The sequence below is a fragment of the Streptomyces sp. NPDC050534 genome, assembly GCF_044457745.1.
In the GTDB taxonomy this organism is placed as follows: Bacteria; Actinomycetota; Actinomycetes; order Streptomycetales; family Streptomycetaceae; genus Streptomyces.
Genome location: NZ_JBITHF010000003.1, coordinates 114,670 through 227,977 on the forward strand (window position 1 = coordinate 114,670; position 113,308 = coordinate 227,977).

Consider the following 113,308-nt stretch of genomic DNA (forward strand, 5'->3'; position numbering starts at 1 on the left):
CTCCGCTCGGGCTTCTCGCGCATACCGGTCACCGGTGAGAGCGAGGACGACATCGTCGGGATCGTGTACCTGAAGGACCTGGCCCGCAAGACGCACATCAGCCGCGACGCCGAGTCCGAGCTCGTCTCGACGGCCATGCGCCCGGCCGCCTTCGTGCCCGACACCAAGAACGCGGGCGACCTGCTGCGCGAGATGCAGCAGGAGCGCAACCACGTCGCCGTCGTCATCGACGAGTACGGCGGCACGGCCGGCATCGTCACCATCGAGGACATCCTCGAGGAGATCGTCGGCGAGATCACCGACGAGTACGACCGCGAACTCCCGCCCGTGGAGGACCTCGGCGAGGACCGCTACCGCGTCACCGCCCGCCTCGACATCACCGACCTCGGCGAGCTCTACGGCCTCGACGAGTTCGACGACGAGGACGTGGAGACCGTCGGCGGCCTCCTCGCCAAGGCCCTCGGCCGGGTGCCCATCGCCGAGGCGTCCTCGGTCGTCGAACTCCCCGACGGCCGCGAGCTGCGCCTGACCGCGGAGGCCGCGGCCGGCCGCCGGAACAAGATCGTGACGGTCCTGGTGGAGCCGCTGGCTCCGCCGGTTCCGCCCGAGGAGGAGGCGAAGGAAGAGTGAGCCCGGAGGAACTGCGCGCCCTCTGTCTGTCCTTCAACGCCGCCGAGGAGGACTTCCCGTTCAACCCCGAGACCTCCGTCTTCAAGGTGCTGGGGAAGATGTTCGCCCTGAGCCGGCTGGACGGGCGGCCGCTCACCGTGAACCTCAAGTGCGAGCCGGAGGACGCGGTGCGGCTGCGGGGCGAGTACGAGGGGCTGATCAGCCCCGGGTACCACATGAACAAGCGCCACTGGAACACCGTCACCGTCGACGGCGAACTCCCGGACCGGCTGGTCCGGGAGCTCGTGGAGGACTCGTACGACTTGGTGGTGGCCGGTCTACCGCGCGCGGAGCGGCTGCGGCTCGACCGTCCCTGAGCGGACCTTCAGTCCTGCGGCGACCAGCGCGGCCGCGATCAGGACGACCGCCGCGTCGATCGCCAGCACCGTGTGGAGGCCGGCCAGCAGGTCGTGGGAGGTCGTGGCAAGCACGCCGAGCAGCGGGATGCCGACCGTGATGCCGACCTGCTGGGTCGAGGTGACCAGGCCGGTGGCCAGGCCCTGCTCCTCGTCCGGGACGCCGGAGGTGACGGTCAGGCCGTAGGAGATGATCGCGCCCAGGTGGCACATGCTGGCCAGCGAGACGGCGGCCGTGGCGAGCCAGACCGACCAGCCGTGGGCGTTCAGGCCGAGCAGCGCGGCGATCAGCGCGCCCTGGCCGGCCAGCGAGGCGACCAGGGTGCGGCGCGCGCCGAGACGGCCGATGACCCTCGGGGCCCAGGCGCCCGCGACCGCCGACAGCACTCCCTGGACACCGAAGACCAGGCCGGTCTCGAAGGCCGACAGGCGCAGGATCTCCTGCAGGTACAGGGTCAGGACGAAGACGACCGTCGACATCATCGAGAAGGTGACCAGGCCGCCGAAGTTGCCCCACGCCACGGTGCGGCGGCGCAGCATCGGAAGCGACACCAGGGGTGCCTGTGACCGGGACTCGACGGTCACGAACGCCGCGAGGAGCACGAGGCCCGCGGCGAGGGCCGCGACGACGTCCGCACGGGCGAAGCCGTGGTCGGCGGCCGTCGACAGGGCGTAGATCAGCGAGAGCAGGCCCGCGGTGACCGTGACCGCGCCGGGGACGTCCAGGCGCGGGCGTTCCGGGGTGGGGCCACCTCCCATGCACTTCAGGCTTTGGGGGAGCGACTTCGGCAGCAGGGCGGGCGCCAGCGGCAGCACGAGCAGGGCGAACAGCGTGAGCAGCGCCATCGTGGAGCGCCAGCCGAACGCGTCGGTGAGGGTGCCGCCGGCCACCATGCCGACCGTGAAGCCGAGCGAGAGCAGCGTGCCCGAGATGCCGAGGGCGCGGTCGCGGGCCGGGCCCTCCGGGAAGGTCGTGGTCAGCAGCGACATACCGGTCGGCACGATCGCCGCCGCGCCGAGGCCCTGCAGCGCGCGCCCGGTCAGGAACGACGCCGGGTCCCAGGCGAGGGTCGCGAGCAGGGAGGCCGCGCCGAACAGCGCAAGGCCGGTCAGGAACAGCTTCCGGCGCCCGAAGAGGTCGCCGATCCGGCCGAACAGGAGCAGGAAGCCGCCGGAGGGCAGCGCGAACGCGGTGACCGCCCACTGCAGCGCGGACCGGCTCATGCCCAGGTCGCTCCCGAGGGCGGGCAGCGCCACGTTCAGGACGGAGAAGTCCAGGGCGACCATGAACTGGGCCGCGCACAGGACGAAGAGGATGAGCTTGTCACGCGTCGACAGCCGGGAGGTGCCGAGCGGTTCTCGTACGGAGGGGGTGGTCGGGGTGTCGGTGTCGATCGCCATGGCAAGAGCTTGCGGCGGCCGGAATAAGCCTGGGGAGTCGGAACTTATGGTGGTGGTGGCACCACCAGACAGCACGAGGGGGATCTGTACGTGCCTGAGGATGCGCTCAAGAGCCGTCGACACCGTGAACTGCGCGAGTTCCTGATGAGCCGCCGGGCCCGGGTGACGCCGGCCGAGGCGGGTCTGCCGGACGGCGGGGCGCGGCGCCGTACGCCCGGACTGCGGCGCGAGGAGGTCGCCGTGCTCGCCGGGGTGGGTGCCTCCTGGTACCAGTGGCTGGAGCAGGGGCGGGACATCTCGGTGTCGCCGCAGGTCCTCGACGCGGTGGCCCGGGTGCTGCGGCTGAGCGACGCCGAGCGCCGCCATCTGTACCTCCTCGCCGGACTGAACCCCCCGGCGCCCAGGCCGGCACCCGACCACGGGTGCGAGGGGCTGCGGCGGCTGATCGGCACGTGGATGCCGTATCCGGCGCACATCATGGACATCTACTACAACTGCGTGATGTACAACGACGCCGCGGGCTGGGTGCTCGGCATGCGGCCGGAGAACACGCAGAACTGCCTCGTCGACTTCTTCACCGACCCCATGTACCGCTCCCGCTCCCACAGCTGGGAGCGGAACGCGCACACGGTCGTCGCGCAGTTCCGGGCGGCGAGCGCGGCCCGGCCCGACGACGAGGGTTTTCAGTCGCTGCTGGCCGAACTGAGCGAGCTGAGCGCGGAGTTCACCGAGCTGTGGGAGCGGCGGGACATCGAGGACGCCGGGGTGATCAGCAAGGAGCTGGAGCATCCGCTGGTGGGGCTGCTGTGCCTGGAGGCGACCGCGCTGCGGGTGCCCGCCCGGCCGGACCTCACCATCGTGCTGCACACGCCGCTGGACGAGGCGAACACCGCGGCGAAGCTGGAGTGGCTGGCCTCACCCGAGGGCCGCCGCGGGGCCATGTACCCCGTGGCCGGATAACGGCCCCCGTGCTCCGTATGCTCGGCTCATGACCGACAGCAGCGCGCTTGACCCCGAGGACCGCAAGATCGTCACCCTGGCCCGTTCCGCGCGGGCCCGCAACGCCGTGCCCGAGGGCGCGGCCGTGCGGGACGAGACCGGGCGTACGTACGTCGCCGGGACCGTCGATCTTCCGTCGCTGAAGCTGAGTGCGCTGCGCACGGCGGTCGCCATGGCGGTGGCCTCGGGCGCGAAGTCCCTGGAGGCGGCGGCCGTGGTGACCGAGGCCGGGGCGGCCACGGACGAGGACCGGGCCGCGGTGGCGGACCTGGGCGGCCCGCAGACCCCGGTGCTGGTGGCCGGGCCGGACGGAGCGGTTCGGAGCACCCTCACCGCGGGTTGAAAACCGGCCGCTTCAGAGTCGTCCGGAATTCGTCCTTGCCGTTTCTCCGCCCCACGCGCATCAATGGAACCGGTGGTTCCGACGGTCCGTCAGATCCGATCCACAACCCCCCACCCGGCGTACCGCACCACGCCGACCCGACGGCCCGTCCGGACCTCTCCCCACCATCCCCACATGGCATTTCCCAGACACGGGAAGGGAGCCGGATCTCCATGAGAGCCAGACGAATCAGCACCGGTGCGGCAATGGCGGTGGGGGCCCTCGCGGCCGCCTCGCTCGCGTTCGCCCCCAGCGCCCTCGCCGTCACTCCGCAGTCGGCGACGATCACCGCCGACTGCGGCAGCTTCGGCGGGGGCGACGCCACACTCACGGCCACCCAGGACGGCACGTCGGCCACCATCACCCTCACGTCGTCCGCGATCACCGCCCCGCTCGCCCTGTCGCAGGACTCGATCTCCTCCACGCTGACCATGGTCAGGGCGAGCGGCGGCACGACCGCCTTCACCGGCACCAAGAACCCGGCGATGGCGGCCGGTGACCCCGTCACCGTCGGCCCGCTCAGCGGCACCGTGGCCTCCGGCGACAGCCTGGAGGCCAACGGCGGCTCGCTCCAGATGACCGTCTTCGGCATCACCATCACCTGCACGGCGACCGGGCCGCAGTCGCCCGGACCGTTCGTGTTCGACTGAACAGCCTTGTGTGGGCCGTCAGTTCCACGAACCTGTGGAACTGACGGCCCATCAGTTCAGTTGCGCCATCTCCATTGACTTCTCACGCGATCCACACATCAATGCCCCCATTGAGCGCACCAGAAAGGGGGCACACCCATGGGTCCGACCATCCGAAGACGCCGCTGGGCCGCGCTGCTCGGCGCGACCGCGCTCGCGGTCTCCGCGGGCGGCGCGCTGGCCTGTCCGGCCGGCGCCGCCACGAACGTGGACTTCGCCACGCACTGCATCCCGCCCGCCGTAGCCGGCATCCCGCCGATCGACGGCACCACCACCGCCACCGTCGCGGTGGACAACGCCAGTCCGAAGGTCGGTGACACCGTCACCGTCACCTACACCGTCGTCAAGCCCGCCGCCAGCAACCCCACCGCCATCGCCCTGCCGGCCGACATCATGACGCCCACCGGCAAGGTCACCCTGGGCGGCGCCCAGACCGGTGACGTCACCGTCGCCGGCCCCAAGAAGAACGACCCGGTGCCGGGCAACGGCGCCTTCCCGTCGTTCTCCATGACCGGCACCTTCAAGGTCACCGCGCCCGGCTCGATCACGCTCTCGCCGGGCGACTACAACATCCACACCAGCTACATCCTCGAGCTGGACACCCCGTGCACGGTGACCAACCCGCCCGCACCGGTCTCCGAGACGGTCACCGCGACGGATGCCAATCCCGCCAACAACCGGGCCATGTCGCTGAGTTCGGCCTCCGGGAACGCGGGGGACAGCGTCACGGTCAACGGCAGCAACTTCACGCCGGGTGCGGCCGTCACGCTCGCCGGGCGTGCCGGTGACAGCCAGACCGCGGACACGGCCACCGTCACCGCGGGCACCGACGGCGCCTTCAGCGGCTCCCTCGTCGTGAGCGACAGGACGACGACGGGTGTGGTGGCGTACGAGGGAAGCGCGTGGAGCGCGGGCAAGGGCGCCGGGCCCGCCGCCTACGTCGTCAACGACAACACCCCTGTCCCCGACGGGAGTCAGAAGCTGACGACCACGGTCAAGGCCGGCACGCTGTCCATGTCCCAGGCCGGGGACTCCGTCGCCCTGTCGGCGGTCGACTTCGGCAAGGGCGGGGCCTCGACCGGCGCCCTGAACTCCGTCACCGTCAAGGACTTCCGCGGCGGACCCGCGGGCTGGTCCCTGACCGGCAAGGTCACCGACTTCACCGGTCCCGGCGCCAAGATCGATGCCGGGAAGCTGAGTTGGACCCCCGCCTGCACCACCAAGGCGGGCAGCCCGAGCACCTGCCGGGCCGGTTCGGCGGGCACCGTGGGCAGTTCGGGGGCGACGCTCGCGTCCACCCCCGACGGCACGCTCACCGGCGGCGAGTTCACCGCGGACGCAGGACTCTCCCTGGACGTCCCGGCGTTCACGCCTCCGGGCTCGTACGCGGGCGTGCTCACCCTCACGCTCACCTGACCGCACGGGCGCCCGCACCCGCCCGTCCAACTCCTCGCTGTGGGGGGTCCGCACCCATGCGCAAGCCGTACGCCCTCGTCCTCGGCCTTCTCCTCGCCGCCTTCTCCGCCCTCGCCGCACCCGCGCACGCCGCCGACAACGGCAGCTGGTCCGTCTACCCGGCGTCCTCGCAGATCGCCGCGCGCCCGTACTTCTACCTCTCCGCCGATCCCGGGACGACCGTCGAGGACAAGGTGGTCGTCGCCAACAAGACCGGGAAGTCGCTGAGTTTCCGGCTGTACGCGGCGGACGCCTACAACACCGCACGGGACGGCGGGTTCGCCGTGAAGACCATGGCCGAGAAGCAGCGCGGCGTCGGCGCCTGGGCGAAGCCCGCCAAGTCCCGGGTCACCGTCCCCGCGCACGGCAAGGTCACCGTGCCCTTCACGCTGCATGTACCCGAGGGCGCCGAACCGGGCGACCACCCGGGTGCGTTGGTGGCGCTGGACGAACGCGTCGACAAGGGCTCCGGCTCACTCGCCCTCGGTGTGCAACGGGCCGTCGGCGCCCGCGTCTACCTCCGCGTCAGCGGGCCGGCCGTCCCCGCGATCGCCGTCGAGAACGTCCACGTCGTCCACCACCAGCCCCTCGTGCCCGGCCTCGGCGACAGCACGGCGACGATCTCCTACACCCTCCACAACACCGGCAACGTCACCCTGAACCCCAAGGTGGAGCTGCGCGCGGAGGGCCTGTTCGGCCGCATCCTGCTCGCCCGCGACCTGACCCGCATCCCCGCCGAACTGCTCCCGGGCCAGCGGGTGAAGCTCACCGAGCCATGGCGGGGAGCACCCCAACTCGACTGGGGCGACGTGAGGTTGACGGCGAGCGCACCGCACACCCGGGAGTCGGCGAGCGCGTCGTTCTTCGCCCTGCCGTGGGTGGTGGCCGTGGTCCTGCTCGTGGTGGTGGTCGTGGGGGTCGTTCTCGTGGTCAGAGGGCGTCGGGACCGCGTTCGCCCGTCCGGACCCGTACGACCGTCTCGACCGGCATGGCCCACACCTTCCCGTCCCCGATCTTCCCCGTCTGCGCGGCCTTGACGATCGCGTCGATCACGGGCTCGGAGTCCGCGTCCTCGACGACGACCTCGATCCGCACCTTGGGGACCAGGTCGATCTGGTACTCGGCGCCGCGGTACACCTCGGTGTGCCCGCGCTGCCGGCCGAACCCACTGGCCTCGGTCACGGTCAGGCCGTGCACACCGAGCTCCCGCAGGGCGGTCTTCACCTCGTCGAGGCGGTAGGGCTTGACGATCGCGGTGATGAGCTTCATGCCTGGCTTCTGACCTTCTGGGCGGCGGAGAGGACGGAGGACGAGACCGGGGCGCCGTGGCCCAGGACGCCGTGATCGTATGCCGTCTCGGCGTGCACCGTAAGGTCCAGGCCGCCCTGCTCGTGCTCCTCGCTCGCCCGGAAGCCCATCGTCCTGTCGATGACCTTGCCGATGCCGTACGTGACCAGGAAGGCGTACGCGGCCACGGCCACGGCGCCGACCAGCTGCTTGCCCAGCTGGGTGAGGCCGCCGCCGTAGAGGAGGCCCTCGGGGCCGCCGGTCATCGCCTTCTCCGCGAAGACGCCGATCAGCAGGGTGCCGATGATGCCGCCGATGAAGTGGACGCCGACCACGTCGAGCGAGTCGTCGTAGTTGAGCTTGAACTTCCAGCTCACGGCGTACGAGCAGACGACACCGGCGGCGAGGCCGACGACCAGCGCGCCGAGCAGCGAGACCGAGCCGCAGGACGGGGTGATCGCGACCAGGCCCGCGACCGCGCCGGACGCGGCGCCCAGGGTGGTGGGGTGGCCGTCGCGCTTCTGCTCCACGAAGAGCCAGCCGAGCAGGCCGGTGCAGCCGGCGGCGAGGGTGTTGAGGAAGGCGGCCGCGGCGAGTCCGTTGGCGCCGAGGGCCGAGCCCGCGTTGAAGCCGAACCAGCCGAACCACAGCAGGCCCGCGCCCAGCATCACCATGGGCAGGTTGTGCGGGCGCATCGCGTCCTTCTTGAAGCCGAGCCGCGGGCCGAGGACCAGGCAGAGCGCGAGACCCGAGGCGCCGGAGGTGATCTCGACGGGCATGCCGCCGGCGAAGTCGAGCGCGCCGAGCCGGTCCAGCACCCAGCCGCCCGGGCCCCACACCCAGTGCGCGACGGGAACGTATACGAGCAGCGCCCAGACGGGTACGAAGACCAGCCAGGCGGAGAACTTCGCCCGGTCCGCGATCGCGCCGCTGACCAGCGCCGCCGTGATGATCGCGAAGGTGAGCTGGAAAGTCGCGAAGAGGAGGGTGGGGACGGTGCCGTGCAGGCTGGACGGGCCGAGTCCGGCCATCCCCGCCTGCTTCAGGCCGCCGATCAGCCCGCCGCCGACGTCGTCGCCGAAGGCCAGCGAGTAGCCGCCGGCCAGCCAGACCACCGTGACCAGGGCGATCGACACGAAGCTCATCATCAGCATGTTGAGGACGCTCTTCGTGCGGACCATGCCGCCGTAGAAGAGGGCCAGGCCCGGCGTCATCAGCAGGACCAGGGCGGTGGCGGCGAGCAGCCAGGCGGTGTCGCCGGTGTCGGCGTGCTGGGCGGCGAGCGTCACGGGCGTCTCCGTCGCGGTCGGGGCGCGTCCCCTCGGGGCGGGGGCTCGTCAGAGCGTCACCGCCGTGCGTTTCCGGTTGTGCACGGGTGTGTTTCCGTGGTGTTTCGTTGCGTGAGGGTTTCGGAAAGCTCACCGCGGCGGGGGTGCGCGGGACGTGGTACGGCGGTGCCTCGTGGATCAGGGAGAATGAAGGGCATGAGCGTTCGTACCCAGTCATCCGAAGCGTCCGGCGAGACCGTCCACCGGGCCGGCTTCGCCTGCTTCGTCGGCCGCCCCAACGCGGGCAAGTCCACCCTCACGAATGCTCTGGTCGGGCAGAAGGTGGCGATCACCGCGGACCAGCCGCAGACGACGCGGCACACCGTGCGGGGGATCGTGCACCGGGAGGACGCCCAGCTGATCCTGGTCGACACCCCCGGGCTGCACAAGCCGCGGACGCTGCTGGGGCAGCGGCTGAACGACGTCGTGCGCACGACGTGGGCGGAGGTCGACGTGATCGGCTTCTGCCTGCCGGCGAACGAGAAGATCGGCCCCGGTGACCGGTTCATCGCGAAGGAGCTGGCGGGGATCAAGAAGTCCCCGAAGGTCGCGATCGTCACCAAGACCGACCTCGTCGACTCCAAGGCCCTCGCCGAGCAGCTGATCGCGATCGATCAGCTGGGCAAGGAGCTCGGGATCGAGTGGGCGGAGATCGTGCCGGTGTCGGCGGTCGGGGACAAGCAGGTGAACCTGCTCGCGGACCTGCTGATCCCGCTGCTTCCCGAGGGCCCTGCGCTCTACCCCGAGGGCGACCTGACCGACGAGCCGGAGCAGGTCATGGTGGCCGAGCTGATCCGGGAGGCGGCGCTGGAGGGTGTCCGCGACGAGTTGCCGCACTCCATCGCCGTGGTGGTCGAGGAGATGCTGCCGCGCGAGGACCGGCCCGCCGACCGGCCGCTGCTCGACATCCACGCCTACCTGTACATCGAGCGGTCCAGCCAGAAGGGCATCGTCATCGGTCCCAAGGGCAAGCGGCTCAAGGACGTCGGCATCAAGTCCCGCAAGCAGATCGAGGCGCTCCTGGGCACGCCGGTCTTCCTCGACCTGCACGTCAAGGTGGCGAAGGACTGGCAGCGGGATCCGAAGCAGCTGCGGCGTCTGGGTTTCTGAGCCGGGCAGGTCGCGGTTCTCCTGGCACGCCGGCCGCGCGGCGGTAGCCGCGTATTGATGCAGCCTGGACCTGCACGTGAAGGTGGCGAAGGACTGGCAGCGGGATCCGAAGCAGCTACGGCGCCTCGGCTTCTGACGGGGTCAGGTCCTGCAGGCCCACCACCCGCAGCAGTTGCAGCCGCTCGTAGGACTCCGTGCCCGGGCGGGCCGTGTGGACGACCAGCTGCTGGTTGTGGTCGGAGTTGACGAGGACCTCGCAGTCGAGTTCGAGGACGCCGACCATGGGGTGCCGGAAGCGTTTGGTCGAGGCGCGGCGGACGGCGACCTCGTGCTCGTCCCAGAGACGTGCGAACTCCTCGCTCCCGGCCCGTAGTTCGGCGACCAGGGCGGCCGGCTCCGGGTCCGTGGGGCGGGCCGCCGCCACCGCGCGCAGGCTCGCCACCTGCTCGCGGGCGCGCTCCGGGCGGTCCTCGGGCGGGAAGAGCGCCTGGGCCGAGGGGTCCAGGAAGAAGCGGCGGAGCATGTTGCGCTCGCGGGGCGGGCGGGCCAGGAGGTCCCCGCTCAGCGCCCGCGACATCGCGTTCTGCGCCAGTACCTCGCCGCAGTCGGTGACCACCAGTGCCGGGCAGTCGTGCAGCCGGTCCAGGACCAGCAGGAGTCCCGGGCGCACGTGGGTGCTCGTCGCCTCACGGCGTGGCGGTTCCTCGCCGGTCAGGTGGAAGAGATGGTCGCGCTCGTCCTCCGTCAGACGCAGCGCGCGGGCCAGCGCGGTGAGCATCTGGCGGGACGGGCGCGGACCCCGGGACTGCTCGAGGCGCGTGTAGTAGTCCACGGACATGCCGGCCAGCTGGGCCACCTCCTCGCGGCGCAGCCCCGGCGTACGGCGCCGGGCCCCGGCCGTGAGGCCCACGTCGGAGGGGTCCAGGCGGGCGCGGCCGCGGCGCAGGAAGTCGGCGAGTTCGGCTCGGTTCACCTCTCCAGGGTGCGGGAGGCCGGCCGGCTTATCCAGGGACTGCCGATCCCCTGACGCAGAGGTCTCTCCCGGTCGACGTTCCGTGCGCCGAGGCTGGTCACCAAGACAGGTGACAGAGCGTGTGAGGAGCACATCATGCTGACGTTGGTGACCGGGACGACGGGACAGGTCGGGCGGCGCTTCGTGCCGCGGCTGCTGGCGCAGCGGCAGCCGGGGGAGCAGGTGCGGGTCCTGGTGCGGGACGCGGCCCGCGGTGAGCGTTTCGCGGAGCTGGGCGCCCAGGTGGCCGTAGGGGACATGCGGGACGAGGAGGCGCTCGGCAAGGCCCTTGCAGGGGTGGACGCCGTCGTGAACGTCGCCGCCTCCTTCCGCGGGGTGCCGGACGAGGAGGCGTGGGCCGTGAACCGGGACGCGGCGGTGGCGCTGGGCCGGGCCGCGCAGACCGCGGGCGTGGAGCGGTTCGTGCAGGTCAGTACGGGCAACGTGTACGGGACCGGGCGGGGCCGCCCGCTGACCGAGGAGGACGAGAGCCGGCCCGGCGGCCTGATGTGGGGCGCCTACCCGGAGTCCAAGGCCGAGGCCGAGCGTGAACTGCTCGCGATGGAGGGCCTGGACGTACGGATCGGACGGCTCCCCTTCGTCTACGGCGAGGGCGACCCGCACCTCGCCAACGCCCTGCACTGGGCCCCGAACTGGGCCCCGCACCAGCGTCTGCAGATGGCGCATCACGCGGATGTCGCGCAGGGCCTGCTGCGGCTGCTGTACACGCCGGGCATCGAAGGCCGGATCTACAACGTCGCCGACGACGCCCCCGTCACGACGGTCGAGCTGTACCGGCTCAACGGCGTCGAGGTGCCCGCCGGGCTGTACGAGAACACGGACCCCGACCCGTGGTTCGGGATCATGTCCACCCTGCGGATCCGCCGGGAACTCGGCTTCCGGCCCATCTACCCGAGCGTCTGGACGGCCCGGGACGCCGGCGCCCTGTAGCAGGCGAGGGGCGTCACTCCACGCCCCTGATCCGCCCGACCAGCACCGCCCCCGCCAGCCCGATCACGGCCGCCACCAGGTACAGCACCCGGTAGCCGCCGAGGTACGTCACGATCGGCGCGGCGAGGGCGGGCGCCGCGACCTGGGGCAGCGCGTTGGCCACGTTGATCACGCCCAGGTCCTTGCCGCGGTCCAGCGCCTTCGGCAGCACGTCGGTCATCAGCGCGAAGTCGACCGAGGTGAACACCCCGAAGCCGACCCCGAGGACCGCCGCCGCGACGATCGCGCCGGGCCAGGTCTGCCAGCTCGCCAGGGCCGCCGTCGCCACCGCCATCAGCACGCCGGACCAGATCACGAACGGCTTGCGGCGTCCCGAGCGGTCCGACCACACGCCGCCGACGACGACCGTGGCGAGCAGGGTCACGCCGTTCACGGCGGTCAGGATCAGCACGCCCTCGTCCGGATCGCCGTAGTGCAGGCGGTCCCGCAGGTAGTACAGGAGGTACAGCAGGACGAGCGCGTTGCTGAGGTTGATCAGGAAGCGGGTCAGCCAGGCCCAGCCCAGGTCCGGATGGCGGCGCGGGCTCAGCCAGAACCCGGCCAGGAAGCCCCGCCACGACCAGGGCGGCCGGTCCTCCTCCGCCAGCCGCAGGTCCTCGTACCGGACGACGTACGGCAGCACACCGACCGCCGTGAACACCGCGCAGGCGGCGTACCCGGCCCCGACACCGCCGGCCACCGTCGCGAGACCCGTCCCGCCGACCACCCCGAGGATCTGGGCCGCCCCCAACCAGCCGCCCACCGAGCCCCGTTGGAGCCGCGGCACCCGGTCCGGCACCGCCGCCGTCACCGCCGCGAACGCCGCGTTCAGGGTCAGCTGGACCAGGCACCAGCCCGCCGCCATCGTCCACACGCCGTCCGCGCCCGCGAGCAGCAGCAGCGACAGGGCGCCGCCCGCGGCCCCGGCCACGATCCAGGGCGTACGGCGGCCCCGGCGGGAGACGGTCCGGTCCGAGAGCGCGCCGAAGAAGGGGTTGGCGACCAGCGAGACCGCCGCGCCCGCGCCCGTCACCCACGCCAGCATCGTCTCCTTGGACATGCCGGAGCCCGGTGCGAAGTCCTTCGCCTGGGAGGCGAGCAGGATCTGCAGCGGGCCGTACCAGCCCACCCAGATCGCCCCGTTGGCGAGCGAGAGGGACGCCGTCCAGCCTCGTCCGACCCGCTCCACGGGCTCGGCGAGCGCCGCCGGTGCGTCTCGCTCCAGGGAGGTCATCCCTGCGCCCGCAGCACGTCCCGCAACCAGTGGTACGACGCCTTGGGCGTGCGCTTCTGCGTCGCGTAGTCCACGTGCACGAGCCCGAACCGGCGCTCGTAGCCTTCCGCCCACTCGAAGTTGTCCAGCAGCGACCACACGAAGTACCCGCGCACGTCCACGCCCGCCTCCAAGGCCCCGTGCAGCGCGCGGAGATGGCCGTCCAGGTACGCGATCCGCTCCTGGTCGTCGATGCCCTCGTAGCTGCACCCGTTCTCGGTGATGACGACCGGCGGGAGCCGGTCGCCGTAGCGGTCGCGGAAGCCGGTGAGCAGTTCCGTCAGGCCCTCGGGTACGACGGGCCAGCCGAAGTCCGTCACCGGAACGCCCTCGATCTGCCGTACGGAGAAGGGGAGTTCGGCCGGGATGGTGAGGCCGCCGAAGTCGATGTCCTCGCCCTGCGGGGCGCCCACCCGGGTCGGCGCGTAGTAGTTGACGCCGTACCAGTCGATCGGCTCCGCGATGACCTTCAGGTCGGACTCGACGTCGCCCGGCATCAACTCGCCCAGTCCCTCCGGGTACCGGCCCAGCAGCAGCGGGTCGGCGAAGAGGCGGTTGAGCAGCAGGTCGTAGAAGTCCGCCGCCTCCACGTCCGCCTGCTCCCGGGAGGCCGGCCAGGTCGGGCCGTGCGAGTTGGCGATCCCGATGTCCGTGGCGCCGGCCGCGCGCAGGGCCCGTACGGCCAGGCCGTGGGCGAGCAGCTGGTGGTGGGCGACCGGGAGCGCGTCGAACATCAGGTGCCGGCCCGGCGCGTGCGCGCCCAGCGCATGGCCCAACAGGGTGTGTTCCGCGGGCTCGTTGAGGGTGATCCACTTCTGCACCCGGTCGCCGAGCCGCTCGGCCACCACCGACACGTACTCCGCGAACCGCTCCGCCGTGTCCCGCTCCAGCCAGTCCAGCGCGAGGGGCAGGTCCCAGTGGAAGAGGGTCGGGACGGGCCGCACGCCCGCCGCGCACAGCTCGTCCACGAGCCGGTCGTAGAAGTCCAGGCCGCCCTCGAAGCGCACCCGCGGCCAGGAGATCGAGAAGCGGTACGCGTCCACGCCGAGGCCGGCCAGCAGGGCCACGTCCTCGCGGTAGCGGTGGTAGTGGTCGCAGGCCACCGCGGCGGTGGAGCCGTCCTTCACCCGTCCCGGTTCGGCCGTGAAGACGTCCCACACGGACGGCTCCCGCTGGTCCACCGCGCCCTCGATCTGATGGGCCGAGGTCGACACGCCCCACAGGAATCCGGCCGGGAAACGGGGTATCGGGTTCGCCGCGTCGAACGGTTCAGTCGCCATGCGCGGATCATCCGTACCACCGGTAACGGAAGTCAACGCCCGCGCATGGACGACCTGTTACGAGCTCAGGCTCCCTCCTTCAGCACCCTGGAGATCAGCGTCCGCTGCTCCTCGGTGAGCTGGGGATCCGCGGTGTAGAACGTCCTGCCGTCCACGGTGATCTCGTAGCTGAACCCGTCCGGGACGCCGGCGGGCGGCGTGCTGTGCCCGCCGGTCACGGCCTGCTCGGCCAGGGTGTGCCACTCCTCGGCGTCGGGCCGCCCCGAGGTGTCGACCTCGGCCTGCCGCTCGATGCCGGCGAATCCACCCGTGCGCCTTACTCGAATACGCATGGGTCCGTGTCTAGTACGGAACTACGAGGTTCGCACCCCGACCTGTTCCCAGGCCTTGAGGACGGCCTGAAGTTCGTCTCCTTCGTTGAAGCGGGCCTTGGCCGCCGCGACCGTGAGCTTCGCGAAGTCCACGAACAGGGCGTCCTTCTTTAGCTCGCCGCCCGTCAGGACGTCGTACCAGACCTGTCCCGCCTTCTCCCAGGCGTTGCCGCCGAGCGCGGTCGCGGCCAGGTAGAAGGCGTGGTTGGGGATGCCGGAGTTGATGTGGACGCCGCCGTTGTCGCGGCCGGTGCGCACGAAGTCGTCCATGGTCGCGGGTTGCGGGTCCTTGCCGAGGACGTCGTCGTCGTACGCCGTGCCCGGCGCCTTCATGGAGCGCAGCGCCTTGCCGGTGACGCGCGGGGCGAGGAGCCCTGCGCCGATCAGCCAGTCGGCCTCGGCGGCGGTCTGGCCGAGCGTGTACTGCTTGATCAGCGAGCCGAAGACGTCGGACAGCGACTCGTTGAGGGCGCCGGGCTGGCCGAAGTACGTGAGGTTGGCCGTGTACTGCGTGACGCCGTGCGTGAGTTCGTGGCCGATGACGTCGATCGGGATGGTGAAGTCGAGGAAGATCTCGCCGTCACCGTCGCCGAACACCATCTGCTCGCCGTTCCAGAAGGCGTTGTTGTAGTCGTTGTCGAAGTGCACCGACGCGTTGAGCGGCAGGCCGTCGCCGTTGATGGAGTGGCGCTCGTACGCCTTCAGGTACAGCTCGAAGGTGGCGCCGAGGCCCGCGTAGGCGCGGTTGACGGTGGCGTCCTTGCCCGGGTCCGAGCCCTCCGAGCGGACCTTCCTCCCCGGCAGGTCCGTGTGGTGGCGGGCGTCGTAGATCGTGCGGTGCGGCTGGTCGGTCGCCGCGCCGGCGGGCGGGGCGACGGTCGGAGCGCCGATGACCGTGGTCAGCCGGCGGTGGGTGCGCTCGTAGGCGTCGCGCTCGAGTGTCCTGCGCGCGGCCGTGGCGAGTGCCGGGTCCTCGTGCTGGGCCAGCTTGTCGAGGATGTGCGGAGGTACGACGGTGCAGAAGACGGGCTCGAAGCCCCCGTTGGTCTTCGTCATGCCGGGAACCATTGCACTGAGTTATGTCCGTGTCACTACCCGCAACCATGATTGGTGAAATATGGGGACAGCATCGTGCACGCTCTGTGACGGAGTGGTATGGCGCACGTTTTGCCCCTTTTGGCGTCCGGGTCCCGCATACTGATACGGCGCCCCGCATCCGAAGGGGCTCGGCTAGCATGCGGAGCATCATGCGTTTCGGGCTGCTTCTTCTTAGCTGCCGCGGCGAGGGCCTGTAGTCCAGGTCGACTCCCTCCCCGCGGAGCTTCGCGTTGCGTCGTCGGCCGTCCTTCCGGACACCTCGAGGAGCCCCGCAATCATGGCCAACCGCCAGCAGCCCAGCACCATGCCGATCCACAAGTACGGCCGCTACGAGCAGGTCGGCATCCCGGACCGCACCTGGCCGAACCAGCGGATCACCGTCGCCCCCCGCTGGCTCTCCACGGACCTGCGTGACGGCAACCAGGCACTGATCGACCCGATGTCGCCCGAGCGCAAGCGCCGGATGTTCGACCAGCTGGTCAAGATGGGCTACAAGGAGATCGAGGTCGGCTTCCCCGCCTCCGGCCAGACCGACTTCGACTTCGTGCGCTCCATCGTCGAGGAGGACGGCGCGATCCCGGACGACGTCACCATCTCCGTACTGACCCAGGCCCGCGAGGACCTGATCGAGCGGACCGTGGAGTCGCTGAAGGGCGCCCGGCGCGCCAACGTCCACCTGTACAACGCCACCGCCCCGGTCTTCCGCCGGGTCGTCTTCCGCGGCTCCAAGGACGACATCAAGCAGATCGCCGTCGACGGCACGCGCCTGGTGATGGAGTACGCCGAGAAGCTGCTGGGCCCCGAGGCTGATGGCACGGCGTTTGGCTACCAGTACAGCCCGGAGATCTTCACCGACACCGAGCTGGACTTCGCGCTGGAGGTCTGCGAGGCGGTCATGGACGTCTACCAGCCGGGCCCGGGCCGCGAGATCATCCTCAACCTGCCCGCCACGGTGGAGCGTTCGACGCCCTCCACGCACGCGGACCGCTTCGAGTGGATGCACCGCAACCTGTCGCGCCGCGAGCACGTCGTGCTCTCGGTCCACCCGCACAACGACCGCGGCACCGCCGTCGCCGCCGCCGAGCTGGCCGTGATGGCCGGCGCCGACCGCGTCGAGGGCTGCCTGTTCGGGCAGGGCGAGCGCACCGGCAACGTCGACCTGGTCACCCTGGGCATGAACCTGTTCTCGCAGGGCGTCGACCCGCAGATCGACTTCTCCGACATCGACGAGATCCGTCGTACGTGGGAGTACTGCAACCAGATGGAGGTCCACCCGCGCCACCCGTACGTGGGCGACCTGGTCTACACGTCCTTCTCCGGCTCCCACCAGGACGCCATCAAGAAGGGCTTCGACGCGATGGAGGCCGACGCGGCCGCCAAGGGCGTCACCGTCGACGACATCGAGTGGGCCGTCCCGTACCTGCCGATCGACCCCAAGGACGTCGGCCGCTCCTACGAGGCCGTCATCCGCGTCAACTCGCAGTCCGGCAAGGGCGGTATCGCCTACGTCCTGAAGAACGACCACAAGCTGGACCTGCCGCGCCGGATGCAGATCGAGTTCTCGAAGCTGATCCAGGCCAAGACGGACGCCGAGGGCGGCGAGATCACCGGCTCCGACATCTGGTCGGTCTTCCAGGACGAGTACCTGCCGAACCCGCAGAACCCCTGGGGTCGGATCCAGGTCAAGAACGGCCAGTCGACCACCGACACCGACGGTGTGGACACCCTCAAGGTGGAGGCCACCGTCGACGGCACCGACACCGTCCTGGCCGGCTCCGGCAACGGTCCGATCTCGGCCTTCTTCGACGCCCTGCAGTCCATCGGCATCGACGTACGCCTGCTGGACTACCAGGAGCACACGATGAGCGAGGGCGCCTCCGCGCAGGCCGCCTCCTACATCGAGTGCGCGATCGACGGCAAGGTTCTGTGGGGGATCGGGATCGACGCGAACACGACGCGTGCGTCGCTGAAGGCGGTCGTCTCCGCCGTCAACCGAGCCGCTCGCTGACCCTTTTGACCGGGCCTTTTCGGCGCCCCGACCGCTGTGCGCAGCGGTCGGGGCGCCGTCGTTTATCGGCCATCTGTTCGTGGAGGTCACGGAAAGGTCTCGTCCGGGGTACTGACTAGGACTCGAGGATGTGGCTAACATCACGCCAGCGCGGCGATGGGGCCGCGGGGTGAGGAGGTGCGACGTGCTGCCAGTACGGGGACGAAACGGCCAAGCCGCCAGGCCTGCGCGTTTGCTGGGCACCCGCACCGCGTGGACGCCCGTCGGAGACGGCGAGTTCTTCTGCCCCGGGTGCGGCGGCGACCGCAACTACCAGCGCCTGACGGGCCACCGGCGCTTCATCGTCCTGGGCGTGCCCGTGCTGCCGCGCGGCGAGACCGCGCCGGTCGTCGAATGCGCCTCCTGCCGTCGCCACTTCGGCACCGAGGCCCTCGACCACCCGACCACCACCCGCTTCTCCGCGATGCTGCGCGACGCCGTGCACACGGTCGCCCTGGCGGTGCTGACCGCGGGCGGCACCTGTTCGCGCACCGCCCTGGAGGCCGCCGCCGGCACGGTTCGCGCGGCCGGCTTCGACGACTGCACCGAGGAGCAGCTCAGCGCCCTCGTCGAGGCGCTGGCCGCGGACACCGGCCGGGTCTACGGCGAGCCCTGCGGCGCCGGGCTCGCCATCGAACTGCACGAGGCGCTGGACCCGCTGGCCCCGCACCTGGCCGCCGTCGGCCGCGAGTCGATCCTGCTCCAGGGCGCCCGCATCGCCCTGGCCGACGGCCCTTACACGCCCGCCGAGCGGGACGCCCTGAGCACCGTGGGCGCGGCGCTCACGATCTGCGCGGACGACGTGACGCGGCTGCTGGCGGCGGCGCGTACACCGTCCTGATACTCCCGCGGGAGTAATGCCGTCGCGAGGCCGCCCGCGGCAGTAGTGCCCAACTCGCCCGCACGCCCGACGAAGCCGCCCCCGTGTGCCGGGAGTCTGGAGACGACCCAGACATCCCGACCGGAGGGAGGCCCGTCCATGGGGGCCGCAAGGACGCGAACAGGGGGCCGGCGTGCCGTGCCCTGGGTGGTGCTCGGCCTGTGGCTGGCGGCGCTGGTGCTCGCCGGACCGTTCGCCGGGAAGTTCGGCGACGTGCAGCAGAACCGGTCCGTCGACTATCTGCCCGACAGCGCCGACTCCACCCAAGTGGCCCGTGTCCAGGACGAGTTGCCGGGCGGGCAGGCCACCGACCTAGTGCTCGTCTACCACCGCGAGGGCGGCCTCACCGCGGCCGACCGGCACAAGGCGGGCGCGCAGGTCGCCGAGATCGGGGCGAAGTACCGGCTGACCGGGACCCCGAAGGCCGTCCCGTCGCGCGACGGCGCCACGCTCATGTACCCGGTCTCCAGCACCACGCCCGGCCAGGACGACAAGGCGCGGAACGCCTTCGTCGACGGCGTGCGGGACATCGCGAACGGCGGTGCGGGGCTCAGCGCCGAGGTCGGCGGGCCCGGCGGTCTGAACACCGACATGAGCAAGGTGTTCGGCTCGGTCGACGGCACCCTGCTCTACGCCACCCTCGGCGTCGTCACCGCCCTGCTGATCCTCATCTACCGCAGCCCCTTCCTGTGGCTGGTGCCGCTCGCCTCCGCCGGGGTCGCCGCCGGCATGGCGATGGCCGCCGCGTACGGCCTCCACGAGGGCTTCGGCGTCACCATCACCGGCCAGAGCGGCGGCGTGATGACGGTCCTCGTGCTCGGCGCGGGCACCGACTACGCCCTGCTGCTCATCTCCCGCTACCGCGAGGAGCTACGCCGCCACGAGCGGCCGTACGACGCCATGCGCGCCGCACTCAAGGGCTGCGGGCCCGCGGTCCTCGCCTCCTCCGGCACCGTGGCCGCCGGACTGCTCTGCCTGCTCGCCGCCGACCTCAACAGCAGCCGCGGCATGGGCCCGGTCGGCATGGTGGGCGTGCTCGCCGCGCTCGTCGCGATGCTCACCCTGCTGCCCGCCCTGCTGGTCCTCCTCGGCCGCCGCGTCTTCTGGCCGATGATCCCGGCGTTCGGCAGCACGCCGAAGGTACGGCGGTCGCTGTTCGCGGCGATGGGCAGCTCCGCCACGCGCCGCCCCGCCGCCGTGCTCACCCTCGGGGCCGTCGTCCTCGGTGCGCTCGCCCTGGGCGTGCTCAACCTGCCCGGCACGCTCAAGCAGGAGGACTCCTTCACCGAGAAGCCCGAGTCGATCTCCGCGACCCAGACCCTGGCCCGCGCCTACCCCGGGCGCAGCAGCCAGCCGATCACCGTCATCGCCCCCACCGGGACGGCCGACGCCGTCCTCGCCAAGGCCCGTACGACCGACGGGGTCGCGCAGGCGGCGTCCGGGCGCAGCGGCTCCGGCTGGACGGAGATCACCGTCTTCGCCACCGCCGCCCCCGAGTCGCCGGGCGAGACGAGGACCATCGAGGCCCTGCGCGCCGGGCTCGACGACACCTACGGCACCTACGTCGGCGGCCCCAGCGCGCAGCAGCTCGACCTGGCCGACAGCCAGACCCGGGACCGCGAGGTGGTCGTGCCGCTCGTGCTCGCCGCCGTGTTCGTGATCCTCGTAGGGCTGCTGCGCAGTCTCGTGGCACCGCTGATGCTGCTCGTCGCGGTGGTCGCGGTGTGGGGCGCGGCGCTCGGGATCGGCGGGCTGGTGTTCGGGCCGGTGCTCGGCTTCGGCGGCACCGACTCCGGGCTCGGCCTGCTGTCCTTCGTCTTCCTGGTGGCACTCGGCGTCGACTACGGCATCTTCCTCATGCACCGCATGCGGGAGGAGTCCCTGGCGGGTGCCGAACCGCAGACCGCGGCGCTGACCGCGCTGCGCACCACCGGCGGGGTCATCGCCTCCGCGGGCGTCGTGCTGGCCGCGACCTTCGCCGTGCTGACGACGCTGCCTCTGGTGGGGCTGGTCGAGCTCGGCTTCGTGATCGCGGTGGGCGTGCTGCTGGACACCTTCCTGGTGCGGACGTACCTGGTGACGACGGCGAGCGTGCTGCTGGGCCGCAAGGTGTGGTGGCCGGGCCGGCTGTCGCGCGAACCGGAGCGGGTGCGGGCACCGCGCCAGCCGGAACCCGTGTGAAGCTGAACACCGTGGAGCACACGACAGCGGCGGCGGCGCGGAGTCCGCGACGGGGCGAGCGGATCATGGCCGCGATCAACCGCGACCCCCGCACCGCCCCGCACGGCACCCGAAACGACGTGATCCTCGCGACGGCGCTCGCCGTCGTCGCGGTGTGCATGGCGCTCTTCACCGACCCGGCCCGCCGCCCCGACGCGGCGGGCTGGGTGCTGCTGCTCGCCTGCTACGTGCCGCTGGTGTGGCGGCGCCGCCATCCGCTGCTCACGCTCACCGCGGTGGCCCTGGTGGTGATGCCGTACCACGCCCTCGGCAACAACCCCTTCCCGCCGACCCCCGCCTCCTACGTCGCCCTCTACACGGTCGCCGTCACCCAGCGCCCCCTGCGCACGGTCCTGACCGGTGCCGCCGCCCTCTGCGTCGCGGTGACCGCGATGCTCACCATCAACACGCACCAGGCCATCGAACTCCTGCGCACCTCCGGCTGGATCATCGCCACCCTGTTCTTCGGCGTCGACGTCCGCTACTACCGCCAGTACGTCGCCGGCATCGTGGAACGCGCCGAACGCGCCGAACGCACCCGCGAGGAGGAGGCCCGCCGCCGGGTCGCCGAGGAACGGCTGCGCATCGCCCGCGACCTGCACGATCTGCTCGCCCACACCATCACGCTCATCGGCGTCCAGACGTCCGTCGCCGCGCACGTCCTGGCCGCCGACCCCGAGCGCCTCGACCGCGAGACGATCGCCAAGGCGCTGGACGAGATCGCGGAGACCTGCCGCACCGCGCGCGGCGAGCTGCGCACCACCCTGGAGGTGCTGCGCGCCGCCGAGCACGGCGAGGGCCGCGGCCCGCTGCCCGGCCTCGACGGCCTGCCCGACCTGGTGGAGGCGGCCCGGCTCGCGGGCGCGCGCGTCGAGCAGTCGGTACGGGTGCGGCAGGCGCCGCCCGCCGTCGGCGCCGCCGCCTACCGGATCGTGCAGGAGGCGCTGACCAACGCGGTACGGCACGCGGGGCCCGAACCCGCCGTACAGGTCGAGCTGTACGAGCGGGACGGCGCCCTGCGCCTGTCCGTCACCGACGACGGCACCGGGCCCACGCCGGGCGGCACACCCGGCTTCGGGCTCGTGGGGATGCGGGAGAGGGCCCGCAGCGTGGGTGGCACACTCGACGCCGGACCGCGGGCCGAGGGCGGTTTCGAAGTGAGCGCCGTACTGCCGCTGACGACCGCTGTGGAGGGGACCCGATGACGATCCGCGTGCTGCTCGCCGACGACCAGACGCTGGTGCGGGCCGCGTTCGCCATGCTGGTCGAGTCGGCGCGGGACATGGAGGTCGTCGGGCAGGCCGGCACCGGCCGGGAGGCCGTGGCGCTGGCCCGCAGCGAGCGCGCCGACCTGGTGGTGATGGACCTGCGCATGCCGGACCTGGACGGCATCGAGGCGACCCGCCTCATCGCCGCCGACGAGGACCTGACGGCGGTGCGGGTGCTGGTCCTCACCACCTACGACACCGACGAGCACATCGTGGAGGCGCTGCGCGCGGGCGCCTCCGGGTTCCTCGTCAAGGACACCCGTCCGGCCGAACTCCTCGACGCCATCCGCACGGTGGCCGCAGGGGAGGCGCTGCTCTCCCCGGGCCCCACGGGGCGGCTGATCGAGCGGTTCCTGCGCAGCCCGTCGGCGCCCGCGACGGGCGGCCCCGAATGCCTCTCCGACCGGGAGCGCGAGGTGCTGACGCTGCTGGCGCGCGGGCTCAACAACGCGGAGATCGCGGAGGCGTTGGGCCTCAGCCCGCTGACGGCGAAGACCCATGTCAGCCGGATCATGGGGAAGCTGGGGGCGCGGGACCGGGCGCAGCTCGTCATCGTCGCCTACGAGTCGGGACTGGTGACTCCGGGAACGCTCTGACGGTGACCTTCCTGAGCCGCACCCTCCTCGCCGCCACCGTGCTCCTCACGCCGCTCACCGCCCTCACGCCCGCCTCCGCCGCCACGGGCTGCACCTCGTCCCTGCCCTACGCGTCGGGCCAGGACGGCTACGACACCTTCCGCATCCCGGCGGCCGTCACCACCGGACGAGGAACGGTCCTCGCCTTCGCCGAGGGCCGTCACAACAGTGTCGGCGACACCGGGCACATCGACGTCGTCCTGCGCCGCTCCGGCGACGGCGGCTGCACCTGGGGCCCGCTCCAGGTGGTGGCCGCCGGGAACGGCGACACCCGGGGCAACCCCGCGCCCGTCGTCGACCCGCGCACCGGCGAGGTCGTCCTCGTCACGTCCTACAACAGCGGTGCTGTGACCGAGGCGCAGATCATGCGGGGCGAGGTGACACCGGAGCAGAGCAGACGGGTGTTCGTGCAGCGCAGCCGGGACGACGGGCGGCACTTCACGGCGCCGCGGGACATCACCGCCGAGGTGAAGCCGCCGGGCTGGCGCTGGTACGCGACGGGACCGGGCCACGCGGTCGCGCTGACCCGCGGCCCCCACGCGGGGCGCCTGGTCGTCCCGGCCAACCACTCCGCGGCCCCGCCCGCCGGTTCTCCCGACACCGGCCAGGAGGCCAGGTACTACGGCGCGCACGCCGTCTACAGCGACGACGGCGGCCGCACCTGGCGGCTGGGCTTCGTCGACGACTCCTACGACGGCGTGGACAACGCCAACGAGTCCACTGCCACCCAACTACCCGACGGACGCCTCTACTTCAGCTCCCGCGACCAGAACGGCACAAGCGCCGGCAACCGTCTCGACACCTACTCCAGCGACGGCGGGGAGTCCCTCGACCGCCCCTACGCCGTGCAGCCCACGCTCGACGACGTCCCGGTGGTCGAGGGCAGCGTCCTCCAACTCCGGGGCATGGACGCACCGTTGCTCTTCTCCGGCCCGTCCGTGCCGACCGCCCGCCGGGCGATGGCGATCTGGCGCAGCACCGACGGCGGCTCGACCTTCACCAAGGCCCTGACGCTCTCGCAGCAGCCGGCCGCCTACTCCGACCTGGTGCAGGTCGGCCGTCGCACGGCGGGGATCCTGTACGAGACGGGGACGACCGGGACGTACGACACGATCGAGTTCCGGCGGCTGCCGGTGGACGACTTCGACCGCTAGAGCAGCCCCGCCGCGGCGAGGAACTTGCCGACCTGCCCGACCTCGTCCGGCGACAGCGGCACCTGGGGTTCCGCGGTCGCCGGGCAGTCGATGACGCCGCGCAGGTGCAGGGCCGCCTTGAAGGCGCCGAGGGCCGAGGAGCCGCCACCCATGCGGGCCGGGCCGCCGACGCCGACCAGCCCGAACAGGGCGCACAGCCGCTCCTGTTCGGCCCGTGCCTGCTCCTGGTCGCCCGCCCGGCACAGGCGGTCCAGGCGGACGTAGCCGTGCGGGTCGACGTTGGCGAGGCCGGGGACCGAGCCGTCGGCACCGAGCGCGAGGGCCACGTCGACGAGCAGCTCCGAGCCGGTCAGGACGCTGAAGCCGGAGAGGTGGCGCGCACCGGTGACGACCTCGCGGAAGGCGGCCAGGTCGCCGCTGGAGTCCTTCAGGCCCGCGAGCACTCCGTCGGCGGCCAGGTCCAGGACGACGTCCGCGGGCAGCTTGGTGTGCACGGCGACCGGGATGTCGTACGCGATCACCGGCACCGGGGACGCGGCCGCGACCAGGCGGAAGTGGCGGGCGATCTCGGCCGGATGGGTACGGGCGTAGAAGGGCGCCGTCACCACCACCGCGTCCGCGCCCGCCGCCGTCACCGACGCCACGTGGTCCAGCACCCTCGGCGTCGTCATGTCGATCGCCCCGGCGAGCACCGGCACCCGCCCGGCCACATGGCCGGTCACCGCCTCCACCACCAGCCGGCGCTGCGCGTCGCGCAGATACGCCGCCTCCGAGGAGGACCCCAGCACGAACAGCCCGTGCACCCCGCCCGCCAGCAGGTGGTCGACCAGCCTGAGCAGGGAGGCGACGTCCACCTCGCGGTCCGGTGTCAGGGGTGTGCAGACGGGCGGGACGACACCGGTGAGCGGGGCGGGGAAGGTCATGAGGGCTCCGATGGGTGGTTCTGGCGTACGAGGTCGCGGGTCGAGACGTCCTCCTGGACAGGATGGTGGCAGCGGAAGCGGTGGTCCGCGCCCGACGCGGCCGAGAAATCGGGCATGTCCGCCGCGCACACCTCGTCCGCCTTCCAGCAGCGGGTGCGGAACGGGCATCCGCTGGGCGGACGCGTCGCCGAGGGGACCGGACCGGTCAGCGGGATCGGGTCGATGGGGTCGAGCAGACCGGGGGTCGCCGAGAACAGGGCGCGGGTGTACGGGTGCCGGGCGCGCTCGGTGACCTCCGCGGCCGGGGACTCCTCGACGATCCGGCCCAGGTACATGGTGATCACGCGGTCGCTCATCCGCCGTACCGTCTGGATGTCGTGCGAGACGAACACCAGCGCCAGGCCCAGGCGTTCCTTCAGATCCAGCAGCAGATTGAGGATCTGGGCGCGCACCGACACGTCCAGGGCGCTGGTGGGCTCGTCCGCCACCACCAGACCGGGGTCGAGGGCCAGTGCCCGGGCGATCGCCACGCGCTGCCGCTGGCCGCCCGAGAGCTGTCCGGGCAGGGCGTCGGTGAGGGCCCGGGGGAGGCCGACGAGGGACATCAACTCCCGTACCCGGGCGTCCCGTCGGGCCTTCGCGCCCCGGTCGTGCACGTCCAGCGGGTCGCGCAGGATCTGCCGTACGGTCAGCCTCCTGTTCAGGGCCGTCGACGGGTCCTGGAAGATCATGCCGGTGCCGGCGCCGACCGTGGCCCGGCGTTCGGCGGGCGGCATCGACCACAGGTCGCGGCCCTGGAAGGACACCGTGCCGGACGTCGGCCGCACCACGCCCACCAGCACCTTCGCCAGGGTCGACTTGCCGCAGCCGGACTCGCCGACCACGCCGACCGTCTCGCCGGGTGCGACGGCGAGGTCGGCGCCGGTCAGGGCGTACACCCTGTCCCGGGTGAACAGGCCGCCGCTGCGCGCCTTGTGCACGACATGGGCGCCGGACAGCTCGACGATCGCGTTCACTTCACGGCCTCCGACTCAGGCGTCACGAGCTCGGCCGCCGGATGGTGACAGGCCGCCGTGTGCGTGGGCGTGCCCAGCAGGCCGGGCGCCGTGGTGCGGCAGACCTCGGTGGCGAGCGGGCAGCGGTCGGCGAAGCGGCAGCCCGCCGGAAAGTCGGCGGGGGACGGTACGACGCCCTTGATCTGGGTCATCCGCTCGGCCGCCGACTCCAGCGACAGCACGCTGCCGAGCAGCCCGCGCGTGTAGTGGTGGGCCGGTGTCTCCACCAGGTCGGCGGTCACGCCCGTCTCCACGATCTGCCCGCCGTACATCACCACCACCCGGTCGGTGACGTCCGCGATCAGCGCCAGGTCGTGCGAGACGAGGATCAGCGCGAAGCCCAGCTCCTCGCGCAGCCGCAGCAGCAGCTCCATGACCTGCGCCTGCACCGTCACGTCCAGGGCCGTCGTCGGCTCGTCGGCGACGATCAGCTTCGGATCGCGGGACAGCGCCATGGCGATCAGCACGCGCTGGCGCTGGCCGCCGGACAGTTCGTGCGGATAGCTGCGCAGGGTGCGTTCGGGGTCGAGGCCGACCATGGTGAGCAGTTCGGCGGGACTGCGCCGGCCGCCGCGCCGTACGACCTGCTTCAGCTGGGCGCGGATCGTCATGGCCGGGTTGAGGGAGGACAGGGCGTCCTGGTAGATCATCGCCATCTCGTGGCCGAGCAGCCGGCGCCGCATCCGCATCGGCTCGGACAGCAACTCCCGCCCGCCGAACCGGACATGGCCGCGCACCCGGGCGCCCTTGGGCTCCAGGCCCATGACCGTCAGCGCCGTCAGCGACTTCCCGCAGCCCGACTCGCCCACCAGGCCCAGCACTTCACCGGGACGCACCTCGAAGCTGATGCCGTCGACGATGTCCACGCCGTCGTGCCGGCCCTCGAAGCCGATGGCGAGGTTCTCCACCGCGAGCACCGGCTGCCCGCCCTGCGGCAGGGGCCGGGCGCGGGACCGCAGCCGCGCGGCCGCCGCCTCCAGGCCGGGCAGCTGCACCGTCTCGCCGCTGCCGGGCTGCGGGGCCTCGACGGGATCGTCGTCCGCGCGGACGACGACCTCCCGTGCTGCCGGAGCCGCCCACGCGTCCGACACCCCCTCCGACAGGATGTTCAGCGACAGTACGGTCACCAGGATCAGCAGGCCCGGAAACACCGTCGCCCACCAGCCCCCGGTCAGCACCATGTCCTTGCCGTCCGCGATGACACTGCCCCACGACGGGTCCGGAGGACGCACCCCCGCGCCGATGAAGGACAGCGACGCCTCGAAGACGATGGCCTCGGCGACCTGCACGGTGCAGAACACCAGGATCGGAGCGGCGCAGTTGACGGCGACGTGCCGGAGCACGATGTGCGGGGTGCGGGCGCCGATGACCCGTTCCGCCGTCACATAGTCCTCGCCGTACTGGTCGAGGATGTTCGCCCGGACGACCCGTGCGATCGGCGGCATGAACAGGAAGGCGATCGCGCAGATCAGTACGGTGATGCCGCCGCCGAACACGGCGACCAGGACGGCCGCGAGGGCGATGCCGGGGAACGCCATCACCACGTCCAGGCAGCGCATCAGCGTCTCGTCGAGCGCTTTGCGGGAGGTCGCCGCGACCGCGCCGATCAGCGCCCCCACGACCAGCGCGAGGGCCGTCGCGCCGAGGCCGATCGCGAGCGACCAGCGGGCGCCGTACATCAGCCGGCTCAGGATGTCCCGGCCCAGGCTGTCCTGGCCCATCCAGTGCCCGGCCGAGGGGTGCCCGGTGCCGTCGGCGGGCGGCTGCTGGTCGAGCGGGTCGTGCGGGGCGAGCAGGGGCGCGAACACGGCCACCAGGACGACGAGGACCAGGAAGCAGACGGCGGCCTTCGACAGCGGCGGCAGCTTCCGCCGGCCGCGCGGGCGGAGGCCGGGCCGGGACAGCCTCTCGGTGAGGCTCTTGCGCGTGAACTGCGTGAACTGCGAGAACGGCGTGTTCATGCGGTCGCATCCCTCAGCTTCGGGTTGACCAGCAGGTACAGGACGTCGATGACGAGGTTGACCACGACGAAGCCGGTCGCCGTGGTCAGCACGACCCCCTGGACCACGGCCGGGTCGCCGTTCTTCACGGCGTCGATCATCAGCTTGCCCATGCCGGGCAGCGAGAAGATCGTCTCGATGACGACCGCGCCGCCCAGCAGATACCCGACGCGCAGGCCCAGCACGGTCAGCGGGTTGATGAGGGCGTTGCGCAGCACGTTGCGTCCCACGACCACGTGCGGCGGCAGCCCGCTCCCGACCGCCGTGCGGACGTAGTCCTTGTCCAGCTCCTCCACCACCGACGTCCGTACGATGCGCGTCAGTTGGGCCGCGACGGGCAGCGACAGGGCGAGCGCGGGCAGGGTCATCGTCCTCAGCCAGCCGGTGAAGGAGTCGGCCGGGTTGATGTAGCCGCCGGTCGGGAACCAGCCCAGCTCGACCGCCAGGTACTGGATCATCAGCAGCGCCAGCCAGAAGCCGGGGGCGGCCACACCGGTCAGCGAGACGACCCGGATGACCTGGTCGGGCAGCCGGTCGCGGTAGATCGCCGCCGTCACGCCGCCGAGCAGCGCCAGCACCACCGCGACGCCGAGGCCCAGGAAGGTGAGCTGGAGGGTCAGCGGCAGCGCGGTGGTGACCTGGTCGAGCACGGGGGCGCGGGTCAGCGCGCTGGTGCCCATGTCGCCGTGGAGCAGGTCGCCGACGAAGTGGACGTAGCGCACGGGCAGCGGGTCCAGCAGGCCGTTCTGCTCGCGGAAGTCGTGCAGTTGCTGCGGGGTGGGGTTCGCGCCCTGGAAGAACGCGGACGCCGGGTCGACGTCCGAGAAGCGCATCACCAGGAACACGAACAGCACGATGCCGAGCATCAGCGGTACGAGCAGGGCGACGCGGCGGAGCAGAATCCTGACGACGGCGATCACGAAGCGGACTCCCCTGCTCTCAGGCCCACTTGGCCTGGAGGACGTTGATGCCCGGGTAGGGCTGCGCCCTTATGCCGGTGAGCTGCTTCGGGTCCCAGGCGGTGATCAGCTCGTTGTGGACGACCGGGTAGAGCACCGCCTGCTCGGCGACGGTGTCGACGTAGTCCTGGATCATCGCCTTCTTCTTGTCCGGGTCGGGCTCCTGGGTGGCCCGGTCCATGTCCTTGAAGAGCTGCTTGGCGACGGAGTTGCCGGCCCAGCGCGTGTACTGCATCCACAGGTTGGTGGGCCCGTAGTTGTAGTGCATGATCAGGTCGGCGTCGAGGCCGAACTGGTTGGGGTTCGAGGCGGCGGCGACGACCTGGTAGTCCTGCTTCTGGTCCATCTTGGTGAAGACGGCCGTGGTCTCCTGCGGGGCGAGGGTCGTCTGCACGCCGATCGCGTCCCAGGAGGCCTTGATGGTCGGCAGGCAGTCGACGATCCAGCTGACGTTCACGGCCAGGATCTCGATCTTCAGCCCGCTGACCCCGGCCGCCTTCAGCAGCGCCTTCGCCTTCTGGGGGTCGTAGTCGTAGACCGTCTTCGCCCGCCGGTAGGTGGGGTTGGACTCGTTCAGGAACGACGACGACGGCTTGCCGTGGCCCTTCAGCGCGACCTGCACCATCTTCTCGGTGTCGATGGCGTAGTGCAGCGCCTGCCGCACCCGTACGTCGTCGAACGGCTTGTGCTTGGTGTTGAACATCAGGAACAGGTTGTTCATGCCGGCGCCGCCCGCGACCGTCAGCCCCCCGCTCTGGAGCTGCTTGATGTTGGCGTAGGGGATGTTGTCGGAGATCTGCGCGCCCGCGCTGGAGCCGGAGATCTTGGCGACGCGCGGCGCGGCGTCCACGATGGTCAGCCAGTTCATCTTCTTGAAGGCGGGCGGGCGCGGGCCGTTGTAGTCGGCGAACGCCTCGAAGGTGGTGTTCGACTTCGGGTGGTGCGCGCTCTGCCGGTACGGTCCCGAGCCGACCGCCAGACCCTTTATCGCGTCGTCCCAGGCTCCGGGCTTGGAGAACACGTGCTTCGGCATGACCTTCGCCAGGGTGAGCCGCGAGATCCCGTCCGGGAAGGGGAACTTGAGCACCAGCTCGACGTTCTGCGCGTCGATCTTGCGGACCTCCTTCAGCCAGCTGGCGAAGAAGCCCTTGGCGAGCGTCTGCGTCTTCGGGTCGAGGATGCGGTCGAAGACGAACACCACGTCGTCGGCGGTGACGGGCGTGCCGTCGTGGAACTTGGCGCCCGCCCGCAGCGTGAACTTCCAGGACGTGGCGTTCACGTCCTTCGGCAGCTCGGTGGCGAGCGCGGCGTACGGCTTGCGGGAGATCGGGTCGGTGTCGAGCAGGCCCTCGTAGATGTGGTTGTTGCCCGCCATGCAGAAGGCCGACGCGGTCTGGGTGGGGTCCCAGGTGCCGTCGTTGCCGTAGCCGATGACCGCGGTCAGGGTGCGGTCCTTGCCGCTTCCGCCGCCGGTGTCGTTCGTGGACTGGGGCCCGGAGGAGCAGGCCGACAGCGACGCGGAGACGGCGGTGGCCGCACCCATCGCGCCGGTGTACTTCAGGAAGGTCCGGCGATGCACGGTTCCTCCAGCGAGTGAGGAGATACGACGTCCTACGTCCTGCCGTCAGCCGCGACCATAGGAGCGGCCCGGGGGGCGGTCAAGGGTCCGCACACGAATGGCGTAGCTGCCAGAGGTCGAGCCAATGTCTGAGCGGATGGCGGGAGTTGGCGCACGTCAGCGCGGGACATGGGACGTGGGACGTCCGGTCGGCGTACGATGCGGCGCATGGCCGCGGAGCCGAGGAACAGGGAGACAGGAACCCCCAGGAGCGTGGAGTCCGGCAACAGCCGGATACGGCGGGAGGTCGTGCAGCTGATCCTCGACCGAAGGCTCCGGCCGGGCGCGCCGCTGCCCACCGAGGCCGAGCTGATGGAGGACCTCGGCGTCAGTCGCAACTCCGTGCGCGAGGCTCTCAAGGCGCTCCAGGCGCTCGACATCGTGGAGATCAGGCACGGCTACGGCACCTACGTCGGCCAGGCGTCGCTGTCCCCCCTGATCGACGGGCTCACCTTCCGCACGCTCGCTTCGCACGACGACGACACCGGGGCGCTCGCCGAGATCCTTCAGGTGCGCGAGGTACTGGAGGAGGGGCTGATCCGGCGGATCGCGGGGTCGGTCGCCGAGGCGGAGCTGGACGCCCTGGAAGAGGTCGTCGCCGCGATGGAGGCGGCGGTCCGCGTGGGCCGCCCCTTCCCCGAACTCGACCGCACGTTCCACGAGTTGCTCTACGCCTCGCTCGGCAACGCGCTCGTGCCGCAGCTGCTCGGAGCCTTCTGGACCGTCTTCCGCAGGGTCGCCGGCGCCCGCGGCTGGACGGACGACCCGGAGCCGGAGGTGACGGTCCGCCGGCACCGGGACATCGTGACCGCGCTGCGGGCCGGGGACGCCGAGGGCGCGGAGCGTGCGATGGCGCACCACTTCCGGGGCATCGAGGACCGTACGCTGGCGCGATGACGGACACCTGGCGGCCGGCGGACCCCGGCGTACTGCGGCTGCCCTCCGGGCGGCTCGTCCGGGGCCGCGGCCTGCGGCACCCCCTCGCCGAGGGGGCGCCCACGCCCTCGTACGCCCTCTATCTCCTCGGCCGCCAACCCCCGCCCGTCGCCTGGGAGTTCCGCTGGGTCCGCTGGCCGGACTTCCGCCTCCCGGCCGACCGCGCGGACGCCCGCGCGGCGCTGACCGAGGCGTGGCGGCGGTCCGCCGGCGAGCCCGTGGAGATCGCCTGCGGCGGCGGCCGCGGCCGCACCGGCACGGCACTCGCCTGTCTGGCGGTCCTGGACGGCGTACCCGCCGAGGAGGCGGTGGACTTCGTACGACGGCACTACGACCGGCGGGCGGTGGAGACGCCGTGGCAGAAGCGCTACGTGCGGCGGTTCTGACCGAGCGGTTCTAGCCGAGGGTCCCGGCCACGATCGCCGCCGCCTCCGCGAGGAGGGCGTCGTCCCAGGCCGCGTCCTGCGCGGGCTTCGTGGACAGCAGGGCCAGGACGACCGGGGTGCCGTCGGCCCGCCATGCCACGGCCACGTCGTTGGTGGTGCCGTAGGAGCCGGAGCCCGTCTTGTCGCCCACCGTCCAGGTGCCGGGCAGGCCGGCGCGGATGCGGTGGTCGCCGGTGGTGTTGGTCAGCAGCCAGTGGGTGAGACGGGCGCGGTCCGCGGTGTTCAGGGCACGGCCGAGGACGAGGCGGGCGTAGTCGCCCCCGATGGCGCGGGGGCTCGTGGTGTCCGTACGCCGGCCCGGTTCGGCCGAGTTGAGCTCCGGCTCCCACCGGTCGAGACGGGTCACCGGGTCGCCGAGGGAGCGGGCGAAGCGGGTGATCGCGGTGGGGCCGCCGAGCAGGCGCAGCAGGAGGTTGGCGGCCGAGTTGTCGCTGTAGCGGATGGCGGCGTCGCACAGTTCGGCCACCGTCATGCCGTGCGCCAGGTGCTCCTCCGTGCCCGTGACCGGGGCGCCGTCCACCAGGTCCGCGCGCGTGTAGTGGATGCGCCGGGCGAGGACCTCTCCCTGCCGGTCCAGGTCGCGCAGGACGGCGCCGGCGACCAGGGTCTTGAAGGTCGAGCACATGGGGAAGCGCTCGTCGGCGCGATGGGTGACGGACCGTCCCGTACGGAAATCGTGCGCGAAGACGCCGAGCCGGGCGCCGTGCCGCCGCTCCAGCGCGCGCAGGCGGTCGGTGGTGGCGTGGGCGGGCGCGCTCGTCAGGAGCGCGGCGGCGGTGGCGGTGCCCGCGGTGAGCAGGGTGCGTCGGCCTGGGATCGTGCTCTCCTTCGGTCGGTATTCGGTCGGCATTCGGTCGGTACGGGACGGCGGTCTTCCGTCGTCCTACCCATGATCGACGCCGTACGTCATTCCTTGGTTGCGCGGCCGTAGACCATCGGCGGACGGCGCGGCGCGCCGGTGCCCGGCACAGTGAACGGCATGGAGAAGACGAAGGGGATCAGCCGGGCGCGCTTCCTCGCGGGGGCGGCGGCCCTCGGAGCCGCGGCGACGGTGCTGCCGTCCCGGCCGGCGGCGGCAGTCGGCGGTCTCGGGCACCGCGGTGTCGTCTACACCGTCGGTGAGGGCGAGACGCCCGGGACCGCGTGGAGCGCCGCCCGGATGCGCCGGGACGTCCGCGCCGTCCGCGACCGCCTGCACGCCGACACCCTCGACGTCACCGGCGACGGCGTCGAACGGCTCACCGCCACCGCCGCCGAGGCCGCCGAGCAGGGGCTGCACGTGTGGCTCCAGCCGACCCTCGCGGACGCCCCGGAGCGGGACATCCTGGAGCACATGGCGGAGTGCGGCCGGTTCGCGGAGCGGCTGCGGCGGCACGGCGCGAGCGTCGACTTCAGCGTGGGCTGCGAGTTCTGGCTGTTCGTGCCCGGGATCGTGCCGGGGGCGACGGTCATGGACCGGGTGCGGAACATGCTGGAGGGCGACTTCGACCCCGTGCGGATGCAGCGCCGCCTCGACCGCTTCACGGCGAAGGCGGCAGCGCTCGGGCGGTCCGTCTTCCACGGAAACCTCAGCTACGCCGCCGCCCAGGACGACAAGGTCGACTGGCGGCTCTTCGACGTCGTCGGCATCGACTACTACTCGTACTTCCGCCACCACGCCGACTATGTACGGGAGTTGAGGAAGTACCGGCGCTGGGGCAAGCCGCTGGCCATCACCGAGTTCGGCACCTGCACCTACAAGGGCGCGCCCCAGGCGGGTGGCATGGGCTGGAACGTCGTCGACTACGACAAGGGCGAGATCAAGGGGCACCTGGTCCGCAGCGAGCACACCCAGGCCGCCTACCTCACCGACCTGGTACGGGTCTTCGAGTCGATGGGCCTGTACGCGGCGATGGCGTTCGAGTTCGTCACCCCGGACGCCCCGCACCGCGCCGGCAACCCGAAGAAGGACCTCGACATGGCGAGCTACAGCATCACCAAGACGATCAAGGACCGCCCCGACGACCCCCGTTCGGGCTGGCACTGGGAGCCGAAGGAGGCGTTCCACGCGCTGGCCCGGCAGTACGCCGGGTGCGCTCGGCGGTAGTCGCGCTACCGGCAGTGGACGTCCTGCCGCGGCCGCTCGCCCGTCGCCAGGAATCGTGAGACCGTCGCGTCGCCGCACGCGTTGCCGTTGGCGAGGTAGGCCTCGTGGCCGGTGGAGTTCACCGTCACCATGACGGCGCGGCGGCCGAAGGCCTCGCGCATCTTCAGGGCACTGCTCAGCGGGGTCGCCACGTCGCGCTCGTCCTGGACGAGCAGGACGTTGGACGGACCGCGTTCGGTGATCCGCACCGGTGCCTGCTTCGGCTGCCACGGCCAGGCGGCGCACACCATGGCGTTGCGGGGCATGCCTGCGGTGAGCGGGTATGTTGCCCGGCTCTCCTGAACTCCCTTCTGATACGCGGCCGTCGAGCGCGGCCAGGCGGCGTCGTTGCAGATGGTGGCGGCGCCGACCGCGGTGTAGTTCTGCATCACCGAGTCCGGGGGCGACTGCGGGGCCGGGAGCTCCCCGCCCTTCTGTGCGGCCAGGACCAACTCGGCCGCCGCGGGATAGTCGTCGGGGTCGTAGAGGCTGTTCAGCAGGGTCTGGCGCAGCACGTTGCCGTTCAGCTCCGCCGGGTTGGCGCCGGGCCAGGGGATGGGCTCGCGGTCCAGGCGGGCGGCGAGGCGGAGGAAGTGCGGGCGTACCTCGGCGGCCGTGTCGGCCAGGCGGTGCGGATTGCCGGGCGCGGAGGCCCACTTGGCGAACTCGGGGAAGTTGTCCTCGACGCCGACCTCGAACGCCTGGAGCCAGGCGCGCTCCGCCCGGACGGGGTCCGGGTTGCCGCTGCTGTCCAGCACGATGCGGTCGGTGTGCTGCGGGAAGAGCTGGGCGTAGACGGCTCCGACGTACGTCCCGTACGAGACGCCCCACGCGGACAGCTTCCGCTCGCCGAGGGCGGTGCGGATGCGGTCGATGTCACGGGCGTTGTCGACCGTGCTGATGTGTCGCGTCAGCTCGCCGCCGTTGCGGGCGCATGCGTTCGCGATGCGCCGGGCGGTGGCCATGTTCCCGGCGACGGACCCGTCGGCGGCGGGCCACGGCCGCAGGGCCGTCAACGCGAGGTCGCGGTGCTCGACTCCGCAACTGGCCGGCGTGGAGGGCGCGTTGCCGCGCGGCGCGAACCCGATCAGGTCGTAAGAGTCGCGGACGGTCCGCGGCAGCTTCTGCCCCTTGCCCGAGGGGTCGCCGAGGCTGTCGCCGCCGGGTCCACCGGGAATGAGCAGCAGCGCGCCCCGGCGGGCGGACGGCTTCTCTGCGGGGATGCGAGAGACGGCGAGGTCGATCTTCTGTCCGTCGGGATGGTCGTGGTCCAGGGGCACCTGGAGGGTCGCGCACTGCTGGCGGGGGTCGAGTCCGCTGCCCGCGCACCTGCCCCACTTCAGCGGCGAGGTCGCGTCGGCGGCGGACGCGGACAGCGGCGCGACGACACCGAAGACGATGCCGGAGGCGGCGGCGATGAGGGCGGCGCTCTTCGTGATCTCCTTCATGCTACGAGCGTCCCGGACGCCGCCCGTGTCTCCCATCCGGTCAACTGCCTTGTCGGCCGGGGGGTTTACCCCCGCTCCGAGGCGGGGTTCGTCATACGTCGCGCCGGTCCACGACCACCGCCGCGAGCACCGCGATTGCTGACGAAGCTGGACGCGCGGGAACGGGTTCAGCTGGTGATCATGGCCTACGAGGCGGGGCTGGTGTCGGTACGGCAGTAGCCGACGAACGCGGCCCAGGTGTCCGACCTCACGACCACCACGGGGCCGTGGGGCACCTTGCTGTCCCGGACGGGGACGACACCGGGGACTCCGTCGGCGACCTCGACGCAGCTCCCGCCCTCGCCGTTGCTGTGACTGCTCTTGCGCCAGCGGGCGTTGGTCAGGTCGTACTCGCGCATCGTCTGAAGTCCTCCGCCACCGATTCGATCAGGGTCAGGGACGCCTCCGGCGACAGTGCGGCCCCCCTGAGCAGATCGTATGCGCGTGCCGCCCGCTTCACCACAGCCGGATCGTCCACCACCGTTCCCGAAAACGAGGTCTCTGTATAGGCGAGCGGTGGGGCTTCGTCGAACTCCATGAGCTGCAGCATCCCGCCCATCAAGGCGTGCGCTCCCACCTCGCACGGCACCACAGCCACCCACACAGTCCGCTGCCGCGCCAGCCCCGCGACGTGCTCCAGCTGCTCGGCCATGACCTGCGGCCCGCCCACCGGAGTGCGCACCACGTTCTCGTGCAGGATCACCCAGAACTCCGGCGCCGGGGCGCCCTTGAGAATGTGCTGGCGTTCGAGACGCGCCGTCACCCTTTCCTGCACGTACTCGTCGGTGACGAAGGGATTTGCCGCAACGGTGACCGCCCCGGCATAGGCGGCCGTCTGCAACAGCCCCGGCAGTACCGTGGGCGCGAACTCGCAGATCTTCGTGGCCAGTCGCTCCAGTTCCACGACCTCGGCGAAGTAATCCGCGTACCGGTGGTCGTTGATGAGCTTCAGACACAACCGCTCGAAAATACCGTCGGTTTGCAGGATCTCGTCAATCCGGCTCGCGATATCCAGCTGGGGTTTTCGAATGGCCTGCTCGAACTGCCCGATGTAGGCGCCCGACACGAAGACCCGGGACCCCAGGTCCGCCTGGGTGAACCCCGCCGCCTCACGCCGCCGTTTGAGCTCCGTCCCGAAGAACTCCCACACCGCTTGCTGCGAACCGTTGGCCATGGCCAACCCCCTTGCGCTGCACCCCACTTGTAGTGGGCAGACTCCTGCCGAGTGTAGGCGGAACGGGCCATCCCGGAGATGAAAAGCGTGAAACCGGAAAGGAGGGGGGAGCGAGAAAAGGGGATGCAGGAATTGTCCATCGCATTCGTTACGGTCGTCAAGGAGAGGAAATGGAACCCTCCGTCGGTACGCACGTCGTCGACACCCGTACGGGAAAGGTGGGAATCGTCATGGGACACGAAGGACCGTACGTGCAACTGAGACCGTACGGCGGTGGCAGGGAGTGGGACGCCGACCCCGGCGCCGTGCGCGGAGCCACCACCTCCGAACGCCTCAGCGCGGCGACCGCGTACGCCAACGCACGCAGCCGGGGCGAAGTGCCTTGACGTAGGGTGCGGGCGCATGGGCCTGTGGAAGTGGAGACGGCGGAGAGAGCGGAGCGGCGGCAGACGGTGGGCCGGCCCGAAGACCACCTCCCGCTACCCCGAACCCCTCACCCTGCATCAGCTCTGGATGGTGTCCCTGAGCGCGCCGGTGAGCCGGGACCGGAGCGCCTCGCGGACCACCCTGTATCCCTTCACGCGGATCGCCGACGACAGCGCCCGCGGCTGGCTGGCCGAGCAGTGGGAGATCACCTCGCGGGAGGGGCTGGCAGGCCGGCTCGACGAACTCTCCCGCAGCGGCTACCGGGCGCGCGCCCAGCAGGTCTTCGGGGTCGCGCCGCTCGCCTGGGACGCCGCGCTGTACGTGGACATAGCCCGGCTCGGCTTCGGGGCCGGCCTGATCACCGAGGCCGAGGCGTGGACGGCGCTGAAGAACATCGTGCCGTCGGTGGTGCGGACGTACGCCTCCTGGCAGGAGTACGCCGATCACTACCTGCTGGGCAGGAAGGTGTGGCAGGACCAGCTGAGCGGTGCCCGGGACGGGTCCGTGCCCGCCCCGCAGTCCGCCGCCGACGCGCATCTGAGCGCGCTGCTGGACCCGGCGAACGGGACCAGCCCCTGGAACCTGGCCCCCTGGGACACCATCAGCCACCCCGACCGGGCCCGCTGAGCGCGGCCGTACGGGAGAATGGCCTCATGAGTCTGTTCCGCGACGACGGCATCGTGCTGCGCACCCAGAAGCTGGGTGAGGCGGACCGGATCATCACCCTGCTCACGCGCGGTCACGGTCGCGTACGCGCCGTGGCGCGGGGCGTCCGGCGCACCAAGTCCAAGTTCGGCGCCCGCCTCGAGCCCTTCTCCCACGTCGACGTGCAGTTCTTCGCGCGCGGCAGCGAGCTGATCGGGCGCGGCCTGCCCCTGTGCACGCAGAGCGAGACCATCGCGCCGTACGGCGGCGGGATCGTCGCCGACTACGCCCGCTACACCGCGGGTACGGCCATGCTGGAGACCGCCGAGCGGTTCACCGACCACGAGGGCGAGCCGGCGGTGCAGCAGTACCTGCTGCTCGTAGGCGCGCTGCGGACCCTGGCCCGCGGCGAGCACGCCCCGCACCTGATCCTCGACGCCTTCCTGCTGCGCTCCCTCGCGGTCAACGGCTACGCCCCCAGCTTCACCGACTGCGTGAAGTGCGGAATGCCCGGCCCGAACCGGTTCTTCTCGGTCGCCGCCGGCGGCTCCATCTGCGTCGACTGCCGGGTGGCCGGCAGCGTCGTACCCTCGCCGCAGACCCTGGAGCTCCTCGGCGCGCTGCTTACGGGAGACTGGGAGACCGCGGACGCGTGCGAGCCTCGGTATGTCAGGGAGGGCAGCGGGCTGGTCTCGGCCTACCTGCACTGGCATCTGGAACGCGGGCTGCGTTCGCTTCGTTACGTGGAGAAGTAAGCCGTCTGAAGGAGACGAGGAACACATGGCAGTACGCGGGATCCTGGGACGCCGGCGCCGCGAGTACAAGGCGCCGGAGCCGCACCCGTCGGGCGCCCGTGCGCCGAAGCTGCCGGGCGAGCTGGTCCCGAGCCACGTCGGGATCGTCATGGACGGGAACGGCCGGTGGGCGAAGGAGCGCGGCCTGCCGCGCACCGAGGGCCACAAGGTCGGCGCCGAGCGCGTCGTGGACGTGCTCCAGGGCGCGATCGAGATGGGCGTGGGCAACATCTCGCTGTACGCCTTCTCCACCGAGAACTGGAAGCGCTCGCCCGACGAGGTCCGCTTCCTGATGAACTTCAACCGCGAGTTCATCGCCAAGTCCCGCGACCGGCTCGACGAGCTCGGCATCCGGGTGCGCTGGGTCGGCCGGATGCCCAAGCTGTGGAAGTCGGTCGCCAAGGAGCTTCAGATCGCCCAGGAGCAGACCAAGGACAACGACCTGCTCACGCTGTACTTCTGCATGAACTACGGCGGCCGGGCGGAGATCGCGGACGCCGCGCAGGCCCTCGCGGAGGACGTGAAGGCGGGCCGGCTCGACCCGTCCAAGGTCACCGAGAAGACCCTGGCGAAGTACATGTACTACCCGGACATGCCGGACGTGGACCTGTTCCTGCGCCCCAGCGGCGAGCAGCGCACCTCCAACTTCCTGCTCTGGCAGAGCGCTTACGCCGAGATGGTCTTCCAGGACGTCCTGTGGCCCGACTTCGACCGCCGCGACCTGTGGCGTGCCTGCGTCGAGTTCGCCTCCCGCGACCGCCGCTTCGGCGGCGCCGTACCGAACGAGGAGCTCCTGAAGATGGAGCGCGAGATGCAGGGCGACAACGGCTGAGCTGCGGCCCGCTCGGGGGCGCGGGGAACTGCGCGACCGGCCACAACCCGCCCGCAGCCGAACGACCGCTCAGCCGGCGGAGCGCTCCGCGCAGTCGGCACAGGTACCGAAGATCTCGACGGTGTGCGCGACGTTGACGTAGCCGTGCTCCGCGGCGATCGCCTCGGCCCACTTCTCCACCGCCGGGCCCTCGACCTCCACCGCCTTGCCGCAGACACGGCAGACGAGGTGATGGTGGTGCTCGCCGGTGGAGCAGCGCCGGTACACCGACTCGCCTTCGGACGTGCGCAGGACGTCGACCTCGCCCGCGTCGGCGAGGTTCTGGAGGGTGCGGTAGACGGTGGTCAGCCCGACCGAGTCGCCCTTGTGCTTCAGCATGTCGTGGAGCTCCTGCGCGCTGCGGAACTCCTCGACCTCGTCCAGGGCCGCCGCCACGGCTGCCCGCTGCCGGGTCGCACGGCCCTTCACGGGCGGTCCAGCGGTCGTCACCGGTTCCTCCTAGGTCAGCCTGCGTCTGCCCGGACATTGTGCCAGTCCGGGGTGTGCGCGGTCAGACGCCGACCTTGCCGTCCGAGCTGCGCGCGGCCGGAATCGCGCACTCTGCCGGGTCCCCGGCGGGATGCGCGGCGGCGGCGGCGCGGGCGCGGCGCCGGGCCAGCGGGGCCGCGAGCGCCGTCAGCACGACGAACGCCGCGATGGTCAGCAGCACGATCGTCGCCCCGGGCGGCACGTCCTGGTAGTAGGAGGTGGCCGTGCCGCCGATCGTCACCGTCACCCCGATCGCGACCGCGATCGCGAAGGTGGCCGCGAAGCTGCGGCTCAACTGCTGGGCCGCCGCCACGGGGACGACCATCAGCGCGCTCACCAGCAGCAGGCCCACCACCCGCATCGCGACCGTGACCGTCACCGCCGCCGTCACCGCGGTGAGCAGGTTCAGGGCGCGCACCGGCAGGCCCGTGACCCGCGCGAACTCCTCGTCCTGGCTGACCGCGAAGAGCTGCCGGCGCAGACCGAGGGTGACCAGCACGACGAAGCCCGCGAGCAGGCAGATCGCGGTGACGTCCGACGGCGAGACCGTGGACAGGGACCCGAAGAGGTACGACGTCAGGTTCGCGTTGGAGCCGCCGGGCGCGAGGTTGATGAACATCACGCCGCCGGCCATGCCGCCGTAGAAGAGCATCGCCAGGGCGATGTCGCCGCGGGTGCGGCCGTACCAGCGGATCAGCTCCATGAGGATCGCGCCGAGGACGGAGACGGCGGTGGCCGTCCAGACCGGGGACGCGGAGAGCAGGAAGCCGAGGCCGACGCCCGTCATCGCCACATGGCCGATGCCGTCGCCCATCAGGGCCTGCCGGCGCTGCACGAGGTAGATGCCGATCGCGGGGGCGGTGACGCCGACCAGGACGGCGGCGAGCAGGGCCCGCTGCATGAAGGCGTAGTCGAGGAGGTCCATCAGCTCAGCAGTCCTGTACGGGTCGGAGCGTGGGGGTGTACGTGGTCGTGGCCGGGGAGCGCGTGCTGCCCCACCGCCCGCGGGGGCGGGCCGTCGTGCAGGACGCAGCCGTCGCGCAGGACGACCGCCCGGTCGATCAGGGGCTCCAGGGGCCCGAGTTCGTGCAGGACGAGCAGGACGGTCGCACCCCGGTCCACCTGCTCCCGCAGCGTCCGCGCCAGGACCTCCTGGCTGGCCAGGTCGACGCCCGCCATCGGCTCGTCCATGATCAGCAGTTCGGGCTCGGCGGCGAGTGCGCGGGCGATGAGCACGCGCTGGTGCTGGCCGCCGGAGAGGGCGTTCACGGAGTCCTTCGCCCGGTCCGCCATGCCGACCAGCTCCAGCGCTCGCCGCACCGCCGCGTGGTCCGCCTTGCGCAGCACGCCGAAGCGGGCCCGGGACAGCCGCCCGGACGAGACGATCTCGGTGACGGTGGCCGGGACGCCGCCCGCGGCGGTGGTGCGCTGCGGGACGTACCCGATGCGCGCCCAGTCCCGGAACCGCCTGCGCTCCGTGCCGAACAGCTCGATCTCGCCCGCGCTCACCGGCACCTGCCCGATGAGCGTGCGGACCGCCGTCGACTTGCCGGAGCCGTTCGCACCGAGCAGCGCGACGACCTCTCCGCGGCGCACGGTCAGGTCGATGCCGCGCAGGACGGGGCGCGAGCCCAGCTCGGCCCGTACGCCGCGCACCGTCACGACATTCTCGCCGGTCATCCCGTCCCCCTTCACTTGGCGCCCAGTGCCTGTCGCAGCGCCTTGAGGTTGGCCTCCTGGACCGAGAAGTAGTCCTTGCCGCGGGACTTGGCCGTGATGCCCTCGATCGGGTCGAGCACGTCCGTCCTGAGTCCGGCGTCGGAGGCGACTGTCTTCGCGGTCTTGCCGCTGACGAGCGTTTCGTAGAAGACGGTGGTCACGCCGTCGGCCTTCGCCATGTTCTCCAGCGCCTTCACCCGGGCCGCGCTCGGCTCGGACTCGGGGTCGAGGCCGTTGATGGCCTCCTCGGTCAGGCCGTAGCGCTCGGCGAGGTAGCCGAAGGCGGCGTGCGTGGTGATGAAGACCTTGGATTCCGTGTCCGCGAGCCCGTCCTTGAACTGCGTGTTCAGGCCGTCGAGCCGCTTCACCAGGGCCGCGGTGTTCTTCCGGTAGTCCGCGGCGTGGTCCGGGTCCGCCTTCTCGAGGGCCTTGCCGACACCCTCGGCGACCTCGGCGTACCGCACCGGGTCGAGCCAGATGTGGGGGTCGAGGCCGGCGTTCTCCTCGTTCTCGGAGTGGTCGTGGGAGGCGGCGTGACCGCCGACCTCGTTGCCGTGCTTCTCCAGGGAGGTGAGGGAGGCGGCGTCGATCTTGGTCTTCACCTCGGACTGGGCCACCGCGTCGTCGACGGAGGGCTGGAGGTTCCTGAGGTACAGCACCGCGTCCGACTCCTGGAGCTGCGCGGTCTGCTTGGCGCTGATCTCCAGGTCGTGGGGCTCCTGGCCGGGCTCGGTCAGGGAGGTGACGTGGACGTGGGAGCCGCCGATCCGCTCCGCGAGGAAGGCCATCGGATAGAACGACGCGACGACGTCGAACTTGTCCGTGCCGCCCGCGGCGGCGCTCTCGGTCGAGCAGGCGGAGAGGGTCGCGAGACCGAGGGCCGCGGCGGCCGCGGTCGCCACGGCGGGTATGAGGCGTCGCCTTACGTTCATGACAGTCATTTTCAACTAACATGGAAACCGTTGTCAACAAGCCTCGAAGTCGGACCGATTTGATTGAGGGGGAGCCCGCGCCGGTACCCTGAAGCATTCGCTGTGAAGCGCCTCGCTTCGTCGTCCGTCGTCGTAATGAAGAGAGCACCGTGGCCGCCGACAAGATCGACACCATCGTCAGCCTGAGCAAGCGCCGTGGCTTCGTATTCCCGTGCAGTGAGATCTACGGCGGCCAGCGTGCCGCCTGGGACTACGGCCCGCTGGGTGTCGAGCTCAAGGAGAACCTGAAGCGCCAGTGGTGGCGCTACATGGTGACCTCGCGCGAGGACGTGGTCGGTCTCGACTCGTCCGTGATCCTGGCGCCCGAGGTCTGGGTCGCCTCCGGTCACGTCGCCACCTTCACGGACCCGCTCACCGAGTGCACCTCCTGCCACAAGCGGTTCCGCGCGGACCACCTGGAGGAGGCCTACGAGGCCAAGCACAAGCGCCTGCCGGAGAACGGCCTGGCGGACGTGAACTGCCCGAACTGCGGCAACAAGGGCCAGTTCACCGAGCCCAAGCAGTTCTCGGGCCTGCTGTCGACGCACCTCGGCCCGACGCAGGACTCCGGCTCCATCGCGTACCTGCGCCCCGAGACCGCCCAGGGCATCTTCACCAACTTCGGCCAGGTGCAGACCACTTCGCGCCGCAAGCCGCCGTTCGGCATCGCGCAGATGGGCAAGTCCTTCCGCAACGAGATCACGCCCGGCAACTTCATCTTCCGCACCCGCGAGTTCGAGCAGATGGAGATGGAGTTCTTCGTCAAGCCGGGCGAGGACGAGAAGTGGCAGGAGTACTGGATGGAGCAGCGCTGGAACTGGTACACCGGCCTGGGCCTGCGCGAGGAGAACATGCGGTGGTACGAGCACCCGAAGGAGAAGCTCTCCCACTACTCCAAGCGCACCGCCGACATCGAGTACCGCTTCCAGTTCGGCGGCAACGAGTGGGGTGAGCTGGAGGGCGTCGCCAACCGCACGGACTACGACCTGAACGCCCACTCCAAGGCATCCGGCCAGGACCTCTCCTACTTCGACCAGGAGGCCGGCGAGCGCTGGACGCCGTACGTCATCGAGCCCGCGGCCGGTGTCGGCCGGGCGATGCTCGCCTTCCTGCTCGACGCGTACGTCGAGGACGAGGCGCCGAACGCCAAGGGCAAGATGGAGAAGCGGACGGTGCTGCGTCTCGACCACCGCCTCGCCCCCGTGAAGGTCGCCGTCCTTCCGCTGTCCCGCAACCCGGAGCTGTCCCCGAAGGCCAAGGGGCTCGCGCAGGCGCTGCGTCAGAACTGGAACATCGAGTTCGACGACGCCGGCGCGATCGGCCGCCGCTACCGCCGCCAGGACGAGATCGGTACGCCGTACTGCGTGACCGTCGACTTCGACACGCTCGAGGACAACGCGGTGACGGTGCGCGAGCGTGACTCGATGAAGCAGGAACGCGTGTCGCTGGACCAGATCGAGGGGTACCTGGCCGGGCGTCTGCTCGGCAGCTGAGGTCTGCCGGAACCACGAGTGGTCCCTGATGCGGGTGCCGGATTGGACCTGTATCGGGGACCGGTGCGGCGACAGGCTGGCGGGCATGAGTCTCGCCTTTCTTCTCACCACCCTGGTCGTCGTCGCCACTCCCGGTACCGGTGTCGTCTACACGCTCGCCGCCGGGCTGTCCCGCGGCCGGCGGGCGAGCGTGGTCGCGGCCTTCGCGTGCACGCTCGGGATCGTGCCGCATGTGGCGGCCACCGTCACCGGGCTCGCGGCGCTGCTCAACGCGAGTGCCGCGGCGTTCCAGGTCGTCAAGTACGCCGGTGTCGCCTATCTCCTCCACATGGCCTGGGCGACCCTGCGGGACCGGCAGGCGATCGACGTCGACCAGGATGACGCGCCGCTCTCCGCCGGGCGCGTGATCGTGCGGGGCGTGCTGATCAATCTGCTCAACCCGAAGCTGACGATCTTCTTCTTCGCGTTCCTGCCGCAGTTCGTGGACCCGTCGGCACCGCACGCCCTGCCCCGAATGCTGGGGCTGAGCGGTGTGTTCATGCTGGCGACCTTCGTCGTCTTCGCCGCCTACGGCGTGCTCGCGGCCTCGGTCCGCAGCCACGTCACCTCACGGCCGAGGGTGATGACGTGGCTGCGGCGGAGCTTCGCGGGATCGTTCGTGGCGCTGGGCGCGAAGCTGGCGCTGACGGCGCGTTAGCGGTTCAACGGCCCTGCAGCGACCTCACGTTGTCGCCGAACGTCCAGTTCTTCGAGCCGTCCCAGTTGATCGACCAGGTCATCAGGCCCTTGAGCGAGGTGCCGTAGTGCTGCCATGCCTGGGAGACCAGTGACGGCGACATGTAGCCGCCGCCCGCTCCGGACTGCGCGGGCAGGCCCGGGACCTGCTTGTCGTAGGGCACCTTGATCGTCGTGCCCTGCACCACAAGGCCCTTGGCGAGACAGTCCGTCTGGGCGGTGAAGCCCTGCACGGTACCGGCCGAGTAGGAGTCGCCGGAGCAGCCGTACATGCTGCCGTTGTAGTACTGCATGTTCAGCCACCACAGCCGGCCGTTGTCCGCGTACTTCTTCACGATCGGCAGGTACGCGCCCCAGATCGAGCCGTAGGTGATGCTGCCGCCGGTGACGTAGGCGGTCTCCGGGGCCATCGTGAGGCCGAAGCCGGCCGGCATCTGCGCCAGGATGCCGTCGATGATGCGGATCAGGTTGGCCTGGGAAGTGGACAGTTGGGAGATGCTGCCGCTGCCGGTCAGGCCCGTCTCGATGTCGATGTCGATGCCGTCGAAGTTGTACTTCTTCAGGATCGGGACGATCGTCGAGACGAACCTGTCCGCCACGGCGGTGGAGTTGAGGTCGATGCCGGCCGTCGCGCCGCCGATCGACATCAGGATCGTCTGGCCGGCGGCCTTGGCCGCGCACATCTCCGCGGGCGTCGCCACCTTCACGCCCGAGTCCATGCCGTCCTCCCACAGGGCCGTTCCGTCGGAGCGGATCACGGGGAAGGCGGCGTTGATCACGTTGTAACCGTGCGCGGCGATACGGGAGTCGGTGATCGGGGTCCAGCCGAACGGCGGGTGGACGCCGTTGGCGGAGCCGTCCCAGTTCTCCCAGTAGCCCTGGAGGACCTTCCCGGCGGGCCTGGACTTCACCGCGCAGGTGTCGGCGGCGGAGGCGGTGGGGGCGGCGGGCAGCTGCGTGAGACAGGCGGTCGCGACGGCGGCGGTGAGCAGGCTCAGGGCGCGGCGGATCATGCGAGGCCTCCCGGTGGGGGTGCGCGAGGTGTCGTAGGCATGACAGTGCAGCGGTCCAGACCTTTCGTCAATAGGTCTGGACCAGTTTGGCAGGCAAGGAGTGGCGGCTGACAGCTGACAGATATTGAATTCTGTCAGCTGTCATGTCAGGGTGGGTTGCATGACGATTCAGACGCGAAACCTCGGAACCACCGGCCCCCGGGTCTCCGCCCTCGGCCTCGGCTGCATGGGTATGTCCGGCATGTACGGCGCGGCCGATCGCGCCGAGTCCATCGCCACGGTCCACGCCGCCCTGGAGGCCGGCGTGACCCTGCTGGACACCGGCGACTTCTACGGCATGGGCCACAACGAAATGCTGATCAGCGAGGCCCTGCGCACGGCTCCGGCCGCCCTGCGGGAGAACGCGCTGGTCAGTGTGAAGTTCGGCGCCCAGCGCGGCCCGGACGGCGCCTGGCACGGCTATGACGCGCGCCCGGCCGCCGTGAAGACCTGGGCCGCGTACTCCCTCCAGCGCCTCGGCGTCGACCACATCGACGTCTACCGCCCCGCCCGGCTCGACCCGAACGTGCCGATCGAGGAGACCGTCGGCGCGATCGCGGAACTCGTGGAGCAGGGATACGTCCGCCACATCGGGCTCAGCGAGGTGGGCGCGGACACCGTCCGCCGAGCCGCTGCCACCGCGCCGATCACCGACCTCCAGATCGAGTACGCGCTCATCTCCCGAGGCCCCGAGCGGGAGATCCTGCCCACGCTGCGCGAGCTGGGCATCGCCGTCACCGCGTACGGTGTGCTCTCCCGCGGGCTGATCTCGGGTCACGTCACGGCCGGCCGGGAGTACGAGCCGACCGACTTCCGTGCCCACTCGCCCCGCTTCCAGGGGGAGAACCTGCAGCACAACCTCACGCTGGTCGAGTCCTTGCGCAAGGTCGCCGAGCAGAAGGGCGTCTCCGTCGCCCAGATCGCCATCGCCTGGGTGCTCTCCAGGGGCGAGGACATCGTGCCGCTGGTCGGCGCCCGCACCCGCGAGCGGCTCGGTGAGGCGCTGGGCGCCCTGGACGTGACTCTTGACGCGGCCGACCTCGCCGCCATCGAGGCCGCCGTACCGGCGGACGCGGCGGCCGGTGAACGGTACGCCCCCGCGCAGATGGCCATGCTCGACAGCGAACGCTGATCGCGCTGCCGGGTACCGTCTAGACATGCCTCCGACCAGCGAGACCCTGACCGCCGAGCGCATCCTCGAAGCGACCGAGGAGGTGCTGCGCCGCCACGGGCCCGCCAAGGCGACCGTGGTCGACGTGGCCCGCGCGCTCGGCGTCAGCCACGGCAGCGTCTACCGCCACTTCCGTACGAAGGCGGCACTGCGGGAAGCGGTGACGAAGCGGTGGCTGGACCGCACGACGGAGATCCTGGCCGGCATAGCCGCGGACGCCGAACGCGACCCGGAGGCACGGCTGCGCGAGTGGTGCGCGGCCCTGTTCGCCGCCAAGCGCCGGAAGGCGGGCGCCGATCCGGAACTCTTCGCCACGTACTCGGTCCTGGTCGGCGATTCCGGCGAGGTGGTGAGCGAGCACATCGCCGAACTGACCGGCCAGCTCACCCGCATCGTCCGCGCCGGCGCCGAGGCCGGCACCTTCGCGGTCGAGGACCCGGCGGTCGCGGCCCGCGCCCTGTTCCAGGCCACGGGCCGCTTCCACGACCCCTGCTATGCGAGCGAGTGGGAACTGCCGGGCGTGGAGGGCGAGTTCGAGGCTTTGGTGGATCTGGTGGTACGAGGACTCAGGGCCTAGCCGCCCGCCACGTGCCGCCAGAAGTCGCGCATCAGCGGGGTCGGGGTCGGGTTCTGCATGGCCGCCTGGGTGAGCAGGATCGAGGTGGTGGCCGTGGGCGGGACGATGTGGGCCGTGGTGCCCGTGCCGCCCACCCAGCCGTAGCGGCCGGGGACGTTCCAGGGGTCGGACGGGGTGACGTCGACCTGGCCGCCGTAGCCCCAGCCCTGGCCCTCCAGGAAGAGCGGGACGCGGTCGCGCTGCTCCGCCGTGAGGTGGTTCGTGGTCATACGGCTCACCGAGGTGGGGGTGAGCAGCCGGTGGCCGTCCGGGGTGGCGCCCGAGTTCAGGAGCAGGCGGGCGAAGGCCAGCCAGTCGTCCGCCGTGGAGACCAGGCCGCCGCCGCCCGAGTGGAAGGCGGGAACGCTGCTGAACTCCCCGTCCGGGGTGTCGAAGAGGTCCAGGCTGCCGTCCGGGTTCGTCGAGTAGGCCGACGTGAAGCGGTGCCGCTTCGACGCCGGCACCTCGAACGCCGTGTCCGTCATGCCCAGCGGCTCGAAGATCCGCTCCGCGAGGAAGCCGGGGAGGCTGCGGCCGGACGCCCGGGCGATCAGGATGCCCTGCAGATCGGAGGAGGTGCCGTAGAGCCATGCCTCGCCCGGCTGGTACAGCATCGGCACCTGGGCCAGCAGGCCCAGCCAGGCGCCGGCCTCCGGCCAGGACTGCAGGGCGCGGCCGTCCTTCTGCACCGCGAACAGCGACTGCACCGCGGGGAGCGCGAAGTCGGCGGGGAAGCCCCAGCCGGTACGGGAGCTGAGCAGGTCCTCGACCGTGATCGGGCGCGCCGCGGGGACCACGTCCTCGACGGGACTCGACGGGGTGCGCACCACCACCGGCTTCGCCAGCTCCGGCAGCCACTCCTCGATCGGCGAGTCCAGCTCGAGCACGCCGTCCTCGATCAGCATCAGCACCGCCGCCGCCGTGATCGGCTTGGTGATCGAGGCGATCCGGAAGACGGAGTCCCGGGCCATCGGGGCGGTGCCGCCGGTGTCCACCGACCCGGCGGTCACCACCTCGACGTCGTCACCGCGGGCCACGAGGGCCACGGCACCGGGCACGGTGCCCGCCTCGACGTACCGGTTCAGGATGTCGTGCAGAGCGCTCATGGGCGGCCTTCCGGTGCGTGGTCGTCGTACCGTGTACGCCTTCTACGACCGCCGGGGCGACGGAAAGTCATCGGCCGGCGGGCGGGCCCCCGGCCCTCCTACTCCTCGGACGGGTCCACCGTCGCCTGATGCGCCTCGGCCAGGTGCTCCTCCGCCTTCAGCCAGGGCAGGAACTGCGCGGCCTTGCGCCAGCCGCAGGTGTCACATCTGATCGTGCGCTGCACTCCGGTCCGCTGCACCCGGACGACGTGCTCACGTCCGTGCTGGTCCCAGCGGCTCACCTTGCTCGTCTTGATCTCCAGCATGCTGCCTCGCCTCCGACACAGGAGTGTGCAGCAAGACCAACATCAACAGGGTTTTCTTCACAGCGAGTTGTCCAATCCGTGAGCGGCTCCCCACACCTCCCCGGGCCCCCGGACCCCGCGCTCACCCGATCGTCCGCGGCAGCCGCAGGCTCAGCAGCCCGCACAGCGCCACACAGGCCAGCTGTACCAGGAGCGTCGTGACCAGGGCGTTCTGCATCCCGTGGGCCGGGACGAGGGAGAGGAAGAGGGTGCCGAGGGCGGCCACACCGAGCGCCAGGGCCGACTGCTGGGTGGTCATCATCACACCGCTGCCGACACCGGCCCGCGCGGCCGGCACCTCGGAGAGCACGACCCTGAAGATGATGGGCAGTTGGAGCGCCTGCCCGGCTCCCGCGAGCGCCGCGCCGGGGAGCAGTTCGGTGAGGCCGAGGTCCGGCCAGGAGCGCCAGGCGGCCAGTGCCATCAGCGCGACACCGAGCCCCTGGATCACCGCGCCGGCGGTCACGATCCGGGTGCCGTACCGGGCGACGAGCCGCGGCCCGGCGAGGGAGACGAAGAAGAAGACGACGGCCATGGGCGCGAGCGCCAGCCCCGCCCGTACCGGCCCGAGCCCCGCGCCCCGTTGCAGGGCGACGGCGATCACGAACATGAACCCGCTGAAGCCCACGGAGAACGGGACGATCATCACCAGGCCGCGGCGCAGCGAGGTGAGCGAGAACAGGCTCGGCGGCACCAGCGGCGTACGGCCCTGCCGGTCCGCCCGGCGCTCGACCGCGTAGAACGCCGCCGCCACGAACGGGAACGCGACCAGCGACAGCCACGTCCACAGCGGCCAGCCCGCCGAGCGCCCTTCGGTGAGCGGGGCCAGCAGCGCGAGCAGGGACGCGGTGAGCAGGACGGTGCCGGGTCCGTCCACCGGCTCCGGGTGCTGGGAGCGGGTCTCGGGCACCCCGCGCACGGCGAGGACCAGGCCGACGACGACCACGGGCACGTTCACCAGGAACACCGAGCGCCAGCCGGTGCCCCAGAGGTCGGCGGCCACCAGGATGCCGCCGAGGATCTGCCCCGCCACCATGGACAGCCCGGCCGTGGCGCCGTAGAGCCCCATGGCCTTGGCCCGGCGCGGTCCGGCCGTGGCCGACTGGATGGTGGCGAGCACCTGCGGCAGCATCGCGGCCGCCGCGGCGCCCTGTGCGATCCGGGCCGCGACGAGCGTCCAGGCACTGGGCGCGAGCCCGCACGCCAGCGAGGTCAGGCCGAAGGCGGCCATGCCGCCGAGGAAGAAGCGGCGCCGCCCGAACAGGTCGCCCAGCCGTCCCCCGAGGACGAGCAGGACGGCGTAGGCGAGCCCGTACCCGGCCACGACCAGTTCCAGGACGGACTCGCTCGCGTGCAGGTCCTTGCCGATGGTCGGCAGGGCCACGTTGACGATGAAGAAGTCGATGAGAGGCAGTGCCGCTGCCAGCAGCACGGTGAAGAGTCCGAGGCCGCCGAGCGAGGGTGTCGCGGGCGGCGTCCGGACGGTGCGTGTAGCGATGGTTTCGGTCACGTGGTCGAGCCTGCGGCCGGTCCCAGACTGGTACCAGAGTCTCCTTATCCTGGTAGAAGGAGTACCTGGCAACAGGATCCGCGCGGCGGCAGTCTGGAGGCATGACGACCATGGCCCAGGATCAGGCGGTACGCACCCCCGGCACCCCTGCGACCAGCGACGCCGGTTCGGTACGGCGGCACGAACTCGCCGCCTTCCTGCGGCACCGCCGCGAGCACATCAGCCCCGAGCAGGCCGGTCTGCCCCGTGGCCGCCGGCGCCGCACCCCGGGCCTGCGCCGCGAGGAGGTCGCGCACCTCGCCGCCGTCGGCGTCACCTGGTACACGTGGCTCGAGCAGGCGAGGGACATCCAGGTCTCCGTGCAGGTGCTGGACGCCCTGGCCCGCACGCTCTTCCTGGACCCCAGCGAGCGCGCCCACCTCTTCCAGCTGGCGGGCCAGGTCGACCCGTCCCCGGCGACGGTCTGCCCGTCGATCACACCCGGGGTGCGCGCCATCCTGGAGCAGATGGAGCCGGTCCCGGCCTGCGTGCAGAACAGCCGCTACGACATCCTGGCCTACAACCGCACGTACGGCCTGCTGCTCTGCGACCTGAACGCCGTACCCGCCGAGGACCGCAACTGCATGGTCCTCTCCTACACCAACGCCGAATGGCGCTCGTCGATCGTCCACCTCGACGACGCCCAGCGCACGATGGCCGCCCGCTTCCGCGCCACGATGGCGGGCCATCTCGCCGAGCCCGCCTGGAAGATGCTCCTCAAGCGGCTGCGCTCGGAGTCACAGGACTTCTGCGAGATGTGGGACCGCCACGAGGTCGTCGCCCACCGCACCAAGCGCAAGGAGTTCGACAACCGCTACGTGGGCCGCATCACGGTCGACCACACCGACCTCTGGCTCGGCCCCGAACTGGGCCCGCGGATGGTGACGTACGCACCGGTGGACGAGGTGTCGCGGGAGCGGCTGGAGAAGCTGCAGCGGATCGCCCTGGAAAGGGACGCCGTCCAAACGAGGTGACTGCAGAGCTTTGTCTTCAGGGGCGGGGGCCGTATCGCAGCCGCCGAACTACGCGACGATCCCGGCCGCTTCGCGCACCTCCGCGGACTGCAACCGCTCAGCCGTCCGCTCGGCGGTACCCCGAGCCCAACGCCCGCTCGTCACCACGCCGAGCACCAGCACCGCCACGCCACAAGCGACCAGCACCCACCACCCCGGCACGGAAGCCGCCACGAAGTGGGACCTGTACGCCGAGCCCGCCACGCCGGAGGCGAGCAGCGCACCCACGACGGCAACCCCGAGCGTCTGACCGAGCTGCCGGCTCGTCGAGGCGACGGCGGCGGCGACACCGGCCTGCGCACGCGGCATCCCGGACACCGCCGTGTTGGTGATCGGCGCGTTCACGAAGCCGAACCCGATACCGAACAGCACGTAGCCCACGAAGAGCGTCACGTCGGACGTCTCCGCGTCGAACGCCGCGAACAGCACCGCGCTCACGGTCATCGCGATCCCCGCGATCACCAGCGGCAGCCGCGGCCCGCGACTGCCGACCAGCCGTCCGGACAGGGGAGCGCACAGGAACATCGGCACCGCCATCGGCAGCATCCACAGGCCGGCGTGCAGCGCGGTCAGCCCGCGCACGTTCTGCAGGTACAGCGTCGACAGGAACAGGAAGCCACCGAGCGAGGCGAACGCGCTGATCGCGATCACCGTCGCCCCGCTGAACGGCACGGAGTGGAAGAAGCGCAGGTCGATGAGGGGTTCGTCGCGCCGCGGCTCGTACCGCAGGAGTCCGGCCAGCGCGGCCGCCGCGATCAGGGCGAACGGCAGGACGGAGCCGAACCCGGAGTCCGGCGCCTCGATGATCGCGTACGTCAGGGAGCCGAACAGGGCGATGACCAGGACCTGGCCGACGGGGTCGGGGCGGCGGGCCTTGGGCGCGCGGGAGTCGGGCACGAAGCGCAGGGTGAGCAGCAGCGCGGCCAGGCCCACCGGCAGGTTGACCCAGAAGATCGAGCGCCAGCCGACCGACTCCACCAGCAGGCCGCCGACCAGCGGGCCCGCGGCCATCGATATGCCGACGACCGCGCCCCACACGCCGATCGCGCGGGCGCGCTCGCGCGGGTCGGTGAAGGTGTTGGTGATGATCGACATCGCGACCGGGTTGAGCATCGAACCGCCGACCGCCTGGACCATGCGGAACGCGATCAGCGCGTCCAGGCCGGGGGCGAGGGAGCAGAGCAGTGAGCCGAGGGAGAAGACGACCAGGCCCGCCATGAAGACCTTCTTGCGGCCCACCCGGTCACCGGTGGAGCCCGCGAGCATCAGCAGCGAGGCCAGGACCAGGGTGTAGGCGTCGATCGTCCACTGCAGACCCGAGGTGGGAGCGTCCAGTTCGTGCTGCATCGACGGCAGGGCGACGTTCAGGGCGGTGGTGTCGAGGCTCACGATCAGCAGGCTCATGCAGCAGATCGCGAGCACCAGGAGACGTCGTCGGGAGCTGAGCTCTGGCATGCGCCCCATCGTACGACGAGTTCGATAGTGCGTCTAACTAATGACCGCTACAAGATCCGTGGGCGGAGTACCCGACGGCGTACGGGACAATGGGGGAATGCCCACGCCCCTCTCCTCCTTGCAGATCGGTCCGCACGCCGTCACGCCGCCCGTCGTGCTCGCGCCCATGGCCGGGATCACCAACGCGCCCTTCCGCACCCTGTGCCGGGAGTTCAGCGGTGGCAAGGGCCTGTTCGTGAGCGAGATGATCACGACCCGGGCGCTGGTCGAGCGCAACGAGAAGACCATGCAGCTCATTCACTTCGACGCGAGTGAGAAGCCCCGTTCCGTCCAGTTGTACGGCGTCGACCCCGCGACCGTCGGCAAGGCCGTCCGCATGATCGCGGAGGAGGACCTGGCCGACCACATCGACCTGAACTTCGGGTGCCCGGTGCCGAAGGTGACGCGGAAGGGCGGCGGGTCGGCGCTTCCGTACAAGCGGAATCTGCTGCGCTCGATCCTGCGGGAGGCGGTCTCCGGGGCGGGTGATCTTCCCGTCACCATGAAGATGCGCAAGGGCATCGACGACGACCACATCACGTATCTCGACGCCGGGAGGATCGCCGTCGAGGAGGGCGTGACGGCCATCGCGCTGCACGGGCGCACCGCCGCCCAGCACTACGGCGGCACGGCGGACTGGGACGCGATCGCCCGCCTCAAGGAGCACGTCCCGGAGATCCCGGTGCTCGGCAACGGCGACATCTGGTCGGCCCAGGACGCACTGCGGATGGTGCGGGAGACCGGGTGCGACGGGGTGGTCGTCGGGCGGGGCTGCCTCGGGCGCCCGTGGCTGTTCTCGGATCTGGTGGCGGCGTTCGAAGGGCGTATGGACGCCCGTGCCGGAGGCACTGATGAATGCAGTGCGAGGCCCTCGCTGCGTGAGGTGGCCGACGTCATGGTGCGGCACGCCACTCTGCTCGGCGAGTGGATCGGTGACGAGTCCAAGGGCGTCGTCGACTTCCGCAAGCACGTCGCCTGGTACCTGAAGGGCTTCGCGGTCGGCAGCGAGATGCGCAAGCGGCTCGCGATCACCTCGTCGCTTGAGGAGCTCCGTTCCGGGCTGGACGAGCTGGACCTCGACCAGCCCTGGCCGGTGGGTGCGGACGGCCCCCGCGGCCGTACGTCCGGCAACAACAGGGTCGTCCTGCCGGACGGCTGGCTGAAGGACCCGTACGACTGCGCGGGCGTGGGCGAGGACGCGGAGCTGGACACCTCGGGCGGCTGAACCGGCCCCTGTCCGGACTCAGCCCTTCGTCGGGTGCGGTGTCGAGCCGTAGGCCGTCAGGAACTTGTCGCGGAAGGCGCTCATCTTCCAGACCGGGGCGTTGTGGGCGGGGCGCAGGCCGTCCGTCCAGCCCCAGTCGGTGATCTTGTCGAGGACCTTGGGGTCCTTGGCGACGATGGAGATCGGGACGTCCCGGCTGGCGTGGTTGCCGCTGACCCGGGCGATGGGCTGGTGGTCGCCGAGGAAGACCAGGACGGTGTTGTCGTTGCCGTAGCGCTCCAGCCACTCGGTGAGGGCCGTCACCGAGTACTGGACCGACTTGCCGTACTGCGCCTGGGACTTGGGCGAGCTGGTGATGATGTCGGCCGGCTTCTTGCCCGCGTCGTGGATGGCGTCGAACACCTTGCCGTTGCCCAGTTGGTCCCACGGGACCATCTTCGGGATCGGGGCCCAGGGCTGGTGGCTGGAGGTCAGGATGAGGAACGACATCCGCGACTTGCCGTCGGTCGGCTTCTTGCTGTGCACCCGCTGCTGGAACTGTTCGAGGGCGTACTGGTCGGGCATCGTCGACCAGCTGAACTTCGGTCCCTTGTAGCCCAGTTGGAAGGCGTTGTAGACCTTGTCGAGGCCGTACCACGTCGCCTCCGGCCAGCCCTTCTGCACACCCGGCATGACGCCGACCGTGTCGAAGGCACCGGTCTTCTGGAACGCCTTGGTGATCGTGAGGTGCTCGCCGTTGCCCGCGGTGACGGTCCGGTAGCGGTTCTGGTTGTTGATCCACAGGCCCGACATGGTCGTGGAGTGGCCGAGCCAGCTGCTGCCCCCGTACGTCGCCGACGTCAGCCAGCCGCTCTTGGCGTGGAAGCCCGCCTTGGCGAGCGCCTTGGTGCGCGCGTCGAGCGTGGCGTCGACGCCGGGCGCCTCGACCGGGTCCTCGATCGCGCTGCGGCCGTAGCTCTCGATGAACGTGAAGACCATGTCCTTGCCGCGCAGATCCGGCACCAGCTGGCCGGGGGGCGTGTTGCCGAAGGTGTCCGCCCGCGCGGTCTTGCCGAACGCGGCCTCGTCCCGGATCGCGTCCCGGACGCGCTCCGCCCGGTACTTGAGCATCGCGACGGTGTGCTCGGCCGACAGCGGCACGCCGGCGTTCTGCAGGTTCAGGCTCGCGCAGACCATCCAGAACGCGCTCAGCACGAGCAGGGCGCGGGTGGAGTGGCCGGGGTTGCGGCCCACCAGATTGCCGACCCGGACCGCCGCGAGCACCATCACCGCGAGGATGAGCACGACGAGCAGGACGACCCCGATCGCCGCCAGCTGGGCCGTCCCCTTGCCGAGCGTGTCGCCCAGGTACGACTGCGCGTCGGTCAGCAGCGGCCAGTCCAGGATGATGTTGAAGCCGCGGCCGAGGTACTGGTAGAAGCCGATGTCCAGCAGGTTCAGGACGGTCAGCACGCCGAGCGTCAGCCCGAACAGCACGCCCACGATCAGCCGCGGCCTGCGCGGCAGGGCGGTCAGCACGGCCGCCCCGAGCAGCGCCTCCACCGGCAGCCGGACGAACTCGGCCGTACGGAAGGTCTCCCACCGGTTCGGCATCACGAGCGCCGCGACGACGAGCACGAGCGCGAGCGCCGTCACTCCGATCCCGATGATCTGCGCCGGCTTGGGGTGTGCGGCCTTCCAGCGCCGCCAGGCCCTTCGGGGGTGGGGGCGGGGAACGGCGCGGAGGCGGGCGAGGGGGCTCGGCTTCTCCTCGGGCTTCGCCGGTTCCGTCGGTTCGGGTGCCTCTGCCGCATCGTTCGGCTGGCGCGTGCTCGTGTCCTGAGACAACCCGGAGGTCCTTCCGTGCGAGGCCCGTGATGAGGGATGGCGGGCCACGCTGGGGAGGCTGGGACCCGCCACCAGTCCGTACGGCCACCCTCGCGCCCACGTTCAGCCCCGAACGGCAAACACCCGGCAAACGGCAGGTGCAGGGGCCTTCAGGGGCGCGGGGAACTGCGCGACCAGCCACGACGAACCCGCAGCCGCCACCCAACCTGAACGCCCGACCCTTCAGGCGCCCCCCACGGCAGTGAGCAGCGCCAAGGGAGCCGCCGCGGAACGGGACTCCCGCACACACGCGTGCGGATACGGCACCGGCTCCGCATGCGTGTCCCGCCCGTACCCCGCGAGAACCTCCGGCAGCCGATGCCCCGCCGCCGTCGCCGCGTCCACCAGCGCATGCGCCACCGAACGCGCCTCGTCGTGCAGCCCGTAGCGGGCGAGCCCCAGCGTGATCAGCGCGTTGTCGTGCGGCCACACCGAACCCCGGTGGTACGACAGCGGGTGGTACGCCGCCTGCCCCGCGGCCAGCGTCCGCACGCCCCAGCCGGAGAAGAAGTCCGGCTCCAGCAGCCGCCGCCCGACGGCCTCGCCGTACTCCTTGTCCAGCAGGCCCGACCACAGCAGATGGCCGGCGTCGGAGGCCAGCGCGTCGACCTGGTGGCCGTCGCCGTCGAGGGCCAGCGCGAAGAACGAGCGGTCCGGCATCCAGAAGTCCCGCTGGAACCGGTCGCGCAGATCGCCGGCGGCCTGCTCCAGCAGCGCCGCGTACGTCTCGTCCTGCCACACCGTGCGCGCGAGCCACGCCGTCCGGCGCAGCGCGTCGTAGGCGTACCCCTGTGCCGCGGCCGCCATCACCGCCCCGCTCGGCCGGGTCCCGTCGGCGGAGCAGATCGCGCCGGGGGAGTCCTTCCAGTTCTGGTTGGCGAGGCCGCCCTGGTCGGCGCGGTAGACCAGGTAGCCGCGCGAGGTCAGCCCGCCGTGGTCCAGCATCCAGCCGACGGCCGCGCGGGCGTGGGTCTCCAGCCGGCGGGCGAGCGCCGCGTCCCCGCTCTGCTCGACGTACGCGCCCAGCAGGACGAGGAACAGCGGTGTCGCGTCCACGGAGCCGTAGTAACGCCCGTACGGCACCTGCCCGAAGTGCGCCAGCTCGCCGTAGCGCACCTCGTGCACGATCTTGCCGGGCTGGGACACCGAGTCCGCGCCGGTCTCGGTGGCCTGGGCGGCGGCGAGGGCGGGGAGCGTGGCGGCGGCCAGCTGCGGGCGGTAGGGGAGGGCGAAGAGCGAGGTGAGCAGCGCGTCGCGGCCCAGCAGGGTCAGGAACCAGGGCGCGCCCGCCGCCGGCACCCGCAGCTCCTCGCCGTCCGGGCCGGTCGCGCTGACCTGGAGGGAGGCGAGGTCGGCGAGCCCCCGGGCGCAGGCCGCCGCCAGTTCGGGCCAGCCGGTCGGGAAGGACACGCCCTCCACGAACTCGCCCTCCAGGGCGAGGAGTTCGCTGGTGGCGGCGCTCGGGGACGCCGGTACCCGCGGCTCGCTCGTCGCCCCGTGCGGGCGGGCCGCGACCCGCAGCACGAGCTCCGTCGTGCCGTGCGGCTCCAGTTCCAGGGTCCACACGAGGCGGCGGGCGCCGGTGCCGGTCTCCTCGACGCCGTCCGGCACGGGCTCGGCCGTCACCGTCGTACGGGAGTGCCACTCGCCGCGCCGGTAGCCGAACTCCACGCCGTCGTCGAGGACCTGGCGGGAGCGGACGGCGCCGGTCTTGGCGTAGGTGCGGTGGTCGGAGCGCAGCTCGAACTGGTCGGTGAAGTCGGCGTCGGCGGTGACCGCGAGGCGGACCGTCGTCGGCACCGGGCGGTTGCTGGTCACCCGCAGGGACTCCACGAACGCGCCGTCGCCGAGGGCCTGTTCACGGAAGATCGTGTACGCGGGCGGCTCCTGGCGGCCGCCGCGCGGCACGAGCACGCAGCGCGTCGTGTCCCCGTCGGCGACCGGCATGAGCGTCTGGGGCACCGCGCCGTCGACCGTCAGTTGCCAGCGGCTCAGATGCCGGGCGTCGCGTACGAACAGCCCGTCGGGCGAGCCCGATCCCCGCACCCCGCTGATGTCGCCGCCGTCGCCGACGGCCGCGAACGTGGCGCCGTGCACGAGCAGATGCTGTCGGTCCGTCATCCCCGGTCCCCTCCCGTGACTGCCCTGTCACTTCTGTCGAACGTGCCGGCGCCCGCGGGGGACACGCCGTGCCCGGGGCGCTCGTGGAGCAGATCCAGCGCGAGCGCGGCGGTCCAGCCGAACCCGCTCGCGCCGCATGCCTCGCCGGTGTACGGGTCCACGTACTCCGCGAACCCGGAGCTGCCGGCGAGGTCCAGGACGGCCTGCCGCAGCGCGTCGGCCCGCGCCCGCTCGCCGTGCGTGCGCAGCCCGCGCTCCACCAGCCAGCTCGTGTTGAACCAGGCGGGCCCGCGCCAGTAGCGGTGCCGGTCGAAAGACTCGCCGAGCAGGTCGTGGCTGGGCACGAGCCGGGTACTGCCGCCGACCCCGAAGTGCGGGCCGCTCAGGGTGCGCAGCAGCGCCGCCACGACGTCCCGCGGCAGACCGGGCAGCAGCAGCGGTACGAGGCCGGAGACGCCGCGCTCGGGGATCAGGGTGCCGGCGGGGGAGCGCAGGTCCCGGCACAGGAACATCCCGCTCGCCGGGTCCCACAGCCGCTCCACCAGCGCCGCCGTCAGCCGTTCCGCGCGCGCGTGCCGTGCTGTCGTCGTGGCGCCCAGCTCCCGGGCGATCTCCGCGAGCGCGTGCTCGGACGCGACGAGCAGGGCGTTGAAGGAGGGATCCTCCACCGCGAACTCCCCGCCCTCTTCCGTGTATTCGCGGTCCCGGTAGTCCGCCGCCAGCCGTACGTACCGCCCGTAGTCCAGATCCGTGGGCCGGTCCTCGGCGGCCCCGTGGTCGAGGTCGGCGCGGCGGAAGGAGCGGGCCGGGGCGGGCGTGACGCGGCTCAACGGGGCGTCCCAGCAAGGGCTGTTGTCCATGCCCTGCTCCCAGGGGTGCACGACCGAGGCGAGCCCGCCGCCGCCGAGGTCGCGCCGGTGCAGCAGATAGCGGTGCCAGGCGGCGAGCCGCGGATACACCCGGGCCAGGAAGCCGCGCGCACGGGACAGCCCCGGGTCGGCGCGATGCACCAGCCAGGCCGCCAGCGCGTGCACCGGTGGCTGCACGATGCCGGAGGTCTGTACGGTGCGCGGGGCGCCCGCAGTCCGCCCCGCGGTCGAGGAGCGCCAGAAGTCGGGGCTCGGGAAGTACGCGTCGAGCGGGACGGAGGGGTTGAAGACGATGTGCGGGACGCGCCCGTCCTCCCACTGGGCGCCCAGCAGCGTCTCCAGCTCGGTCTGCGCCCGTAACGGCGACACGTGGCGCAGGCCGATCGCGATGAACGCGGAGTCCCAGGACCACTGGTGCGGATACAGGCTGCGCGAGGGGACGGTGGACGTCCCCGTCCAGTTGCCGTCCAGGACGCGCACGGCCCGGTCGTGGAGGTCGTGGAGGGAGCCCGGCAGCGACGGTGGATCGTATGCAATGGAAGGTGTCGCGGTGCGGCCGGTGAGTTGGGCAGTGCGATCCACGCGGGGCTCCCCCGAAAGACGTCCGGCCGACCGGTCCGGTCGCGGCCACCGTAGAGTTACGTCTATTTAACACGCAAAACTCACTATGTAATGCACGCTTGGAAAGCACAAGGGGGTGCTCATGACGGGACGTGGTCAGGCTCGCGCGGGCGATCTGCTCGAACTGGTACGAAGCGGACGCGCGACCACGCGCGGAGCGCTCCAGCAGGCCACCGGACTGTCCCGGGCCACCGTCGGCCAGCGCCTCGACCGCCTCTTCCGGGCCGGCTGGCTGCGCGAGGGTGCCGGCGGCCCGGTCGACTCGCCCCTCGGCGGCCGCCCCTCCATCACGCTGGAGTTCGACGACGAGCACGCCGTCGTCCTCGCCGCCGACCTCGACACCCGGCACGCCCGCGCGGCCGTCCTCTCCCTGGGCGGCGAGATCCTCGCCGAGCACTCGGGGACGCTCGTGATCGAGGACGGTCCCGAGGCCGTGCTCGGCGAACTCGGCCACTGGTTCGCGGAGTTGCTGGTGAAGGCCGGGCAGCGGGCCCAGGCCGTCTGCGGGATCGGGCTCGCGGTGCCCGGACCCGTCGACAGCGAGACCGGCCGGGTCGTGCAGCCGCCGATCATGCCCGGCTGGGACGGCTACGACATCAGAGCCCGGCTGGCCGCCTCCTTCGGCGAGCACACGGGCGCCGGGCCGGTGCCGGTGCTGGTGGACAACGACGCGAACCTCATGGCGTACGGGGAGCAGCGCACCGGACACCCCGACTGCTCGGCGTTCGTGCTGGTCAAGGTGTCGACCGGCATCGGCGCCGGGGTCGTGGTCGGCGGGTCGATCTACCGGGGCATCGACGGCGGCGCCGGGGACATCGGGCACATCCGGGTGGGCACCGAGGCGCTGTGCCGGTGCGGTTCCCACGGCTGCCTGGCCGCCGTCGCGAGCGGTGGCGCCGTCGCGCGGCGGCTGCGGGACGCCGGGGTGCCCGCGGCCTCCGGCGCGGACGTACGGGATCTGCTGGCGGCCGGGCATCCCGAGGCGGTCGGGCTGGCGCGGGAGGCCGGGCGGCAGGTCGGGGACGTCCTGGCGACCGTCGTCACGCTGCTGAACCCCGGGGTGCTGATGATCGCGGGAGATTTGGCCGGAACCCCCTTCCTCACCGGCGTGCGGGAGTTGCTGTACCGGCGGGCGCTGGCCCGCTCCACGGCCCACCTGGACGTGGTCACCTCGAAGCTGGGGGAGCGGGCGGGGCTGGTGGGAGCGGGTGCGCTGGTCGTGGAGTACCTGTATGCCCCGGAACGGGCGGAGGAGCGACTGCGGGCGATGGGCGTGTGACGTCCGTGTTTCCGTCCCGTTCTCCGTCTCGGCGGTCGTCCGGATGGTGGAATCCGGACGCCTGTGGGAGCGTGATTCTTGCCACCCTTGATAAGGGTGGCGCTCAGATGAGCGGATCTTGAGCGACTGCACTTCGCGAAGGTGTGGCACTCGGTGCCACACCTTGATCGTTCATCGATCGAACTCAGACGGGCTCAGGCTCGCTCGGATGAGCGGAAAAGTGCGCCTGTGGGTGCCAGTGTGTTCAAGAAGTGAAAACATCGGCGCTTCTTCGCTTGCCAAGCTTTGACTTTCGATCCGCTGGCGGACGAGTGGTTACGGGCGCATGACGCGTGAGTAGACATACCCAGACGCCTTCGATCTGGGTATGTTCCTCGCCGTCAGGGCAGCCACCGCTCCTCGAGGGAGTCGAGACCGTGTCGGAAAACAAAGAACCCCACGTAGCGAAGTTCGTCTACGACTTCACCGAGGGAAACAAGGACCTCAAGGACCTCCTGGGTGGCAAGGGCGCGAACCTCGCCGAGATGACCAACCTGGGACTCCCCGTTCCCCCCGGCTTCACGATCACGACGGAAGCCTGCAAGGTCTACCTCGACAGCGGCGAGGAGCCTGCGGCACTGCGTGACGAGGTGAGTGCACACCTCGACGCCCTCGAAGCCCGCATGGGCAAGAAGCTCGGCCAGGCCGACAACCCGCTGCTGGTCTCCGTCCGCTCCGGCGCCAAGTTCTCCATGCCGGGCATGATGGACACCGTCCTGAACATCGGGCTCTCCGACAAGTCCGTGCAGGGCCTGGCCAAGCAGGCCGGCGACGACCGCTTCGCCTGGGACTCCTACCGCCGCCTCATCCAGATGTTCGGCAAGACGGTCCTCGGCGTCGACGGCGAACTCTTCGAGGAGGCCCTCGACAAGGCCAAGGAGGCCAAGAAGGTCTCGGTCGACACCGAGCTGGAGGCCGCCGACCTCAAGAAGCTGGTCACCACCTTCAAGAAGATCGTCAAGAAGGAGGCCGGCCGGGACTTCCCGCAGGACCCGCGTGAGCAGATGGACCTCGCCATCCACGCGGTCTTCGACTCCTGGAACACCGACCGCGCCAAGCTCTACCGCCGCCAGGAGCGCATCCCCGGCGACCTCGGCACGGCCGTCAACGTCTGCTCCATGGTCTTCGGCAACCTCGGCCCGGACTCCGGCACCGGCGTCGCCTTCACCCGCGACCCCGCCTCCGGCCACCAGGGCGTCTACGGCGACTACCTGCAGAACGCGCAGGGCGAGGACGTGGTCGCGGGCATCCGCAACACGGTCCCGCTCGCGGAGCTGGAGCAGATCGACAAGAAGTCGTACGACCAGCTGATGCAGATCATGGAGACCCTGGAGAACCACTACAAGGATCTCTGCGACATCGAGTTCACCATCGAGCGCGGGCAGCTGTGGATGCTGCAGACCCGCGTCGGCAAGCGCACGGCGGGCGCCGCCTTCCGTATCGCGACGCAGCTGGTGGACCAGGGCCTGATCGACGAGACCGAGGCGCTCCAGCGCGTCTCCGGCGCCCAGCTCGCCCAGCTGATGTTCCCGCGCTTCGACGACGAGGCGAAGACCGAGCAGGTCGGCCGGGGCATCGCCGCCTCGCCCGGCGCGGCGGTCGGCAAGGCGGTCTTCGACTCCTACACCGCCGTCAAGTGGTCCCGCTCCGGCGAGAAGGTCATCCTGGTCCGCCGGGAGACCAACCCCGACGACCTCGACGGCATGATCGCGGCCGAGGGCATCCTCACCAGCCGCGGCGGCAAGACCTCCCACGCGGCCGTCGTCGCGCGCGGCATGGGCAAGACCTGTGTCTGCGGTGCCGAGGAGCTCGAGGTCGACACCAAGCGCCGGCGGATGACGGTGCCCGGCGGGCGCGTGGTGGAGGAGGGCGACCTCATCTCCATCGACGGCTCCAGCGGCAAGGTCTACCTGGGCGAGGTCCCGGTCGTCCCGTCCCCGGTCGTCGAGTACTTCGAGGGCCGGATGCACGCCGGCGCCCAGGACGCCGGCGAGCTGGTCGAGGCCGTGCACCGGATCATGGCGTTCGCCGACCGCAAGCGCCGGCTGCGGGTGCGGGCCAACGCGGACAACGCCGAGGACGCGCTGCGCGCCCGCCGCTTCGGCGCGCAGGGCATCGGCCTGTGCCGCACCGAGCACATGTTCCTCGGCGACCGGCGTGAGCTCGTCGAGCGCCTGATCCTGGCCGACACGGAGGAGGTGCGGGAGGAGAGCCTCAAGGCCCTGCTGCCGCTCCAGAAGAAGGACTTCGTCGAGCTGTTCTCGGCGATGGACGGCCTGCCCGTCACCGTCCGCCTGCTCGACCCGCCGCTGCACGAGTTCCTGCCGGACATCACCGAGCTGTCGGTGCGCGTGGCCCTCGCGGAGTCCCGCCAGGAGTCCCACGAGAACGACCTGCGCCTGCTCCAGGCCGTGCACCGGCTGCACGAGCAGAACCCGATGCTGGGCCTGCGCGGCGTCCGCCTCGGCCTGGTCATCCCCGGCCTGTTCACCATGCAGGTCCGCGCCATCGCGGAGGCGGCCGCCGAGCGCAAGGCCGCCAAGGGCGACCCGCGCGCCGAGATCATGATCCCGCTCGTGGGCACCGTTCAGGAGCTGGAGATCGTCCGCGAGGAGGCCGACCAGGTCATCGCCGAGGTCGAGGCCGCGACCGGCACGCAGCTCAAGCTCTCCATCGGAACGATGATCGAGCTGCCCCGCGCCGCCCTCACGGCCGGCCAGATCGCGGAGGCCGCCGAGTTCTTCTCCTTCGGCACCAACGACCTCACCCAGACCGTGTGGGGCTTCAGCCGGGACGACGTGGAGGCGAGCTTCTTCACCGCGTACCTGGAGAAGGGCATCTTCGGCGTCAGCCCGTTCGAGACGATCGACAAGGACGGCGTCGGCTCGCTGGTCGAGCTGGCGGCCAAGGCCGGCCGGGAGACCCGCCCCGACCTGAAGCTCGGCGTCTGCGGCGAGCACGGCGGCGACCCGGAGTCGGTCCACTTCTTCCACGAGGTCGGCCTGGACTACGTCTCCTGCTCGCCGTTCCGGATCCCGGTGGCGCGCCTCGAGGCCGGGCGCGCGGCCACGCAGTCGGAGGGCAGCGACCACCGCTGATCCTCCCCGGACCCCGGAGCCGCCGCCTGTCCCCGACCCTCAACACCGATGGGCGGCGGCTCCGGATCACGAAAAGGAGGGGCGGCACCTTGTGCGGGGTGCCGCCCCTTCGTGCTGTTCACCCCGGGCCGCTCAGAAGGCGCCCTGGGTGTTGACCGGGCCGACCTGGAAGATGTGCGAGCAGACCTTCCAGTGCGCCGGTATCAGAACCGGCTTGTACGAGGCCGGCGGATAGACCCGCAGATAGCTGCCGGTGCGTGCGCACGGGCCGCCGACGGGGCCGTTCGTGGTGCGGATGACCGCGGAGGCGGAGTGGCCGGGGGCGAGCACGACGGTGGCGTAGGAACGGCCGCTGTGCGTGGCCGCCGGGCCGATCTGCCGGTGCCGGGAGTCCAGCACGCTGACGCCCGGGTATCCGCGCAGGGCACAGCTGCCGCGGCCGGTGTTGGTGAACCTGATCGGCTGGTACAGCGAGCCCGCCGCGCCCTCCTCGCGGCCGAGCGAGAGACGCAGGTCGCCGACGGTGCAGGTGTGCACGCTGCTCGCGGTCGGCGCGGTCGAGGTCGTCGCCGACGCGTTCCAGGTGAGGCCGGCGGTGGTGAGTGCGGCGAGGGCGGCGGTCAGGGAGACGGCCGTGCCGCGCCGGGAGAAGTGTCGTGAGTGCAGAAACATGGCGCTTCCGCCTCCATCGGGCGAATGGGTGGATGGTGGTCATCAGGTTGGATGCGCCCGCGGCGGAAAAAGTTGTGGGTCACGGCGGACGGCACTCGTGCGCTGGGACAGAGGACACAGGAAGGCACCGTAAGTGCACTCCGAAGGGAGTCAGGCCATGCCCGGCTGGACCACCGAAGACATCCCCGACCAGAGCGGCCGCGTCGCCGTCGTCACGGGGGCGAACAGCGGACTCGGGTACGTCACCGCCCGGGAGCTCGCCCGCAAAGGGGCGCGGGTGGTGCTCGCGTGCCGGAGCGAGGTGCGCGGAAACGCGGCGGGCGATGCGCTCGTCGGTGAAGTGCCGGGCGCGGACATCGAGTTCGGGCGGCTGGACCTCGGCGACCTCGGCTCCGTACGGGAGTTCGCGGAGCGCTTCCCCTACGACCGGCTCGATGTGCTGGTCAACAACGCCGGGGTGATGGCGCTGCCGTACGGGACGACCGCCGACGGGTTCGAGACGCAGCTCGGGGTCAACCACCTCGGGCACTTCGCGCTCACCGGACGGCTGCTGCCGCTGCTGCTGGCGACGCCCGGCGCCCGGGTCGTGACCGTCTCCAGCGAGGTGCACGCGCTGGCCAACATCGACCTGGACGACCTCAACAGCGAGCGCCGCTACCGGCGTTGGATCGCCTACGGCCGCTCGAAGTCCGCCAACCTGCTCTTCACGCACGAGTTCGCGCGCCGGCTGGCGGCACACGGCGCGGACGTGGTGGCCGCCGCGGCCCACCCCGGCTACGCGGCCACCAACCTCCAGGGCACCGCGCCCCGGATGGAGGGGCGCAGGCTGGTCGGCCAGATGATGGAGATCGGCAACCGCGTCTTCGCCCAGTCGGCGGAGGCCGGCGCGCTGCCCGCCCTGCACGCCGCCACGGCGCCAGGGGTGCGGCCCGACTCCTTCACGGGGCCCTCGTTCCTGATGTGGCGCGGGGCGCCCGCCCCGTCGTGGCGGGCGCCCTGGACGCTCAACGACGCGATGGGGGAGCGTCTTTGGGTCGCATCCGAGCGGCTGACCAAAGTGACGTACGACCAGCTGAAGGCGTGAGCCGGCCGGTCCGGGCGGTGCCTCGTCAGGCCGTGGCCCCGCTGTCCACCACCAGGTCCGTGCCGACCACCGAGGAGGCGTCGTCCGAGGCCAGGTAGAGGACGGCGGCGGCGATCTCGCCGGTGGACGAGACGCGGCCGAGGGGCAGGGTGGCCCGTGCGCGCTCCTCGCGGTCGGCCTCCGTCTCGCCCGGGCGCAGGGACATGGGCGTCTCGACGGCGCCGGGGCTGACCGCGTTGATGCGTACGCCCTCGCGGATGTGGTCGAGGGCGGCGCCCCGGGTAAGGGCGGAGACGGCGGCCTTGGAGGCGGCGTAGGCGGCGGCTCCGGGCAGGCGCGTGTGCGCGCCGAAGGTGGACGCGACGTTGACGATCGCGCCGCCCGACGGCTGGGTGCGCATCCGGCGGATCTCCGCCCGGAGGGCCAGGAAGACGCCGGTGACGTTGGTGTCGAGCTGGGTGTGCCAGTCGGCCTCCGAGAGGTCCGCCAGTGGGACACCGCCGCGGAAGACGCCCGCGTTGTTGACCGCCACGTCGAGCGAGCCGAAGGTGTCGACGGCGGCCCGCACCAGGGTCTCCGCGTCCTCGGGGCGTGTGACGTCGGCGGTCACCGCGAGCGCCTTGCCGCCCTGGTCCTCGATCAGCCGGACCGTCTCGTCGAGCGGCTCAGCGCGCCGTCCGGCCGCGACGACCCGCGCCCCCTCCGCGGCGAGCGCGAGCGCGATCGCCCGCCCGATCCCGGAGCCCGCGCCGGTGACGAGAGCGGTCCTGTCGGTGAAACGGCTGGTCATGATCTCCCCTTGTTCTTGACCGATCGGTTCAGTATGAGGGCGGAAAAAGCGCCCCTCCACGAGAGGGGCGTCTCAGTCGAGCAGCGTCAGCGCCTGCTCCGCCGCGTCCCGCACCCGGGCCGGGTCCGCGGACGCCTTGCCGACGACGCGCAGCCCCTGGAGCAGCACCAGCAGCATGCGGGCGAGGGTGAGCGGATCGCGGCCGGCCGGCAGCTCGCCCTGGGCCTGCGCGCGGACCAGGGCCGAATGCAGCACGGCCTCGAGCTGGTCCCAGTTGCGCTCCACCCGCCGGGCCGCCGCCGGGTCGTGCGGGGCCAGTTCGCCGGCCGTGTTGGTCACCAGGCATCCGTTCAGGCGCAGTTGGGCGTCGGCCGCCTCGGCCGCGTAACGCCGTACGACGGACCGTACGCCGGGCAGTGCGGGTCCCGGCCGGGACAGCTCCCGCACGATCGGCGGGAGCCCTGCCCGGTCGTAGCGGTCCAGCGCCTTCAGGTACAGCTCGTGCTTGTTGCCGAAGGTCGCGTAGATGCTGGCGCGCCCGATGCCGAGGTGCTCCACCAGGTCGGACATCGACGTCGCCTCGTAGCCGCGCTGCCAGAACAGCTCCAGGGCTGCCTGCAGCGCGGCGTCCGGATCGAACTCCTTGGTCCTGGCCACGTTCCGAAGCCTAGATCTGACCAGAACGATCGGTCAAGAAAAGCTGGGGAGGGGCTATGCCGCCCGCGCCCCGTACGCCGCCGCCCGCACCTCGTACGTCGCCACCCGCACCGACTCGTCGTCCAGGCACTGCCCCGACAGCAGGTCGAAGCGCTGCTTGAGCAGGGGTGAGGCGACGTACGGGCGGCCCTGGTGGGAGCCGGTCAGGCCGCGGGAGAGGACCGCGGCGCCGCCGAAGGGGTCACGGTTGTCGATCGCGTACAGGTTGCCGTCGCGGTCACGGAACAGGGCGGCCTGGCGGCCGTCGGGCAGCAGGGCGGCCACCCCCCGGCCGGGGACCAGCCGGGTGAGGTCGCAGACCGCCAGCCAGCCGTCCTCCAGCTGGAGTTCGATCTTCACGTCGGTCGTCTCGGGTGCCAGGGTCATCGCTGGGCGCTTCCTTCCAGGAGGCTGTCGGCGGGGCGCATGCCGATGGACAGCAGCGGCAGGTCGGGCTTGATCTGGTCGCGTTCGGGGACGAAGCCGACGACCGGGTCGGGGGCGTCGGGCGCGTTCACGAAGGACACGAACCGGGCGAGCTTGTCGGGGTTGTTGATGGTGGTCGCCCACTCGTCGGCGTAGTTCGCCACGTGGTCCGCCATCAGGGACTCCAGCTCCTCGCAGATCCCGAGGGAGTCCTCCACCACCACGTCCCGTACGTGGTCCAGGCCGCCGGGGATGCGCTCCAGCCAGGTCGAGGTGCGCTCCAGGCGGTCGGCGGTGCGGATGTAGAACATCAGGAACCGGTCGATCAGGCGCACCAGTTCGGCGTCGGTCAGGTCCTGGGCCAGGAGGTCCGCGTGGCGCGGGGTCGCGCCGCCGTTGCCGCCGACGTAGAGGTTCCAGCCGTTGGAGGTGGCGATGACTCCGAAGTCCTTCGACTGGGCCTCTGCGCACTCGCGGGCGCAGCCGGAGACCGCGGACTTGAGCTTGTGCGGGGACCTCAGCCCCCGGTAGCGCAGCTCCAGGTCGATCGCCATGCGGACGGAGTCCTGGACGCCGTAGCGGCACCAGGTCTGGCCCACGCAGGACTTCACCGTGCGCAGCGCCTTGCCGTACGCGTGGCCCGACTCGAAGCCGGCGTCCACCAACCGCATCCAGATCAGCGGGAGTTGCTCGACCCGGGCGCCGAACATGTCGATCCGCTGACCGCCGGTGATCTTCGTGTAGAGGCCGAAGTCGCGGGCGATCTCACCGATCGTGATCAGGCCCTCGGGAGTGATCTCACCGCCGGGGATGCGCGGGACGACCGAGTACGAGCCGTTCTTCTGCAGGTTGGCCAGGAAGTGGTCGTTGCTGTCCTGCAGCGCCGCCTGCTCGCCCTCCAGGACGTAGCCGCTCGCGCCGATCGTGGGGGCGAGGGAGGCGATGATCGAGCCGATCGCCGGCTTGCAGGTCTCGCAGCCGTCACCGCCCCGGGCGCCGTCACGGCCGTAGCGGTCGAGCAGGTCCTGGTAGGTGTTGAGGCGCAGCGCGAGGACGATCTCGTAGAGCTCCTCGCGAGTCTGCGAGAAGCAGCCGCACAGGCCCTTGTCGACCTCGACGCCGCTCGCCTCCAGCTCGGCGGTGACCAGCTGGCCGAGCACCTTGACGCAACTGCCGCAGCCCGTACCGGCCTTGGTGCACTTCTTCACCTCGGGCACGGTGGTGCAGGAGTGCTCCGTCACCGCGCCGCGGATCGCGCCCTTGGAGACGTTGTGGCAGGAGCAGATGACCGCCTCGTCGGGCAGCGCCGACGGGCCGAGCTGGGCCCCCGAGTCCGCTCCGGCGGGCAGGACGAGCGACTCGGGGGAGATGGGCGGGACCGAACCGGTCAGGGCCCGCAGGGTGCCGTACGCGTCCGCGTCGCCGACCAGGATGCCGCCGAGCAGCGTGCCGTCCCGGCCGATGACGAGCTTCTTGTACAGGCCCGCGCGGGAGTCGGAGTAGACGACGTCCAGGCAGTCCTCGGTGGCGCCGTGCGCGTCGCCGAAGGACGCGACGTCCACGCCGAGGAGCTTGAGCTTGGTGGAGAGGTCGGCGCCGGTGAAGGTCCGCTGTTCCGTCTCGTCCGCGGCGATCGTGGCGGCGGCCGTCTCGGCCTGCTCGTAGCCCGGGGCCACCAGGCCGTAGACCCGGCCGTCGGAGGCCAGCGCGCACTCGCCGATCGCGAAGACGTCCGGGTCGGAGACCGTACGGCACTGCTCGTCGACCGTGATGCCGCCGCGCTCGCCGACGGTGAGGCCGCAGGCACGGGCGAGCTGGTCCCTCGGCCGCACGCCGGCGCTGAACACCACCATGTCCGTGGCGAGTTCGGAGCCGTCGGAGAGCTTCATGCCGGTGACGGCACCGGAGGCGTCGACGACGACCTCCTGCGTGCCCACGCCCGTGTGGACGCTCAGGCCCATCTCCTCGATGGTGCGCAGCAGGGCCGCGCCGCCGCCGTCGTCCACCTGCACCGGCATCAGGCGCGGCGCGAACTCCACGATGTGGGAGGTGAGTCCGAGCCCCTTCAGCGCGCCGGCCGCCTCCAGGCCCAGCAGTCCGCCCCCGACCACCGCGCCGACCGTCGCCCCGCTCCGCGCGTACTCCTCGATCGCGAGCAGGTCCTCGATCGTGCGGTAGACGAAGCAGCCCTCGGCGTCCTTGTTCGGCACCGGCGGCACGAACGGGTAGGAGCCGGTGGCCAGCACGAGGGTGTCGTAGGCGAAGACATTGCCGGACCTGGCCGTCACCGTCTTCGCCTCGCGGTCGACCGTCTCGGCCGGGTCGCCGACGTACAGCTCGATGCCGTGGTCGTTGATGAACTCCATGTCGGTCATGGAGAGTTCCTCGGGGCTCCGGCCCGAGAAGTACGAGGTGAGGGCGACGCGGTCGTAGGCCGGACGCGGCTCCTCGCAGAGCACGACCACCCGGTGCGTGGCGGTCAGGCCGCGCTCGGCGAGCGCTTCGAGGAAGCGCTGGCCGACCATGCCGTGGCCGACGAGGACGATCGTGGGGGTGGCCCCCAGGGCGGCGGTCATTCAGGAGCCTCCATCGTTGGTGAGCAGGTGGAGCAGCGGGCCGCCGTCGGGGAGCGGCTCTGCTCCCTCCCAGGCGCGGGCGAGCGCGCCGACGGTGCCGAGTTCGCCGACGAGGACCCCGCCGACCAGGCGGTCGTCGCGGACGACGACCTTGCGGTAGGTGCCGCGGGTGGCGTCCGTGAGCCGGACGACGTCGTCCCCGGGACGCGGCTCCGTCTCGCCGAACGCGGCGAGGTCGAAGAATCCCTCTCCGGCCAGCGTCAGCCGGGTTAGCGAACGGGTGCCGGTGTAGCGGGCGTTGGTCTGGCCGGAGAGCAACTCGGCGAGGATCTCGGCCTGTTCGAGCGCCGGGGTGGCGAGCCCGTACACGGTGCCGTCGTGCTGGGCGCAGTCGCCGACGGCCCGGATGTGCGGGTCCGAGGTGCGGAGTTCGTCGTCGACGACGACTCCCTTGCGCACCTCCAGTCCCGCGATCTGCGCGAGGCCGATCCGCGGGTGGACGCCGCAGGCCAGGACCACCAGGTCGGCGTCGAGGGCGTACCCGTCGTGCATCTCGACCGAGCGGACCGCGCCGCCCACACAGCGCACGTCGCGCACCCGGCACTCGGTGTGGACCTCCACGCCGAGGTCGCCCATGTGCCGCGCGACCAGCTTGGACGCGTCGGGGTCGAGCTGGCGTTCCATGAGCCGCTCGCCCTGCTGGGCGAGGACGACCTGGGCGCCGCGCCGGGCGAGCGCGCGGGCGGCGGACACCCCGAGGAGCCCGCCGCCGATGACGACCGCGCGCACGCCGGGCCGGACCGCCTTGGACAGGCCCAGGCAGTCGTCCATCGTGCGGAACGCGTGCACGCCTTCGGGCAGCACGTGATCAGGGGTGCTGTGCCTTTCCGGGGGACAACCCCCGGACCCCCGGCCGGAAGAGCCGGTCGGCTGCTCGCCCCGGCGGACGGAGGCGAGGTAGGCGTCCCTGAACAGGCCGCGCAGGGGCGGGAGCACGGGGTTCGAGCCGGTCGCCAGGACCAGCGTTCCGTATGCGATCTTCGAGCCGTCCGCGAGGTGTACGGCTCGCACCTCGCGGTCGATGCCCGTGACCCGGCCGCGGACGAGGTCCGCGGGCGCGGGCAGCGCGATGACGTCCGGGCTGTAGCGCCCGGCCAGCACCTCGGCGAGGAGCACCCGGTTGTACGGGCGGTGCTCCTCCTCGCCGATCAGCGTCACGGGCGTGCCGAGCTCACCGAGCCGCCGGGCGAGCCGGACGCCCGCGAGGCCGGCGCCGATCACCACCACACGCGTATTCGAGGTCATGCCTAGGAGCGTGCGATGCCGGTGTTACCCGGCAGCATCACCTCTGTTTCCCGCGGGGAACGCTGCCCTCTTCGGGTGCGGGGGGTGGCTGTGAGGGTTCCGGGCAGGCTCCGGGAGGGCGGTGTGAGGCCGCTACGGTGACCCGATGACTGTTCAGGTGATCGTGCTCAACGGCGGCTCGAGCTCCGGCAAGTCCGGGATCGTGCGGTGCCTTCAGGCGGTCCTGCCCGAACCGTGGCCGGCCTTCGCGATCGACACCTTCGTCGGCCAGCTGCCCGCGTCCCTGCGGGACTCGCTCGCCGGGATCGACTTCGGACCGGACGGAGAGGTGAGCGTCGGAGCGGAGTTCCGCACGCTGGAGGCGGCCTGGCGCCAGGGCGTCGCGGCGACGGCCCGCGCGGGCGCCCGCGTCCTCGTCGACGACGTCTTCCTCGGCGGCGCCCGCTCCCAGGACGGGTGGCGCACGGCCCTGGACGGCCTGAACGTCCTGTGGGTCGGCGTCCACTGCGCCCCCGGGACCGCCGCGGGGCGCGAGCTCGCCCGGGGCGACCGCCCACCCGGCATGGCCGGGAAGCAGGCGGACCTGGTCCACAAGGGTGTGACCTACGACATCGAGGTGGACACGACGCACACCGAGGCGCTGGAGTGCGCGCGCACGATCGCGGCGGCGGTCGTCAGCGGCTGCCGGTGAGGTGGGCGAAGACGACGACGTTTCCCTGGTAGCCGGTCGTGCGCGAGTAGCCGCCGCCGCAGGTGATCACGCGGAGCTCGGGGCGGCTCGCGGGGCCGTAGACCTTCCGGTCGGGGAAGTGGCGGGCGTCGTAGACCTCGACCGCGTCGACGGAGAACAGGGCCGTGCCGCCGTCGCGCCGGTCCACCTCGATGCGGCTGCCCTTCCGCACGGCGCCGAGGTCGTAGAAGACGGCGGGGCCGTCGGCGTTGTCGACATGGCCGGCGACGACGGCGGTGCCGCGTTCGCCGGGGGTGGTGCCGGCCTCGTACCAGCCGGCGAGGTCCGGCTTCGCTGCAGGCGGCACGTCGAGGCTGCCGGCGCGGGTGAGCGCGAGGCCCATGAGCGGGGCGTTCACGTGGATCGACGGGATGCGGATGCGGTTCGGCGGCGAGGGCGGCAGCGCACGCGCGGCGGGCGGTTCGCCGCCGTGGCCGGTGCGGGCCTGCGCGGCGGAGGGCTGCGGCGGGGTGTGCGTGCGGGTGTCCGTGGTGAGCAGCCACGCGCCCGCGCACAGGGCGGTCACGGTGACGGCACCTATCGCGGCGTTGGTGATGCGGCGCACGCGTGCCTCCAGGAGGACGGGACGGGCGGACCCGTTCGGTGGACCCGTTCCCCCTCCGGGCCGCGAGGGGCGTCGGGCCCGGAGGGGGAGGGACAAGCGGTACCGGCGGACGGACAGCGGAGGGTGTCCGTCAGATCCCGTCGCCTCTCGCCCGGCGATGCAGGAGCCAGGTACCGCCCGCGGCGGCGACGGCGAGAGCCGCCACACCGGCCGCGGTCTGCACGGGATCGGGGCCCAGAGCGCCGCCGACCCCCGTCTTCACACTTCCGTGGGGCGCCTGCCCGTGCGCCTCGGCCAGGGTCACCACCAGGTCGCCCTTGACCTGCCGGTCGCCCTCGGCGCACTTGGCGACGATCTCGTAGGTCCCGGGCTGCGCGCTCGACGGCACCCGGAACTGGCCGATCGCCTGGCCCTCGTGCGCGCTCGGGGCCAGCGTGAAGGGGCCCGCGCCCACCGCGCCCGCGTCGCCCGCCGCCGTACCGGCCGCGCAGTCGGCGGTGTTGACCGTGACCTCGCCGCCGGGAACGGCCGAGTACGGGAACACGTCCAGGCTGCCGGTGCCGCTCGCGTGCGCGGGCGCGGCCACGAAGCCCGCGGCGGCGACGGCGAGCGCGGTACCGGTCAGCAGCCGGGCGGTACGTCGCATCGGTGCTCCTTCGAGCTGTGTTCGGTGTACTTCGGTGTCCTCTGTCCTTCCGAGGTAAGTGGCAGCGGGCCGGGACCGCTTCCCGAGGGCGGGTCGGAAATGTGGTGAATGGGTGTCAGGTGAGCCCGCCTGAGGGGCGCGTGGGCGGACTTCCCGCAGGTCACCGGCGTGCTTCGGGCCCGTTCCTGAAGAGCACCCGTTGGGCGCAGGGCGCGCGTGTGAACGGGTGACCCGGCGCACACCGCACGGGCTTGACCTCAAGGAAGCTTGAGGTTGGAGGGTGTGGTGCATGGAGATCACAGAAGCCGCAGAGGCCCCCCTGGCCGTCACCCTCGTCGTCGGCAGCAACCGGCACGGCCGGTTCGGACCGGTCGTCGCCGACTGGCTCCTCGACCGCATGCGCGACCGCGACGACCTGGCCGTCGAGGTGGTCGACGTGGCCGACGCCCACCTGCCCACGACCCTCGCCCCGACCCCCGAGGCGACCACCGCCCTGTCCGCCGTCACCCCCAAACTCGCCGCCGCGGACGCCTTCGTGGTCCTCACGCCCGAGTACAACCACTCCTACCCGGCCGGCCTCAAGAACCTCATCGACTGGCACTACACCGAATGGCGCGCCAAGCCCGTCGCCCTCGTCTCCTACGGCGGCGTCTCGGGCGGCCTGCGCGCGGTGGAACACCTCCGCCATGTGTTCGCCGAGCTCCACGCGGTGTCCCTGCGCGACACGGTGTCCTTCCACAACGCCGGGTCGTCCTTCGACGGGGGACGCCTCAAGGACCCGACGGCGGCCGACGCGGCGGCGAAGGTGATGCTGGACCAACTGGTGTGGTGGGGGCGAGGGTTGAGGGAGGCGCGGGAGAAGCGGCCGTACGGGCGCTAGGGGTGGTGGTTCAGTCCCCGGCCGTGAACTCCGCCAGCACCTCGGCGGCCGTGAACTCCGCCAGCACCTCGGCGACCGTGCGCAGCGCCACCGCCGCCAACGCCGGGTTCCTGCCGCCGCGGTAGTAGTGGTACGCCGTGAGGCCGAAACACAGGGCCCAGCCGCGGCCCCGGGCCCACGTCGCGTCGTCGACGTCCACCGCGGCGCGGAACAGGGCGCGGGTCCCGGTGCCGAAGACCGTCCAGGCCGGCATCGTGTCGCAGGCGGGGTCGCCCACGCCGAGACCGCCGAAGTCGATGACGGCGGTGAGGCGGCCGTTCGTGGTGAGGAGGTTGCCGGGCAGGAGGTCGCCGTGCAGCCAGACCGGGGCGCCGTCCCACCGGGGCAGGCGGACGGCCTCCTCCCAGGCCGCCGTGGCGAGGGCCGGGTCCAGGATGCCGTCCGCGCCCAGGTCACGGATGGCGGTGCGGACGTGCCCGTCGTTGCGGGCGACGGGGCCGCCCCGGAAGGACGGCGGCCCGCCCGCGGCGTCCGCCCGGCGCAGCGCGGCCACGAAGCCGCCCAACTCACGTGCGGCATCCGACGGTTCGGTGGGCGGGGCGGCGTACGCGTCCGCACCGTCCAGCCAGCGGTACACCCCCCACGACAGCCCGTACCCGCCACCCGGCCCGCCCTTGGCGAGCGGCGCGGGGACGGCGAGCGGGAGGTGCGGGGCCAGGCGCGGCACCCAGCGGTGCTCCGTGTCGATCTGCCGCGCCCCGCCGGGCAGCCGCGGCAGCCGTACGGCCATGTCGTCGCCCAGGCGGTACATGGCGTTGTCGGTCCCGGCCGAGGCGACCGGGCGCACCGGCAGCCCCGCCCACCGCGGAAGCTGTTCCGCGATCAGCCGGGAGACCAGCGCCGCGTCGATGTCGAGCTCGTCGGCGTGCATCTTCGCGGTGGACGGCATGCGGCTCCACGGTGTGCGGAAAGGACGGGCGGGCGGCAGCGGAGCCTAGTGAGGCCCGGGTCAACGCTGCCACCGGATTTCCGCCGCCGGCCGGTCAGTTCACGTTGACCGCGCTCCACGCCGCGCCCACCGCGGCGTACTCCGCGCTTGCCGCACCGTACAGATCCTTCGCCGCGCTCAGCGTCGCGGTGCGCGCGCCCGCGTAGTTCGTCGACGACGTCATGTAGACCGTCAGCGCGCGGTACCAGATCCGGCCCAGCTTGTCGCGGCCGATGCCGGTCACCGACTTGCCGTTGTACGTGGGGGAGTTGTAGCTGACGCCGTTGATGGTCTTCGCGCCGCTGCCCTCGGCCAGCAGGTACGCGAAGTGGTTCGCGACACCGGAGGAGTAGTGGACGTCGAGGTTGCCGACCGAGCTGCTCCAGTAGTCCGCGGACTGGCCGTCCCGGGACGGCTTGTCCATGTAGCGCAGGGCGTCGCGGCCGAAGCCGGAGCGGACGATCTTCTCGCCGATCAGGTAGTCGCCGGGGTCGGAGGAGTTGTTCGCGTACCACTCCACCAGCGTGCCGAGGATGTCGGACGTCGCCTCGTTGAGGCCGCCGGACTCGCCCGAGTACGTCAGCCCCGCCGTCTTGGAGGTGACGCCGTGCGTCATCTCGTGGCCGGCCACGTCCAGCCCGACCAGCGGCCCGAGCGTCGTACCGTCACCGTCGCCGTACGTCATGCAGAAGCAACTGTCGTCCCAGAAGGCGTTGTTGTACTTGTCGCCGTAGTGGACGCGGTTGTACGAGCCCTTGCCGTCGTTCCCGATGCCGTTGCGGCCGAAGACGTTCTTGTAGAAGTCCCAGGTCATGTCGGTGCCGTACTGCGCGTCCACGGCCGCCGAGGCGCGGTCGGAGTTCGTGCCGTCGCCCCAGTGGTCGTCCGCGTCGGTGAACACCGTCGACGGGGCGCGGCTGATGCAGATGCTGGTCAGGAAGCACAGATCCGACTGGTTCGCCGCGTCGCCCGTGTAGGTGCCCCCGCGCGTGGGGTCCTTGAGCTGGTACGTCGATCCCGACTGGGTCGTCTCCAGCGGAACCGTGCCGCTGTACAGCGACTTGCCGTCGCCCGTCGCCGTCTCGATGTCGTCCCAGGCGTCGATCTGCGAGCCGGTGCGCGCGTCGGTGAGGACGGTGCGGGAGACCGGGTTGCCCATCGAGTCCTGCGCCGCGACGTTCGTCCGCCACGCCAGCTTCGGCGCTCCGTGCAGGGCGTCGACGATCAGTTGGGGCTTGGCCGTCAGTTTCTTCAGCGTCTCGCCGAGGTTGACCGCGCGCAGCGCGTTCGCCGCGAGGTCGGCGGCCCTCGGCGCCGATATGGAGGGGTCCGTGGAGGCGAGGGATATCCTGCCCCGCGTCGCGCGGTCGGCGCTGCGGTAGGCCCCGTCGGGCGCCATGTGGACCACGAAGTCGCCGCCCAGTACGGGGAGCTGACGGTACGTCCGTTCGTAGCGCACATGCTGCGTGCCGTCGCTGTCGACGATCACGTCCCGCACCTTCGTGCCCTCGTCGGAGGTGAGCCCGAGGCTCGTGGCGTGCTTCAGCAGCGCCGACGCCGCGTTCTCGATCGCGCCCGCCCTGGTGGGCCGGTCGTCCGCGACGGCGGCCGGGGAGAGCGCCGCGGCCAGCAGAGTGGCGGTGGTCGCGGCCACGCCGAGAGCGGCGAGGCGACGGGAGCCCCGGACGTCGATACGTATCCGACTCATGGATCTCCTCGAAAAGGCGCCAACGGGCGCGTGGGGGGAGGCAAGGCGCTTGTTGACTCAGATTTAAGGGGCCATGACAGATCAAGGTCCATAGCGCGACCGAGGAGGTATGTGAGGAGAGAGAATCGTTTTTGTGAGCCTCCGTTTCTTCGTCTACGGCACCCTGCTCCCCGGCGAGGTCAACCACGGCCCGTTCCTGCGCGGCCGCACCGCGGCCGAGGAGCCGGGACGGCTGAACGGCGCGGTGCTCTACGACGGACCGGGCTATCCGTACGCCGTCGAGGAACGCGGCGGTGTCGTGCACGGCGAGCTGGTGACCGCACTGCCCGGCAGCTACGAGGAGTTGCTGGCCGACCTCGACCGCCTGGAGGAGTACGCGCCCGGTGACCCGCGCAGCCTCTACGAGCGCGTCGAGCGCGAGGTGCTCCGCGACGGTGCCGGCCCGCCCGTACGCGCCTGGGTCTACGTGGCCGCCCCCGCCGTCGCCGCACGCCTGCGCACCCGCGGGAAGCCGATCGAGAGCGGTGACTGGCGGCTCAGGTGAGCGTCACGTCCGCACGGCCTCCAGCCGCACCGCGCACGACTTGAACTCCGGCATCCGCGAGACCGGGTCGAGCGCCGGGTTGGTCAGGGTGTTGGCGCGGCCCTCACCGGGCCAGTGGAACGGCATGAAGACGGTGTCCGGGCGGATCGAGGTGGTGATGCGGGCCGGCGCCACCGCGCGGCCCCGCCGGGAGACCACCGCGACCGGGTCGCCCTCGGCCGCCCCGAGCCGCGCCGCAAGCCGAGGGTGCAGCTCCACGAACGGGCCCGGCGCGGCGGCGTTCAGCTCCGCCACGCGGCGGGTCTGGGCGCCGGACTGGTACTGGGCGACGACCCGGCCGGTGGTCAGCAGCACCGGGTACTCCTCGTCCGGCTCCTCGGCGGAGGCGCGGTGCGAGACGGGGACGAACCGGGCCCGGCCGTCCGGGGTGGCGAACCGGTCGAGGAAGAGGCGGGGGGTGCCGGGGTGGGTGGCGCCCGCGGCCCCCTCGTCCGCGGACTCGTCCTGGGGGCACGGCCAGAACACCCCGTTCTCCTCCACCAGCCTGCGGTAGGTGATGCCGGAGTAGTCGGCCGGCCCGCCCGCGCTGGCCCGGCGCAGCTCCTCGAAGACCTCCTCGGCGTCGGTCGGGAAACCCTTCTCCACACCGAGCCGGCCGGCCAGTTCGTGCATGACCTCCAGGTCGCTGCGGATGCCGTCGGGGGCGGTGATCGCCTGCCGCCGCAGCAGGACACGCCCTTCGAGACTGGTGGTCGTGCCGGTCTCCTCCGCCCACTGGGTCACGGGCAGCACGACGTCCGCGAGGGCCGCCGTCTCGGACAGCACGACGTCGCACACGGCAAGGAAGTCGAGCGACTTGACGCGTTCCTCGACATGCGCGGCCCGCGGCGCCGACACCACCGGGTTCGACCCCATCAGCAGCAGGGACCTGATGTCCGTGCCCAGGGCGTCCAGCAACTCGTAGGCGCTGCGGCCCGGTCCGGGCAGGCTGTCGGGGTCCACGCCCCACACCTCGGCCACATGGCGCCGCGCCGCCGGATCGTCCAGCTTGCGGTAGCCGGGCAACTGGTCGGCCTTCTGGCCGTGTTCGCGTCCGCCCTGTCCGTTGCCCTGCCCGGTCAGGCAGCCGTACCCGGACAGTGGGCGGCCCGCCCGGCCGGTGGCCAGGCACAGGTTGATCCACGCGCCCACCGTGTCGGTGCCCTTGGCCTGCTGCTCGGGCCCGCGCGCGGTCAGCACCATCGCGGCCTCGGGCTCGCAGAACATCCGTACCACCTCGCGCAGTTCGGGAACGGACACCCCCGTGATCCGTTCCACGTACTCGGGCCAGTGCGCCATCGCCGCGGCCCGCGCCTCCTCCCAGCCGGCCGTACGGTCCTGGACGTACGCCTCGTCGACCCGCCCCTCGGCCACGATCAGGTGCAGCAGGCCGAGCGCGAGGGCGAGGTCCGTGCCGGGGCGGGGCGCGAGGTGCAGGTCCGCCTGTTCGGCGGTCTTCGTGCGGCGCGGGTCGACGACGATCAAAGTGCCGCCGTTCTCCCTGAGTTCGCTGAAGAACCGCAGCGCCGGCGGCATGGTCTCGGCGAGGTTCGACCCGACGAGGATCACGCAGCCGGTCCGCGGTATGTCCTCCAGCGGGAAGGGCAGCCCGCGGTCCAGCCCGAAGGCCCGCGTGCCGGCGGCCGCCGCCGACGACATGCAGAAACGGCCGTTGTAGTCGATCTGCGAGGTGCCGAGCACCACCCGGGCGAACTTGCCCAGGGTGTACGCCTTCTCGTTGGTCAGACCGCCCCCGCCGAAGACGCCGACCGCGTCCGGGCCATGTTCCGTACGCGTTCGGCGCAGCTCCTCGGCGATCCGGTCCAGTGCCTCGTCCCAGGTGGCGGGCACGAGCGTGCCCCCGGAGCGCACCAGCGGGGAGGTCAGGCGCACCCGGGACGAGAGCACGGCCGGCGCGGTACGGCCCTTGCCGCACAGCGCGCCCCGGTTCACCGGGAAGTCCGCGCGCTCGCTCACCTCGACCGTCCCGTCCGGGGCGGGCGTCAGGTTCATCCCGCACTGCAGGGCGCAGTACGGGCAGTGCGTGGGCGTCGCGGTGATCTGCATGCCACCCAGCGTGCGTCGGCCGTGTTACGTGCGGGACGGCCCCCTGTTACGCCGGCGGGACGGCGACCTCCCGCCCGGCGCCCGCCAGGCGTGAGGGGCGCCGCGCCCGCCCCGTCACCGGGCGCTCGCCAGCGCCGCAGGCACGCCCGCCTCCTTCGGTCCGAGGAAGCGCGGGTCCGGCTGGAACACCGCGTCCAGCGCCGCCTTGCCCGCCGCGAAGATCTCGCGCGTGCCGCCGTAGTACCAGGTCACGTCGTGCTTGTCCTGGACCCCGATGCCGTACGACCGCACGCCCGCCGCCTGGCACAGTGCGACCGCCCGCCGGATGTGGAAGCCCTGGCTGATCAGCACGGCCCGGTCGACGCCGAAGATCTTCTTCGCGCGGACGCAGGAGTCCCAGGTGTCGAAGCCGGCGTAGTCGCTGACGATCCGCCCGTCGGGGACGCCGTGCCGGGTCAGGTAGACGCGCATGGCGTCGGGCTCGTCGTAGTCCTTGCGGCTGTTGTCGCCGGTGACCAGGACGACCTGGACGCGGTTCTCGCGGTACAGCCGCGCGGCCGCGTCCAGGCGGTGGGCGAGGTAGGGGGAGGGCTCGCCGTCCCACAGGCCCGCGCCGAAGACGACGGCGACCTCGGTGCGGGGCACGTCCGCGGTGGTCCGCAGCCGTTCGGCGGTGACCGTGTACATCCAGGTCGCCGGCAGCAGCGCCAGCACGCACCCGGCCATCACGGCCTGCACCAGCCGCCGGCGGCCGGTACGCGTGCGTGGCAGACGTGGTGTGCGCAACGTGGGTCGGCGCATCGGACGGTCCCCTCCCGTGTGGCCTGCGAAGCCGGTGTGTCGACAGTCAGAGACGTCCTGTCAGGCCGCGCGGTTCGCGCGCACGGTGGGTGATCAGTCTCACTCGGAGAGTGAAAGTCCAGGTCGCGCCGGCTCACAAACCCCACAGGCCGCACGGTGAACGGCCGGAAAGCGCCCGTCATTCCCGCGCAACGGATCGGCAACCTGCGGCACCGACCATGTGTCCATGACGCCGTCGAACCCTCCTCGCGCCGAGTCCATGACCGAGCCCGGTGCGGCCGCGCAGTTCCAGGCGGCCCACCTCGGCAGCACGGCCCATCTCATGGACCGGATCAGCACGCAGCTCGCCAGCCAGCTCTGCCTCGTCTCGCTCAACGGCAGGCGGCGCCCCGGCCCTCCCGCCCTCGTGGTCGTGGCGCACGGCAGCCGTGACCCGCGCGCACTGAAGACCGTCCACGCGCTTCTTGACCGGATCCGGGACGAGCGCCCCGGGCTGCCCGTCCACCTCGGCCACATCGAGCTGAACGAACCGCTCCTGCCCGACACCCTCGCCTCCCTGGGCACCGGCGAGGCCGTCCTCGTCCCGCTGCTGCTCGGCCGCGGCTACCACATCAAGCGGGACATCCCCGAGATGGCCGCCGCATCCGACGCGCACACGCGCGTGGCCGGCGCCCTCGGCCCGCACCCGCTGCTCGTGGAGGCCCTGTACTCCCGGCTCGTCGAGGCCGGCTGGCGCACCCGCATGGACGAGGCGGGCCGCCGCGAGAGCGCCGTGGTCCTCGCCGCAGCCGGCTCCCGCGACCCGGAGGCGAAGGTGGACACGGGCCGCACGGCCCAGCTGCTCGCCGACCGCCTGGGCGTCCCGGTGGTCCCCGCCTACGCCACCACCGCCGCACCGGCCGTCCCGGACGCGCTGCGCGCCCTGGCCGCGAGCGGCCGCCACCGGGTCGCCGTCGCCTCGTACTTCACGGCACCGGGCCGCTTCGCGACCGAGTGCGCCCAGGCGGCCCCGTGGATCGCCTCGGCCCCGCTGGGCACCCACCCGGCGATGGCCCGCCTCGTCCTGCACCGCTACGACCAGGCGCTTGCGACGCCCGGCACGGCGCCGCGGCCCGAGCTCGCCTCGGCCTGAAACGGTCACTGACGTCCCGATTGTCGGTGCCGGGCTTTACTGTCGGGTGCATGGAAGGCATCGCAGGCATCGCACCGCAGGCTTACGAGAACCACGTCCCGCCGCCCGGGTACGACGCGCCGGCGGTGGAGCGTTGGGTAGCGGAGCCCGACAAGCGCCCCGGACGCACCGCCTTCCAGCGCGACCGCGCGCGCGTGCTGCACTCCGCGGCCCTGCGCCGGCTGGCCGGAAAGACCCAGGTGGTCACCCCGGGGACCCGCAGCCAGGCGTGGGACGCCAGCCCGCGTACGAGGCTCACCCACTCCCTGGAGTGCGCCCAGGTCGGCCGCGAGCTGGGGGCGGCCCTGGGCTGCGACCCCGACCTGGTGGAGGCCGCCTGCCTCTCCCACGACCTGGGCCATCCGCCCTTCGGGCACAACGGCGAACAGGCGCTGAACGAATTCGCCGAGGACGTCGGCGGCTTCGAGGGCAACGCGCAGTCGCTGCGGCTGCTCACCCGCATCGAGCCCAAGCGCTTCACCGACGGCGGCTCCCGCTCGGTCGGCCTCAACCTCACCCGCGCCACCCTCGACGCGGCCGCCAAGTACCCGTGGCCGCGCGGCGCCCACCCCACCGACCCCGGCTCCCGCAAGTTCGGTGTCTACGAGGACGACCGCCCCGTCTTCGACTGGGTCCGCAAGGAGGCCCCCGGCCCCCGCGCCACCTTCGAGGCCCAGGTCATGGACTGGTCGGACGACGTGGCGTACTCGGTGCACGACGTCGAGGACGGCCTGCACGCCGGCCACGTCGACCCCAACTGCCTGCACGCCGAGCCCGAGCGGCAGGCGGTCTTCACCGTGGCCGTCGGCCGCTACGTGCCCGCGGGCACCGACACCGCCGAACTGTCCGCCGCCCTGGACCGCCTCCAGGACCAGGAGTGGTGGCCGCACGGCTACGACGGCTCGGCGGTCGCCCAGGCCCGCCTCAAGGACTCCACCAGCCAGCTCATCGGCCGCTTCTGCCTCGCCGCCGAGGCCGCCACGCGCGCGAGATACGGCTCCGGGCGCCTCACCCGCTACGACGCCGAGCTCGTCGTCCCGTACGAGACGCGGCTGGAGTGCGCGGTCCTCAAGGCCGTCGCCGACCGCTACGTCATGCAGCGCGCCGAGCAGGAGCGGCTGCGGGCCGACCAGCGGATCGTGGTGGCCGAGCTGGCCGAGGCGCTCACCCTCCGTGCCCCGGACGGCCTGGACCCGCAGTTCCGGGCCCTGTTCGACCAGGCCGGCGACGACCGCGCGCGCAAGCGCGTCGTCGTGGACCAGATCGCCTCCCTCACGGACGCCTCGGCCCGCTCGCTTCACGCGCGTCTGACGGGGCATCCATGAGACTGGCGGGACGCGGGGGACACCAAACACGCCCGAATGTGACCCTCCGTGGCCTGATCGGGCCACTCCCTCTTCCCCCATCACGCTGCGTGCGGGACGCTCGCATGTGGCGGCACCCTTAAGAGGAGGCATCAAGTGGTCGACGCGGATCAGACATTCGTCATCGTCGGAGGCGGCCTCGCCGGCGCGAAGGCGGCCGAGACGCTCCGGGCGGAGGGCTTCAGCGGGCGCGTGATACTGATCTGCGACGAACGCGACCACCCCTACGAGCGCCCGCCACTGTCCAAGGGCTACCTGCTGGGCAAGGAGGAGCGCGACAGCGTCTTCGTCCACGAACCGGCCTGGTACGCGAGGAACGACATCGAGCTGCACCTCGGCGAGACCGTCGAGGCCATCGACCGCACGGCGAAGACGGTCCGCTTCGGCGAGGACGGCACGCTTGTCCGCTACGACAAGCTGCTGCTGGCCACGGGAGCGGAGCCGCGCCGGCTGGACATCCCGGGCACCGACCTCGCGGGCGTCCACCACCTGCGCCGCCTCGCCCACGCCGAGCGGCTCAAGGGCGTGCTGGCCGCCCTCGGCAGGGACAACGGCCACCTCGTGATCGCCGGGGCGGGCTGGATCGGCCTGGAGGTCGCGGCGGCGGCCCGCGAGTACGGCGCCGAGGTCACCGTCGTCGAGCCCGCGCAGACCCCGCTGCACGCGGTCCTCGGCCCCGAACTCGGCAGCCTCTTCGCGGACCTGCACCGCGAGCACGGTGTCCGCTTCCACTTCGGCGTGAAGTTGACGGAGATCGTGGGCCAGGACGGCATGGTGCTGGCCGCCCGCACGGACGACGGCGAGGAGCACCCCGCCCACGACGTCCTGGCGGCGATCGGCGCGGCCCCGCGCACCGGTCTCGCGGAGGCGGCCGGCCTGGAGATCGCCGGCCGCGAGCACGGCGCCGGCATCGTGGTCGACGAGCGGCTGCGCACCTCCGACCCCGACATCTACGCGGCCGGTGACGTCGTCTCCTTCCCGCACGCCCTGTTCGGCACCCGCCTGCGCGTCGAGCACTGGGCCAACGCCCTCAACGGCGGACCCGCGGCCGCCCGCGCCATGCTCGGCCAGGACGTCACCTACGACCGTGTGCCCTATTTCTTCTCCGACCAGTACGACCTGGGGATGGAGTACAACGGCTGGGCGCCCCCGGGCTCGTACGACGAAGTGGTGATCCGGGGAGACGCCGGAAAGCGTGCGTTCATCGCCTTCTGGATCAAGGACGGCCAGGTGCTGGCCGGGATGAACGTGAACGTGTGGGACGTCAAGGACCCCGTCCAGCAGCTGATCCGCTCGAAGACACGGGTGGACACGGAGGCGCTGGCGGACCCGCACGTTCCGCTCGACAGCCTCGTCTCTTAGATGTCGCACCACCCCCGTGCTGCGATTCCCGGGGGCAACCCCCGGACCCCCGGCCGAACGCGGAGGCGCCCCAGGAGTGTCAGTTCTGCCCCGTAGAATCACCACGTGGCAGGACGGATCAACGACGAGGACGTGAAGGCGGTACGGGACGCGGTCCCGATCGACGCCGTGGTCTCCGAGTACCTCCAGCTGCGCAACGCGGGCGGCGGCAACCTCAAGGGCCTGTGCCCGTTCCACGACGAGAAGTCGCCGTCCTTCCAGGTCAGCCCGAGCAAGGGACTCTTCCACTGCTTCGGCTGCCAGGAGGGCGGCGACACCATCACGTTCGTGATGAAGGTCGACCACCTCTCCTTCTCGGAGGTGGTCGAGCGCCTGGCCGCCCAGGCGGGCATCACGCTGCGGTACGAGGAGGGCGGGTACAACCCGTCCCACCAGCGCGGCGAGCGCATCCGCCTGGTCGAGGCCCACAAGGCCGCCGCGCAGTGGTACATGGAGCAGCTGGCCACCAGCCCCGAGGCCGACACCGGCCGTGCGTTCCTCGCCGAGCGCGGCTTCGACCAGGCGGCCGCCGAGCACTTCTCCGTCGGCTACAGCCCCCAGGGCTGGGACCACCTCACCCGTCATCTGCGCGGCAAGGGCTTCACCGACAAGGAGCTGCTCCTGTCCGGCCTCGCCCAGGAGGGCCGCCGCGGCCCCATCGACCGCTTCCGCGGCCGGCTGATGTGGCCGATCCGCGACATCGGCGGCGACGTCGTCGGCTTCGGCGCCCGCAAGCTGTACGAGGCGGACAACGGCCCCAAGTACCTCAACACGCCCGATACCGCGATCTACAAGAAGTCCCAGGTCCTGTACGGCATCGACCTCGCCAAGAAGGACATCGCCAAGGCGTCCCGTGCCGTGGTCGTCGAGGGCTACACCGACGTCATGGCCTGCCACCTGGCGGGCGTGACGACGGCGATCGCCACCTGCGGCACGGCCTTCGGCGGCGACCACATCAAGATCCTTCGCCGGCTGCTGATGGACAACGGCAGCGCGCGCGTGATCTTCACCTTCGACGGCGACTCGGCCGGCCAGAAGGCGGCCCTGCGCGCCTTCGAGGACGACCAGAAGTTCGCCGCCGAGACCTACATCGCGATCGCGCCGGACGGCATGGACCCCTGCGAGCTGCGCCTGGCGAAGGGCGACGACGCGGTGACGGACCTGGTCGAACCCCGCACCCCGCTCTTCGAGTTCGCGCTGCGCCAGATCGTCGTCCGCTACGACCTCGACACCCCCGCCGGCCGCGCGGCGGCCCTGGACGAGGCGGCCCCGATCGTCGCCCGCATCAAGAACAGCGGCGCCCAGCACGAGGTCGCCGTGCAGCTCGCCGGCATGCTCGGCATCCTCGACACCCAGTTCGTGGTCAAGCGGGTGGCCCAGCTGGCCCGTTGGGCCCGCGACCGCGGCGGCAAGGGCGGCCCGGGCCCGGCGGCGCGCGGCCCGCAGACGTACGAGGCGGCCCCCCGCCCCAGGAACTCCGGCCCCGCCCTCAACCTCCGCAACCCCGTCTACGCCACCGAACGCGAACTGCTCAAACTGGCTCTCCAGCAACCGGAGTTGGTCTCCCCGGCCTTCGACGCGTACGGCATCGACGAGTTCACCGCCGCGCCCTACGCCGCCGTACGCCAGGCGGTCATGGAGGCGGGCGGCGCCGAGGACGGCACGCGGGACGCCCAGGAGTATCTGGTCCGGGTCCGCGAGGCCGCGCCCGACGACGCGGTACGCGCCATGGTCACCGAACTCGCCGTCGAGCCGATCATGCGCCGCACCGTCGACGAGGTGTACGCGGGCACGGTGCTGGTCCAGGTCAGGCGCCGCGCCGTGGAGCGCCGCATCCGCGACGTCCAGTCGCAGATGGCCCGGGCCTCCGCGGGCGGAGATCCGGCGCAGCTGGCTGCGGTACAGAACGAATTGTGGGTACTCCAGCAGTACGACCAAACGCTGCGGGAGCACGGAGCCGCGGCGCTCTGAGCACAGCCGAACGCCTGGGTAACCGCGCGGTCACGGCACGATTGCAAAAAGTCACCGCACGCCCCTCGTGGCGGCGATGTGTCGTACTCCACACTGGGTTCCGGTGCCTGAGTCCTCGGAGCGCGGCCGACCCGTCCCACACGGGTCCCACACCCCCGCGGTTCCGCTCATCGCGTACGGGACGGACAGCGGCGTGGCCGCAGACTCCGCCCCCGAAGTACCGCTGCCGCTCACCTCTGCAGCGATCATCCTGGAGGTCGCCCCCGTGCAGACCCAGACCCTCACCCAGACCGACACCAGTACGGACACGGAGCCGGACGCCGAGACCGAAGTCCTGGTCGCGGTCCCCCCGCAGACCCGTGTGATGCACCACCCCGAGGCGGACCCGGAGGGCCCGCCCGAAACGGCCGAACCGCCCGCCGGGGCGCTGGAGACCGAGCCCACCGAGCCGGCGGACCCCCCCGTCGTGGAGCGCGCCCGCGCCGACACCGGCGGCCCGTCCTCCGACCTGTTCCGCCAGTACCTGCGCGAGATCGGCCGCATCCCGCTGCTCACCGCGGCCGAGGAGGTCGAACTCGCCCGCCGGGTCGAGGCCGGCCTGTTCGCCGAGGAGAAACTGAGCAACACCCCCAGTCTCGACAGCCAGTTGACTCTCGACCTGGACCGTCTGGTGGTCATGGGCCGGATGGCCAAGCGCCGCCTCATCGAGGCCAACCTGCGGCTCGTGGTGTCCGTGGCCAAGCGCTACGTCGGCCGCGGCCTGACCATGCTCGACCTGGTCCAGGAGGGCAACCTCGGACTCATCAGGGCGGTCGAGAAGTTCGACTACGCCCGCGGCTACAAGTTCTCGACGTACGCGACCTGGTGGATCCGCCAGGCCATGTCCCGCGCCCTCGCCGACCAGGCCCGCACCATCCGCGTCCCGGTCCATGTCGTCGAACTGATCAACCGGGTCGTCCGCGTCCAGCGCCGCATGCTGCAGGAGCGGGGCTACGAGCCGACCCCGGAAGAGGTCGCCGCCCACCTCGACCTGCCGCCCGAGCGGGTCAGCGAGGTGCTGCGGCTCGCCCAGGAGCCCGTCTCCCTGCACGCCCCGGTGGGCGAGGAGGACGACGTGGCCCTCGGCGACCTGATCGAGGACGGCGACGCGACCTCGCCGGTGGAGTCGGCGGCGTTCCTGCTGCTCAGGGAACACCTGGAGGCCGTGCTGTCCACGCTCGGCGAGCGCGAGCGCAAGGTCGTCCAGCTCCGCTACGGCCTGGCCGACGGCCGCCCGCGCACGCTGGAGGAGATAGGCCGCATCTTCGGCGTGACCCGGGAACGGATACGGCAGATCGAGTCGAAGACCCTGAACAAACTCCGCGACCACGCCTTCGCGGACCAGCTCAGGGGATACCTGGACTAGAGCTCCCCAGGGGCGCGGGGCCGTGTGCATATGCGGCTCCGCCGCGGCGCGACCAGCCACGATGGGCCGGTGGACGACCCACCGGCCCATCGCGGCACTTCCCGCGGAGCGACTAGTCGACCTCGGCCACCGCCTGGGCGAACTGCGCCTTGTACAGCCGCGCGTACGCCGCATCCGCCGCCAAAAGATCCCCGTGCGCGCCCTGCTCGACGATCGACCCGTTCTCCATGACGAGGATCGTGTCCGCGTCGCGGATGGTCGACAGCCGGTGCGCGATCACGAACGACGTACGCCCGTGCGCGAGTTTGGCCATCGCCTTCTGGATCAGCACCTCGGTCCGGGTGTCGACGGAGCTGGTGGCCTCGTCGAGCACCAGGATCACCGGGTCGGACAGGAACGCCCGCGCGATGGTGATGAGCTGCTTCTCACCGGCGCTGACCCCGGTGCCCTCGTCGTCGATCACGGTGTCGTACCCGTCGGGCAGCGTACGGACGAACCGGTCGGCGTGCGCGGCCCGCGCCGCCTCCTCGATCTCGCCCCGGGTGACGTCCCGGGACGCGCCGTACGCGATGTTCTCCGCGATCGTGCCGCCGAACAGCCAGGTGTCCTGCAGCACCATGCCGATCCCGGAGCGCAGTTCGTCCCGGGACATGGACGCGATGTCGACGCCGTCGAGGGTGATCCGCCCGCCGGAGACGTCGTAGAACCGCATGAGCAGGTTCACCAGGGTGGTCTTGCCGGCGCCCGTCGGGCCGACGATCGCGACCGTGTGTCCCGGTTCGGCCTTCAGGGACAGGTTCTCGATCAGCGGCTTGTCGGGGTCGTAGCGGAAGGAGATGTTCTGCAGTTCCACCCGCCCGCGCAGTTCCTCGGGCCGCCGTCCCTCGACCGGATCCGCCTCCTGCTCCTCCGCGTCCAGGAGTTCGAAGATCCGCTCGGCCGACGCGACGCCCGACTGCACCAGGTTCGCCATCGACGCGACCTGCGTCAGCGGCATCGAGAACTGCCGCGAGTACTGGATGAAGGCCTGCACGTCACCGATGGACAGGGCGCCCGAGGCGACCCGCAGACCGCCGACGACGGCCACCAGCACGTAGTTGAGGTTCGACACGCACATCATCAGCGGCTGCATGATCCCGCTGTTGAACTGCGCCTTGAACCCGGCCTCGTACAGCGCGTCGTTCTGCTCGGCGAACTGCCGCGCCGACTCGTCCTGGCGGCCGAACACCTTCACCAGCGTGTGGCCGGTGTACATCTCCTCGACGTGGGCGTTCAGCTTGCCGGTGGAGCGCCACTGCTGCACGAAGTGCGGCTGCGACCGCTTGCCCACGCGCGTGGCGACGACGAACGACAGCGGCACGGTCACCAGCGCGACCAGCGCCAGCAGCCACGACACCCAGAACATCACCGCGAGCACACCGATGATCGTCAGCAGCGAGTTGATGAGCTGGCCCATCGACTGCTGCAGCGTCTGCCCGATGTTGTCGATGTCGTTGGTCGCGCGGGACAGCACCTCACCGCGCTGCCGCTTGTCGAAGAACGACAGCGGAAGGCGCGACAGCTTCGTCTGCACGTCCTCGCGCAGCCGGAACATCGTGCGGTTGACCGTCCGGTTGACCAGCCGGGTCGCCACCGCCATCAGCAGACCGGCGACCGCGAACGTGCACAGCGCCAGCAGCAGTACGCGGCCCACGGCGTCGAAGTCGATGCCCTGGCCCGGTGTGAAGTCGGTGCTGCGGAGCATGTCGGCGATCTGGCCCTGGCCCCGCGCCCGCATCGAGTCGAGGACCTGCTCCTTGGTCGCACCGGCGGGCATCTGCCGTCCGACGATGCCGGAGAAGACCAGGTCGGTGGCCCTGCCGAGGATCTTGGGCCCGATCACGTTGAGGCCCACGCTGACCACCACGCACAGCAGCAGCGCGTAGATGGTGAGACGTTCCGGCTTGAACTGGGAGATCAGGCGTTTGCCCGACACCTTGAAGTCCATCGAGCGGGCGTCCGGGCCGCCGCCCTGGCCCATCATCCGCGCCATCGGCCCGGCCATCAGGCGGCCTCCGCTTCCGTCAGCTGGGAGAGCACGATCTCCCGGTAGGTCTCGTTGTCGGCCATCAGCTCGTGATGACGGCCGGCCCCGACGACCCGGCCCTCGTCGAGGACCACGATCCGGTCGGCGTCCCGGATGGTCGCCACCCGCTGGGCGACGATCACCACGGTCGCCTCCGCGGTCTCCTCGGACAGCGCCGCCCGCAGCGCCGCGTCGGTGGCGTAGTCGAGTGCGGAGAAGGAGTCGTCGAAGAGGTAGATCTCCGGGCGCTGGACGAGCGTGCGGGCGATGGCGAGCCGCTGGCGCTGACCGCCCGAGACGTTCGTACCGCCCTGCGAGATGGGCGCGTTGAGCCCGCCCTCCAGCCCGGTCACGAAGTCCTTGGCCTGCGCGACCTCCAGCGCGTGCCACAGCTCCTCGTCCGTGGCGTCCGGATTGCCGTAGCGCAGATTGGTCGCCACCGTGCCCGCGAACAGGTACGGCTTCTGCGGTACGAGCCCGACCGTCTTCGCCAGCAGCTTCGGTTCGAGCGAGGCGACGTCCGTGCCGTCGACGAGGACCTCGCCGTCGGTCGCGTCGAACAGCCGCGGGACCAGCCCGAGCAGCGTGGACTTGCCGCTGCCGGTCGAGCCGATCACGGCGGTCACCTCACCGGGCCGGGCCACCAGGTCGATCGACCTGAGCACGGGCTCCTCGGCACCGGGATAGCGGAACCCGGCACCCCGGATCTCCAGGTGCCCGTGCCGGCGCAGCTCCGTGACCGGCGCGACGGGCGGCACCACGCTGGAGGAGGTTCCGAGGACCTCCTGGATCCGCTCGGCGCACACCTCCGCGCGCGGCACCATCATGAACATGAAGGTGGCCATCATCACGGACATGACGATCTGCATGAGGTAGGCGAGGAAGGCGGTCAGATCGCCGATCTGCATTCCGCCGCTGGCGATGCGGTGCGCGCCGAACCACACCACCGCGATCGACGACAGGTTCACCACCGTCATCACGATCGGGAACATCAGCGCGAGCATGTTGCCGGTCTTCAGCGACATCTCGGTGAGATCGGCGTTGGACTTCCGGAACCGGTCCTTCTCGTACTCGTCCCGGACGAAGGCGCGGATGACGCGGTTGCCGGTGATCTGCTCGCGCAGCACCCGGTTCACCGTGTCCAGCCGGGTCTGCATGGAACGGAACAGCGGCCGCAGCCGCCGCACGATCAGGGTCACGCAGATGCCCAGGGTCGGCACCACCGCGACCAGCACCGCGGACAGCGGCACGTCCAGGCCGAGCGCCAGCACGATGCCGCCCACGCACATGATCGGCGCGGACACCATCAGCGTGAACGTCATCAGGGCCAGCATCTGGACCTGCTGCACGTCATTGGTGGTACGGGTGATCAGCGACGGCGCGCCGAAGTGGCCGACCTCCCGCGAGGAGAAGGACTGCACCCGGTCGAAGACGGCGGCCCGGACGTCCCGGCCGAGCGCCGAGGCGGTCCGGGCGCCGAAGTAGACGGCACCGATGTTGCACACGACCTGCGCCAGCGAGATGCCGATCATCAGGGCGCCGAAGGAGAGGATGTAGCCGGTGTCACCCTTCACAACGCCGTTGTCGATGATGTGCGCGTTCAGCGTGGGCAGGTACAGCGTGGCGCAGGTCTGCAGGAACTGCAGCAGCACCAGCAGCGCGATGGGTTTCTTGTAGGGCCTCAGATAGGTCCGCAGTAGTCGTATGAGCACGCTACGTCTCTCGGAGTCGGCGATGGGGCGGGCTTGATGCCCGAGGCTCCTATCGTCGGACACTCCACCCGTGTTACCTCAACCGATTAAGCCGACAGCAGTGCGCTTTACCGTCTTACGGGCGGAAAGCTCCAGGGTGTGTCTGATCCCTCACGGAAACGAACTGCTGCCGCACCGCCTGACCCACCGCCAGCTCGTCGCCGGGCTCGAGGACCTGCGCGGCCGCGCCCTGCCAGGCCGGCGGGTTGCGCGGGTCGAGGGTGCCCTGCGAGGCACCGAGCGCCCAGGCCGCCTGCCGGGCGGCACCGATCGCCGCGTAGTCCGCGGGCTGCGGCACCACGACCTGCGCACCGAACAGCATCGGCGCCGCCGCCTGCACGGCGGACAGCTCGGCGGCCGCCCCCAGCAGGAAGACCCGCCGCACCTCGACACCCCGGCCGCGCAGCACGTCCAGCGCGTCCGCGAGCCCGCACAGCATGCCCTCGAACGCCGCCCGCGCCAGATGCTCCGCCTTCATCGACTCCCGCCGCAGCCCGGCGAGGGTGCCCGCGGTGTGCGGCAGGTTCGGCGTCCGCTCACCCTCCAGATACGGCAGGAGTACGAGTCCGTGCGAGCCGGGCGTCGACTTCAGCGCCAGGTCGGACAGACTCTCCAGGTCGGGCAGGCCGAGGAGTTCGGCGGTCCCGCGCAGGGCCCGTACGGCGTTGAGCGTGGTGACGACGGGCAGATGCATGCCGGTCGCGTCGGCCAGCGAGGTGATCATCCCGCTGCTGTCGAAGAGGGCCTCGGGGTGGACCGCCATGACGGACCCGGAGGCGCCGAGCGACACCACGGCGTCACCGAGCCCGATGCCGAGCCCGAACGCGGCGGCCATGGTCTCGCCGGTCCCCGCCGAGATCAGCAGCCCCTCCGGGGTCGTACCGGCCGGGTCGGCCGGCCCGATCACCTCGGGCAGCATGACCTGGTGACCGAGTGCCAGGTCGACGAGATCGGTCCGGTAGGAGCCGGTGGCCGCCGACCAGTACCCGGTCCCGGAGGCGCCGCCCCGGTCGGTGGTCCGGCGCACGGGCCGCCCCAGCAGCTGCCACACCAGCCAGTCGTGGGCCTGCATGAGCATCGCGGTGCGCAGGGCGGCGTCGGGCTCGTTCTTCGCCAGCCAGCGCAGCTTGGTCACCGGCTGCGCGGCCTGCGGCACGGACCCCACCGCCTGCGCCCACGCCTCGCGCCCGCCGAGCGCGTCGATCAGATCGGCCGCCGCGACCTGCGCCCGCTTGTCCCCGCCGACCATCGCGGGGCGAACGGTGCCGCCCTGCGAGTCGAGCGGCACGAGCGCGTTCGCCTGCGCCGACACGCCGATGGCCTGCACGCCTTCGAGCAGTCCGCCGCCGGCCGCCTCACCGAGTGACAGCAGCCAGGCCTGCGGGTCGACGTCGGAGGGCCGTCCGCCCCCGCCGTCGGCGCCCTCGACCGGATGCGGGGCGTACCCCTGCCTGAGCACGGCACCCGTGTCCGAATCGCAGACGACGATGCGAGTGAAATCGGGCGCACTGTCCAGCCCGGCGACTATCCCCATGACGAAAATTCTATGGGCCGTGCGCCGCGAAGGCGCGTGGCCTCACAGGCCCCTCGCAGCCGAGGAGAAACGATGTGCTGCGGACAGCCCGGTCCATGTGCTGCGGACGGCCTGAACTAGGTGTTGCTGGTGCCCCAGTCGTCCTGCGCCGCGCCGTCGCCGCCGCGTTCGCGAAGGGAGCGCACCCGCTGGGCAACCGAGTCCGGCACGCGGTCCCCGACCTTGTCGCTCACCACGTGGTACGCCTTGCCCGCGAACTCGCGCCCCTGCTGCGCCGCCGACTCCGCGGTGTTGCGGACGGCGGGGTTCTGCGCGACCTGGCGTGCCGACTTCTTCAGCTGCTCGTACCGCTCGCGCCCGGCGCGCGTGCCCAGTACGTAACCCAGGGCCAGTCCGACGACGAACGTCAGCTTGTAGCGCATGGCGGCCACCCTCTCCTTGTGCAGGTCTCTGGCGCGGTGTCGGTGCCGGGGGAACCGATTGGCGGAGCACCCCCCTGCTTGCGCTAATGTATGTGTCGCAGCGAGCGCCCGCCCCCTGGCGAATACCCAGGTAGGTACGTTCGATGCAACGAGGCATTCCTCCGTAGCTCAATTGGCAGAGCAGCCGGCTGTTAACCGGCAGGTTACTGGTTCGAGTCCAGTCGGGGGAGCTCGGTCCTCCGTAGCTCAATTGGCAGAGCAGCCGGCTGTTAACCGGCAGGTTACTGGTTCGAGTCCAGTCGGGGGAGCATGCTGAACGAGGACCCCTCCGGGGTCCTTTTTCATGTCCGGCCCCGCGCCCGGGAACCGTGCAGGTCACGGCGGAGTCCTCAAGGGCAGGCGAAGTCGACCATACGAAGCAGGAGATCGTATGAGCGGCTATGCTGCGGCAGACGGCGCGCACAAATGTGCGCGACACGCCGCTATGGGGCGGTAGCTCAGCCGGTTAGAGCAGCGGACTCATAATCCGTCGGCCGTGGGTTCGAGTCCCACCCGCCCCACCTGTGCAGGTCTGTGACCTGCGGAAACGTTCATTTTTGGGTGTCGGATCGTCAACTTTGCCTGAACGGACTGAATCCGCTGCCCGCGCGGTCAACGCCGTTGCGGTCAGCGTTGGCTAGAACCGCGCTGACCTGAACGGACGTGTCGGGCAACGGTCTGGGCAAGCTGCCGTAGGGGCATAGCCTTCGCCGTCCACTCGCCCCGCACCTACGCGTGACGAGACGGGCCTACGGGTGGAAACCCGTAAGGACCGAGCCGCTTGCCGGATCCGTGAGCGGTCCAGGCCGGGGTGGGACGTGGAGGTCGAGCCACCCCGGCCGGGCCTCATCGGATGTACTTCGCCGGCTTGGTGGCGGCGTTGAGCAGATACTCCAGGGGGCCGCGGCGGAAGAAGCGGGACCAGACCGCGGCGAACACGATCGCCCCGAGGATGAACATGAGCAGTGGCACCCAGGACTGCTCGGTGCCGGGCCCGACCCCGAGCTCGGACAGCCAGGACTGTACGACGAAGTGGCCGACGTAGGCGGTCAGGGACATGGTGCCCACGGCGACGACCGGATTGGCCAGGCGGCGCAGTCGCGGGAGGCGGTCCATCGCCACCGTCGCGCCCACGATCATGAAGATCGCGACTCCCACGCTGCCGATGATGTCGAACGTGGTGCCACTGTGCGGCCCGGCCGTGAAGAGCGACGAGGCCGGAATATGGGGCTCCAGCGACCCGCTGTCGAGGGGCATCGACCCGGAGCCGCCGGACGACGGCCCGTCTTCCGCCGTGCTCCTCAACGCGTCCTTGCCGGCCAGCAGCAAGGACATGCCGTACGCGGCCACGGTGAGGGCGGCGCCGAGCGCGGCCAGGCGCCACTGGACGGCGGTCTGGGACAGGTCGAGGCGGGCCAGCGCCATACCGGCGATCAGGAACGGAATCCATGTGATCGTCGGGTAGAAGCCGGTGAACAGCAGATCGAGCACTCCCACGTCGCTGAGCCGGTGGAGCGGGTCGTAGGCGTTGATGCTCTGCTGGACCTGCTGGGTCAGCAGCGGGCTGAGGGCGAACGACAGTTGTGGTGTGACGAGGGCGAGGGCGGCCGCGATGATCGCGAGCGTCCTGGCCCGCAGTCGCACCAGAGGCAGCGCCAGCAGGAAGTAAACCCCGTAGAAGCCAAGGATGATCACTCCCCCGTATTCCATCGCCATCACGGTGCCCAGCGCCAGCAGGACGAAGGCCCGGATCGCGATCCGGGCCTTCGCCTGCCGGCCGGCCAGGCCGGTCTTCGGCTCCCGGCGGCCGGCGATCAGCATCAGTGAGAATCCGGCGAGGGTGGCGAACAGGACCGACGAGTGACCGTCCGCCATGTACCGGACCCAGCTGGCGACGCCGTCCGTGGTCGACAGTGGGGGACCGACGTGCACGACGTACATGCCGAACACTGCCAGCGCGCGGGCCAGGTCCACCCCGACGAGGCGTCCCATCGAAGGACCGGTCGAGACTGGCACGGCGGATTCGGGGGAGGTTCGGGGCGGCGGAGGCGAGTTCTCCTGCGGAGCTGACGTCTCCTGCAGCGGCTGCGACTTTGTCATACGGAGAAGCTCGCGTGGACGTCGGGCGGCTGACCATCCGGCAGGCTTCGGTAACGGCCCCGCCGGTCGGCGGGTACCGCCCCGCCGACCGGCGGAGTCACGTCCCGACCGGTCCGGCGCGACCGGACGGCGGCCTGCTCCAGCCACTCGGCGGGGGTGGACCCGACAGGTGCCGGATGGGCGCGAGGCGGCCGGGCTTCCAGGCTGGAGGCATGACAGACCGTGAGCGACACAAGGAGCCCGAGGACTTCCTCGGATCATCGGCCGATGTAGCGGGCAGTGACGCCGTCCCTGACAGGGGCGAGTTTCTGGAGTTCGTCGGCCTGGCGCTGGCGGCGGGCGCCGTCGTGCTGTTCGTCGTGCGTCCTGAGGTCTTCGGAGCGTTGGTGCACACCCTCGTCACGGGCACAGCCGGACTCGTCCCCTGAACCGACGAGGAATTCCGAACACCGCATCCGCCCCGATGACGGATGAAACCTCCCTGTCCGCCCGAGAGACGGCCAAGGCGCTGTGCGCTTATGTCCGGCCGCACCGGTTGGCTGTCGCTCCCGGCCTGCTGTGCGCCCTGGTCGAGGCCGCCGGGGGACTGCTGCAGCCGGTGGCCACCAAGACACTGGTGGACCGGCTCGCGACAGGTGGGACCATCGCCGGGATCCTGATGGCGCTCACCGCGCTGGTGGTGCTGGGCACGGCGGTCGAGGCGTTCGGCGCGTATGCGCTGGAGCGGACGGCGGAGTCGGTGGTCCTGGCCGCGCGGCGCACCCTTGTGGGGCGGTTGCTGCGGCTGCGGATCGCGGAGTGGGACGGATCCCGCCGGGTGACCTGATGTCCCGGGTCACCTCGGACACCACACTGCCGCGGGCGGTCAGCACCCAGGCGGTCGTCTCCGCGGCCGGCGGCGCGGTGGCCTTCGTGGCGGCGATCGTGGTGATGGCGTTCCTGGACGTCGTGCTGCTGGGTGTGACGCTCGGTGTGGTCGGGCTGGTCGGCGGCGCCGTCGCGCTGGTGATGCCGAGGATCGCCCGCGCCACCGAGCGGTCGCAGGAGGCGGTCGGGGAGATCTCCATCGCGTTGGAGCGGGTCTTCGGGCGTTTCGCACGGTGAAGGCGTCCGGTGCCGAGGAGCGGGAGGCCGCCCGGGTGGAGGACGCGGCACAGTGGGCGTGGCGGCACGGGGTGAACAGCGCGAAATGGGAGTCCGTGGCAGGTTCGGCGGACGAACTCGCCGTACAGCCGGCGTTTCTCGCGGTGCTCGCGGTCGGTGGGGCGCGGGTGGCGTCCGGGGAGATCCCCGTGTCCACCCTCATTGCCTTCCTGCTGTACCTCTTCTACCTGATCGAGCCGGTGTCCAAGCTGGTCGACGCCGTGTCCCACTATCAGGAGGGCGTGTCCTTCCGCTGCCGTAGCGGCCTGCCGTACATCCGTCAGCAGGTGAGTTTCGAGGTGCCGGGCACCGGAATGACGGCCTTCGTTGGACCCTCGGGCGCGGGCAAGTCGACGGTCTTCGCGCTCATCGAGCGGTTCTACGAGGCCACCGGCGGCCGGGTCCTGGTTGACGGCAAGGACGTACAGGACTGGTCCCTGTCCGAGCTGCGGTCTGCCATCGGGTACGTGGAGCAGGACGCTCCGGTGCCGGCCGGCACGCTGCGCGAGAACCTGGTCTTCGCTGCGCCCGGCGCGACGGACGACGACATCCGCGACGTCCTGGGACGGGCGAAGCTCTGTCGGGCGCTGAGCGGCAGCGCATCGCCATCGCCCGCGCCCTGCTGCGCAAGCCCCGGCTGCTGCTTCCGGACGAGGCGACCTCGCAGCTCGACGCCATCAACGAACTGGCGCTGCGGGACGTCATCGCGGACGTGGCCCGGGAGACCACCGCGCTGGTGGTGGCCCACCGCCTGTCGAAGGTGACACGCGCCGACCGGATCACCGTGATGGACGCCGGACGAGTACGGGCCGTGGGCACCCACGAGGAACTGGTGACCCAGGACCGGTTGTACGCGCGGCTGGCGGCCACTCAGTTCCTGGTCCCCACGCGATAACCGCCGCACGCAAGGTTGTCCGGCCGTCCACTGCGGGTCGTGGTACGAGGTTTGACGTCACCAACGTGCAGTGACAGCCACCCTTCTTGTTGCCGGCCGCGCGGGCCGGCGTCCGCGGAGGCATGCGGGTTGCACGTCTGGTCCGACGCAGACCTCAAGCCACCGGGCCGCCCTGCTCGAGTGGACGTTGAGGGCACACGTCTGCAGAAGGCCCCCGAAGCGGAGCGCAAGGAGCCCAAGCGAGCTTCGTGAGCCGACGCAAGCCGACGGGACGGCATGAGGCCCTGGTCGGTCAGTCCGCACTGAGCGGAATCCGCAGCCGTACCCGGTAGCCGCCCTCCGCGGTCGGGCCCGCCTCCAGGGTGCCGTGCAGGATGTCGGCCCGTTCCCGCAGACCGACCAAGCCCTGCTGTGAACCGGGCAGGGACAGGGAGGGACGCGTGGGCGCGGTGTTGGCGACGGTCACTCCGACGTCGTCACCGTCCTGCCACAGCTCGACGCGGGCCGTGGCGCCGGGGGCGTGCTTGCGGACGTTGGTCAACGCCTCCTGGACCGTGCGGTAGAGGGCCCGTTGCGCGGGTGTGCCCACGGCGGGCGGAAGCTCACCTGACAACTCCGTGTGAGTGCCGCTTGATTCCACCAGTTTGTGCAGGTCGGAAAGGGTGGGCTGAGGCGTCAGCTCCGTGGCGTGGCCGCCGGAGGCGCGCAGCAGCGTGACCATGGTGCGCAGTTCGTCGAGTGTGGTGACGCTCAGCGAACGGATCGTGCGGGCGGCCTCCTTGGCGTCCACGTCCTTGGTGGCGACCTGCAGGGCTCCGGCCCGTACGGCGATCAGGCTGACCTGGTGGGAGACCACGTCGTGCATCTCGCGGGCCAGCTGGGCACGTTCCCGCGCGAGCACGGCCTGGGCGTGCAGGGCACGCTCGTGCTCCCTGGCCTCCTCGATCTCGGCCAGCCGCCGCGCCAAGTCCCGTTGCGCCTGGAGAAGCTGGCCAAAGAGGACCGGGGCCGCGGCGGTCGCCAGGCCGTACACGAAGAAGACCAGTGTCATGGTCCGGTCGACCTCGGCCAGCCACGGAGTGCTGCTCGCGATGGCGGACAGGGCGACGCACACGGCGAGGAGACGGCGGTTGCGGGAGCGTTCGGCCAGAGTGAACAGCGCCACAAGCACGGCGACGGCGACATCCTGCATCAGCGCGATGGGCAGGGTGAGCAGGAAGACGCCGAGCGGGAACCTGCGCCGGAAGGCCAACGCGGCGCAGCCGACCGCGGCCAGCGGGACGCCGAGCCGCGTGTGCTCCCACATGTTCAGCCATACGTCCACGGCCGCCACCGCCACCAGGGCGAGGTCGACGACCGGCGCGGGAATCCGCTGCCACGCGGCGCGTGCACGACTCATCGGCCGGCCTGCGACCGCGGGCGCTCGTCCAGCAGTCCGGCCCGCTGCGCCAGCAGCGCGGCCTGCACCCGGCTGGTCACCCGCAGCTTGGTGAGGATCGCGCTGACGTGGTCCTTGACCGTGCCGACACCCAGGTGGATGCGCGTCCCGATGTCGGCGTTCGACAGGCCCTCCGCCACCAGGACGAGGACGTCACGCTCGCGGGCGGTGAGCAGCCGGACGCGGGCCGCCTCCTCGTCGACGGCCGCCTCGGTGCCGTGGTGGCTGTGCAGCAGCGTCCGGGACGCCTTGGGGGACAGGACCACGCCGCCCGCGGCCAGGGTGCGCACCAGGTGAGCGAGCTGCTCCGGCTCGGTGTCCTTGAGCAGGAAACCGGCCGCGCCGGAGTGCAGCGCGGTCAGGATGTACGCGTCGGCGTCGAACGTGGTCAGCATCGCCACCACCGGCGCGTCCGGCCCGGTTCGCAGCTCGCGCAGCACCGTGAGCCCGTCGACGTCCGGCATCCGGATGTCCAGCAGCACCACGTCCGGCCGCTCCCGGCGGACGGTCGCCACGGCGTCGCCCCCGCTCGCGGTCGCGACGACCTCGATGTCCTCGGACGCGCCCAGAATGAGTTCGAAGCCCGAGCGGACCAGTGCCTCGTCGTCCACCACCACTACCCGGATCACGTGCGCTCCGCCTCACCTTCATCCATGCCGTCCAACCCATGCCGCCTCGACCCTAAAGGCCCCAAGAGTCCCCGCGGCCCGACGAGCGGCAGCTCCAGCCACACGGCGGGGTATCTCCCTCCAGTCGGCAGGGACACCCCAGCCTTCTGCCGGATACTCCATGATCGGCTCGGTCTCCAGCCTGAGTGGCATGACACATCACCCGGACTCCCCGCTGCTCCCGGCCGACGCAGCCTCCCCCACACGCGAGCGCGGTGAGTCCTCGACGGGCGGGGCAGGCGTGGGCCGACTGGTCGGGCTGGACCTGGCCCGCGGCCTGGCCGTCTTCGGTATGTACGCGGTCCATGTGGGCCCCGCCCCGAGCCAAGGCGGTGTCATCGGCTTCCTGATGGAGCTGGCGCAAGGCCGCTCCTCCGCCCTGTTCGCCGTCCTGGCCGGCTTCGCGGTCGCCCTCATCACCGGGCGCCGCACACCGAAGACCGGCCTGGCCGGCCGCCAGGCCGTCGCCAAGGTCGTCATCCGGGCCGTGATCCTGATAGCCCTGGGCACTGCCCTGACCATGACCGGCACCCCGGTCGTGCCGATCCTCGCCTTCTACGGACTGTTCTTCCTGCTCGTGCTTCCGCTGTACCGGCTGGGTGCCAAGCCGCTGGCGCTGATCGCCACGGGCTGGGCCCTGGTGGGCCCGCAGCTGCTCTACGCGCTGAAGCCGGTGGTCGGCGACCGCGCATTCCCCACCGTCGGCCACGCCGACGGCATCGTCTCGCTGCTCTTCACCGGCGGCTACCCGGCCCTGACCTGGGTCCCGTTCGTCATCGCCGGCATGGCTGTCGCCCGCTGCGACCTGGCCGCCACCGCCGTACGCATACGCCTCGCCCTCACCGGCGTCGCCCTCGCCGTCACCGGCTACGGCGGCTCCTGGCTGGCACTGCGTCTCGTGCCCGGCGCCGCGGAAGCCCTCGGGGAAGCCGCAGGGGGGCCGGCCATGTCGTCCATGTCGTCGCCCGGCAGCGACGGCATCTTCGGCAACACGCCCGCCGGGATGCTGGTCGCCTCCCCGCACAGCGAGGCGACCCTGTCCATCGTGGGCAACACCGGTGTGGCGATCCTGGTGCTGACCGTGTGCCTGGCCGCCATGGACGCCTTCCCCCGGCTGCGCCGCTTGGCCAAGCCCGTCGTCGCGGTCGGCTCGATGTCACTGACGGCGTACGTCTACCACATCGTCGCCATCTGGCTCCTGGACACCGAGGAAGCGACCGTCCAGCCGCTGTACATCCTGCTCGGCTTCATCGCGTCCGTCACCGTTCTCGCCACCATCTGGTCCCGCTTTGTCCAGCGGGGGCCGCTCGAATGGCTGATGGGCCGGGCGACCGGGATCGCCCGGCGCATTCAATGAGACGCATCCGAAGAAGAGCGACCTCGCCAACCGCGCCCCGTGTCCTTGTCCCTCCAGGACGCAGTCGGGACGTGTTCGGGACACAAGGACAGGAACAGACTGGCAAGAGCTGAGAAGCTCCGCCCATGCTCGCCCATTCTGGCCGGCGAACGCGGGCACGTCAGCGGCGTCTTGGTCCCTGTCCGGCCCCTCAGCGCGCGGCTCCGACAACGCGCCCGGCGGATTCTCTCCGCTGTGCAGGAGCTCACGCCCCAACACCTCACGAGGAACGTTCCGCAGTTCAAAAGCCCACATAGGTGGGGCGGGTGGGACTCGAACGGCTGAAGCCGACCCCAGACGCGGTGTGCGCAGCGCGGCTCCGGCCGGCCACGTCCCGCGCGGAGATCCGGCACACGAGTCCCGGTACGGCAGTGAGGCGGACCGGTGACGGCGGTGTGAGGCGGAGGTGGCAAGGGCGGGCCGAAGCCCCCGTCGCTCCCGGTCGTGGCCCCTCGGCGAACGCTGCGACGGTCGGGGCTGAATCCGGTCAGCCCTGCGCTACTGGGTCAGACCCAGCTGGCTCATGATGGCGCCGGTGTCCAGATAGGCGCGACCCTCCTTGATCTTGTTGTCCTTGACCTCGTAGATGTCGCACGCGTGCACCGTGACGTGACGCCCCGTGGCGGGCACGGTGCCCGCGTGCAGGACCAGGTCTCCGGTCTGGGTCCCGCTGCCCGTGTACTCGACGACGACCGTGTCCCCCTGTGACGTGAGGTGATCGAGGGTGAACTTGCCGTCGGGCATCGCGTCGAACATGGCTTTGGCGAGCTGGGTGAAGCCCTCCGGACCCTGCAGGGTCCTTCCGCTGCCCTCCTCGACGAGGGTGCAGTCCGGAGCGACGGACCCGGCGATGGAGTCGTAGTCCCGGTCGTTCCAGGCCCGGAAGAGATCGCGGACGAACGTCTCGTTGTCAGTCATGGGAACCTCCACTCGGGAACATCCCCCTTCCTTCCATGCTGACCCGCCGCGTCCGACCGTGCATCCCCTGCAGGACGGCCGGTTGTGCTGTCAGGGGAGGCTGCGGACGGCGAACGTCAGGTCCTCGGCGAAGTCCGTCTCGGCGTAGGCCTCGATGCAGTCCGGAGCTCCCCTGAGGCCGACCAACATGCCCTGGTGCCAGAACTCATGACACTCCGACAAAGACCGGAAGAACCGCGCGGTTGAAGCTGGTGTCGGCCTCGGTCTTGAGTACCAGCGCTGGGAGCACCTCGCGGTCCGTCCCCTCGCGCCGAAGCTCGGCTCGCTCCAACGGCCCTGCCGGGTCTTTCGCCTGACGCCTGGTGACCCGGACCGCTCCTACGGTGCCGTCCCCGTCCGGCGGGGCATGAGCACGTACGCCGCCACGGCCAGGGCGAGCGGCAGGAGGCTCACGACCAGCATGGTGAGCCGCAGGCCGTTGGTGAAGTCCAGCCCGAGGTCCAGTCCGGACTGCCGGAGCAGGTTCGGGTCGTATCCGGCGGAGCCCGGACTGTGCGCCAGCGCGCTTCGCGTCGCGTCCACGGCCTGATCGGCCTCGGACACCGACATGCCGCGTGCGTCGGCGTCGTTGAGCCACTGCCGCTGGAAGAAGAGGTTGAGGAGCAGGAGGTAGACGGCGGGGCCGAGCGCGTAACCGGTCATCCCGAACGCCGGCTGGACGGACGCGGTGGCGCCGGACTTGCCGGGCGGGGCGTGCGAAAGGATGGTCTCGGCCACCGCGGAGGAGGTCACCAGCGATCCGAGGTTGGTGAGCCAGGTGGCCAGAACGACGATCCACAGAGCCATCGTGGGCGTGGCGGTGGCCGCCATCAGCAGCCCGCCCGCGACCATCACCAGCAGGCCCGTGATGAGGACCGGCCGGGGCGTGTACTTCCCGATCAGGCGCCCGGCGAGGATGACGGCGCCTGCGATCGCCAGTGTGCCGGGCAGGAACAGCAGGCCGATCGTGCGCGGGGGCAGCGCGAGGATCACACTGCCGAACTGCCCGAGGGCGAAACTGAAGCCCGCGACAAGGAAGTTGAGCGTCAGGCTGGCCAGCGCGGCCACGGCGAACGGACCGCTGCGGAACAGCGACAGATCCAGGACCGGTTCCGGTGTACGGCGTTCACGGAGCACGAACAGCACCCCGGCGACCGCACTGATCACCAGCGGCAGCCAGGCTTGGAGCTGGGAGATGCCGTTCTCCGCCTCGGCGACGCCGTGGACGAGGGTCAGCAGGGCGACGCCGACCAGGCTGACGCCGACCGCATCGACTCTGCGGCGCTTCAGGACGGGGGGCTCGGTGACGTAGCGGGCTGTCAGACCGAGCGCGATCAGCGACAGCAGGGGGGCCAGTAGGAACAGCCACCGCCAGCCGACGGCCTCCACCACCCAGCCCCCGATCGCGGGGGTCACCCCGCACAGCACCATGTCGATGGCCATGAAGATGCCGATGGCCGCCGGCCGCATCTCCGGTGGCACCGAAACCTTGAGCAGGGCCATCGACACGCCCAGGATCGCGGCCAGCGCCAGGCCGTCGAGGAGGCGCGTCACCAGCAAGAACGTATAGCCGAGGGAGATCGCGGAGAGCAGGTTGACGACGATGTCGCCGACCAGCCCCAGCATCAGCAGCCGCCTGAGCCCGAAGGCGTCCCCGAGACTTCCCACAGCGAGCACGGCAGCGGCCACGACCAGCGTCGCCGCGCCTCCCAGGAACCCGACGACGTCGGCCGGCACGTGGAGCGCCCGGCTGACCTGCGGCATGTTCAGGCTGAGGACCAGCGGGTCGACGGCCGTGATCGTGAAAGCGAGGGCGAGTCCCGAGATGATCGGGAGGATCGCGACAACGGATCGCGGCTCCGCGGTCGACACAGCAACACCTCCCGCACTCCGGGCGGCCGGCGACCGCCCGCCGACCGTAACCGGGCCACCGTTTCCAGCCCGTCCTGCCCGGTCCGACGCACACGGCTCGACACCTGTTCGGGTCAGGAGGATCAGGCGTACGTGACCAGGAGCGCCGGCCCGCCGTCTTCGACGAAGGCGAGGGCCTACTGGGCCATGAGCGACGGGATGGCCCGGGTGCTGACCGCCACCTCCCCCTGCCCGACGCGGCGCACTCTGGGACCGGTGCCGGCGCACCCGGGGAGAGCGGGAGGGCGAGATCGCCGCGCCGGCCGATGCGAAACGGGGACGGTCGCGGAACTGGCGACGCAGCAGAAAGAGTTCGACCGGGCCGAGGAAGCCCGGATCACCACAAGGACCCGCTTCCGCTGCCCCGTCCGCCGACGCCGACGGCCGCGAAGCTGTTGGACAGATCCGGCCGCAATGACGTGCTGTTGCCGGGCTGTGGCTGCGGTGATCTACTCGAAACAGGCCCAACTCGCATGAACGGTCTGCTTCGTATCCGATGCGGTACGGCGAGTGATCGTGGCCACCCCCACGGAGAGCCAGAGGTGCCTCGTCGGCGACCCGGCCCCGAGGGCGGCCGTATCGCGTGCCGCTGAGTCACAGAAGAGGAGCGTGCTGATGGCCTCCGCAGGTACGAGCCCCGCGCCGCAATCGGTCGGCGACTGGCGTCGCGAATACGCCTACACACTGGGGGAGCAGGCCTTCGTCTACGGCTTCCCCTACATCTACAACGCCCGGCTGCGCCACGGGTGGGTGACCGAGCCGGCCGACCCCAAGATGAGGATGCACTCCGCCGTCGACCACTTCTGGCATGCCCGGACGCTCTTCGACGCCTCCGACCAGGAAGGTCTGGCGCCCAACAACGACACCCTCTACTCGTGCGCCTGGGTCGACCTGAGCACGGAGCCCGTCATCCTCTCGCACCCGGAGATGGGCGACCGCTACTTCACCTTCGAGCTCGTCGGCATCACCTCGGACAACTACGACTACGTCGGCCGGCGTGCCACGGGGCCGCACGCCGGCGACTTCGCTCTGCTGGGTCCGGGATGGGAGGGTGAGCTCCCCGCGGGAGTGCGTCGTACGGCGACCGCCCCCAGCCCGTGGATCCTGGTGCTCGGCCGCACCCTGGTCGACGGCGAGCACGACCTGCCCGCCGTCCACGCCCTGCAGGACCAGTACCGGCTGACGCCGCTCCACCTGTTCGGACAGCAGGGCGCCACCGTCCCGGAGCGCCGCGACGTGCTGGTGCCGGTCGATCCGGAGCGGGATCCGCTCGCGACGTGGAAGACGCTGAACGCGATGCTGGCCGAGAACCCTCCTCCGGAGCGCCATGAGATCCTGCTCCGGCAGTTCGCGGAGATCGGCGTGGGCGCCGGTCTCGACGTGCAGGCGCAGCCCGAATCCGTCCGGCAGGGCCTGATCGCCGCCGCCACTGCCGGTCTGCCCATGCTCCAGGAGCAACTGCTCAGCGGAGACTGGGCCAAACTCATCAACGGCTGGCGTTACCCGCCGCGGGAGATGGGGCATTTCGGCGACGACTTCGTCAAGCGGGCCGCGGAGCAGGCCCTGTTCGGTGTCGCCGCGAATGATCTGGAGGAGACGGAGTACCTCGTCGCCTTCGACGACGCGGAGGGTGAAAAGCTGTCGACGGGCCGTTATGAGATGCGCTTCGAGGCCGGGGCGCTGCCCCCCGTCGACGCCTTCTGGTCCCTGACGGCCTACGACGAGGCCAGGAACCTGATCTCCAACCCGATCGACCGCTACTCCATCGGAGACCGCACCCGCGGACTGGTCACCGAGCCGGACGGCGGCCTGACCCTCCATCTGCAGCCCGACTCACCGGGCTCCGACCGGGAGAACAACTGGTTGCCCACACCGCAGGAGGGCATCTGGTTCGTCGCGCTGCGCATGTACCTCCCACGCCCCGAAGTCATCGACGCGCGCTGGCAGTGCCCGCCGATCAGCCGCGTCCGCTGACCGGCCGACGCCTCTTCGCCGCCTTGCCGGTGGCCGAGTGGGCACGCGGCTACCGGCGGCAGTTGCTGCGCGGTGACGTCCTGGCCGGGCTGACGGTGTGGGCGTTGATCGTGCCGGAGTCGGTGGCGTACGCGGAGATCGCCGGAGTCCCTCCGCAGAACGCCTTCTACGCTGCTCCGATCGCTCTCGTGGGCTACGCACTGCTGGGAGGTTCGCGCTTTCTGATCGTGGGGGCGACGTCGGCCGCGGCCGTGCTGTCGGCGTCCACCGTCAGTGGTGTCAGCAGTGATCCGGGCGCCGCCGTCGGGCTGTCGGCGGCGCTGGCGGTGATCGTGGGCGCAGTGCTGGTGGCAGCCGGAGCGGCCCGGCTGGGGTTCCTGACCAACTTTCTGGCGGAGCCCGCCCTGGTCGGCTTCCTCTTCGGCATGGCGTTGACGATCATGGTGCGGCAGACGGGGAAGATCCTCGGTGTCTCCAGCGGGGAGGGCGACTTCTTCCAGCGCCTGGCGAAGCTGCTGAGTCAGGCGGGCGACTGGTCGTGGACCACGATCACCGTCGGCGTGGCCGCAGTGGTCTCGCTGCTGCTGCTGGAGAGCGTCCTGCCGCGACTTCCGGCCTCGCTGATCGTGCTGGCCGCCGGCCTGATCCTCTCCCAGGCCCTGAACCTGCACGCTCACGGCGTGGAGACAGTGGGCAGGATCCCGGCGGCCGTGCCGGTCCCTCACCTGCCCGGTGTCACATCAGCCGACTGGGCCGAGCTCGCCGGCGGCTCCCTCGGGGTGGCGCTGGTCGTCTTCGCCGAGTCCTACAGCATCGCCGGCCGTTTCGCGCGCCTCCACGGCGACGAGGTGAAGGCCGACCGCGAGATGGTCGCGGTGGGCGCGGTCAACCTCGCGGTGGGCTTCTTCCGCGGCTTCGCGGTCTCCGGCAGCGCGTCGCGCAGCGCCGCCGCCGAGGGTGCGGGCGGCCGCAGCCCGATGGTCTCCCTGGTCGCGGCAGCGCTGGTGCTGTTCACCGGGGCCTTCCTGACCTCGTTGTTCACCCCGCTGCCCGAGGCGGTGCTCGGGGCGATCGTGATCGTGGCCGTGAAGGGTTTCCTGCGCGTCGGGGAACTGCGCCGCTACGCCACGCACGACCGGCCCAGCCTCTGGATCGCCCTGACCGCCCTGGTCGGTGTTCTGGCCTTCGATCTGCTGCCCGGGCTGGTGATCGCCGTACTGATGTCACTGCTGCTGTTCATCGCCTATTCCAGCACCCCGCGGGTGGCGGTCCTGGGGCTGCTGCCCGGCACCGGCGTGTGGGGCGACCTGCAGGAGCACCCACGAGCCGTGGCAGCACCGGGAATCCTCGTGGCCCGGCCGGACGGGGCGCTCTTCTTCGGCAACGTCAATCGCGTCCGCACGGCCGTGAAGGAGCTGGCGGCGGCATCCGACGGCCCGCCCCGCGCCGTCGTGGTGGACCTGACGGCGAGCTACCGGCTCGGCCTGCCCGTCCTGGACACCCTGGCGGACCTCGCCGCCGACCTCGACCATCAGGGAGTCGAGCTCCATCTGGCCCGCGTCCGGGCCGGCCCCACACGCTCACTGTCCCGGCACCCCCTGCACGCGACCCTCAGCCCGGATCGCCTCCACCCGACGGTGACCGACGCCGTGAACGCACTGGGCGACGGATGGGGACCGTCGTGACCTGCGATCCCGGTTGCCGGGACACGGACGCGGTGATCTACTCGAAAGGTAGGTGCGTGTTGGAGCACCCGGCCCGGTAACCCCACGAAGCATGGCGCAGAACGTCGCCGCGTGGCGCACCGGGAGGAGCCGGGACGCGTCGTCGACGCTCGCCGGCTTCCCCAGTTCGCATGCTGAGTTCACGTGGTGGCTGCAAGCCGTGCTGTTCAGCCTCAGGAGAGGAACGCGGTGCGATGGCATCCTCAGGCAACAGCAACCATCCCCGGCGACACCTGCGCCACGATCTCGCCACGGCGGCAGCCGGCATCGGCCAAGCGGCAGCCGCCACCGGAAAGGCCACAGCGGCGGCCGTACGTCACCCGGGGGACACCATTGACCGCGCCCGGAAGGTGACGCGGGCCCTGCCCCTTGCATGGCATTCGGTGAAGCCGGCACTGACCGGCCGGGTGGACGACTGGCGCCGCGAGTACGCGTACACGCTGGGAGAGCAGGCCTTCATCTACGGCTTCCCCTACATCTACAACGCCGAGCTCCGGCACCGTTGGGTGACCCAGAAACCCGAGACGGAATCGACCCCGTACATGGCCGTCAACCACTTCTGGCATGCGAGCAGGCTCTGGGACGTCTCGGATCGGGAGGGCGTGTCCCCCAACATCGACACGCTGTACTCGTGGGCGTGGCTGGACCTGCGCGAGGAGCCCCTCATTCTCTCGCACCCGGACATGGGCGACCGCTACTTCACCTTCGAACTGGTCTCCTTCACCTCCGACAACTACGACTACGTGGGCATGCGGGCGACCGGATCGGAGGCCGGTGACTTCGCCCTCATCGGCCCGGACTGGAGTGGGGACCTTCCGGAGGGCGTGCGCCGCACGGCGAACGCCCCCACCCCGTGGGTCCTGGTGGTCGGGCGGACCCTCGTCGAGGGCGAGGACGACCTCCCGGCCGTCCACGCGCTGCAGCAGCAGTACCGGCTGACGCCGCTTCACCTGTTCGGCAAGGAGGGCGTCACGCTCCCGGAACGCCGCGACGTACCGGTACCGGTCGACCCCGCCAAGGATCCGCTCGGTCCGTGGAAGACGCTCAACGCGGCGCTGGCCGAGAATCCTCTGCCCAAGCACCACGATGTCCTGCTCCGGCAGTTCGCGGAGATCGGCATCGGCCCGGGGCTGGACGTCGAGGCACAGCCGGAGCCGGTGAAGGAGGGCCTGATCCGGGCCGCCGCCACCGCCGTGCCCATGCTCGAACAGCAGGTGCTCAGCGGCCAGTGGGGCGAGCTGATCAACGGCTGGCGCTACCCTCCCCCGCAGATTGGTCACTTCGGGGACGACTTCCTCAGGCGGGCCGGGGAGCAGTCCCTGGTGGGCATCGCCATCAACGATCCCGAGGAAGCGGTCTACCTGGCGGCCTTCACCGACGGCGCCGGTGAGACGCTGACCACCGGCCGCTACGAGCTGCGCTTCGAGGCGGGGACGCTGCCCCCGGTCGACGCGTTCTGGTCGCTGACCGCCTACGACGAGGACCGGAACCTGATCGCGAATCCGATCAACCGGTACTCCGTCGGCGACCGTACCCGGGGGCTGGTCAGGGACGACGGCGGGGGCTTGACCCTGTACCTGCAGCCGGACTCGCCAGGGCCCGAGCGGGAGTCCAACTGGCTGCCCACGCCGCAACAGGGCATCTGGTACGTCGCGCTGCGCATGTACTTCCCGCGCCCCGAGGTCATCGACGCCCGGTGGCATTGCCCGCCGATCAACCGCGTCGGTTGACGGAAGGCGGGCCATACGGTCTGGAAGGCTGCTGAAATCCTGGCTCCGGCCCCGGCTGGACAGGCGGTCAGCCCCTAGGCTGACCGCCTGTGTCGCCCGCGGATGTGCCGGACCTCGGCTAGAAGGCCTTGTTGTCGCAACCCATCTTCGAGCCGAGCTGCGTGTTCTGGGCGGCCGGGTCGCCCTCGCCGTTCAGGCCGTTGCCGAGCACGCCGTCGAGCAGCCCGACCGTGCCGAGGATGTCGATGTTCAGGTCGTGGGACCGGCAGGTGGTGCTCTGCTGGACGCTGAGCTGGCCGCCGGCGGCGACGCCGCCGCCCTGGCCCGTGCCGTCGGCGTGCGCGGTGCCGGCGGCCAGGATGCCGATGCTGCCGAGGGCGGCGAGCAGGACGGCGGCCTTGTGGAGCTTGTGCATGTCATCTCCGGTGAAGAGGTAGATGCGAGACGCGAAGGATCGACTCCTTACAGCCACCGGAGATTAGTGACAAACGGCCCAAATTATCCCAGGACGCGCCGGGCCACATCTTGTACGTCGGCAGGTTTCCCGGGGTGCAACACCCGTGTGCGGGCCGGGGTGCTCCTCAACGTGCCTGTCGGCGAACGGAGTTGGGTGAAAGCCGTGGTGCGGGCGGTCGTTGGGCGTGGTGCCGCACCCGGGTGGCCTGCGAGTGGGGTGAGTTACGCCGTTTCGCCACGCAGGCCGTCGCGTAGCCGCCGGAGATCGTCGGCATGGCGGCCCAGGCCGTTGAGGCGCAACCGGGCGGCCTCGGTGCGCGGGGTGGGGTGCAGCGTGAAGGCGAGGTTGAGGGACTCGCGGAGCATCCAGAGGTCGAAGGCCAGCAGACGGGCCGCGTGGGCCTGGACCGCCACCAGGTCCGGCTCGGTGAGGTGCAGGTCCTGAAGGCGGGCGCGCAGGCGGTGCAGGGCAATGCTCTGCAATCCGCAGGAGCGGGCCGTCTGGCGGGAGACCGGGCCCGGTTCGCCGCAGGCCGCCACCGCCGCGTCGGCCGGCGCCTGGGCGCTCACCGCTTCGTCCAGGACCGAGAGCAGGCCGTGCAGCTGGGCCGGGCGCGAGGGGCGGGCCGGGGCGGGGTGGTGATGCAGGCGCGCGAGAGTCCGCATGGCACGGTGCCACGGGACGGTGCCCGGGGGCGGGCGTCTGCGCATGGCACCAGTGTGCGCCTCGACGGCCGGTCCCCGGCAGTCCCCGGTGCGCGGCCGGTCTCCCGGCGGTCTCGGGTGGTCTCCGGTGTGCCTCGTCGGTCAGGGGTGGGCCCTGAAGGTGCTGCTTCCGCGCGCCGAAGAGCAGGGGGATCAGCAGGTCCGGTTCGCATGGACGTTGACGATCGGGAAGGTGCCGGCCGCGTCGCCCGGGGCCCGGTAGACGCTTCCCGGCCCAGCGCGGCGAGCAGGGACGTCATCGCCCTGGTGGTCCGCGGAGGCTGTCCCTCTCCAGCGCCTCGTGCGTCGGCGCCTCGTGCGGGACCGCCGAGCGGATGACGCCCTCCAGCAGGCGGTCCAGCTGCTCCGGGGTCATCGCGCCGTGGCGCCGCAGGTCTGCGGCCTCCACGCCGTACCGGTCCATCAAGGCCCGTACCGGATCCGGCTGTTCGGACCGGCGCTCCAACGTCCGCAGGGCGGGCAGCAGTACGCGTTCGAGGGCGTCGGCGGCCGGTGCGGTGAAGAACGCCTCGCCTCCCTCGACACCGAAGAACTCCACCAGGCCGTGCAGGAATTCGACGCTGGGCACCTTCTTGCCGGCGCAGACCTGGCGGGCCCAGTACTCGGAGACGCCCAGGTGCTCGCGGACGTCGGCGGCGAGGTCCGACATCCGGCCGCCCGTGCGGGCCAGATGGGCGTCCGCGAGGGTTCTCAGGCGGGCGCGGACACGGTCGTTGACCTTGTCGGCCGGGGTGGCGCCGCCCGCCAGCAGGGTGCGCACGGTGCTTTCGGGCAGGGCCGTCCTGGCGGCCAGTTCGCGCGGGTCTAGCAGGTCCGACCGGGTCAGACCCTGCTCCTCGGCGAGTGTCCCGAGACGCCGAAGGGTCTCGGGGAGGTGCGTGGGCGGCTCCGCCATGTGCTTCGTCATGCGTTCCCTGAGCCCGGAGTCGAGAGCTGGGTGTGGCGTCTCGCAGCCTAGGGGTACTTTCGCCTCTCTCAACGATCGTTTATCGGCCAAAAAACGATCGTTGAACGGTCAGCGGGTTACAGGGGGCGGGCCGCAGGAGAAGAAGAGAGGGAGAGGCGCCTAGGGGGCGCCTCATCCCCGGGGAGTAGCGGACGGCGGGCCCGCTCCTGCTGCGGAGGCAGTGCAGATGCCTTCGTGGGCACGATGTGCCGGAGGGCCGCGCGGACCAGGCTGGTTCACATCAGCCAGCAGGCCGAGAGACCCGAGGAGGGCGTCATGAACCGCCAGATCCGCGTCCGCGTCATCCGCCGGCCCAGCTCGCCCCGCGACACCCCGATCGACCGCAGGACGCCTTCGGGACGGGTGCTGCCGTACTGATTCGGGGCGGGTGCCGCCCTACCGGACCGAAGGCTCCGTACTGGATCGAAGGCTCCGTACCGACCGGATAATTCCGCGCCGATGGTGCCGGGGTCAGCCCAGGCGGTGCGCGATCGCGGTGCGCAGGGCCAGGCGCAGTTCCTCGGGCGGATCCGCGCCGTCGCCGCCCGCGGCGGCCGTGACCGCCGCGGCGACCGTGTGCAGCTTGGTGTTGGAGAGCTGGGAGGCCTTGCGCAGGATGTACCACGCCTCGTCCGCGGTGCAGGAGTGGGTGGCCATCAGGACGCCGCGCGCCTGGTCCACGACCGGGCGGGAGACGATCGCCCGGCGCAGCTGCCGGACCTCCTCGCGCAGACAGTCCAGCTGCTCCTCGCGCTCCAGCGCCACCGCCGAGGCGGCGGGCGAGCCGGGTTCCGGGGCCGGCGAGGGCTCCGCGAGCTGCAGAGGGTCTGCGGTGTCCAGGCCGACGATTTCCAGGATGCGCCGCGGCTGGCCGGTCCAGTGCGCGGTGCGCACCGGTATCCGGTGCCGGTGGCCGTACGAGCCCAGAAGCCTCAGGAACTGCAGGCCCGCGGTGTCCATGAAGACGACCTTGCCCATCTCCATGTCGAGTCCGCCGGTGTCCTCCGGCAGCTCCTCCAGAGTCCTGGACAGAGTGTCGGCACATCCGTCGACGAGTTCCCCGCGCGGAGTGAGAACGGCCCGGTCCGCGTCCATGCGGCCGTCGATGACCAGGGTGTTCAGCCGCCTCGTGGGAGTCGTGTGCGTCACTGAGGTCATGTCCCCGCCTAGATGGTCCCCGACTGCGTACTTCGCATTCCTCACATGTGAGACGTCGCGTGTCCTGCCGCCGCCGGCCTCCGGCCGGGGAGCCACCTCGGAACCAAGCTCCGCGGGGGCCCGGCGATGCTTCCCCTTGCGGTGCCCCGGTCCTCGCCCGGCAAACCTGGACCCGGGAATGCCGGACGCGCCCCGGCGCACGGGAATGCCGGC

At 71.3% G+C, this 113,308-nt stretch carries 98 protein-coding genes, 3 tRNA genes and 1 pseudogene (1 of these 102 cut by a window edge); 48 read left to right on the plus strand and 54 right to left on the minus strand.

All coding sequences use genetic code 11. The features are described 5' to 3' along the window. A protein-coding gene (locus ACIBN2_RS11500) for a hemolysin family protein (RefSeq protein WP_399134087.1) crosses the window boundary here: on the plus strand, positions 1-630 show its 3' portion. 678 nt of this gene lie to the left of the window's left edge; the window shows 630 of its 1,308 coding nt (coding positions 679-1,308); the start codon falls outside the window, past its left edge; it ends in the stop codon at positions 628-630. Then, positions 627-986, plus strand: coding sequence for an MmcQ/YjbR family DNA-binding protein (locus ACIBN2_RS11505; RefSeq protein WP_399134088.1), 360 nt, complete (start codon positions 627-629; stop codon positions 984-986). Before ACIBN2_RS11500 ends, ACIBN2_RS11505 begins: the two co-directional genes overlap by 4 nt. On the opposite strand, the gene ACIBN2_RS11510 is transcribed toward ACIBN2_RS11505, so the two are convergent. Beyond that, complete coding sequence (locus ACIBN2_RS11510; RefSeq protein WP_399134089.1) at positions 948-2,426, minus strand: MFS transporter; 1,479 nt, start codon at positions 2,424-2,426, stop codon at positions 948-950. The two genes, ACIBN2_RS11505 and ACIBN2_RS11510, sit on opposite strands and share 39 nt — an antisense overlap. 144 nt (positions 2,427-2,570) lie before the next feature. Here ACIBN2_RS11510 and ACIBN2_RS11515 point away from each other — a divergent pair, with 144 nt between their 5' ends. The 5 genes from ACIBN2_RS11515 (at position 2,571) to ACIBN2_RS11535 (ending at position 6,988) form a co-directional block, all read left to right on the plus strand. Then, positions 2,571-3,386, plus strand: coding sequence for a helix-turn-helix transcriptional regulator (locus tag ACIBN2_RS11515; protein ID WP_399134628.1), 816 nt, complete (start codon positions 2,571-2,573; stop codon positions 3,384-3,386). Between the two features lie 28 nt (positions 3,387-3,414). Then, positions 3,415-3,768 carry a cytidine deaminase gene (locus ACIBN2_RS11520; protein ID WP_399134090.1) on the plus strand — a complete coding sequence of 118 codons (354 nt, stop codon included), beginning with the start codon at positions 3,415-3,417 and terminating at the stop codon, positions 3,766-3,768. Between the two features lie 212 nt (positions 3,769-3,980). Further along, positions 3,981-4,457, plus strand: a complete 477-nt coding sequence (locus ACIBN2_RS11525) for a hypothetical protein (RefSeq protein ID WP_399134091.1) — start codon at positions 3,981-3,983, stop codon at positions 4,455-4,457. A gap of 138 nt (positions 4,458-4,595) precedes the next feature. Then, positions 4,596-5,912 (plus strand): beta-xylosidase, encoded by a 1,317-nt coding sequence (locus tag ACIBN2_RS11530; RefSeq protein ID WP_399134092.1) that lies wholly within the window; start codon positions 4,596-4,598, stop codon positions 5,910-5,912. Between the two features lie 56 nt (positions 5,913-5,968). Beyond that, the gene (locus tag ACIBN2_RS11535; protein WP_399134093.1) at positions 5,969-6,988 is read left to right on the plus strand and encodes a WxL protein peptidoglycan domain-containing protein; all 1,020 of its coding nucleotides are present in this window, start codon (positions 5,969-5,971) and stop codon (positions 6,986-6,988) included. Here the strand turns inward: ACIBN2_RS11535 and ACIBN2_RS11540 are convergent. Together ACIBN2_RS11540 and ACIBN2_RS11545 are read right to left on the minus strand one after the other, a co-directional pair. Next, positions 6,882-7,220 carry a P-II family nitrogen regulator gene (locus tag ACIBN2_RS11540; RefSeq protein ID WP_399134094.1) on the minus strand — a complete coding sequence of 113 codons (339 nt, stop codon included), beginning with the start codon at positions 7,218-7,220 and terminating at the stop codon, positions 6,882-6,884. The genes ACIBN2_RS11535 and ACIBN2_RS11540 overlap by 107 nt on opposite strands. Next, complete coding sequence (locus ACIBN2_RS11545) at positions 7,217-8,527, minus strand: ammonium transporter (RefSeq protein ID WP_399134095.1); 1,311 nt, start codon at positions 8,525-8,527, stop codon at positions 7,217-7,219. Before ACIBN2_RS11545 ends, ACIBN2_RS11540 begins: the two co-directional genes overlap by 4 nt. Before the next feature lie 195 nt (positions 8,528-8,722). Here ACIBN2_RS11545 and era point away from each other — a divergent pair, with 195 nt between their 5' ends. After that, complete coding sequence (gene era / locus ACIBN2_RS11550; protein WP_399134096.1) at positions 8,723-9,676, plus strand: GTPase Era; 954 nt, start codon at positions 8,723-8,725, stop codon at positions 9,674-9,676. 115 nt (positions 9,677-9,791) lie between these two features. Here the strand turns inward: era and ACIBN2_RS11555 are convergent, their stop codons facing one another. Then, positions 9,792-10,649, minus strand: a complete 858-nt coding sequence (locus tag ACIBN2_RS11555) for a helix-turn-helix transcriptional regulator (protein ID WP_399134097.1) — start codon at positions 10,647-10,649, stop codon at positions 9,792-9,794. A 135-nt stretch (positions 10,650-10,784) separates the two neighbouring features. Between ACIBN2_RS11555 and ACIBN2_RS11560 the strand changes: the two genes are divergently transcribed. Beyond that, the gene (locus ACIBN2_RS11560; protein ID WP_399134099.1) at positions 10,785-11,639 is read left to right on the plus strand and encodes an NAD-dependent epimerase/dehydratase family protein; all 855 of its coding nucleotides are present in this window, start codon (positions 10,785-10,787) and stop codon (positions 11,637-11,639) included. 13 nt (positions 11,640-11,652) lie between these two features. Here ACIBN2_RS11560 and ACIBN2_RS11565 read toward each other — a convergent pair whose 3' ends face one another. The 4 genes from ACIBN2_RS11565 to ACIBN2_RS11580 form a co-directional block, all read right to left on the minus strand. Beyond that, positions 11,653-12,912, minus strand: a complete 1,260-nt coding sequence (locus ACIBN2_RS11565) for an MFS transporter (protein WP_399134100.1) — start codon at positions 12,910-12,912, stop codon at positions 11,653-11,655. Then, positions 12,909-14,231: a GH1 family beta-glucosidase gene (locus ACIBN2_RS11570; RefSeq protein WP_399134101.1), complete on the minus strand. Its 1,323-nt coding sequence runs from the start codon at positions 14,229-14,231 to the stop codon at positions 12,909-12,911. The genes ACIBN2_RS11565 and ACIBN2_RS11570 overlap by 4 nt, the downstream gene beginning before the upstream one ends. Positions 14,232-14,296: 65 nt before the next feature. Beyond that, positions 14,297-14,563, minus strand: coding sequence for a protealysin inhibitor emfourin (locus ACIBN2_RS11575; protein ID WP_399134102.1), 267 nt, complete (start codon positions 14,561-14,563; stop codon positions 14,297-14,299). Positions 14,564-14,584: 21 nt separating this feature from the next. After that, positions 14,585-15,658 (minus strand): M4 family metallopeptidase, encoded by a 1,074-nt coding sequence (locus ACIBN2_RS11580; RefSeq protein WP_399134103.1) that lies wholly within the window; start codon positions 15,656-15,658, stop codon positions 14,585-14,587. Positions 15,659-15,977: 319 nt separating this feature from the next. On the opposite strand from ACIBN2_RS11580, the gene leuA reads away from it, so the two are divergent. The 6 genes from leuA (at position 15,978) to ACIBN2_RS11610 (ending at position 23,904) form a co-directional block, all read left to right on the plus strand. Beyond that, a complete protein-coding gene (leuA, locus tag ACIBN2_RS11585) occupies positions 15,978-17,708 on the plus strand; it encodes a 2-isopropylmalate synthase (RefSeq protein ID WP_399134104.1) in 1,731 nt (576 codons plus the stop codon). Positions 17,709-17,892: 184 nt separating this feature from the next. Beyond that, positions 17,893-18,588: a TerB family tellurite resistance protein gene (locus ACIBN2_RS11590; protein WP_399134105.1), complete on the plus strand. Its 696-nt coding sequence runs from the start codon at positions 17,893-17,895 to the stop codon at positions 18,586-18,588. A gap of 138 nt (positions 18,589-18,726) precedes the next feature. Then, positions 18,727-20,808: an MMPL family transporter gene (locus ACIBN2_RS11595; RefSeq protein ID WP_399134106.1), complete on the plus strand. Its 2,082-nt coding sequence runs from the start codon at positions 18,727-18,729 to the stop codon at positions 20,806-20,808. Between the two features lie 65 nt (positions 20,809-20,873). Then, positions 20,874-22,052, plus strand: a complete 1,179-nt coding sequence (locus ACIBN2_RS11600) for a sensor histidine kinase (protein ID WP_399134629.1) — start codon at positions 20,874-20,876, stop codon at positions 22,050-22,052. After that, positions 22,049-22,711: a response regulator gene (locus ACIBN2_RS11605; RefSeq protein WP_399134107.1), complete on the plus strand. Its 663-nt coding sequence runs from the start codon at positions 22,049-22,051 to the stop codon at positions 22,709-22,711. Before ACIBN2_RS11600 ends, ACIBN2_RS11605 begins: the two co-directional genes overlap by 4 nt. 2 nt (positions 22,712-22,713) lie before the next feature. Further along, a complete protein-coding gene (locus ACIBN2_RS11610; protein WP_399134108.1) occupies positions 22,714-23,904 on the plus strand; it encodes an exo-alpha-sialidase in 1,191 nt (396 codons plus the stop codon). Here the strand turns inward: ACIBN2_RS11610 and ACIBN2_RS11615 are convergent. The 5 genes from ACIBN2_RS11615 to ACIBN2_RS11635 are packed head-to-tail and all read right to left on the minus strand — an operon-like array spanning position 23,901 to position 30,420. Then, a complete protein-coding gene (locus tag ACIBN2_RS11615; RefSeq protein ID WP_399134109.1) occupies positions 23,901-24,827 on the minus strand; it encodes a dihydrodipicolinate synthase family protein in 927 nt (308 codons plus the stop codon). The genes ACIBN2_RS11610 and ACIBN2_RS11615 overlap by 4 nt on opposite strands. Beyond that, positions 24,824-25,843, minus strand: coding sequence for an oligopeptide/dipeptide ABC transporter ATP-binding protein (locus ACIBN2_RS11620; protein ID WP_399134111.1), 1,020 nt, complete (start codon positions 25,841-25,843; stop codon positions 24,824-24,826). Before ACIBN2_RS11620 ends, ACIBN2_RS11615 begins: the two co-directional genes overlap by 4 nt. Beyond that, positions 25,840-27,843 carry a dipeptide/oligopeptide/nickel ABC transporter permease/ATP-binding protein gene (locus ACIBN2_RS11625; RefSeq protein WP_399134112.1) on the minus strand — a complete coding sequence of 668 codons (2,004 nt, stop codon included), beginning with the start codon at positions 27,841-27,843 and terminating at the stop codon, positions 25,840-25,842. Before ACIBN2_RS11625 ends, ACIBN2_RS11620 begins: the two co-directional genes overlap by 4 nt. After that, positions 27,840-28,802 (minus strand): ABC transporter permease, encoded by a 963-nt coding sequence (locus ACIBN2_RS11630; protein WP_399134113.1) that lies wholly within the window; start codon positions 28,800-28,802, stop codon positions 27,840-27,842. Before ACIBN2_RS11630 ends, ACIBN2_RS11625 begins: the two co-directional genes overlap by 4 nt. Positions 28,803-28,821: 19 nt before the next feature. Beyond that, positions 28,822-30,420 (minus strand): ABC transporter substrate-binding protein, encoded by a 1,599-nt coding sequence (locus tag ACIBN2_RS11635; protein ID WP_399134114.1) that lies wholly within the window; start codon positions 30,418-30,420, stop codon positions 28,822-28,824. Positions 30,421-30,618: 198 nt separating this feature from the next. Between ACIBN2_RS11635 and ACIBN2_RS11640 the strand changes: the two genes are divergently transcribed. Next, entirely contained in the window at positions 30,619-31,356 is a 738-nt protein-coding gene (locus tag ACIBN2_RS11640; protein ID WP_399134115.1) for a FadR/GntR family transcriptional regulator, read from the plus strand. Continuing rightward, positions 31,353-31,781: a protein-tyrosine phosphatase family protein gene (locus tag ACIBN2_RS11645; RefSeq protein WP_399134117.1), complete on the plus strand. Its 429-nt coding sequence runs from the start codon at positions 31,353-31,355 to the stop codon at positions 31,779-31,781. Before ACIBN2_RS11640 ends, ACIBN2_RS11645 begins: the two co-directional genes overlap by 4 nt. Positions 31,782-31,791: 10 nt before the next feature. On the opposite strand, the gene bla is transcribed toward ACIBN2_RS11645, so the two are convergent. Further along, complete coding sequence (gene bla / locus ACIBN2_RS11650) at positions 31,792-32,691, minus strand: class A beta-lactamase (protein ID WP_399134118.1); 900 nt, start codon at positions 32,689-32,691, stop codon at positions 31,792-31,794. Between the two features lie 129 nt (positions 32,692-32,820). On the opposite strand from bla, the gene ACIBN2_RS11655 reads away from it, so the two are divergent. Beyond that, positions 32,821-33,927, plus strand: coding sequence for an abortive phage infection protein (locus ACIBN2_RS11655; RefSeq protein WP_399134119.1), 1,107 nt, complete (start codon positions 32,821-32,823; stop codon positions 33,925-33,927). A 5-nt stretch (positions 33,928-33,932) separates the two neighbouring features. Here ACIBN2_RS11655 and ACIBN2_RS11660 read toward each other — a convergent pair whose 3' ends face one another. The 3 genes from ACIBN2_RS11660 to ACIBN2_RS11670 form a co-directional block, all read right to left on the minus strand. Then, the gene (locus ACIBN2_RS11660; RefSeq protein ID WP_399134120.1) at positions 33,933-35,414 is read right to left on the minus strand and encodes an alpha/beta hydrolase; all 1,482 of its coding nucleotides are present in this window, start codon (positions 35,412-35,414) and stop codon (positions 33,933-33,935) included. Positions 35,415-35,599: 185 nt separating this feature from the next. Beyond that, the gene (locus ACIBN2_RS11665) at positions 35,600-35,812 is read right to left on the minus strand and encodes a DUF397 domain-containing protein (protein ID WP_399134121.1); all 213 of its coding nucleotides are present in this window, start codon (positions 35,810-35,812) and stop codon (positions 35,600-35,602) included. Further along, positions 35,794-36,627, minus strand: a complete 834-nt coding sequence (locus ACIBN2_RS11670; RefSeq protein WP_399134122.1) for a Scr1 family TA system antitoxin-like transcriptional regulator — start codon at positions 36,625-36,627, stop codon at positions 35,794-35,796. Before ACIBN2_RS11670 ends, ACIBN2_RS11665 begins: the two co-directional genes overlap by 19 nt. 170 nt (positions 36,628-36,797) lie before the next feature. On the opposite strand from ACIBN2_RS11670, the gene ACIBN2_RS11675 reads away from it, so the two are divergent. Genes ACIBN2_RS11675 through ACIBN2_RS11690 form a run of 4 tightly spaced genes read left to right on the plus strand, consistent with a single transcriptional unit; the run spans position 36,798 to position 39,324 of the window. Beyond that, positions 36,798-37,013 carry a hypothetical protein gene (locus tag ACIBN2_RS11675; protein ID WP_399134123.1) on the plus strand — a complete coding sequence of 72 codons (216 nt, stop codon included), beginning with the start codon at positions 36,798-36,800 and terminating at the stop codon, positions 37,011-37,013. 16 nt (positions 37,014-37,029) lie between these two features. Further along, positions 37,030-37,680 carry a DUF1266 domain-containing protein gene (locus ACIBN2_RS11680; RefSeq protein ID WP_399134124.1) on the plus strand — a complete coding sequence of 217 codons (651 nt, stop codon included), beginning with the start codon at positions 37,030-37,032 and terminating at the stop codon, positions 37,678-37,680. Between the two features lie 26 nt (positions 37,681-37,706). After that, positions 37,707-38,453: a DNA repair protein RecO gene (gene recO / locus ACIBN2_RS11685; RefSeq protein WP_399134125.1), complete on the plus strand. Its 747-nt coding sequence runs from the start codon at positions 37,707-37,709 to the stop codon at positions 38,451-38,453. Positions 38,454-38,478: 25 nt separating this feature from the next. Further along, positions 38,479-39,324, plus strand: coding sequence for an isoprenyl transferase (locus tag ACIBN2_RS11690; protein ID WP_399134126.1), 846 nt, complete (start codon positions 38,479-38,481; stop codon positions 39,322-39,324). A gap of 69 nt (positions 39,325-39,393) precedes the next feature. Here the strand turns inward: ACIBN2_RS11690 and ACIBN2_RS11695 are convergent, their stop codons facing one another. From ACIBN2_RS11695 to ACIBN2_RS11710, 4 genes are all read right to left on the minus strand, one after another. After that, a complete protein-coding gene (locus ACIBN2_RS11695) occupies positions 39,394-39,813 on the minus strand; it encodes a Fur family transcriptional regulator (protein WP_399134127.1) in 420 nt (139 codons plus the stop codon). A gap of 61 nt (positions 39,814-39,874) precedes the next feature. Next, positions 39,875-40,777, minus strand: coding sequence for a metal ABC transporter permease (locus ACIBN2_RS11700; RefSeq protein WP_399134128.1), 903 nt, complete (start codon positions 40,775-40,777; stop codon positions 39,875-39,877). Then, positions 40,777-41,532, minus strand: coding sequence for a metal ABC transporter ATP-binding protein (locus ACIBN2_RS11705; RefSeq protein WP_399134129.1), 756 nt, complete (start codon positions 41,530-41,532; stop codon positions 40,777-40,779). Before ACIBN2_RS11705 ends, ACIBN2_RS11700 begins: the two co-directional genes overlap by 1 nt. Positions 41,533-41,543: 11 nt before the next feature. Next, positions 41,544-42,503 (minus strand): metal ABC transporter substrate-binding protein, encoded by a 960-nt coding sequence (locus tag ACIBN2_RS11710; RefSeq protein WP_399134130.1) that lies wholly within the window; start codon positions 42,501-42,503, stop codon positions 41,544-41,546. Positions 42,504-42,652: 149 nt separating this feature from the next. Between ACIBN2_RS11710 and ACIBN2_RS11715 the strand changes: the two genes are divergently transcribed. Continuing rightward, on the plus strand, positions 42,653-44,035 hold the full coding sequence (locus tag ACIBN2_RS11715; protein ID WP_399134132.1) for a glycine--tRNA ligase: 1,383 nt from the start codon (positions 42,653-42,655) through the stop codon (positions 44,033-44,035). An 85-nt stretch (positions 44,036-44,120) separates the two neighbouring features. Next, positions 44,121-44,732, plus strand: a complete 612-nt coding sequence (locus tag ACIBN2_RS11720; RefSeq protein ID WP_399134133.1) for a LysE family translocator — start codon at positions 44,121-44,123, stop codon at positions 44,730-44,732. Between the two features lie 4 nt (positions 44,733-44,736). On the opposite strand, the gene ACIBN2_RS11725 is transcribed toward ACIBN2_RS11720, so the two are convergent. Further along, positions 44,737-45,783, minus strand: a complete 1,047-nt coding sequence (locus ACIBN2_RS11725; protein ID WP_399134135.1) for a chitinase — start codon at positions 45,781-45,783, stop codon at positions 44,737-44,739. A gap of 160 nt (positions 45,784-45,943) precedes the next feature. Between ACIBN2_RS11725 and ACIBN2_RS11730 the strand changes: the two genes are divergently transcribed. Continuing rightward, complete coding sequence (locus tag ACIBN2_RS11730; protein WP_399134136.1) at positions 45,944-46,954, plus strand: aldo/keto reductase; 1,011 nt, start codon at positions 45,944-45,946, stop codon at positions 46,952-46,954. 25 nt (positions 46,955-46,979) lie between these two features. Beyond that, on the plus strand, positions 46,980-47,570 hold the full coding sequence (locus tag ACIBN2_RS11735; protein WP_399134137.1) for a TetR family transcriptional regulator: 591 nt from the start codon (positions 46,980-46,982) through the stop codon (positions 47,568-47,570). On the opposite strand, the gene ACIBN2_RS11740 is transcribed toward ACIBN2_RS11735, so the two are convergent. The 3 genes from ACIBN2_RS11740 to ACIBN2_RS11750 all read right to left on the minus strand — a co-directional run bounded on the left by ACIBN2_RS11740 (position 47,567) and on the right by ACIBN2_RS11750 (position 50,569). Next, the gene (locus ACIBN2_RS11740) at positions 47,567-48,715 is read right to left on the minus strand and encodes a serine hydrolase domain-containing protein (RefSeq protein WP_399134138.1); all 1,149 of its coding nucleotides are present in this window, start codon (positions 48,713-48,715) and stop codon (positions 47,567-47,569) included. The genes ACIBN2_RS11735 and ACIBN2_RS11740 overlap by 4 nt on opposite strands. Positions 48,716-48,813: 98 nt before the next feature. Then, a complete protein-coding gene (locus ACIBN2_RS11745) occupies positions 48,814-49,020 on the minus strand; it encodes a hypothetical protein (protein ID WP_399134139.1) in 207 nt (68 codons plus the stop codon). A 121-nt stretch (positions 49,021-49,141) separates the two neighbouring features. After that, entirely contained in the window at positions 49,142-50,569 is a 1,428-nt protein-coding gene (locus ACIBN2_RS11750) for an MFS transporter (RefSeq protein WP_399134141.1), read from the minus strand. A 101-nt stretch (positions 50,570-50,670) separates the two neighbouring features. Between ACIBN2_RS11750 and ACIBN2_RS11755 the strand changes: the two genes are divergently transcribed. Then, entirely contained in the window at positions 50,671-51,582 is a 912-nt protein-coding gene (locus ACIBN2_RS11755; RefSeq protein WP_399134142.1) for a helix-turn-helix transcriptional regulator, read from the plus strand. Between the two features lie 48 nt (positions 51,583-51,630). On the opposite strand, the gene ACIBN2_RS11760 is transcribed toward ACIBN2_RS11755, so the two are convergent. Continuing rightward, positions 51,631-53,076 (minus strand): MFS transporter, encoded by a 1,446-nt coding sequence (locus ACIBN2_RS11760; protein WP_399134143.1) that lies wholly within the window; start codon positions 53,074-53,076, stop codon positions 51,631-51,633. 97 nt (positions 53,077-53,173) lie between these two features. Here ACIBN2_RS11760 and dusB point away from each other — a divergent pair, with 97 nt between their 5' ends. Further along, the gene (dusB, locus tag ACIBN2_RS11765) at positions 53,174-54,340 is read left to right on the plus strand and encodes a tRNA dihydrouridine synthase DusB (protein WP_399134144.1); all 1,167 of its coding nucleotides are present in this window, start codon (positions 53,174-53,176) and stop codon (positions 54,338-54,340) included. A gap of 18 nt (positions 54,341-54,358) precedes the next feature. Here the strand turns inward: dusB and ACIBN2_RS11770 are convergent, their stop codons facing one another. From ACIBN2_RS11770 to ACIBN2_RS11780, 3 genes are all read right to left on the minus strand, one after another. Beyond that, positions 54,359-56,167: a CDP-alcohol phosphatidyltransferase gene (locus tag ACIBN2_RS11770; RefSeq protein WP_399134145.1), complete on the minus strand. Its 1,809-nt coding sequence runs from the start codon at positions 56,165-56,167 to the stop codon at positions 54,359-54,361. Between the two features lie 222 nt (positions 56,168-56,389). Further along, positions 56,390-58,327 (minus strand): glycogen debranching N-terminal domain-containing protein, encoded by a 1,938-nt coding sequence (locus tag ACIBN2_RS11775; RefSeq protein WP_399134146.1) that lies wholly within the window; start codon positions 58,325-58,327, stop codon positions 56,390-56,392. Then, positions 58,324-59,778, minus strand: coding sequence for an MGH1-like glycoside hydrolase domain-containing protein (locus ACIBN2_RS11780; RefSeq protein WP_399134147.1), 1,455 nt, complete (start codon positions 59,776-59,778; stop codon positions 58,324-58,326). The genes ACIBN2_RS11775 and ACIBN2_RS11780 overlap by 4 nt, the downstream gene beginning before the upstream one ends. A gap of 121 nt (positions 59,779-59,899) precedes the next feature. On the opposite strand from ACIBN2_RS11780, the gene ACIBN2_RS11785 reads away from it, so the two are divergent. Both ACIBN2_RS11785 and ppdK read left to right on the plus strand, forming a co-directional pair. Continuing rightward, positions 59,900-61,096: an ROK family protein gene (locus ACIBN2_RS11785; protein ID WP_399134148.1), complete on the plus strand. Its 1,197-nt coding sequence runs from the start codon at positions 59,900-59,902 to the stop codon at positions 61,094-61,096. Positions 61,097-61,512: 416 nt separating this feature from the next. Further along, positions 61,513-64,233 (plus strand): pyruvate, phosphate dikinase, encoded by a 2,721-nt coding sequence (gene ppdK, locus ACIBN2_RS11790; RefSeq protein ID WP_399134149.1) that lies wholly within the window; start codon positions 61,513-61,515, stop codon positions 64,231-64,233. A gap of 132 nt (positions 64,234-64,365) precedes the next feature. Here the strand turns inward: ppdK and ACIBN2_RS11795 are convergent, their stop codons facing one another. Beyond that, positions 64,366-64,905 carry a DUF4232 domain-containing protein gene (locus tag ACIBN2_RS11795; RefSeq protein WP_399134150.1) on the minus strand — a complete coding sequence of 180 codons (540 nt, stop codon included), beginning with the start codon at positions 64,903-64,905 and terminating at the stop codon, positions 64,366-64,368. A 157-nt stretch (positions 64,906-65,062) separates the two neighbouring features. On the opposite strand from ACIBN2_RS11795, the gene ACIBN2_RS11800 reads away from it, so the two are divergent. Further along, positions 65,063-65,989: an oxidoreductase gene (locus ACIBN2_RS11800; RefSeq protein WP_399134151.1), complete on the plus strand. Its 927-nt coding sequence runs from the start codon at positions 65,063-65,065 to the stop codon at positions 65,987-65,989. Positions 65,990-66,014: 25 nt separating this feature from the next. Here ACIBN2_RS11800 and ACIBN2_RS11805 read toward each other — a convergent pair whose 3' ends face one another. From ACIBN2_RS11805 to ACIBN2_RS11825, 5 genes are all read right to left on the minus strand, one after another. After that, positions 66,015-66,779, minus strand: coding sequence for an SDR family NAD(P)-dependent oxidoreductase (locus tag ACIBN2_RS11805; protein WP_399134152.1), 765 nt, complete (start codon positions 66,777-66,779; stop codon positions 66,015-66,017). 72 nt (positions 66,780-66,851) lie between these two features. Further along, positions 66,852-67,436 carry a TetR/AcrR family transcriptional regulator gene (locus ACIBN2_RS11810; protein ID WP_399134153.1) on the minus strand — a complete coding sequence of 195 codons (585 nt, stop codon included), beginning with the start codon at positions 67,434-67,436 and terminating at the stop codon, positions 66,852-66,854. A gap of 54 nt (positions 67,437-67,490) precedes the next feature. Beyond that, the gene (gene nirD / locus ACIBN2_RS11815) at positions 67,491-67,862 is read right to left on the minus strand and encodes a nitrite reductase small subunit NirD (RefSeq protein ID WP_399134154.1); all 372 of its coding nucleotides are present in this window, start codon (positions 67,860-67,862) and stop codon (positions 67,491-67,493) included. Then, positions 67,859-70,477, minus strand: coding sequence for a nitrite reductase large subunit NirB (gene nirB, locus ACIBN2_RS11820; RefSeq protein ID WP_399134155.1), 2,619 nt, complete (start codon positions 70,475-70,477; stop codon positions 67,859-67,861). Before nirB ends, nirD begins: the two co-directional genes overlap by 4 nt. Further along, complete coding sequence (locus ACIBN2_RS11825; protein WP_399134156.1) at positions 70,478-71,782, minus strand: NAD(P)/FAD-dependent oxidoreductase; 1,305 nt, start codon at positions 71,780-71,782, stop codon at positions 70,478-70,480. A gap of 145 nt (positions 71,783-71,927) precedes the next feature. On the opposite strand from ACIBN2_RS11825, the gene cpt reads away from it, so the two are divergent. Beyond that, positions 71,928-72,473 carry a chloramphenicol phosphotransferase CPT gene (gene cpt, locus ACIBN2_RS11830; RefSeq protein ID WP_399134157.1) on the plus strand — a complete coding sequence of 182 codons (546 nt, stop codon included), beginning with the start codon at positions 71,928-71,930 and terminating at the stop codon, positions 72,471-72,473. Here the strand turns inward: cpt and ACIBN2_RS11835 are convergent. Next, positions 72,457-73,077 carry a class F sortase gene (locus tag ACIBN2_RS11835; protein ID WP_399134158.1) on the minus strand — a complete coding sequence of 207 codons (621 nt, stop codon included), beginning with the start codon at positions 73,075-73,077 and terminating at the stop codon, positions 72,457-72,459. The two genes, cpt and ACIBN2_RS11835, sit on opposite strands and share 17 nt — an antisense overlap. 130 nt (positions 73,078-73,207) lie before the next feature. Next, positions 73,208-73,723: a hypothetical protein gene (locus tag ACIBN2_RS11840; RefSeq protein WP_399134159.1), complete on the minus strand. Its 516-nt coding sequence runs from the start codon at positions 73,721-73,723 to the stop codon at positions 73,208-73,210. Positions 73,724-74,012: 289 nt separating this feature from the next. Between ACIBN2_RS11840 and ACIBN2_RS11845 the strand changes: the two genes are divergently transcribed. Then, positions 74,013-74,603 (plus strand): NADPH-dependent FMN reductase, encoded by a 591-nt coding sequence (locus tag ACIBN2_RS11845; protein WP_399134160.1) that lies wholly within the window; start codon positions 74,013-74,015, stop codon positions 74,601-74,603. A gap of 10 nt (positions 74,604-74,613) precedes the next feature. Here ACIBN2_RS11845 and ACIBN2_RS11850 read toward each other — a convergent pair whose 3' ends face one another. Beyond that, positions 74,614-75,552: an aminoglycoside phosphotransferase family protein gene (locus tag ACIBN2_RS11850; RefSeq protein WP_399134161.1), complete on the minus strand. Its 939-nt coding sequence runs from the start codon at positions 75,550-75,552 to the stop codon at positions 74,614-74,616. Between the two features lie 94 nt (positions 75,553-75,646). Continuing rightward, positions 75,647-77,299 carry a M4 family metallopeptidase gene (locus ACIBN2_RS11855; RefSeq protein WP_399134162.1) on the minus strand — a complete coding sequence of 551 codons (1,653 nt, stop codon included), beginning with the start codon at positions 77,297-77,299 and terminating at the stop codon, positions 75,647-75,649. 133 nt (positions 77,300-77,432) lie between these two features. Here ACIBN2_RS11855 and ACIBN2_RS11860 point away from each other — a divergent pair, with 133 nt between their 5' ends. Next, complete coding sequence (locus tag ACIBN2_RS11860) at positions 77,433-77,843, plus strand: gamma-glutamylcyclotransferase family protein (RefSeq protein WP_399134163.1); 411 nt, start codon at positions 77,433-77,435, stop codon at positions 77,841-77,843. A gap of 3 nt (positions 77,844-77,846) precedes the next feature. Here ACIBN2_RS11860 and ACIBN2_RS11865 read toward each other — a convergent pair whose 3' ends face one another. Next, positions 77,847-79,949, minus strand: a complete 2,103-nt coding sequence (locus ACIBN2_RS11865) for a molybdopterin oxidoreductase family protein (RefSeq protein ID WP_399134164.1) — start codon at positions 79,947-79,949, stop codon at positions 77,847-77,849. Positions 79,950-80,063: 114 nt separating this feature from the next. After that, positions 80,064-80,750: a vancomycin high temperature exclusion protein gene (locus tag ACIBN2_RS11870; RefSeq protein WP_399134165.1), complete on the minus strand. Its 687-nt coding sequence runs from the start codon at positions 80,748-80,750 to the stop codon at positions 80,064-80,066. Between the two features lie 259 nt (positions 80,751-81,009). Here ACIBN2_RS11870 and ACIBN2_RS11875 point away from each other — a divergent pair, with 259 nt between their 5' ends. The 5 genes from ACIBN2_RS11875 (at position 81,010) to ACIBN2_RS11895 (ending at position 88,062) form a co-directional block, all read left to right on the plus strand. Continuing rightward, on the plus strand, positions 81,010-81,882 hold the full coding sequence (locus tag ACIBN2_RS11875) for a sirohydrochlorin chelatase (protein ID WP_399134630.1): 873 nt from the start codon (positions 81,010-81,012) through the stop codon (positions 81,880-81,882). Between the two features lie 50 nt (positions 81,883-81,932). Then, the gene (locus tag ACIBN2_RS11880; protein WP_399134166.1) at positions 81,933-83,246 is read left to right on the plus strand and encodes a deoxyguanosinetriphosphate triphosphohydrolase; all 1,314 of its coding nucleotides are present in this window, start codon (positions 81,933-81,935) and stop codon (positions 83,244-83,246) included. A gap of 135 nt (positions 83,247-83,381) precedes the next feature. Continuing rightward, positions 83,382-84,647: an NAD(P)/FAD-dependent oxidoreductase gene (locus ACIBN2_RS11885; protein ID WP_399134167.1), complete on the plus strand. Its 1,266-nt coding sequence runs from the start codon at positions 83,382-83,384 to the stop codon at positions 84,645-84,647. Between the two features lie 105 nt (positions 84,648-84,752). Next, positions 84,753-86,657: a DNA primase gene (gene dnaG, locus ACIBN2_RS11890; RefSeq protein ID WP_399134169.1), complete on the plus strand. Its 1,905-nt coding sequence runs from the start codon at positions 84,753-84,755 to the stop codon at positions 86,655-86,657. A gap of 103 nt (positions 86,658-86,760) precedes the next feature. After that, entirely contained in the window at positions 86,761-88,062 is a 1,302-nt protein-coding gene (locus ACIBN2_RS11895; protein WP_399134170.1) for an RNA polymerase sigma factor, read from the plus strand. 112 nt (positions 88,063-88,174) lie between these two features. On the opposite strand, the gene ACIBN2_RS11900 is transcribed toward ACIBN2_RS11895, so the two are convergent. From ACIBN2_RS11900 to ACIBN2_RS11915, 4 genes are all read right to left on the minus strand, one after another. Beyond that, positions 88,175-90,106: an ABC transporter ATP-binding protein gene (locus ACIBN2_RS11900; RefSeq protein WP_399134171.1), complete on the minus strand. Its 1,932-nt coding sequence runs from the start codon at positions 90,104-90,106 to the stop codon at positions 88,175-88,177. After that, a complete protein-coding gene (locus ACIBN2_RS11905; RefSeq protein WP_399134172.1) occupies positions 90,106-91,839 on the minus strand; it encodes an ABC transporter ATP-binding protein in 1,734 nt (577 codons plus the stop codon). The genes ACIBN2_RS11900 and ACIBN2_RS11905 overlap by 1 nt, the downstream gene beginning before the upstream one ends. Positions 91,840-91,954: 115 nt before the next feature. Further along, positions 91,955-93,412, minus strand: coding sequence for an FGGY family carbohydrate kinase (locus ACIBN2_RS11910; RefSeq protein WP_399134174.1), 1,458 nt, complete (start codon positions 93,410-93,412; stop codon positions 91,955-91,957). A 116-nt stretch (positions 93,413-93,528) separates the two neighbouring features. Next, positions 93,529-93,834 carry a YtxH domain-containing protein gene (locus ACIBN2_RS11915; RefSeq protein WP_384260642.1) on the minus strand — a complete coding sequence of 102 codons (306 nt, stop codon included), beginning with the start codon at positions 93,832-93,834 and terminating at the stop codon, positions 93,529-93,531. 157 nt (positions 93,835-93,991) lie between these two features. On the opposite strand from ACIBN2_RS11915, the gene ACIBN2_RS11920 reads away from it, so the two are divergent. The 3 genes from ACIBN2_RS11920 to ACIBN2_RS11930 all read left to right on the plus strand — a co-directional run bounded on the left by ACIBN2_RS11920 (position 93,992) and on the right by ACIBN2_RS11930 (position 94,394). Beyond that, positions 93,992-94,064, plus strand: a tRNA-Asn gene (locus ACIBN2_RS11920). Positions 94,065-94,069: 5 nt separating this feature from the next. Further along, a tRNA-Asn gene (locus tag ACIBN2_RS11925) sits at positions 94,070-94,142 on the plus strand. Between the two features lie 178 nt (positions 94,143-94,320). Next, positions 94,321-94,394: transfer RNA gene (locus ACIBN2_RS11930), tRNA-Ile, on the plus strand. A 325-nt stretch (positions 94,395-94,719) separates the two neighbouring features. Here the strand turns inward: ACIBN2_RS11930 and ACIBN2_RS11935 are convergent. Next, on the minus strand, positions 94,720-95,865 hold the full coding sequence (locus tag ACIBN2_RS11935; RefSeq protein ID WP_399134175.1) for a DUF418 domain-containing protein: 1,146 nt from the start codon (positions 95,863-95,865) through the stop codon (positions 94,720-94,722). 320 nt (positions 95,866-96,185) lie between these two features. On the opposite strand from ACIBN2_RS11935, the gene ACIBN2_RS11940 reads away from it, so the two are divergent. Beyond that, a complete protein-coding gene (locus ACIBN2_RS11940) occupies positions 96,186-96,401 on the plus strand; it encodes a hypothetical protein (protein ID WP_399134176.1) in 216 nt (71 codons plus the stop codon). A 35-nt stretch (positions 96,402-96,436) separates the two neighbouring features. Continuing rightward, positions 96,437-98,011 (plus strand): annotated as a pseudogene (locus ACIBN2_RS11945) (ABC transporter ATP-binding protein). Between the two features lie 292 nt (positions 98,012-98,303). Here ACIBN2_RS11945 and ACIBN2_RS11950 read toward each other — a convergent pair. Both ACIBN2_RS11950 and ACIBN2_RS11955 read right to left on the minus strand, forming a co-directional pair. Further along, entirely contained in the window at positions 98,304-99,410 is a 1,107-nt protein-coding gene (locus ACIBN2_RS11950; RefSeq protein WP_399134177.1) for a histidine kinase, read from the minus strand. Next, positions 99,407-100,078 carry a response regulator gene (locus tag ACIBN2_RS11955; RefSeq protein ID WP_399134178.1) on the minus strand — a complete coding sequence of 224 codons (672 nt, stop codon included), beginning with the start codon at positions 100,076-100,078 and terminating at the stop codon, positions 99,407-99,409. Before ACIBN2_RS11955 ends, ACIBN2_RS11950 begins: the two co-directional genes overlap by 4 nt. A gap of 190 nt (positions 100,079-100,268) precedes the next feature. Between ACIBN2_RS11955 and ACIBN2_RS11960 the strand changes: the two genes are divergently transcribed. After that, positions 100,269-101,474 (plus strand): DUF418 domain-containing protein, encoded by a 1,206-nt coding sequence (locus ACIBN2_RS11960; RefSeq protein ID WP_399134179.1) that lies wholly within the window; start codon positions 100,269-100,271, stop codon positions 101,472-101,474. Positions 101,475-102,011: 537 nt separating this feature from the next. Here ACIBN2_RS11960 and ACIBN2_RS11965 read toward each other — a convergent pair. Together ACIBN2_RS11965 and ACIBN2_RS11970 are read right to left on the minus strand one after the other, a co-directional pair. Next, positions 102,012-102,431, minus strand: coding sequence for an ester cyclase (locus tag ACIBN2_RS11965; RefSeq protein WP_399134180.1), 420 nt, complete (start codon positions 102,429-102,431; stop codon positions 102,012-102,014). 378 nt (positions 102,432-102,809) lie between these two features. Next, positions 102,810-104,342 (minus strand): MFS transporter, encoded by a 1,533-nt coding sequence (locus ACIBN2_RS11970; RefSeq protein ID WP_399134181.1) that lies wholly within the window; start codon positions 104,340-104,342, stop codon positions 102,810-102,812. A 654-nt stretch (positions 104,343-104,996) separates the two neighbouring features. On the opposite strand from ACIBN2_RS11970, the gene ACIBN2_RS11975 reads away from it, so the two are divergent. The 3 genes from ACIBN2_RS11975 to ACIBN2_RS11985 all read left to right on the plus strand — a co-directional run bounded on the left by ACIBN2_RS11975 (position 104,997) and on the right by ACIBN2_RS11985 (position 109,809). Then, entirely contained in the window at positions 104,997-106,355 is a 1,359-nt protein-coding gene (locus ACIBN2_RS11975; protein WP_399134182.1) for a DUF1254 domain-containing protein, read from the plus strand. Next, positions 106,328-108,040, plus strand: a complete 1,713-nt coding sequence (locus ACIBN2_RS11980) for a SulP family inorganic anion transporter (protein ID WP_399134183.1) — start codon at positions 106,328-106,330, stop codon at positions 108,038-108,040. The genes ACIBN2_RS11975 and ACIBN2_RS11980 overlap by 28 nt, the downstream gene beginning before the upstream one ends. Positions 108,041-108,273: 233 nt before the next feature. Next, on the plus strand, positions 108,274-109,809 hold the full coding sequence (locus tag ACIBN2_RS11985; protein WP_399134184.1) for a DUF1254 domain-containing protein: 1,536 nt from the start codon (positions 108,274-108,276) through the stop codon (positions 109,807-109,809). Positions 109,810-109,927: 118 nt separating this feature from the next. Here ACIBN2_RS11985 and ACIBN2_RS11990 read toward each other — a convergent pair whose 3' ends face one another. The 4 genes from ACIBN2_RS11990 to ACIBN2_RS12005 all read right to left on the minus strand — a co-directional run bounded on the left by ACIBN2_RS11990 (position 109,928) and on the right by ACIBN2_RS12005 (position 113,095). Next, positions 109,928-110,224, minus strand: coding sequence for a hypothetical protein (locus ACIBN2_RS11990; RefSeq protein WP_399134185.1), 297 nt, complete (start codon positions 110,222-110,224; stop codon positions 109,928-109,930). A 263-nt stretch (positions 110,225-110,487) separates the two neighbouring features. Beyond that, on the minus strand, positions 110,488-110,976 hold the full coding sequence (locus ACIBN2_RS11995; RefSeq protein ID WP_399134186.1) for a hypothetical protein: 489 nt from the start codon (positions 110,974-110,976) through the stop codon (positions 110,488-110,490). A 250-nt stretch (positions 110,977-111,226) separates the two neighbouring features. Next, positions 111,227-111,898, minus strand: coding sequence for a hypothetical protein (locus ACIBN2_RS12000; RefSeq protein ID WP_399134187.1), 672 nt, complete (start codon positions 111,896-111,898; stop codon positions 111,227-111,229). Between the two features lie 510 nt (positions 111,899-112,408). After that, complete coding sequence (locus tag ACIBN2_RS12005) at positions 112,409-113,095, minus strand: ANTAR domain-containing protein (protein WP_399134188.1); 687 nt, start codon at positions 113,093-113,095, stop codon at positions 112,409-112,411. Positions 113,096-113,308 lie beyond the last annotated feature (213 nt).

Coding starts and splice junctions, on each gene's coding strand:
- ACIBN2_RS11510 (WP_399134089.1), bottom strand. CDS start 2,426: ATGGCGATCGACACCGACACCCCGACCACCCCCTCCGTACGAGAACCG.
- ACIBN2_RS11515 (WP_399134628.1), top strand. CDS start 2,571: ATGAGCCGCCGGGCCCGGGTGACGCCGGCCGAGGCGGGTCTGCCGGAC.
- ACIBN2_RS11520 (WP_399134090.1), top strand. CDS start 3,415: ATGACCGACAGCAGCGCGCTTGACCCCGAGGACCGCAAGATCGTCACC.
- ACIBN2_RS11525 (WP_399134091.1), top strand. CDS start 3,981: ATGAGAGCCAGACGAATCAGCACCGGTGCGGCAATGGCGGTGGGGGCC.
- ACIBN2_RS11530 (WP_399134092.1), top strand. CDS start 4,596: ATGGGTCCGACCATCCGAAGACGCCGCTGGGCCGCGCTGCTCGGCGCG.
- ACIBN2_RS11535 (WP_399134093.1), top strand. CDS start 5,969: ATGCGCAAGCCGTACGCCCTCGTCCTCGGCCTTCTCCTCGCCGCCTTC.
- ACIBN2_RS11540 (WP_399134094.1), bottom strand. CDS start 7,220: ATGAAGCTCATCACCGCGATCGTCAAGCCCTACCGCCTCGACGAGGTG.
- era (WP_399134096.1), top strand. CDS start 8,723: ATGAGCGTTCGTACCCAGTCATCCGAAGCGTCCGGCGAGACCGTCCAC.
- ACIBN2_RS11560 (WP_399134099.1), top strand. CDS start 10,785: ATGCTGACGTTGGTGACCGGGACGACGGGACAGGTCGGGCGGCGCTTC.
- ACIBN2_RS11565 (WP_399134100.1), bottom strand. CDS start 12,912: ATGACCTCCCTGGAGCGAGACGCACCGGCGGCGCTCGCCGAGCCCGTG.
- ACIBN2_RS11570 (WP_399134101.1), bottom strand. CDS start 14,231: ATGGCGACTGAACCGTTCGACGCGGCGAACCCGATACCCCGTTTCCCG.
- ACIBN2_RS11575 (WP_399134102.1), bottom strand. CDS start 14,563: ATGCGTATTCGAGTAAGGCGCACGGGTGGATTCGCCGGCATCGAGCGG.
- ACIBN2_RS11580 (WP_399134103.1), bottom strand. CDS start 15,658: ATGACGAAGACCAACGGGGGCTTCGAGCCCGTCTTCTGCACCGTCGTA.
- leuA (WP_399134104.1), top strand. CDS start 15,978: ATGGCCAACCGCCAGCAGCCCAGCACCATGCCGATCCACAAGTACGGC.
- ACIBN2_RS11595 (WP_399134106.1), top strand. CDS start 18,727: ATGGGGGCCGCAAGGACGCGAACAGGGGGCCGGCGTGCCGTGCCCTGG.
- ACIBN2_RS11600 (WP_399134629.1), top strand. CDS start 20,874: ATGGCCGCGATCAACCGCGACCCCCGCACCGCCCCGCACGGCACCCGA.
- ACIBN2_RS11605 (WP_399134107.1), top strand. CDS start 22,049: ATGACGATCCGCGTGCTGCTCGCCGACGACCAGACGCTGGTGCGGGCC.
- ACIBN2_RS11615 (WP_399134109.1), bottom strand. CDS start 24,827: ATGACCTTCCCCGCCCCGCTCACCGGTGTCGTCCCGCCCGTCTGCACA.
- ACIBN2_RS11625 (WP_399134112.1), bottom strand. CDS start 27,843: ATGAACACGCCGTTCTCGCAGTTCACGCAGTTCACGCGCAAGAGCCTC.
- ACIBN2_RS11640 (WP_399134115.1), top strand. CDS start 30,619: ATGCGGCGCATGGCCGCGGAGCCGAGGAACAGGGAGACAGGAACCCCC.
- ACIBN2_RS11645 (WP_399134117.1), top strand. CDS start 31,353: ATGACGGACACCTGGCGGCCGGCGGACCCCGGCGTACTGCGGCTGCCC.
- bla (WP_399134118.1), bottom strand. CDS start 32,691: ATGCCGACCGAATACCGACCGAAGGAGAGCACGATCCCAGGCCGACGC.
- ACIBN2_RS11655 (WP_399134119.1), top strand. CDS start 32,821: ATGGAGAAGACGAAGGGGATCAGCCGGGCGCGCTTCCTCGCGGGGGCG.
- ACIBN2_RS11660 (WP_399134120.1), bottom strand. CDS start 35,414: ATGAAGGAGATCACGAAGAGCGCCGCCCTCATCGCCGCCGCCTCCGGC.
- ACIBN2_RS11665 (WP_399134121.1), bottom strand. CDS start 35,812: ATGCGCGAGTACGACCTGACCAACGCCCGCTGGCGCAAGAGCAGTCAC.
- ACIBN2_RS11670 (WP_399134122.1), bottom strand. CDS start 36,627: ATGGCCAACGGTTCGCAGCAAGCGGTGTGGGAGTTCTTCGGGACGGAG.
- ACIBN2_RS11675 (WP_399134123.1), top strand. CDS start 36,798: ATGGAACCCTCCGTCGGTACGCACGTCGTCGACACCCGTACGGGAAAG.
- ACIBN2_RS11680 (WP_399134124.1), top strand. CDS start 37,030: ATGGGCCTGTGGAAGTGGAGACGGCGGAGAGAGCGGAGCGGCGGCAGA.
- recO (WP_399134125.1), top strand. CDS start 37,707: ATGAGTCTGTTCCGCGACGACGGCATCGTGCTGCGCACCCAGAAGCTG.
- ACIBN2_RS11690 (WP_399134126.1), top strand. CDS start 38,479: ATGGCAGTACGCGGGATCCTGGGACGCCGGCGCCGCGAGTACAAGGCG.
- ACIBN2_RS11700 (WP_399134128.1), bottom strand. CDS start 40,777: ATGGACCTCCTCGACTACGCCTTCATGCAGCGGGCCCTGCTCGCCGCC.
- ACIBN2_RS11705 (WP_399134129.1), bottom strand. CDS start 41,532: ATGACCGGCGAGAATGTCGTGACGGTGCGCGGCGTACGGGCCGAGCTG.
- ACIBN2_RS11710 (WP_399134130.1), bottom strand. CDS start 42,503: ATGAACGTAAGGCGACGCCTCATACCCGCCGTGGCGACCGCGGCCGCC.
- ACIBN2_RS11720 (WP_399134133.1), top strand. CDS start 44,121: ATGAGTCTCGCCTTTCTTCTCACCACCCTGGTCGTCGTCGCCACTCCC.
- ACIBN2_RS11725 (WP_399134135.1), bottom strand. CDS start 45,783: ATGATCCGCCGCGCCCTGAGCCTGCTCACCGCCGCCGTCGCGACCGCC.
- ACIBN2_RS11730 (WP_399134136.1), top strand. CDS start 45,944: ATGACGATTCAGACGCGAAACCTCGGAACCACCGGCCCCCGGGTCTCC.
- ACIBN2_RS11735 (WP_399134137.1), top strand. CDS start 46,980: ATGCCTCCGACCAGCGAGACCCTGACCGCCGAGCGCATCCTCGAAGCG.
- ACIBN2_RS11740 (WP_399134138.1), bottom strand. CDS start 48,715: ATGAGCGCTCTGCACGACATCCTGAACCGGTACGTCGAGGCGGGCACC.
- ACIBN2_RS11745 (WP_399134139.1), bottom strand. CDS start 49,020: ATGCTGGAGATCAAGACGAGCAAGGTGAGCCGCTGGGACCAGCACGGA.
- ACIBN2_RS11755 (WP_399134142.1), top strand. CDS start 50,671: ATGACGACCATGGCCCAGGATCAGGCGGTACGCACCCCCGGCACCCCT.
- ACIBN2_RS11760 (WP_399134143.1), bottom strand. CDS start 53,076: ATGCCAGAGCTCAGCTCCCGACGACGTCTCCTGGTGCTCGCGATCTGC.
- dusB (WP_399134144.1), top strand. CDS start 53,174: ATGCCCACGCCCCTCTCCTCCTTGCAGATCGGTCCGCACGCCGTCACG.
- ACIBN2_RS11775 (WP_399134146.1), bottom strand. CDS start 58,327: ATGACGGACCGACAGCATCTGCTCGTGCACGGCGCCACGTTCGCGGCC.
- ACIBN2_RS11785 (WP_399134148.1), top strand. CDS start 59,900: ATGACGGGACGTGGTCAGGCTCGCGCGGGCGATCTGCTCGAACTGGTA.
- ACIBN2_RS11795 (WP_399134150.1), bottom strand. CDS start 64,905: ATGTTTCTGCACTCACGACACTTCTCCCGGCGCGGCACGGCCGTCTCC.
- ACIBN2_RS11800 (WP_399134151.1), top strand. CDS start 65,063: ATGCCCGGCTGGACCACCGAAGACATCCCCGACCAGAGCGGCCGCGTC.
- ACIBN2_RS11805 (WP_399134152.1), bottom strand. CDS start 66,779: ATGACCAGCCGTTTCACCGACAGGACCGCTCTCGTCACCGGCGCGGGC.
- nirD (WP_399134154.1), bottom strand. CDS start 67,862: ATGACCCTGGCACCCGAGACGACCGACGTGAAGATCGAACTCCAGCTG.
- nirB (WP_399134155.1), bottom strand. CDS start 70,477: ATGACCGCCGCCCTGGGGGCCACCCCCACGATCGTCCTCGTCGGCCAC.
- ACIBN2_RS11825 (WP_399134156.1), bottom strand. CDS start 71,782: ATGACCTCGAATACGCGTGTGGTGGTGATCGGCGCCGGCCTCGCGGGC.
- cpt (WP_399134157.1), top strand. CDS start 71,928: ATGACTGTTCAGGTGATCGTGCTCAACGGCGGCTCGAGCTCCGGCAAG.
- ACIBN2_RS11840 (WP_399134159.1), bottom strand. CDS start 73,723: ATGCGACGTACCGCCCGGCTGCTGACCGGTACCGCGCTCGCCGTCGCC.
- ACIBN2_RS11845 (WP_399134160.1), top strand. CDS start 74,013: ATGGAGATCACAGAAGCCGCAGAGGCCCCCCTGGCCGTCACCCTCGTC.
- ACIBN2_RS11850 (WP_399134161.1), bottom strand. CDS start 75,552: ATGCCGTCCACCGCGAAGATGCACGCCGACGAGCTCGACATCGACGCG.
- ACIBN2_RS11855 (WP_399134162.1), bottom strand. CDS start 77,299: ATGAGTCGGATACGTATCGACGTCCGGGGCTCCCGTCGCCTCGCCGCT.
- ACIBN2_RS11865 (WP_399134164.1), bottom strand. CDS start 79,949: ATGCAGATCACCGCGACGCCCACGCACTGCCCGTACTGCGCCCTGCAG.
- ACIBN2_RS11870 (WP_399134165.1), bottom strand. CDS start 80,750: ATGCGCCGACCCACGTTGCGCACACCACGTCTGCCACGCACGCGTACC.
- ACIBN2_RS11875 (WP_399134630.1), top strand. CDS start 81,010: ATGACCGAGCCCGGTGCGGCCGCGCAGTTCCAGGCGGCCCACCTCGGC.
- ACIBN2_RS11880 (WP_399134166.1), top strand. CDS start 81,933: ATGGAAGGCATCGCAGGCATCGCACCGCAGGCTTACGAGAACCACGTC.
- ACIBN2_RS11900 (WP_399134171.1), bottom strand. CDS start 90,106: ATGGCCGGGCCGATGGCGCGGATGATGGGCCAGGGCGGCGGCCCGGAC.
- ACIBN2_RS11910 (WP_399134174.1), bottom strand. CDS start 93,412: ATGGGGATAGTCGCCGGGCTGGACAGTGCGCCCGATTTCACTCGCATC.
- ACIBN2_RS11915 (WP_384260642.1), bottom strand. CDS start 93,834: ATGCGCTACAAGCTGACGTTCGTCGTCGGACTGGCCCTGGGTTACGTA.
- ACIBN2_RS11935 (WP_399134175.1), bottom strand. CDS start 95,865: ATGGGACGCCTCGTCGGGGTGGACCTGGCCCGCGCGCTGGCAGTGTTC.
- ACIBN2_RS11940 (WP_399134176.1), top strand. CDS start 96,186: ATGACAGACCGTGAGCGACACAAGGAGCCCGAGGACTTCCTCGGATCA.
- ACIBN2_RS11950 (WP_399134177.1), bottom strand. CDS start 99,410: ATGAGTCGTGCACGCGCCGCGTGGCAGCGGATTCCCGCGCCGGTCGTC.
- ACIBN2_RS11960 (WP_399134179.1), top strand. CDS start 100,269: ATGACACATCACCCGGACTCCCCGCTGCTCCCGGCCGACGCAGCCTCC.
- ACIBN2_RS11965 (WP_399134180.1), bottom strand. CDS start 102,431: ATGACTGACAACGAGACGTTCGTCCGCGATCTCTTCCGGGCCTGGAAC.
- ACIBN2_RS11975 (WP_399134182.1), top strand. CDS start 104,997: ATGGCCTCCGCAGGTACGAGCCCCGCGCCGCAATCGGTCGGCGACTGG.
- ACIBN2_RS11985 (WP_399134184.1), top strand. CDS start 108,274: ATGGCATCCTCAGGCAACAGCAACCATCCCCGGCGACACCTGCGCCAC.
- ACIBN2_RS11990 (WP_399134185.1), bottom strand. CDS start 110,224: ATGCACAAGCTCCACAAGGCCGCCGTCCTGCTCGCCGCCCTCGGCAGC.
- ACIBN2_RS11995 (WP_399134186.1), bottom strand. CDS start 110,976: ATGCGCAGACGCCCGCCCCCGGGCACCGTCCCGTGGCACCGTGCCATG.
- ACIBN2_RS12000 (WP_399134187.1), bottom strand. CDS start 111,898: ATGACGAAGCACATGGCGGAGCCGCCCACGCACCTCCCCGAGACCCTT.
- ACIBN2_RS12005 (WP_399134188.1), bottom strand. CDS start 113,095: ATGACCTCAGTGACGCACACGACTCCCACGAGGCGGCTGAACACCCTG.